The organism is Serratia sp. Je.1.23.a (assembly GCF_051129805.1).
Lineage (GTDB): Bacteria > Pseudomonadota > Gammaproteobacteria > Enterobacterales > Enterobacteriaceae > Serratia > Serratia liquefaciens.
In genome coordinates this window covers 802,053-917,395 of sequence record NZ_JBCPSR010000002.1, presented here as the reverse complement: position 1 = coordinate 917,395, position 115,343 = coordinate 802,053, and the positions used below count along the sequence as shown (strand labels likewise).

102 protein-coding genes, 1 pseudogene and 1 riboswitch (2 of these 104 cut by a window edge) are annotated in these 115,343 nt (G+C 55.0%); of the genes and pseudogenes, 43 read left to right on the top strand and 60 right to left on the bottom strand.

Annotated elements, in window-relative coordinates:
• Window positions 1-164: the final stretch of an MFS transporter gene (locus AAZT04_RS12060; protein ID WP_434680199.1), read on the top strand. Its footprint begins 1,045 nt before the window's first position; 164 of the gene's 1,209 nt are visible here — the last part of the coding sequence; its start codon lies off the left edge, out of view; it ends in the stop codon at window positions 162-164.
• Window positions 165-204: 40 nt separating this feature from the next.
• Here the strand turns inward: AAZT04_RS12060 and AAZT04_RS12055 are convergent, their stop codons facing one another.
• The 13 genes from AAZT04_RS12055 to hycA all read right to left on the bottom strand — a co-directional run bounded on the left by AAZT04_RS12055 (window position 205) and on the right by hycA (window position 14,555).
• Window positions 205-1,236, bottom strand: coding sequence for a HoxN/HupN/NixA family nickel/cobalt transporter (locus AAZT04_RS12055; protein ID WP_337047523.1), 1,032 nt, complete (start codon window positions 1,234-1,236; stop codon window positions 205-207).
• Window positions 1,230-3,542, bottom strand: coding sequence for a carbamoyltransferase HypF (gene hypF / locus AAZT04_RS12050; RefSeq protein ID WP_337047524.1), 2,313 nt, complete (start codon window positions 3,540-3,542; stop codon window positions 1,230-1,232). Before hypF ends, AAZT04_RS12055 begins: the two co-directional genes overlap by 7 nt.
• A 203-nt stretch (window positions 3,543-3,745) precedes the next feature.
• Window positions 3,746-5,902, bottom strand: coding sequence for a formate dehydrogenase subunit alpha (fdhF, locus tag AAZT04_RS12045; protein ID WP_337047525.1), 2,157 nt, complete (start codon window positions 5,900-5,902; stop codon window positions 3,746-3,748).
• Window positions 5,903-5,913: 11 nt separating this feature from the next.
• On the bottom strand, window positions 5,914-6,456 hold the full coding sequence (gene hydN / locus AAZT04_RS12040) for an electron transport protein HydN (RefSeq protein WP_046373547.1): 543 nt from the start codon (window positions 6,454-6,456) through the stop codon (window positions 5,914-5,916).
• A gap of 161 nt (window positions 6,457-6,617) precedes the next feature.
• A complete protein-coding gene (gene hycI, locus AAZT04_RS12035; protein ID WP_048758917.1) occupies window positions 6,618-7,088 on the bottom strand; it encodes a hydrogenase maturation peptidase HycI in 471 nt (156 codons plus the stop codon).
• A complete protein-coding gene (locus AAZT04_RS12030) occupies window positions 7,081-7,497 on the bottom strand; it encodes a formate hydrogenlyase maturation HycH family protein (RefSeq protein WP_020826903.1) in 417 nt (138 codons plus the stop codon). Before AAZT04_RS12030 ends, hycI begins: the two co-directional genes overlap by 8 nt.
• Complete coding sequence (locus tag AAZT04_RS12025) at window positions 7,494-8,291, bottom strand: NADH-quinone oxidoreductase subunit B family protein (RefSeq protein WP_149573269.1); 798 nt, start codon at window positions 8,289-8,291, stop codon at window positions 7,494-7,496. Before AAZT04_RS12025 ends, AAZT04_RS12030 begins: the two co-directional genes overlap by 4 nt.
• Complete coding sequence (locus AAZT04_RS12020) at window positions 8,288-8,833, bottom strand: formate hydrogenlyase complex iron-sulfur subunit (protein WP_142815203.1); 546 nt, start codon at window positions 8,831-8,833, stop codon at window positions 8,288-8,290. Before AAZT04_RS12020 ends, AAZT04_RS12025 begins: the two co-directional genes overlap by 4 nt.
• A 12-nt stretch (window positions 8,834-8,845) precedes the next feature.
• Window positions 8,846-10,549, bottom strand: a complete 1,704-nt coding sequence (locus tag AAZT04_RS12015; RefSeq protein WP_046373544.1) for an NADH-quinone oxidoreductase subunit C — start codon at window positions 10,547-10,549, stop codon at window positions 8,846-8,848.
• A 22-nt stretch (window positions 10,550-10,571) separates the two neighbouring features.
• Window positions 10,572-11,507, bottom strand: coding sequence for a respiratory chain complex I subunit 1 family protein (locus tag AAZT04_RS12010; RefSeq protein ID WP_434680193.1), 936 nt, complete (start codon window positions 11,505-11,507; stop codon window positions 10,572-10,574).
• Window positions 11,508-11,517: 10 nt separating this feature from the next.
• On the bottom strand, window positions 11,518-13,386 hold the full coding sequence (locus tag AAZT04_RS12005) for a proton-conducting transporter transmembrane domain-containing protein (protein ID WP_434680191.1): 1,869 nt from the start codon (window positions 13,384-13,386) through the stop codon (window positions 11,518-11,520).
• Complete coding sequence (locus AAZT04_RS12000; protein WP_434680189.1) at window positions 13,386-14,000, bottom strand: 4Fe-4S dicluster domain-containing protein; 615 nt, start codon at window positions 13,998-14,000, stop codon at window positions 13,386-13,388. The genes AAZT04_RS12005 and AAZT04_RS12000 overlap by 1 nt, the downstream gene beginning before the upstream one ends.
• An 87-nt stretch (window positions 14,001-14,087) precedes the next feature.
• Entirely contained in the window at window positions 14,088-14,555 is a 468-nt protein-coding gene (hycA, locus tag AAZT04_RS11995; protein WP_020826910.1) for a formate hydrogenlyase regulator HycA, read from the bottom strand.
• A gap of 261 nt (window positions 14,556-14,816) precedes the next feature.
• Between hycA and hypA the strand changes: the two genes are divergently transcribed.
• The 7 genes from hypA to hchA all read left to right on the top strand — a co-directional run bounded on the left by hypA (window position 14,817) and on the right by hchA (window position 21,520).
• Window positions 14,817-15,161, top strand: coding sequence for a hydrogenase maturation nickel metallochaperone HypA (gene hypA, locus AAZT04_RS11990; protein WP_020826911.1), 345 nt, complete (start codon window positions 14,817-14,819; stop codon window positions 15,159-15,161).
• A 17-nt stretch (window positions 15,162-15,178) separates the two neighbouring features.
• Window positions 15,179-15,973 (top strand): hydrogenase nickel incorporation protein HypB, encoded by a 795-nt coding sequence (hypB, locus tag AAZT04_RS11985; protein WP_122079345.1) that lies wholly within the window; start codon window positions 15,179-15,181, stop codon window positions 15,971-15,973.
• Window positions 15,964-16,260 carry a HypC/HybG/HupF family hydrogenase formation chaperone gene (gene hypC, locus AAZT04_RS11980; protein ID WP_020826913.1) on the top strand — a complete coding sequence of 99 codons (297 nt, stop codon included), beginning with the start codon at window positions 15,964-15,966 and terminating at the stop codon, window positions 16,258-16,260. The genes hypB and hypC overlap by 10 nt, the downstream gene beginning before the upstream one ends.
• The gene (hypD, locus tag AAZT04_RS11975) at window positions 16,244-17,371 is read left to right on the top strand and encodes a hydrogenase formation protein HypD (protein ID WP_371077978.1); all 1,128 of its coding nucleotides are present in this window, start codon (window positions 16,244-16,246) and stop codon (window positions 17,369-17,371) included. Before hypC ends, hypD begins: the two co-directional genes overlap by 17 nt.
• Window positions 17,368-18,381 (top strand): hydrogenase expression/formation protein HypE, encoded by a 1,014-nt coding sequence (hypE, locus tag AAZT04_RS11970; protein WP_434680184.1) that lies wholly within the window; start codon window positions 17,368-17,370, stop codon window positions 18,379-18,381. The genes hypD and hypE overlap by 4 nt, the downstream gene beginning before the upstream one ends.
• An 88-nt stretch (window positions 18,382-18,469) precedes the next feature.
• A complete protein-coding gene (gene flhA, locus AAZT04_RS11965) occupies window positions 18,470-20,536 on the top strand; it encodes a formate hydrogenlyase transcriptional activator FlhA (protein ID WP_115058808.1) in 2,067 nt (688 codons plus the stop codon).
• 108 nt (window positions 20,537-20,644) lie between these two features.
• Window positions 20,645-21,520: a glyoxalase III HchA gene (gene hchA / locus AAZT04_RS11960; protein ID WP_434680181.1), complete on the top strand. Its 876-nt coding sequence runs from the start codon at window positions 20,645-20,647 to the stop codon at window positions 21,518-21,520.
• Window positions 21,521-21,685: 165 nt separating this feature from the next.
• Here the strand turns inward: hchA and AAZT04_RS11955 are convergent, their stop codons facing one another.
• Window positions 21,686-21,907, bottom strand: coding sequence for a hypothetical protein (locus tag AAZT04_RS11955; RefSeq protein ID WP_041414564.1), 222 nt, complete (start codon window positions 21,905-21,907; stop codon window positions 21,686-21,688).
• A gap of 18 nt (window positions 21,908-21,925) precedes the next feature.
• Window positions 21,926-22,897, bottom strand: coding sequence for a hypothetical protein (locus AAZT04_RS11950; RefSeq protein WP_115058806.1), 972 nt, complete (start codon window positions 22,895-22,897; stop codon window positions 21,926-21,928).
• Window positions 22,898-23,132: 235 nt separating this feature from the next.
• On the opposite strand from AAZT04_RS11950, the gene AAZT04_RS11945 reads away from it, so the two are divergent.
• From AAZT04_RS11945 to AAZT04_RS11930, 4 genes are all read left to right on the top strand, one after another.
• On the top strand, window positions 23,133-24,629 hold the full coding sequence (locus AAZT04_RS11945) for a PAS domain S-box protein (RefSeq protein WP_434680179.1): 1,497 nt from the start codon (window positions 23,133-23,135) through the stop codon (window positions 24,627-24,629).
• Between the two features lie 130 nt (window positions 24,630-24,759).
• Window positions 24,760-25,011: a CsbD family protein gene (locus tag AAZT04_RS11940; protein ID WP_020826921.1), complete on the top strand. Its 252-nt coding sequence runs from the start codon at window positions 24,760-24,762 to the stop codon at window positions 25,009-25,011.
• Between the two features lie 349 nt (window positions 25,012-25,360).
• The gene (locus tag AAZT04_RS11935; RefSeq protein WP_020826922.1) at window positions 25,361-25,678 is read left to right on the top strand and encodes a hypothetical protein; all 318 of its coding nucleotides are present in this window, start codon (window positions 25,361-25,363) and stop codon (window positions 25,676-25,678) included.
• A gap of 121 nt (window positions 25,679-25,799) precedes the next feature.
• Window positions 25,800-26,189 carry a DUF4440 domain-containing protein gene (locus AAZT04_RS11930; protein WP_371077981.1) on the top strand — a complete coding sequence of 130 codons (390 nt, stop codon included), beginning with the start codon at window positions 25,800-25,802 and terminating at the stop codon, window positions 26,187-26,189.
• Between the two features lie 10 nt (window positions 26,190-26,199).
• Here the strand turns inward: AAZT04_RS11930 and AAZT04_RS11925 are convergent, their stop codons facing one another.
• Entirely contained in the window at window positions 26,200-26,604 is a 405-nt protein-coding gene (locus AAZT04_RS11925) for a MerR family transcriptional regulator (protein ID WP_020826924.1), read from the bottom strand.
• 189 nt (window positions 26,605-26,793) lie between these two features.
• On the opposite strand from AAZT04_RS11925, the gene AAZT04_RS11920 reads away from it, so the two are divergent.
• The 3 genes from AAZT04_RS11920 (at window position 26,794) to AAZT04_RS11910 (ending at window position 29,679) form a co-directional block, all read left to right on the top strand.
• The gene (locus AAZT04_RS11920; protein ID WP_020826925.1) at window positions 26,794-27,624 is read left to right on the top strand and encodes an alpha/beta fold hydrolase; all 831 of its coding nucleotides are present in this window, start codon (window positions 26,794-26,796) and stop codon (window positions 27,622-27,624) included.
• Between the two features lie 122 nt (window positions 27,625-27,746).
• Window positions 27,747-28,688 (top strand): SDR family oxidoreductase, encoded by a 942-nt coding sequence (locus AAZT04_RS11915; RefSeq protein WP_261439546.1) that lies wholly within the window; start codon window positions 27,747-27,749, stop codon window positions 28,686-28,688.
• 478 nt (window positions 28,689-29,166) lie between these two features.
• Window positions 29,167-29,679, top strand: a complete 513-nt coding sequence (locus AAZT04_RS11910; RefSeq protein ID WP_116690454.1) for a hypothetical protein — start codon at window positions 29,167-29,169, stop codon at window positions 29,677-29,679.
• Between the two features lie 528 nt (window positions 29,680-30,207).
• On the opposite strand, the gene AAZT04_RS11905 is transcribed toward AAZT04_RS11910, so the two are convergent.
• Complete coding sequence (locus AAZT04_RS11905; RefSeq protein ID WP_048758889.1) at window positions 30,208-30,606, bottom strand: MerR family transcriptional regulator; 399 nt, start codon at window positions 30,604-30,606, stop codon at window positions 30,208-30,210.
• A gap of 71 nt (window positions 30,607-30,677) precedes the next feature.
• Here AAZT04_RS11905 and AAZT04_RS11900 point away from each other — a divergent pair, with 71 nt between their 5' ends.
• The gene (locus AAZT04_RS11900) at window positions 30,678-30,827 is read left to right on the top strand and encodes a hypothetical protein (protein ID WP_434680173.1); all 150 of its coding nucleotides are present in this window, start codon (window positions 30,678-30,680) and stop codon (window positions 30,825-30,827) included.
• 164 nt (window positions 30,828-30,991) lie between these two features.
• Here AAZT04_RS11900 and dsdX read toward each other — a convergent pair whose 3' ends face one another.
• The gene (dsdX, locus tag AAZT04_RS11895) at window positions 30,992-32,329 is read right to left on the bottom strand and encodes a D-serine transporter DsdX (RefSeq protein WP_187962913.1); all 1,338 of its coding nucleotides are present in this window, start codon (window positions 32,327-32,329) and stop codon (window positions 30,992-30,994) included.
• Between the two features lie 205 nt (window positions 32,330-32,534).
• Here dsdX and dsdC point away from each other — a divergent pair, with 205 nt between their 5' ends.
• The 4 genes from dsdC (at window position 32,535) to AAZT04_RS11875 (ending at window position 38,555) form a co-directional block, all read left to right on the top strand.
• Complete coding sequence (dsdC, locus tag AAZT04_RS11890) at window positions 32,535-33,476, top strand: DNA-binding transcriptional regulator DsdC (protein ID WP_129940620.1); 942 nt, start codon at window positions 32,535-32,537, stop codon at window positions 33,474-33,476.
• 379 nt (window positions 33,477-33,855) lie between these two features.
• Entirely contained in the window at window positions 33,856-35,457 is a 1,602-nt protein-coding gene (locus AAZT04_RS11885; RefSeq protein ID WP_020826933.1) for a carboxylesterase/lipase family protein, read from the top strand.
• A gap of 342 nt (window positions 35,458-35,799) precedes the next feature.
• Window positions 35,800-36,252 carry a DUF2946 domain-containing protein gene (locus AAZT04_RS11880; protein ID WP_075203542.1) on the top strand — a complete coding sequence of 151 codons (453 nt, stop codon included), beginning with the start codon at window positions 35,800-35,802 and terminating at the stop codon, window positions 36,250-36,252.
• A gap of 242 nt (window positions 36,253-36,494) precedes the next feature.
• Entirely contained in the window at window positions 36,495-38,555 is a 2,061-nt protein-coding gene (locus AAZT04_RS11875; protein ID WP_434680170.1) for a TonB-dependent copper receptor, read from the top strand.
• A 130-nt stretch (window positions 38,556-38,685) separates the two neighbouring features.
• Here the strand turns inward: AAZT04_RS11875 and AAZT04_RS11870 are convergent, their stop codons facing one another.
• Window positions 38,686-39,582: a LysR family transcriptional regulator gene (locus AAZT04_RS11870; protein ID WP_129982832.1), complete on the bottom strand. Its 897-nt coding sequence runs from the start codon at window positions 39,580-39,582 to the stop codon at window positions 38,686-38,688.
• A gap of 85 nt (window positions 39,583-39,667) precedes the next feature.
• Here AAZT04_RS11870 and AAZT04_RS11865 point away from each other — a divergent pair, with 85 nt between their 5' ends.
• Both AAZT04_RS11865 and AAZT04_RS11860 read left to right on the top strand, forming a co-directional pair.
• Window positions 39,668-40,441 (top strand): NAD(P)H-dependent oxidoreductase, encoded by a 774-nt coding sequence (locus AAZT04_RS11865; protein ID WP_349525614.1) that lies wholly within the window; start codon window positions 39,668-39,670, stop codon window positions 40,439-40,441.
• Window positions 40,441-40,815: pseudogene (locus tag AAZT04_RS11860) on the top strand (aldehyde dehydrogenase family protein); the annotation flags it as partial. The gene AAZT04_RS11865 and the pseudogene AAZT04_RS11860, both read left to right, overlap by 1 nt.
• Here the strand turns inward: AAZT04_RS11860 and AAZT04_RS11855 are convergent.
• The 3 genes from AAZT04_RS11855 to AAZT04_RS11845 form a co-directional block, all read right to left on the bottom strand.
• Window positions 40,787-41,752 carry a bifunctional helix-turn-helix transcriptional regulator/GNAT family N-acetyltransferase gene (locus tag AAZT04_RS11855; protein ID WP_174574257.1) on the bottom strand — a complete coding sequence of 322 codons (966 nt, stop codon included), beginning with the start codon at window positions 41,750-41,752 and terminating at the stop codon, window positions 40,787-40,789. The pseudogene AAZT04_RS11860 and the gene AAZT04_RS11855 sit on opposite strands and share 29 nt — an antisense overlap.
• Window positions 41,753-41,864: 112 nt before the next feature.
• Window positions 41,865-42,494: a helix-turn-helix transcriptional regulator gene (locus AAZT04_RS11850; protein ID WP_020826941.1), complete on the bottom strand. Its 630-nt coding sequence runs from the start codon at window positions 42,492-42,494 to the stop codon at window positions 41,865-41,867.
• 132 nt (window positions 42,495-42,626) lie between these two features.
• Window positions 42,627-44,084, bottom strand: coding sequence for an amino acid permease (locus AAZT04_RS11845; RefSeq protein ID WP_115058797.1), 1,458 nt, complete (start codon window positions 44,082-44,084; stop codon window positions 42,627-42,629).
• Between the two features lie 615 nt (window positions 44,085-44,699).
• Here AAZT04_RS11845 and AAZT04_RS11840 point away from each other — a divergent pair.
• Window positions 44,700-45,974, top strand: a complete 1,275-nt coding sequence (locus AAZT04_RS11840) for a Glu/Leu/Phe/Val family dehydrogenase (RefSeq protein ID WP_020826943.1) — start codon at window positions 44,700-44,702, stop codon at window positions 45,972-45,974.
• A 56-nt stretch (window positions 45,975-46,030) separates the two neighbouring features.
• Here AAZT04_RS11840 and AAZT04_RS11835 read toward each other — a convergent pair whose 3' ends face one another.
• Window positions 46,031-47,569 carry a long-chain-fatty-acid--CoA ligase gene (locus AAZT04_RS11835; protein WP_334647359.1) on the bottom strand — a complete coding sequence of 513 codons (1,539 nt, stop codon included), beginning with the start codon at window positions 47,567-47,569 and terminating at the stop codon, window positions 46,031-46,033.
• A gap of 196 nt (window positions 47,570-47,765) precedes the next feature.
• Here AAZT04_RS11835 and AAZT04_RS11830 point away from each other — a divergent pair, with 196 nt between their 5' ends.
• Window positions 47,766-48,335: a DJ-1/PfpI family protein gene (locus AAZT04_RS11830; protein ID WP_262033376.1), complete on the top strand. Its 570-nt coding sequence runs from the start codon at window positions 47,766-47,768 to the stop codon at window positions 48,333-48,335.
• 90 nt (window positions 48,336-48,425) lie between these two features.
• Here the strand turns inward: AAZT04_RS11830 and AAZT04_RS11825 are convergent, their stop codons facing one another.
• From AAZT04_RS11825 to AAZT04_RS11805, 5 genes are all read right to left on the bottom strand, one after another.
• Complete coding sequence (locus AAZT04_RS11825) at window positions 48,426-48,803, bottom strand: DUF1493 family protein (RefSeq protein WP_434680164.1); 378 nt, start codon at window positions 48,801-48,803, stop codon at window positions 48,426-48,428.
• Between the two features lie 181 nt (window positions 48,804-48,984).
• Window positions 48,985-50,439, bottom strand: a complete 1,455-nt coding sequence (locus AAZT04_RS11820; RefSeq protein ID WP_434680162.1) for an efflux transporter outer membrane subunit — start codon at window positions 50,437-50,439, stop codon at window positions 48,985-48,987.
• Between the two features lies 1 nt (window position 50,440).
• On the bottom strand, window positions 50,441-53,593 hold the full coding sequence (locus AAZT04_RS11815) for an efflux RND transporter permease subunit (protein WP_434680160.1): 3,153 nt from the start codon (window positions 53,591-53,593) through the stop codon (window positions 50,441-50,443).
• Window positions 53,594-53,595: 2 nt separating this feature from the next.
• Window positions 53,596-54,738: an efflux RND transporter periplasmic adaptor subunit gene (locus tag AAZT04_RS11810; protein ID WP_176983558.1), complete on the bottom strand. Its 1,143-nt coding sequence runs from the start codon at window positions 54,736-54,738 to the stop codon at window positions 53,596-53,598.
• A gap of 151 nt (window positions 54,739-54,889) precedes the next feature.
• Window positions 54,890-56,404, bottom strand: coding sequence for an MDR family MFS transporter (locus tag AAZT04_RS11805; protein ID WP_197820942.1), 1,515 nt, complete (start codon window positions 56,402-56,404; stop codon window positions 54,890-54,892).
• Between the two features lie 82 nt (window positions 56,405-56,486).
• Here AAZT04_RS11805 and AAZT04_RS11800 point away from each other — a divergent pair, with 82 nt between their 5' ends.
• Both AAZT04_RS11800 and fraE read left to right on the top strand, forming a co-directional pair.
• Window positions 56,487-57,152 (top strand): TetR/AcrR family transcriptional regulator, encoded by a 666-nt coding sequence (locus AAZT04_RS11800; protein WP_230090241.1) that lies wholly within the window; start codon window positions 56,487-56,489, stop codon window positions 57,150-57,152.
• Between the two features lie 152 nt (window positions 57,153-57,304).
• The gene (gene fraE / locus AAZT04_RS11795; protein WP_197820944.1) at window positions 57,305-58,354 is read left to right on the top strand and encodes a fructose-asparagine asparaginase; all 1,050 of its coding nucleotides are present in this window, start codon (window positions 57,305-57,307) and stop codon (window positions 58,352-58,354) included.
• A gap of 47 nt (window positions 58,355-58,401) precedes the next feature.
• Here fraE and AAZT04_RS11790 read toward each other — a convergent pair whose 3' ends face one another.
• Window positions 58,402-59,532, bottom strand: a complete 1,131-nt coding sequence (locus AAZT04_RS11790) for an agmatine deiminase family protein (RefSeq protein WP_129940630.1) — start codon at window positions 59,530-59,532, stop codon at window positions 58,402-58,404.
• A gap of 148 nt (window positions 59,533-59,680) precedes the next feature.
• On the opposite strand from AAZT04_RS11790, the gene AAZT04_RS11785 reads away from it, so the two are divergent.
• Both AAZT04_RS11785 and ggt read left to right on the top strand, forming a co-directional pair.
• Window positions 59,681-60,544, top strand: a complete 864-nt coding sequence (locus AAZT04_RS11785) for a LysR family transcriptional regulator (protein WP_197820946.1) — start codon at window positions 59,681-59,683, stop codon at window positions 60,542-60,544.
• A gap of 152 nt (window positions 60,545-60,696) precedes the next feature.
• Window positions 60,697-62,370, top strand: coding sequence for a gamma-glutamyltransferase (gene ggt / locus AAZT04_RS11780; protein ID WP_115058786.1), 1,674 nt, complete (start codon window positions 60,697-60,699; stop codon window positions 62,368-62,370).
• A 50-nt stretch (window positions 62,371-62,420) separates the two neighbouring features.
• On the opposite strand, the gene AAZT04_RS11775 is transcribed toward ggt, so the two are convergent.
• Both AAZT04_RS11775 and AAZT04_RS11770 read right to left on the bottom strand, forming a co-directional pair.
• On the bottom strand, window positions 62,421-64,364 hold the full coding sequence (locus AAZT04_RS11775) for a DUF3857 domain-containing protein (protein WP_197820948.1): 1,944 nt from the start codon (window positions 64,362-64,364) through the stop codon (window positions 62,421-62,423).
• A gap of 132 nt (window positions 64,365-64,496) precedes the next feature.
• A complete protein-coding gene (locus tag AAZT04_RS11770) occupies window positions 64,497-65,066 on the bottom strand; it encodes a helix-turn-helix domain-containing protein (protein ID WP_020826957.1) in 570 nt (189 codons plus the stop codon).
• A 124-nt stretch (window positions 65,067-65,190) separates the two neighbouring features.
• Between AAZT04_RS11770 and AAZT04_RS11765 the strand changes: the two genes are divergently transcribed.
• Window positions 65,191-66,102 (top strand): DMT family transporter, encoded by a 912-nt coding sequence (locus AAZT04_RS11765; RefSeq protein ID WP_020826958.1) that lies wholly within the window; start codon window positions 65,191-65,193, stop codon window positions 66,100-66,102.
• A gap of 260 nt (window positions 66,103-66,362) precedes the next feature.
• Here AAZT04_RS11765 and AAZT04_RS11760 read toward each other — a convergent pair whose 3' ends face one another.
• Genes AAZT04_RS11760 through AAZT04_RS11750 form a run of 3 tightly spaced genes read right to left on the bottom strand, consistent with a single transcriptional unit; the run spans window position 66,363 to window position 70,410 of the window.
• Entirely contained in the window at window positions 66,363-67,661 is a 1,299-nt protein-coding gene (locus AAZT04_RS11760) for a c-type cytochrome (RefSeq protein ID WP_434680153.1), read from the bottom strand.
• Window positions 67,658-69,940 (bottom strand): molybdopterin cofactor-binding domain-containing protein, encoded by a 2,283-nt coding sequence (locus AAZT04_RS11755; protein WP_434680151.1) that lies wholly within the window; start codon window positions 69,938-69,940, stop codon window positions 67,658-67,660. The genes AAZT04_RS11760 and AAZT04_RS11755 overlap by 4 nt, the downstream gene beginning before the upstream one ends.
• The gene (locus AAZT04_RS11750) at window positions 69,937-70,410 is read right to left on the bottom strand and encodes a (2Fe-2S)-binding protein (RefSeq protein WP_046373499.1); all 474 of its coding nucleotides are present in this window, start codon (window positions 70,408-70,410) and stop codon (window positions 69,937-69,939) included. Before AAZT04_RS11750 ends, AAZT04_RS11755 begins: the two co-directional genes overlap by 4 nt.
• A gap of 726 nt (window positions 70,411-71,136) precedes the next feature.
• On the opposite strand from AAZT04_RS11750, the gene AAZT04_RS11745 reads away from it, so the two are divergent.
• From AAZT04_RS11745 to AAZT04_RS11730, 4 genes are all read left to right on the top strand, one after another.
• Window positions 71,137-72,087 (top strand): 2-hydroxyacid dehydrogenase, encoded by a 951-nt coding sequence (locus AAZT04_RS11745; protein ID WP_434680149.1) that lies wholly within the window; start codon window positions 71,137-71,139, stop codon window positions 72,085-72,087.
• Between the two features lie 91 nt (window positions 72,088-72,178).
• Window positions 72,179-73,486, top strand: coding sequence for an MFS transporter (locus AAZT04_RS11740; RefSeq protein ID WP_434680147.1), 1,308 nt, complete (start codon window positions 72,179-72,181; stop codon window positions 73,484-73,486).
• Between the two features lie 89 nt (window positions 73,487-73,575).
• Entirely contained in the window at window positions 73,576-74,310 is a 735-nt protein-coding gene (locus AAZT04_RS11735) for a MurR/RpiR family transcriptional regulator (protein WP_020826964.1), read from the top strand.
• 136 nt (window positions 74,311-74,446) lie between these two features.
• On the top strand, window positions 74,447-75,883 hold the full coding sequence (locus tag AAZT04_RS11730) for a 6-phospho-beta-glucosidase (RefSeq protein WP_434680144.1): 1,437 nt from the start codon (window positions 74,447-74,449) through the stop codon (window positions 75,881-75,883).
• Window positions 75,884-76,009: 126 nt separating this feature from the next.
• Here AAZT04_RS11730 and AAZT04_RS11725 read toward each other — a convergent pair whose 3' ends face one another.
• The 6 genes from AAZT04_RS11725 to AAZT04_RS11700 all read right to left on the bottom strand — a co-directional run bounded on the left by AAZT04_RS11725 (window position 76,010) and on the right by AAZT04_RS11700 (window position 82,482).
• Window positions 76,010-76,936: a substrate-binding domain-containing protein gene (locus AAZT04_RS11725; RefSeq protein WP_020826966.1), complete on the bottom strand. Its 927-nt coding sequence runs from the start codon at window positions 76,934-76,936 to the stop codon at window positions 76,010-76,012.
• A gap of 160 nt (window positions 76,937-77,096) precedes the next feature.
• Window positions 77,097-78,218 (bottom strand): Gfo/Idh/MocA family protein, encoded by a 1,122-nt coding sequence (locus tag AAZT04_RS11720; protein WP_434680142.1) that lies wholly within the window; start codon window positions 78,216-78,218, stop codon window positions 77,097-77,099.
• 5 nt (window positions 78,219-78,223) lie between these two features.
• Window positions 78,224-79,219 carry an inositol 2-dehydrogenase gene (gene iolG / locus AAZT04_RS11715; protein ID WP_434680140.1) on the bottom strand — a complete coding sequence of 332 codons (996 nt, stop codon included), beginning with the start codon at window positions 79,217-79,219 and terminating at the stop codon, window positions 78,224-78,226.
• 22 nt (window positions 79,220-79,241) lie between these two features.
• A complete protein-coding gene (locus AAZT04_RS11710) occupies window positions 79,242-80,222 on the bottom strand; it encodes a hydroxyacid dehydrogenase (protein ID WP_434680138.1) in 981 nt (326 codons plus the stop codon).
• Window position 80,223: 1 nt separating this feature from the next.
• Window positions 80,224-81,039, bottom strand: a complete 816-nt coding sequence (locus tag AAZT04_RS11705; protein WP_046373492.1) for an HpcH/HpaI aldolase family protein — start codon at window positions 81,037-81,039, stop codon at window positions 80,224-80,226.
• A 9-nt stretch (window positions 81,040-81,048) separates the two neighbouring features.
• On the bottom strand, window positions 81,049-82,482 hold the full coding sequence (locus AAZT04_RS11700) for an NAD-dependent succinate-semialdehyde dehydrogenase (protein WP_129982818.1): 1,434 nt from the start codon (window positions 82,480-82,482) through the stop codon (window positions 81,049-81,051).
• 355 nt (window positions 82,483-82,837) lie between these two features.
• Between AAZT04_RS11700 and AAZT04_RS11695 the strand changes: the two genes are divergently transcribed.
• The 4 genes from AAZT04_RS11695 to AAZT04_RS11680 all read left to right on the top strand — a co-directional run bounded on the left by AAZT04_RS11695 (window position 82,838) and on the right by AAZT04_RS11680 (window position 87,514).
• Entirely contained in the window at window positions 82,838-83,779 is a 942-nt protein-coding gene (locus AAZT04_RS11695) for a MurR/RpiR family transcriptional regulator (RefSeq protein WP_142815170.1), read from the top strand.
• Between the two features lie 152 nt (window positions 83,780-83,931).
• Entirely contained in the window at window positions 83,932-85,776 is a 1,845-nt protein-coding gene (gene iolD, locus AAZT04_RS11690; protein ID WP_129982817.1) for a 3D-(3,5/4)-trihydroxycyclohexane-1,2-dione acylhydrolase (decyclizing), read from the top strand.
• A gap of 14 nt (window positions 85,777-85,790) precedes the next feature.
• Window positions 85,791-86,705, top strand: coding sequence for a myo-inosose-2 dehydratase (gene iolE / locus AAZT04_RS11685; RefSeq protein WP_129982816.1), 915 nt, complete (start codon window positions 85,791-85,793; stop codon window positions 86,703-86,705).
• Complete coding sequence (locus tag AAZT04_RS11680) at window positions 86,702-87,514, top strand: SDR family oxidoreductase (protein ID WP_041414571.1); 813 nt, start codon at window positions 86,702-86,704, stop codon at window positions 87,512-87,514. Before iolE ends, AAZT04_RS11680 begins: the two co-directional genes overlap by 4 nt.
• A gap of 152 nt (window positions 87,515-87,666) precedes the next feature.
• On the opposite strand, the gene AAZT04_RS11675 is transcribed toward AAZT04_RS11680, so the two are convergent.
• Together AAZT04_RS11675 and AAZT04_RS11670 are read right to left on the bottom strand one after the other, a co-directional pair.
• Window positions 87,667-88,545: an ATP-grasp fold amidoligase family protein gene (locus tag AAZT04_RS11675; RefSeq protein ID WP_020826976.1), complete on the bottom strand. Its 879-nt coding sequence runs from the start codon at window positions 88,543-88,545 to the stop codon at window positions 87,667-87,669.
• Between the two features lie 29 nt (window positions 88,546-88,574).
• A complete protein-coding gene (locus AAZT04_RS11670; RefSeq protein WP_046373488.1) occupies window positions 88,575-89,900 on the bottom strand; it encodes a lysine N(6)-hydroxylase/L-ornithine N(5)-oxygenase family protein in 1,326 nt (441 codons plus the stop codon).
• Between the two features lie 1,310 nt (window positions 89,901-91,210).
• Here AAZT04_RS11670 and AAZT04_RS11665 point away from each other — a divergent pair.
• Window positions 91,211-91,852: a TetR family transcriptional regulator gene (locus tag AAZT04_RS11665; protein WP_020826978.1), complete on the top strand. Its 642-nt coding sequence runs from the start codon at window positions 91,211-91,213 to the stop codon at window positions 91,850-91,852.
• 197 nt (window positions 91,853-92,049) lie between these two features.
• On the opposite strand, the gene AAZT04_RS11660 is transcribed toward AAZT04_RS11665, so the two are convergent.
• From AAZT04_RS11660 to AAZT04_RS11615, 10 genes are all read right to left on the bottom strand, one after another.
• Complete coding sequence (locus AAZT04_RS11660) at window positions 92,050-93,387, bottom strand: D-serine ammonia-lyase (protein ID WP_434680134.1); 1,338 nt, start codon at window positions 93,385-93,387, stop codon at window positions 92,050-92,052.
• Between the two features lie 210 nt (window positions 93,388-93,597).
• Entirely contained in the window at window positions 93,598-94,068 is a 471-nt protein-coding gene (locus AAZT04_RS11655) for a VOC family protein (protein WP_048758826.1), read from the bottom strand.
• Window positions 94,069-94,082: 14 nt separating this feature from the next.
• On the bottom strand, window positions 94,083-94,436 hold the full coding sequence (locus AAZT04_RS11650) for a DUF1428 domain-containing protein (RefSeq protein WP_046373486.1): 354 nt from the start codon (window positions 94,434-94,436) through the stop codon (window positions 94,083-94,085).
• Between the two features lie 112 nt (window positions 94,437-94,548).
• The gene (locus tag AAZT04_RS11645) at window positions 94,549-95,991 is read right to left on the bottom strand and encodes a sensor domain-containing diguanylate cyclase (RefSeq protein ID WP_048758821.1); all 1,443 of its coding nucleotides are present in this window, start codon (window positions 95,989-95,991) and stop codon (window positions 94,549-94,551) included.
• Window positions 95,992-96,301: 310 nt separating this feature from the next.
• The gene (locus AAZT04_RS11640; protein ID WP_434680131.1) at window positions 96,302-97,996 is read right to left on the bottom strand and encodes a glycoside hydrolase family 13 protein; all 1,695 of its coding nucleotides are present in this window, start codon (window positions 97,994-97,996) and stop codon (window positions 96,302-96,304) included.
• Window positions 97,997-98,016: 20 nt separating this feature from the next.
• Window positions 98,017-99,132, bottom strand: coding sequence for an ABC transporter ATP-binding protein (locus AAZT04_RS11635; protein ID WP_129982813.1), 1,116 nt, complete (start codon window positions 99,130-99,132; stop codon window positions 98,017-98,019).
• 65 nt (window positions 99,133-99,197) lie between these two features.
• Complete coding sequence (locus AAZT04_RS11630; protein ID WP_434680128.1) at window positions 99,198-100,559, bottom strand: alpha-glucosidase; 1,362 nt, start codon at window positions 100,557-100,559, stop codon at window positions 99,198-99,200.
• Between the two features lie 32 nt (window positions 100,560-100,591).
• Window positions 100,592-101,437: a carbohydrate ABC transporter permease gene (locus AAZT04_RS11625; RefSeq protein WP_261135380.1), complete on the bottom strand. Its 846-nt coding sequence runs from the start codon at window positions 101,435-101,437 to the stop codon at window positions 100,592-100,594.
• On the bottom strand, window positions 101,434-102,429 hold the full coding sequence (locus tag AAZT04_RS11620; protein ID WP_128865230.1) for a carbohydrate ABC transporter permease: 996 nt from the start codon (window positions 102,427-102,429) through the stop codon (window positions 101,434-101,436). The genes AAZT04_RS11625 and AAZT04_RS11620 overlap by 4 nt, the downstream gene beginning before the upstream one ends.
• A 33-nt stretch (window positions 102,430-102,462) precedes the next feature.
• On the bottom strand, window positions 102,463-103,728 hold the full coding sequence (locus AAZT04_RS11615; protein ID WP_262258953.1) for an ABC transporter substrate-binding protein: 1,266 nt from the start codon (window positions 103,726-103,728) through the stop codon (window positions 102,463-102,465).
• A 123-nt stretch (window positions 103,729-103,851) separates the two neighbouring features.
• On the opposite strand from AAZT04_RS11615, the gene AAZT04_RS11610 reads away from it, so the two are divergent.
• Window positions 103,852-104,787: a LysR family transcriptional regulator gene (locus tag AAZT04_RS11610; protein ID WP_046373478.1), complete on the top strand. Its 936-nt coding sequence runs from the start codon at window positions 103,852-103,854 to the stop codon at window positions 104,785-104,787.
• On the opposite strand, the gene AAZT04_RS11605 is transcribed toward AAZT04_RS11610, so the two are convergent.
• Window positions 104,788-105,057, bottom strand: coding sequence for a PTS transporter subunit EIIB (locus AAZT04_RS11605; protein ID WP_434680125.1), 270 nt, complete (start codon window positions 105,055-105,057; stop codon window positions 104,788-104,790).
• A gap of 174 nt (window positions 105,058-105,231) precedes the next feature.
• On the opposite strand from AAZT04_RS11605, the gene AAZT04_RS11600 reads away from it, so the two are divergent.
• The gene (locus AAZT04_RS11600) at window positions 105,232-105,405 is read left to right on the top strand and encodes a hypothetical protein (protein ID WP_020826993.1); all 174 of its coding nucleotides are present in this window, start codon (window positions 105,232-105,234) and stop codon (window positions 105,403-105,405) included.
• Between the two features lie 21 nt (window positions 105,406-105,426).
• Here AAZT04_RS11600 and AAZT04_RS11595 read toward each other — a convergent pair whose 3' ends face one another.
• Complete coding sequence (locus tag AAZT04_RS11595; protein WP_434680122.1) at window positions 105,427-106,092, bottom strand: ArsR/SmtB family transcription factor; 666 nt, start codon at window positions 106,090-106,092, stop codon at window positions 105,427-105,429.
• Window positions 106,093-106,192: 100 nt separating this feature from the next.
• Here AAZT04_RS11595 and AAZT04_RS11590 point away from each other — a divergent pair, with 100 nt between their 5' ends.
• A complete protein-coding gene (locus tag AAZT04_RS11590; protein WP_434680120.1) occupies window positions 106,193-106,690 on the top strand; it encodes a DUF2938 domain-containing protein in 498 nt (165 codons plus the stop codon).
• A gap of 6 nt (window positions 106,691-106,696) precedes the next feature.
• Here the strand turns inward: AAZT04_RS11590 and AAZT04_RS11585 are convergent, their stop codons facing one another.
• Window positions 106,697-109,123: a DUF3772 domain-containing protein gene (locus AAZT04_RS11585; protein ID WP_020826996.1), complete on the bottom strand. Its 2,427-nt coding sequence runs from the start codon at window positions 109,121-109,123 to the stop codon at window positions 106,697-106,699.
• Window positions 109,124-109,608: 485 nt separating this feature from the next.
• Between AAZT04_RS11585 and AAZT04_RS11580 the strand changes: the two genes are divergently transcribed.
• Window positions 109,609-111,336 (top strand): ABC-F family ATP-binding cassette domain-containing protein, encoded by a 1,728-nt coding sequence (locus AAZT04_RS11580; protein ID WP_392456062.1) that lies wholly within the window; start codon window positions 109,609-109,611, stop codon window positions 111,334-111,336.
• Between the two features lie 45 nt (window positions 111,337-111,381).
• Complete coding sequence (locus AAZT04_RS11575; protein WP_116690421.1) at window positions 111,382-111,834, top strand: GNAT family N-acetyltransferase; 453 nt, start codon at window positions 111,382-111,384, stop codon at window positions 111,832-111,834.
• 13 nt (window positions 111,835-111,847) lie between these two features.
• On the opposite strand, the gene AAZT04_RS11570 is transcribed toward AAZT04_RS11575, so the two are convergent.
• The 5 genes from AAZT04_RS11570 to AAZT04_RS11550 form a co-directional block, all read right to left on the bottom strand.
• Window positions 111,848-113,230: a cation diffusion facilitator family transporter gene (locus AAZT04_RS11570; RefSeq protein WP_041415406.1), complete on the bottom strand. Its 1,383-nt coding sequence runs from the start codon at window positions 113,228-113,230 to the stop codon at window positions 111,848-111,850.
• Between the two features lie 26 nt (window positions 113,231-113,256).
• A complete protein-coding gene (locus tag AAZT04_RS11565; protein WP_020827000.1) occupies window positions 113,257-113,436 on the bottom strand; it encodes a hypothetical protein in 180 nt (59 codons plus the stop codon).
• A 110-nt stretch (window positions 113,437-113,546) separates the two neighbouring features.
• A complete protein-coding gene (mgtS, locus tag AAZT04_RS11560; protein WP_020827001.1) occupies window positions 113,547-113,639 on the bottom strand; it encodes a protein MgtS in 93 nt (30 codons plus the stop codon).
• A gap of 142 nt (window positions 113,640-113,781) precedes the next feature.
• The gene (locus AAZT04_RS11555; RefSeq protein WP_434680256.1) at window positions 113,782-114,804 is read right to left on the bottom strand and encodes a magnesium transporter; all 1,023 of its coding nucleotides are present in this window, start codon (window positions 114,802-114,804) and stop codon (window positions 113,782-113,784) included.
• Window positions 114,805-114,876: 72 nt separating this feature from the next.
• Window positions 114,877-115,050, bottom strand: a riboswitch (M-box (ykoK) riboswitch).
• A 159-nt stretch (window positions 115,051-115,209) separates the two neighbouring features.
• Window positions 115,210-115,343, bottom strand: partial view of an ABC transporter substrate-binding protein gene (locus AAZT04_RS11550; RefSeq protein WP_434680116.1) — the end only. It continues 1,531 nt past the right edge of the window; only the last 134 of its 1,665 coding nucleotides appear in the window; the start codon falls outside the window, past its right edge; the stop codon is at window positions 115,210-115,212.

Genomic DNA, 115,343 nt, shown 5'->3' with positions numbered 1-115,343 from the left:
CGCTGGGTGCCGCGCTGGCGGGGCTGGTCATCGACGCTTATGGCGCACGCGCCGGCTTCGGCATCGCCATTGCTGCAGGCGTTGTGATGACGATTATCGTGCTTCTCGGTGGACGCACGCTCCACGCTGCCTCGATGCCCCAGGGGGGAGCAACCTGCTCTTAATGCGGCGGCAGCCAGGGATGACCGGGCTGCCGTAAGCGGGCTAGACGCTTAACGAGTCATAATTTTTGCGGCGGTAATTGAGCGCGGACAGGATCCACAGCACCACAAACAGCACGATAGCGGCGTAACCGACGCTGCCCATGTTGTCATTGAGCACCTCGACACCTCGCCACAGCCCGCCCTGTAGCCCCAGCTTATCGGCCAGCAGCCCCAGGCCTTCCAGCCCGCCGATCACCACAGCGATAACCACGCTGGTGGCGGTGATGGTCATGTTGTAATACAGCTTGCGGATCGGTTTATTGAACGCCCAACCGTAAGCGCCAACCATCACAAAATTATCCAGTGAGTCAATCAACGCCATGCCGCTGGCAAACAGCAGCGGGAACACCATGATTGACCAGACCGACATGCCGGATGTAGCACCGGTAGCGGAGATCCCGAGCAGGCCCACTTCGGTAGCTGTATCAAAGCCCAAGCCAAATAAAAAGCCGACTAAATACATATGCCAGCTTTTATTCACCAGATTAAAAGCAAAGCGATACAGCCGCGTCATTACGCCACCGCTGCCGCTCACCAGCAGGGCTACGTCCTGTTCGACTAGGGTTTCACCGCGCTTCACCCGACGGAAAATGCGGTAAACGTCGCGGAAGATCAGCCAGTTCAACAACGCCATCACCAGTAAGAACAGCGAGGAGATCAGCGTGCCCAAAGTGGCGCCATACTGATGCAACCAGCCGATGCGATCGCCAAATGCCAATGAGGTGGCGGCAATCGCGATGCAGGCCAGTACCACAATGCTGGAATGCCCCAGAGAGAAGAAGGCCCCGACGGAAACCGGACGTTGGCCTTGTTGCATCAATTTGCGGGTTACGTTATCGATGGCGGCGATGTGGTCGGCATCCACCGCATGGCGCAGTCCGTAACCGTAAGCCAGCAGCGCGGCGGCAATCAGTGTCGGGTGATGATGAAAGGCAGCAAAGGCCGCACCCCATGCCAGCAGGTTTAGCGCCACTAACGTCAACAACAGCCAAAAGGCGCGGGTATGGGTATGGAAAAACTCGCGGTTTAACATGTTACATCCTGTTGGGTTTTGAACGGGAGACGAGTCAAGGGGATACGCTGCGCGCAGGCGACCAATGCCTGACCGAATGCCAACCCTCCATCGCCCGCCGGCAGCCGTTGTGGCAGCAGCACGTGCAGCGGGGCCAGATGATGCTGCAGCCGTTGGCGTAACAGGCGGTTGTGCAGTACGCCACCGCTTAACGCCACGTGCCGGAGGTTATGCTCTGCGGCAAAATGTTTGGCCAGGCCAGCAAATCCCTGCGCCAGGGCATCATGAAACGCCCAGGCCCGTTGAGCGGCCGGCGCTTGCCAGGCCAGCCACTGCCGCCACAACACGCCCAAATCGAGCTGCTCTGCGCAACGTGGCAACGTCACCGGGTGAGAGCAAGGGCCACTTTGGTGGGCCAGCGACTCAAAAATACTGGCGGCTTCGCCTTCCCAACTTTGCCGTTCGGGCGCACATCCCAACGCGGCGGCGGCCGCGTCAAACAGACGGCCACAGGAGGAGGCCAGCGGCGCATTGATGCCGGCGTTAATGGCTTGGAGCAGGGGGCGCCAGGCGCGCGTCAATAGCCGTTCGGCCTGTGGGCTGCTTTGCCAGTCAGGCACGAAGCGTGCAAAATGCGCCAACTGATTGCGCCAGGGTTGTTGCGCGGCCAGATCGCCGCCGGGCAGTGCCACCGCAGGCAATCCCCCCAGATGACGACAGCGGCGGTAATCGACCCACAGGCATTCGCCGCCCCACAGCGCGCCGTCCTGCCCGTACCCCAGCCCATCCAGCGCCAGGCCGATAACCGCTCCGCCTTCCAGTGGCCAATGGTGTTCGGCCAGGCACGCGGCCAAATGCGCATGATGGTGCAACACCGGGGTCACCGGCAGCTTCTGCTGGGCGGCCCATTGGTGACTGACGTAACCCGGATGAGCGTCGCTGGCTAAGCGCTGTGGCTGGCAATGGTACAACGCCATAAAATGCGCCATGGCCTGCTGCCACTGTTGCTGAATATCTTCCTGTTGCAGGTCGCCAAAATGTGAACTGAGTACGGCTTTATTTCCCTGCAGCAGGCAAAAGGTATTTTTGCGATCCCCGCCCACGGCCAATAGCGGAGGCTGTGAAGGGAAGCCCGGAGGCAATGGCAGGGCATCCGGAACAAATCCGCGCGCCCGACGTAGCATTTCATGGCCTTCAGGCAGCAGACGCACCAGCGAATCATCGGCGCGTTGCAAGATTTCGCGATCGTGCAGCAACCACAGGTCGGCAATGCCGGCCAAATCAGCCAAAGCCTGGCTATTGGTTAATGCCGGAGCTCGGCCGGTGGCATTGCCGGAGGTCATCACCAGGGGCCGTTGTATCTCCTGCATCAGTAAATGGTGAAGGGGATTGGCGGGTAACATCAGGCCCACTTCGTTCAACTGCGGGGCGATAGCCTCAGACAGCGGCGAGTGGGACGAGTGGGGCACCAGCACGATAGGCGCTGCAGCGGACGCCAGCAAAGCCTGTGCGCGCGCCAGATCAATGCCACGGGTGCAGCGCGTCAGCCAGTCGATATTCGGCAGCATCACCGCCAGAGGTTTGCCGGGGCGCCGTTTGCGAAGCCGCAGACGTTCTACGGCCTCAGTCTGGGTAGCATCGCAAGCCAGGTGAAAACCGCCCAGCCCTTTGATGGCCACAATCTGCCCGGCAGCCAATGCGGCTACCGCCTGCTGCAGGGCTTCTTCCCCCTGATGCTGCGGTTGTCCCTCAACGGTGAAACTGAACAACCGAGGGCCGCAGTCGCTACAGGCGACCGGTTGGGCATGAAAGCGCCGGTCGTGCGCCGAACGGTACTCTTGGGCGCAGGGCGAACAGAGCGGAAACGGTGCCATGCTGGTTGCCGGGCGATCGTAAGGCATGGCACGAATAATGGTGAAGCGTGGGCCGCAGTACGTGCAATTGATAAAAGGGTAGCGGTAACGCCGATCCTGCGGATCGTTCATTTCCTGCAGGCATTTTGGGCAGGTCGCGGCATCGGGAACAATCTGGGTCGTCATAGCACCGCGTTGGCTGGCGCGGATGCGAAAATCATCGGGCTTTTTCAGCCAGGTAAAGGGCCGTTGGTGAATGTTGTCGATCTGCGCCAACGGTGGGGCCTGCTGGCACAACAGATGCAGCAACAGCTCAAGGTCGACGGGGTTCACCAGCCGAATCTCCACCCCGGCGCTGTCGTTCCAGACTTCGCCACGTAGATTGAGCTGGTTGGCCAGTTGCCAGACAAAAGGCCGAAAGCCGACGCCCTGTACTTTGCCGCTGATACGCAGCAGCAGCCCCGGATAGGACATGGTTTATTACCCTCTTTGGGTTTTTATAAATTATTAGGAGGCACAACCCTGCGTAGCCTCCTGTCAATTTATTCCCTGGTATTCCCTAAATAATTGGAGTTGCATCAAGGCGGCAAGAGCGGGGATCCCCAGTCACTTACTTAAGTAAGTGACTGGGGTGAGCGCTTGCAGCCAACACAGATGCAGCTTCAAGTATGACGGGATTACATCACGTCTTCTGCGGCGCGGCGCAGGCGAGCTTTCATATCGCTGTAGCTTTGCTGTGCATAGTTCTCCGCCCAGTGCTGGTCGGTAATCGCTGCCAGTTTTACCGCACAGTATTTGGTTTCCGGCGTTTTGGAGATCGGATCCAGGTTTTCCTGCGTCAGTTCGTTACAGGCGCCAATCCACCACTGGTAGGTCATATACACCGCACCCAGGTTAATACGCTCGTTATAGTTGGCTCGACTGATCACTTTGCCGCGACGAGAGGCAACCCACACCAGTTGCTGGTCGGCAATGCCCAACGCGGCGGCATCCTGAGGGTTGATCTGCACGAAGCCGGGCTCATCCGCCAGCGTTTGCAAGGCGGCACAGTTGCCGGTCATCGAACGGCAGGAGTAATGCCCAACCTCACGCACGGTACAGAGCACCAGTGGGTAATCTGCATCCGGGATCTCGGCCGGCGCACGCCAGGTGGTGGCGAACAGTTGCCCTTTACCGGACGGCGTTGTGAACTGGTTACCCTGATACAGGTATGGCGTCCCCTGGCTTTCCAGCGAAGTGCAAGGCCATTGCACGTGACCGAGCTCGCCCATTTTTTCGTAAGTGGCGCCGTAAAACAGCGGGCAGAGTTCGCGCATTTCGTCCCAGATCTGCTGGTTATCCTCATAGTGCATCGGATAGCCCATTTCGCTGGCCAACAGGCTGATGATTTCCCAGTCGCGCTTGACGTTGTACTGCGGCTCAATGGCTTTTTCGAAACGCTGGAACCCGCGATCGGCGCAGGAGAAGACGCCGCCATGTTCGCCCCAGGAGGTGGCAGGCAAGATCACATCCGCCTGTTCGGCGGTTTTGGTCATAAAGATGTCTTGCACCACCACAAATTCCAGCGCTTCGAACGCGCTGCGCACCAGGCTCAGATCGGCCTCGGTCTGCAAGGGATCTTCCCCCATGATGTAGTAGGCTTTCACTTTGCCTTCATGCACCAGGTGCGGGATTTCGGTGATGCGATAACCGACGTTGGGATCCATTTTTGTGGCTTCGATTCCCCAGGCTGCGGCGAATTTGGCGCGCACGGCCGCATCGGTAACCGCTTGATAGCCAGGGAATTCATTGGGCAGCACGCCCATATCGCAGGCACCCTGTACGTTGTTCTGCCCGCGTACCGGGCCGACACCCACGTTGGCGCGGCCCAAATTGCCGGTGAGCAGCGCCAAACTGGCGAGGCCTTTGACCACGTCAACCGCCTGGCCGAATTGGGTCACGCCCATGCCCCACATGATGGTGGCCGAAGGGGCGCTGGCATAGGTGCGCATGGCCTGGCGGATTTGCTGTGCGGTCACGCCGGTCAGGTGTTCCACCGCTTCTGGCGCATAATCCGCCAGTTGCTGCCGGTAGGCCTCGAATCCCTCGGTGTATTTGGCCACGTAATCGCGGTCATAAAGATTCTCTTCAATCAGCACGTAGGCGAACGCATTCACCAGCGCCATGTTGCAGCCGTTCTTGATCTGCAGATGCTGGTCGGCAATACGTGCAGTTTCTATCCGGCGCGGGTCGCACACAACGATCTGCGCGCCTTTCTCTTTAGCCTTAAGCACCCGGCGCGCCACGATGGGGTGCGAGTCGGCACAGTTGTAACCGATGATCAGCAGACACTTGGAGTTTTCGATATCGCCAATCGAGTTACTCATGGCACCGTTACCGAGCGTGGCCTGCAAACCCGCGACCGAAGGCCCGTGGCAGACGCGGGCACAGCAGTCGACGTTATTGGTGCCGATCACCGCGCGGGCGAACTTCTGCATCACATAGTTGGTTTCATTGCCAGTCCCGCGAGAGGAACCGGTGTGCATGATGGCGCTGGCACCGTGCTGGTCTTTAATCTGCTGCAGCCGCTGTGCGGTATAGCTGATCGCTTCATCCCAACTGACGGCCTCAAACTTGCCGCCTTTCTGCCGCCGAATCAGCGGCTGGCTCAGACGCGGGGTCAACAGTTTGGTGTCGTTCAGGAAGTCCCAGCCGTAATAGCCTTTCAGACACAGTTCACCCTGATTGGTCACGCCGTCAGCCGCCTCGGCGCGAATGATTTTGCCGTTATCGACCACCAGTTTCATTTTGCAGCCTGCACCGCAGTAAGGGCAGACGGTTGTGATTTTTTTCATCGGTTCAGTTCCTAAAACAGTGACGACATTGTGTCGAGCGCGGCGCGGCGGCGCTTCTCGGCGTTCATTTCCTGCAGCATGTTGCGATCGACGCAGTGCAACGCATTGGTTGGGCAGGTTTCCATGCAGGCCGGGCCGCTGTCGCGACCGATGCACAGGTCACATTTATGGGCTTCGGCTTTCTCGGTGGTGGCGCTCATCATGGCGCCATTCTGGCGGACCACCGGACGGGTGATCACTTCCATGGCGCCATAGGGACAGGCCACGACGCAGGTTTTGCAGCCGATGCAGCGTTCCTGCATCACCAGGACCATGCCGTTGGTGCGACTGATGGCACCGTTCGGACAGACGTTGGAGCAGGGGGCGTCCTCGCACTGGCGGCAAAGCACGGCGGTGCTGACGTTGACGCCTTTAATCACATGCAGGCGCGGGGCAAAGCTGGTGGCGTTCAACGCCGAAATATCCTGGCTTTCGCTGTGCGCCATCACGCAGGCAATTTCACAGGTACGGCAGCCGATGCATTTTTTGGGATCGGCGATGATAAACCGGTTCATCAATAACTCCTGGGTTACCCTTCATCCGGGTATGGCAAAAGAGAGGTCGTGGCTCTGGTTAGGCATAAAACATGCCAATATTGAAAATGTTTAAAAAGCAGAGGGTTATCTTTTTATGGCCCCGGGGTCGACAGCAGGTCGACAGAAATGACGATGCCGCGTCAGACATTCGTCACCTCCAGCTGCGGATAACCGCCATTGTCATCCCAGTGAAGCAAGCGTTGATGGAGCACCGTCACCGCCTGTTTCACCGCCGCGCTGATCGGGTAATAAAACGCCACCACTTCGGGCTGAATGCCGATAAAGGTAATTTCCGCTATGTCTTCGCGCAGTTGGTCGATCAGAAAGTTAAGCGGCAGGTTATGCGTCGTCATGATGAACATGGCGGCAATGTCTTTTTCGTCGATCACCCGTGTTTCACCCGGCGCGAGCCCCATGTCGGTGGCGTCGACGATCACCAGGCGATCAGGGCGTAGCTCGCGGATATGCCCGATGTCATTTTCCGGTGCCGCGCCGCCGTCAATCACCTGCCAACCCGCGGGGGGATGACCGGCACAGAGTTCAGCCAGCAGCGGCCCGGCACCGTCATCTCCCATCATGCAGTTGCCCACACACAATAAAACGTCAGTCATCATGCCTCCGGACCATCAGGTAAATGGCGGGTTCGTTTTCAATCGATTGAAGCAGGGCGATCAGCTGTTGGCTCCAGCTTTGCTGTTCAGTGTTCATACGCGGCGCCGCGTGGCTCAACGCCGTGGCCAACAGGTGGGTATGGCTGTTGTCGATACAGATTTCGCCAAACCGATCGACCCCTTCCAGTTTGCGCCGTGCGGTGCTGCCCGCAGGCAACTGCGCTATCCAGGCGCGAAACCCCGCCAGCGGGCAGCTGAGTTTGGCTTCCAGGCAGTCGATCACGCCCAGATGATGGCCGATCGCCAGGCTGTAATAGATCACCTCCTGGGCCTTCGGCGGGGCCTTTTTCTCCTGCACAAACTTGCGGCTAAGGGAGTAAAACACCACCTGTCCTTGGGAATCGGTCATAGCCGCAGCTCCCCACGCAGCACCCGTTGATAAATGCCCTGCAGGTTGCCGACAATTTCATTCAGGCGCAGGTCATCTTGCTGGTGGAGATAAGCGGCGATGCGCTGTTCGACCGGTTCGGGTGTCTCTGCTGCCAGCAGTTGCATGAACTGGTCGGCGATTTGGCGACCGTAGCGGTAACCGGCCATACGCCGGGCTTCGCGATCCAGCAGCACTCGCAGCGGCTGGGGCAGTTGCGGGTGCAACAGGCGCGTAGCTTCACCGTGGGTTTCATCATGCTGGTGGCCTTTGATTTTCTGATCCAGCAGGCCTAGCGCCATGGCGAAACCGTAAATGGTCGCCGCCGGCGTCGGCGGGCAGCCGGGAATATAGACATCGACCGGAACGATGCGATCGGTGCCGCCCCACACGCAATAAAGATCGTGGAAGATACCGCCGCTGTTGCCACAGGCACCGTAGGAGATGCTGATTTTAGGATCGGGTGAGGCCTGCCAGGCGCGGATCGCCGGAATGCGCATGGCGCGGGTCACGGCACCGGTGAACAACAAAATATCGGCATGTCTGGGGGAAGGAACCACTTTGATGCCGAAACGTTCCGCGTCGAACAGCGGTGAAATGGCAGCGAAAATCTCAATTTCGCAACCATTACAGCCGCCGCAGTCCACCCGATAGACATAGGCCGAGCGGCGAATATCCTGCAGCAGGGTGGTTTTCAGCTTGGCGATGCTGTCGTCGAGGGTGATTGGCACCGGCAGGCCATTTTCATCACGTGGTCCAATCAATGGCGAATTCATGAGATGACCTCCCGGGTCAAATGGCGGCCGATATCAATGCGATCGGCCTGGGTCAGATTCTGCTGCTGTTTGCAGGCCGGGCAGGTTTCAAACTGCGCACGGCGGGTTGCCGCCTCCGAGCTGCTCAACCCGAGCAACGCCATCGCATAATCAATTTCCTTTTGCGCCGCATAGGGTTTGCCGCACTGTCGGCAATGACAAATGGCGAAGTCGGCTTGTTCGTACAGATCCTCTTTACGCCACACTGCCAGTTCGAACTGCTGCGAAAGCCGAATGGCAGCGGTTGGGCACACTTCCTCGCAGCGGGCGCAAAAGATGCAGCGGCCAAGAAACAGCTGCCAGCGCAAGGTGCCGCTGTTGAGATCGGGGGTCATGCTCAACGCGTTGGACGGACAGGCGTTGGCACAGGCACCGCAGGCTATGCACTGCTGTGGGTTGTATTCGGGCTTGCCGCGAAAGTTCGGATCAATGGCCAGCGGCTGGGCCGGATAGGCGACAGTGGCCGGGCCGGTCTTCAGCACTTTTTTAATCAGTTTCAGCATGATGGGCTCCGGTTAGAACGGCTTGTTTTTCCGCTCGATGCCGTAACGTTCGATCTCTTTGTACGGCACGATGATGGACTGGCGCTTGCGTACGTCGACGATGGTCATGCGATCGGTGCAGGAGTAGCAGGGATCGAGACTGCCGATAATCAGCGGGGCGTCGGATACCGTATTGCCGCGCAGCATGTAACGCAGGGTGGGCCAATTGGCATAGGTGGCGGCACGGCAGCGCCAACGGAACAGTTTCTGGTTGTCGCCGGTCATGCTCCAGTGGATATCATCGCCGCGCGGCGCTTCGGCAAAGCCCAGGGCAAAGCGGTGCGGTATATAGGTGAAGCCGTCCACCGCCAGCGGTCCGCCCGGCAAGCTTTGCAAACCGAACTCGATGATGCCGAGCGAGTTGAACACTTCGTGAATACGCACCTTGAGGCGGGAATAGACGTCGCAGCCGCTTTCCACGCATAACTCCACCGGCAGTTTGGCGTAGCCGGCAAACGGATGGTCGATGCGGGTATCGCGACGGTGGCCGCTGCCGCGGATCATCGGCCCCACGTTGCTGTAATCGCGGGCCACCTGGGGATCGAGACGCCCAACCCCGACGCTGCGTTGTTCTGTGTTGGGCGTACTGAGCAAGATATCGACCAAATCCACCAGTTCGCTGCGCATTTGCGCGGCCAGCTTCAGGGTTTGCAGCATGTCCTCTTTCAAAATATCGCGGCGGATACCGCCAATCAGGTTCAAACCATAGGTTTTGCGCGCGCCGGTCAGTATTTCTGCCATCTTCATCGACTGCTCGCGTACGCGGAAGAACTGCATAAAACCGGAATCGAAGCCGACGAAATGGCAGGCCAGACCAAGATTCAACAGGTGGCTGTGCAGGCGCTCCACCTCCAGCAGGATCGAGCGGATCATCTGGGCGCGTTCCGGCACCTGAATGCCCATCGCATTTTCGACCGAGCTGGTGTAGGCCACGCTGTGGGTAAAGCCGCAAATGCCGCACACCCGGTCCGACAGAAAGGTGACTTCGTTATAGCCCATACGGGTTTCGGCCAGTTTTTCCATCCCGCGGTGCACGTAGAACAAGCGGTAGTCGGCGTCGATGATGTCTTCTCCATCGACAAACAGGCGAAAGTGCCCGGGTTCGTCCGAGGTGATGTGCAACGGGCCAATCGGCACCACATTGGCTTTGGCTCCGGCCAGGCTCTCGAACGGATAGGTTTCCACATCGGTGGTGGGCGCGGGGCGTTGACGATAGTCCATCGCGTCTTTGCGTAGCGGGTAAAGATCGTCCGGCCAGTCGTCAGGCAGCACCAGCCGCCGCTCATCCGGCAATCCCACCGGGCGCAGACCGTACATGTCTCGCACTTCGCGTTCGCCCCAAACCGCGGCGGGCACGCGCGGCGTGACGGAAGGGAACTCCAGCGTTTGGGCATCCACTTCGGCGCGCACCGTGATCCAGCATTTGGTGCCTTGCTCCATCGACAGAACGTAATACAGCGCGTAATGGCCGCACAGCGTGCGCTCGTCGTTGCCAAACAGCACCGACAACCAACCGCCTTGCTGGTAATACAGCCATTCCACCACGTCCGGCAGCGAATTGAGCTTAACGGTGACCGTCAACTGATCGGCGGTTTGCCATTCGGCTGCCAGCATGGCCGCAGGGAATTGTTGCTGCAACGCCGCCAGATAGTGCTGGCCTTGATGTTCGTTAGTCATTATTGATTGCCTTTGTCATTATTCAGCCGACGACCAGCCAGGAAACCAGCGCCAGAAAAGCCAGTCCAAAACCGGCCCAGGTGGTACGGGCCGTTTTCAGGAAGCGCAAACGCGCCACGCTATTTTCTATAACCGCGATCAGCGTCAGCGCGCACAGCAGCTTGAGCAGTGCCAGGACCAGCGCCGCCGACAGGTGAAGGACGGTAAATTGTGCCGCTTGCCCCCAGGGCAGAAACACGCCGAGGAACAGCTGCAGCACCACCAATTGTTTGAGGCTGATGCCCCATTTCAAAATGCCGAGCTCGGCACCGGAATATTCCGTCAGTGGACCTTCCTGCAGCTCTTGCTCGGCTTCCGCCAGGTCAAAAGGCAGTTTGCCCATCTCGATATAGGTGGCGAACGCACAGGCCAGGGCGGCCAACAGCAGCGGCAACCAAGCGGGGTGTGGCAACGTCAGCAGGCTCTGCACCATGGCGCTCAACTGAGTCGAACCGGCCACCAGGGCGGTCACCCACAGCCCCAACAGCAGGATGGGTTCGACCAGAATGCCCAATACCGCTTCGCGGCTGGCGCCGATGGCAGTAAAGGGACTGCCGGTGTCCAGACCGGCAATGGCGAAAACAAAGCGCACCACGGCGAACAGATAGATCAGGGTGATCACATCACCGATGGCAGGCAGCGGCGAGGCGACAGTCAGCATGGGCAACGCACAGGCGATGGCCAGCAGGGTGCCGGTCAGCAAGTACGGCATAGCATGAAAGGCCAGACCGGAAGCCGTCGGTGCTACGTTCTGACGCTTCAACAATTTGGCGATATCGCGATATTCCTGCAGTACTCCGGGGCCGCGACGGTTATGCATCCGCGCGCGCAGCACGCGGCTGACACCAGCAAACAGTGGGGCGACGGCCAGTAACAGCAAGGCCTGCGCCAGACCGAGTAACACATTGGGATAGGTCATTGTCATCTCCTCAGGCAAAAGCCACCACCAACAGCACCGCAAGCTCCACTGCGGCCAGGCCGCGGCAGAAGGCAACGAAGGCGTTACAATGTAACGGGTTGATCAAAGATTCCGGCAGCCAGCGGCGCAGTTGATAGAGCGGCGCGAACATCACCCGAAGCGGTTGGGCAAAACCGGTGGCGGTGATCACCATCGCCTCCTCATGACCATATCCGCAGGTCCAGGCGCTACCCTGTACCCGGCGAGGTTGACGACGGGTCTGATAACGTGCAGCAATCAATAGCGGCAGCAGCGGCATTGCCAGCAACAAAATGGCGATCAACGGGGTAGAAACCAAAGTGTCGGAAACGGAGAGGGATTGTTCGGACGTCATGCCGATCAGCCGGGCAAACAGCGGGATGATCCAGGGCGCACCCAGGCCGCAAACCAGACACAGCAACGCGGGCAGCGCATGGCTCAGCGTCAGGCAGAGGTTAGCCTGCACAGCCTGGGCCGCCGCAGCGCAGCGTGGGGCTCCCAAACAGGCGACGCCAAACACCTTGCTGACGCACATCACTGCCAGCGCACCGGTCAGGGCCAGCGCCACCGCCAGCAACGGCCCGAACAAATGGCCAATAAAGCCAGGGGCCGCACTGAAATGGAACAGTCCCTGATAGATCAGCCATTCACTGGCGAAACCGTTCAATGGCGGCAGTGCGGCCATGGCCACCAGGCCGATCAGCAGAGAAATGGCGGTCCAGGGCATCAGCCGTGCCAGCCCGCCCATTTTCTCCATGTCCTTCAGCCCGGTTTGTTGTTCAATGGTGCCCGCCGCCAACAGCAATGCGCTTTTGAACAGGCTGTGGTTCAACAAATGGAACAGGCCGCCGATCAGGGCGAACGCCGTCAGTAATGGCTGTTGCAGCGCCATACCAACCATGGCACCGCCAATGCCCAGCAGGATGATGCCGATATTCTCCAGCGTGTGGTAAGCCAGCAAGCGCCGCAGATCGTGCTCCATCAGCGCATACAACCCGCCAAAAAATGCGGTGCCGGCGGCCAGCAGCAGGACCAGCAATCCCCACCACAGCGGGGGCGTACCCAGCAGATCCAGTCCTATCTTCAGGATCCCCAGCAGGCCGACCTTCATCAGTGCGCCGGAAAACAACGTGGCGGCAGAGGCCGGCGCGCTGCTGTGGGACTGAGGCACCCAGGCATGCAGCGGCATCACCCCGGCAAAAATGCCAAACCCGGCCAACGCCAGCAGGAAGACGCCGTTACGCAGTGCATCCGGTAATGGCGTAGCGCGGATCACGCTGAATTGCAGGCTGTGGCTGTGGGTATAAATCAGTGCGAAAGCGATAACCAACAGCAGGGTGCCCAGGCGCATCAGCAAAAACTGGCTGTGCCCGGCCCGCAGACTTTTCGCGTTCGGGGCGAGGACAATCAAGAAATAGCCGCACAGCGCCGCCAGTTCTAACAGCAACAGCAAGGCCAGTGCATTATCGGCGATCGCGGCGGCGCTGAGCGCTGCCAGCATCAGATTGATCAGCCCGCCCAACCGACCACCTGCACTGGCGTTCAGGTTCGCGACGCTTCCGATGTGATACAGCGCGGCACAGATCCCACACAAAGCCATCACCAGCAATAACAACGCATTAATGCCGCTGATTTCCACCGCATAACGCAACCAGGGCAAACGGGTGCTGTGCAGCGGTGCGAACAGCAGTTGTCCGGCGGCCAACAAGGTGGCGATGGCACACAGCAAGGTGCCGCCACCCAGCAAGGCATTGACACGCGGCCAGGGGGCCAGCAGCCAGCTCAGCAACGCGAACAGGAGATACCCGACGAATGCCAGAGTCAGCAACGACAATGGGTCGGGCGCAATGGGGTAAAACATCAATTCGGCTCCTTGCGGGATTCTGGGGCGGTAGCGAACGGCAGCTCGGCGCTGAGCGCCTGCATGGCGTTGCGCCTTTTCTGTTCGCTGGCGTTACGCACGTCGTGGTCGCTGACCAAGCGAATGGCCTGGGTAGGACAGGTACGGATACAGGCCGGGCCTAAGGGGGTGAAAGCGCAAAGGTCGCACTTGACCGCCACGGCGCGGACACCGGGCACGCAATCCAGGAAGGCGCCAATCGGCCGCGGCGCTTTGGCGGCAGGCAGGGCCAGCGATGTGTTGCAGTCTGAGGGGATCGCTAACGGGGTGCTGCCGCCGAAGCCTATGGCGCCGAACGGGCAAGCAATACCGCAGAGTTTGCAACTGACGCACAGGCTCTCGTTCAGGACGATGGCATCATCCTGATAGCGAATGGCGTTTACCGGACAGACCTGCGCGCAGGGCGCATCCTCACATTGATGGCACATCACCGGTGCCGAATCGCGGGCGTTACGAATCACCTGCAAGCGGGGTAATGCCTGCAAACCCCGTTGCCGATGTTCTGCAGAACAACTGGCCATGCAGGTATTGCAGCCAATACACAATTTGGGGTCCGCAATAATAAAGCGGTTCATGCACACTCCTTGCTTCGTCATTTATGACGAAATCGTCAGTAAAAAATGACGTTTCGACAGTTTTCTGTCAGTGAGTAACGCCGACAGTCAGACGGACAGGGTTATTTTTTTCAGTGCGTCATGAATGGCGTGGCCGTCATGCAGCGAATCAAACAGGCATTGGTAAATAACGGCGATCTTATCCAGATAATGTTCAAATACCGCCGGCATATCGCGATTGTTTATTACACCGTCAATATTGCCGTCTTCATCCAGCGAGGCATGGGCGAAGGGGGCGAAATTCTCGGCTTCATGCGGCGATGCCAAATTAATGCGATAGCAGATATCACGGCTGTAAAACCCCTCACTTAATTGAATGCTCACCGTGAAGTGGTTGAACAGTACAAAACGCAGATCGTCGTCCTGACCGTAAGTAAACTGATGATTAATCTTCTTTTTAGTGGTGGTAACCGCTTTGATTAAGGTGCTGTGGTAGGTTTGCCACTGCGCCATCAGGCGGTTGCTTTTGTTGGCGATATAATCGGCCTGGCTGGTTACTTCACTGATAGTACTCATTGTCGTCACTCAAAATTGATGGTCATTGTCGAATCGCTTCGGGTGAACGGCTTAAAGCATAAAGCGTGCCAGTCTCTGGTGATTTTCATTATTTCCTTTTAATTCAATCATCAGGGTTGGAATTAATCTTTAAATTGGATTGGGGGCTGCCAGCTAATTACTGTCGACGTCATGACACTCGACAAATATGCCGAATGGGTTTTGGCACCATATTTGCAACGCAGGGTGACGAAACGTTTTATCACCCTGAGTGGAGGCCGGATGCACGAAATAACCTTGTGCCAACATGCGATGGAAATAATGCAGCAACAGGCTCGTCAACATCGTGCGAAACGTATTACCGCGGTGTGGTTCGAAATTGGCGCATTTTCCTGCGTGGAGGCGGAATCGCTGCGGTTCTGTTTTGACATGGTATGTCGCGACACCCTGGCCGAAGGCTGTGAGCTGCATCTGACTGAACAACGCGCCTTGTCCTGGTGTTATGACTGCCAGGATGACGTCGAGCTGTTGATCCCGCAGGTTTTGGTCTGCCCGCACTGCGCCGGAAGAAACCTGCGGGTGCAGGCCGATGATGGGTTGCAAATAAAACGTCTGGAAATTGAATAACTGAAAGGAGAAAGAACATGTGCAGCACTTGCGGTTGTGCCCATGGGGAAATGACGATTGAAGGGCAAGCAAAGGTACCGTTTCGCCCGCAGCGGCCTCTGCAGGGGGACCTGCATTATGGACTGGGATTGGCGGGCACCCATGCGCCGGGCATCAGCCAGCGGCGAATGCTGGAAATAGAAACCCGGGTGTTGGATAAAAACGATCGTCTGGCCGAACGTAATCGCCAGTATTTTGCCGAGCAACAGATCCTGGCGTTGAATCTGGTTTCCAGCCCCGGTTCTGGCAAAACCACCTTGCTGACCGAAACCCTGCTGCGGCTGCGCGGGATGCGTGAGTGCGCGGTGGTGGAAGGAGACCAGCAAACCACCAACGATGCCGAACGTATCCGCGCCACCGGCGTGCCGGCGATCCAGGTCAATACCGGCAAAGGCTGTCACCTGGATGCGCAAATGGTTCACGAAGCCGCCCAGCGTCTGGAGCTCAAGCCCAGCAGCCTGCTGTTTATCGAAAATGTCGGCAACCTGGTTTGCCCAGCCAGCTTCGATCTGGGGGAGCGGCACAAGGTGGCGGTGCTGTCGGTCACTGAAGGGGAAGACAAGCCCCTCAAGTACCCGCATATGTTCGCCGCCGCACGTCTGATGCTGCTGAACAAGGTCGATCTGCTGCCGTACTTGAAGTTTGATCTGGCCGCCTGTATCGCCAATGCCCGTCAGGTTAATCCCGACATCGAGATAATTACCCTTTCTGCGACTCAGGGGGAAGGGATGGATCAGTGGTTGGCCTGGCTGGAGCGGCAGCTATGTGCATAGGGATCCCCGGGCAGATCGTGGCGTTGGATCAACACCAGCCTCAGCACGCCTGGGCCGACGTCTGCGGCGTGCAGCGAGAAGTGAATATCGCATTGGTTTGCCGGGAGGGTGAACCCAAAGAAGCGATGCTGGGGTGTTGGGTATTGATTCACGTGGGCTTTGCGATGAGCCGCCTCGATCAACAAGAGGCCGAGGATATGCTGGCAGCACTGCAGGCGATGGGGGAAGTGGAACAGGACGTGGCGCTGTTTTTGGCGGGGGAGGATAACCATGGATTACGTAGATGAATTTCGCGATCCGCAGCGGGTAAAGAAACTGCTGCAACATATCTGGCACCGCGCCGCACAGTTGCCGTTTACCGCCGAACGACCGCTGCAAATCATGGAGGTGTGTGGTGGCCATACCCATGCGATATTCCGCTTTGGTCTGGACAAGCTGCTGCCGGCGCAAATCGAATTCATTCATGGCCCCGGCTGCCCGGTTTGCGTTTTACCTATGGGGCGCATCGATGCCTGCTGCGAAATCGCCGAGCACCCCGAAGTGATTTTTTGCACCTTCGGCGATGCGCTGCGGGTGCCAGGACAGCAGGGGTCTTTACTGCAGGCGCGCGAGCGCGGGGCCGACGTGCGCGTGGTCTACTCACCGCTGGATGCCCTGATGCTGGCGCGGCAAAATCCGCAACGGCAGGTGGTGTTCTTCGCGCTGGGTTTTGAAACCACCATGCCGGTCACGGCGATCACCCTGCAACAGGCGCGGCAGGAAGGCCTGGACAACTTCAGCGTATTTTGTCAGCACATCAGCCTGATCCCCACCTTGCGCAGCCTGCTGCAACAGCCGGATGTACGCATTGACGGTTTTCTGGCACCCGGCCACGTCAGCATGGTGATAGGCACCGAGCCCTATCATTTTATCAGCAGGCAATACCACAAACCCCTGGTGGTGACCGGCTTTGAGCCACTGGATATCTTGCAAGGGGTGCTGATGCTGGTCGAGCAGTTTCTTGGCCGACAAAGCCAAACCGAAAATCAATACCGGCGGGTGGTACCGGAACAGGGCAACCGGCTGGCACAGCAGGCGATGAGCGAAGTTTTTGTCCTGGGAGGCGGCAGCGAATGGCGCGGGCTGGGCACCATTGCCGACTCAGGCATTGCCCTCACGCCAGGCTACCAGGCTTTTGATGCCGAACGTCGTTTTCGTCCGCAGCGGCGGCAAGTGGCTGACGATCCGCGATCCCGCTGCGGAGACGTGCTCACCGGGCGATGCAAACCGCGCGACTGTCCGCTGTTTGGTCGCGGTTGTACGCCACAAAACGCATTTGGTGCGCTGATGGTCTCGTCCGAAGGGGCCTGCGCCGCCTGGTACCAATATCGCCGTGAAACAGAGGAGACGCCGGCATGAATAACGTGATTACTATGGCTCATGGCAGCGGTGGTGCTGCCATGCAGCAATTGCTGGACGATCTTTTCCTGCCGGCCTTTGCCAACCCGCAGTTGGATCAGCGTGAAGATCAGGCCCGGTTGGATTTGGCCGAGTTAACGCAGCAGGGCGATCGGCTGGCGTTTACCACCGACAGTTACGTGATTGACCCGATTTTCTTTCCGGGCGGAGACATAGGCAAGCTGGCCATCTGCGGTACGGTCAACGATCTGGCGGTGAGCGGCGCGTTGCCGCGCTATCTTTCCTGCGGCTTTATTCTCGAAGAAGGCTTGCCGCTGCCCGAGTTACAACGCGTGGTCGCCTCGATGGCCGCCACCGCGCAGCAGGCCGGTATTCGCATTGCCACCGGGGATACCAAGGTAGTGCAGCGTGGCGCAGCCGACAAAGTGTTTATCAATACCGCCGGTATCGGGGTGATCCCGTCCGGTCTGAACTGGGCGGCGCAAAATATCCGCGTCGGCGATGCCGTGATTGTCAGCGGCACCCTCGGGGATCACGGGGCAACTATTCTCAACCTGCGCGAAAAGTTGGGTATGTCTCTGGGCGTGATCAGCGACTGCGCGGTGTTAACGCCGTTAATTGAGCCATTGCGTGCCATTCACGGTGTGCGGGCGATGCGTGATGCGACCCGTGGCGGGGTGAATGCCATTTTGCATGAGTTCTCCCGTGCGGCCGGCGTGGGCATCGAGGTGCAAGAAAGCCTGTTGCCGATCGCCCCGGCAGTGCGTGGCATTTGTGAATTGCTGGGGCTGGACGCCATTAATTTTGCCAACGAGGGAAAACTGGTGGTCGTGGCCGCACCGCAAGCCGCACAGGACGTGCTCTGTGCCTTGCGCGCTCACCCATTGGGCGCGGACGCGGCGCTGATTGGCACAGTGACGGAGGGGCGACAGGTAAGGCTGCAGGGCGCTTATGGCATCAGCCGCCTGTTGGATTTGCCGCATGCCGAGCCTTTGCCGCGGATTTGTTGATCCCGTCGGGGGAGAACGTCGCGGCCCAGCGTTACACTTTGCGATGTGACTCACAAATCTTCATCGCGACTCAGGCAAGTGATAAACAATGTCGAATGCACAATTAGAAAAACAAGAACTACTGGAAATTACCCGCACGCTGCTGAGCCAGCGCAGTTTCACCGATCTGTTGCTGCAACTGCGTCAGATACTGCAACGCCTGCAATTGGCGGATCAGGTCACGCTGGTGCTGTTTGACCCTGACAGCGAACGAGTCAGCTTTTATGGCCTGGATGCGCATCGACAGCCGGTGAGCTATCAGGATGAGACCCTGCTGGCAAATGGCCCGGTAAGTCGGCTGCGACAAAGCCCGCTGCCACAGCGCTGGCAGAGCGATGATCTGCACGCGCGCTATCCGCAAATCGGGGCTCTGGCGCTGTATTTACCCTTTAATCAGTATTGCCTGATGCCGCTGCATGCAGGCGGTACCCTGATAGGCGGTTGTGAAGTGTTACGTTGTCACTCGGCGCCGTTCGCCGACGCCAGCCTGGTGCAGTTGCAGACACTGATGGAGTTGGTGGCATTGGCGGCAGAGCAGCTCCAGCTGCGGGAGGAGGCGGAACTCCGTCAACGGCAATTGCGCCATGAAAGAGATGATTACCGTATTTTGGTCGACGTGACCAACGCGGTGCTGTCGAAACTCGATTTGGATGATTTGATCGGTGAGATCTCAAAGGAAATTCACCGATTCTTCAAAATCGACGCGATCAGCATTGTGCTTTGCGTCGATAAAACCGAACAAGTCACCATTTATTCCACCCACTATTTGCAAGAGGACGTGGTTGAGCGTCAGCAGTACAGCGTAGCGCTGGCGGGCACCTTGTCGGAACAGGTGATGCAAAGCGGTGAAATGCTGCTGTTGAATCTGAAGCATTCCGACCGGCTGGCGGCCTATGAGCGCCAGCTGTTCGATCTCTGGCATGAGCAAATTCAAACGCTGTGCGTACTGCCGTTAGTTTTCGGCAACAAAACCCTGGGCGTACTCAAGCTGGCGCAATGTCAGCCGGACAACTTCAACGCTGCCAACCTGCGGGTGTTGCAGCAGATCGCCGAGCGTATTGCGATTGCGGTGGATAACGCGCTGGCCTATCAGGAAATTAACCGGCTAAAAGAGAGCCTGGTGCATGAGAACCTGTATCTGACCGAGCAGATTAATGGTAATAACCCGGACTTCGGCGAGATTGTCGGCCGCAGCGTGGTAATGTCCGCCGTGCTCAAACAGGTGGAAATGGTAGCGAAAAGCGACTGTTCGGTGCTGATCCTCGGCGAAACCGGTACCGGTAAAGAGCTGATAGCCCGTGCCATCCACAACCTCAGCGAACGACGCGATCAGCGCATGGTGAAAATGAACTGCGCAGTCATGCCGGCCGGGTTGCTGGAAAGCGATCTGTTTGGTCATGAAAAAGGGGCATTTACCGGGGCGACCAATCAACGAATGGGGCGTTTTGAACTGGCGGACAAGGGAACGCTGTTTCTGGATGAGGTAGGCGAAATTCCCGTAGAGCTGCAACCGAAATTGCTGCGGGTACTGCAGGAGAGGGAGTTCGAGCGCGTTGGCGGTAACAAGGTGATTTCGGTGGACGTGCGCCTGATTGCCGCGACCAACCGGGATCTGCAACAGATGGTGGCCGACCGCGAGTTTCGCAGCGATCTCTTCTATCGGCTTAACGTCTTCCCGATCGTTATTCCGCCATTGCGTGAGAGGCCGGAAGACATCCCGCAGTTAGTGAAGTTTCTGACCTACAAAATTGCGCGCCGTATGAAACGTACCATCGACAGTATCCCGGCGGAAACCTTGCGCCTGCTGAGCCAAATGCCCTGGCCGGGAAACGTGCGCGAGCTTGAGAACGTCATCGAACGTGCGGTACTGCTGACGCGTGGTACGGTGCTGAACTTGCAACTGCCTGAGTTGCAATACCCGGTCCCTTCGATGGCGCTCCCGGTTCCCAAAGCGGAGCCCAGTCAGCCAGGGGAAGATGAGCGTCAGCAGATTATCAGGGTGCTGAAGGAAACCAACGGCGTGGTTGCCGGCCCACGCGGGGCCGCTCAGCGCCTGGGACTGAAACGCACCACGTTGCTTTCACGCATGAAGAAATGGGGGATTTTGGTTAAGTGAAGCGCCGCGTGGGTTAGGGGCAGCTAATGAGGAATATCCCTCATTGCGGCTTTAGGCTGAGTTACCTAAGCTAAAGCTGCAATGCAAATCGCACATAAGGAGATCATCATGACTAACTTACCATCCGAAGATCGTAATCCTGCCCCTGATGCCGCTGAAGAAAATGCGTTCTTTCCGTCACCTTACTCTTTGAGTAAATACACGTCGGCAAAGACGGATTTTGACGGCGCCCACTATCCTGCGCCTTATAAAGGCGGCAAGTGGAAGGTGTTGATGATTGCGTCTCAGGAACGCTATCTGATGATGCAAAACGGAAAGTTTTTCTCTACCGGGAACCACCCGGTGGAGATGTTATTGCCCATGCACCACATGGATCTTGCCGGATTCGAAATCGACGTTGCAACGCCATCCGGCGACCCGGTAAAGCTTGAGATGTGGGCATTCCCTGGTGAGGATGCGGCGGTTAAGGCCACCTATGAGAAATATCGCCGTCAGCTCAAGCAACCGAAAAAACTGACTGAGGTAGTGAAGGATTTGGATGCGGGTAATTATATCGGTGTCTTTATCCCGGGCGGTCATGGGGTACTTAACGACATTCCCTTCAGCGAAGACGTGAAAAAAACGCTGTTCTGGGCCCATGATAACGACCGTTACGTGATTTCACTGTGCCACGGGCCTGCCGGATTGTTGGCGGCGGGTTTGGGTGAGGACAAGGAAAACTTCTTGTATCGCGGTTACGAGATCTGTGTGTTCCCGGACTCGCTAGATACCGGCGCCAATATCGATATCGGTTATATTCCGGGGCCAATGCCCTGGCTGGTCGGTGAACGCCTTGGCGAACTGGGCGTCACGATCCTCAACAGCGACATCACCGGGAAAGTCCACAAAGACCGTCGTTTGTTGACCGGCGACAGCCCGTTGGCCTCCAACAATCTGGGTAAGTTGGCCGCAGAGACATTGCTTGCCGACGTTGCGGCTCGATGAACGGTGTCAGTGACGCGACATAGGTTTAAGAACGGCGTTCTGTTTTGCCCTGGCATCTGCAAGGGTGACATAAATCTGACGACGAAAAAACGATATTATTCAGAGGGGGAGTGATTAAGGCTCAACCCACGCCAACAGGCGCGGGTTGAGCAGATTCAACAAGATTTATGACGTTGCGTCACCGATATCCATCGGCTTTTGTTTACGAAGCAGGTGCAGCAGCAATGATACGCGGCGCTCTGTCCGTTCCGGCGTGTCCGGTGGCAAGTTATAGCGCAGAGTGTAACGCTCGTTTTTTTCATTGAAGAAATCGATGACCAGTACGGGGACCGAAGCACCCACCACTTTTCGATAGTTCAATGAGATACCTGACAACCTTCTATTCATTGAAACATCCATTATTCATCACCCTACAGCCAGGGGACGACGGGTTGACATGGCGATGCGGCCGATGCCAAAACTGAGCGCCGCGCCCAACAGCAGGATCAGCAATGAACCCCATGCCGCGCGTGATACCTGTTTGGCCGCCACTTCCGCCGCTTCGCGGGCTTTTTGCTCGGCCTGCGCCTTCAGCTGGTCGACCTTTTGTACCGCCTGCTGATAAGCCTGGGCATAGTTGTCTACGATCTGGGTCGCTTCTGCACGGCTCTTGCCTGTACGGGCTGCGACGATATTCACCAGCGCATCCTTATCAGCCGCATTCAGGGTAGGTTCACCGGATTGCTTGACGCGTTCAAACCATTGCTTGAGCTCTGCAGCCGCCTGTGTTGGGTCAGTGGCTGCATCAGTAGCGGTTTGCTTACCATCCGCAGCGACGCTATCGCTCTTTTGTTCCAACTTGGACGGGTCCAGCTCAGCCTTGCCGCTTTGCTTGAGGGTGGTGGTTAACTGGTTTTCCAAATTACCCCAGTCCAGGCTGATGCCATTTTTGTCTAACTGCTGTTTGACGTTTTCGCCAATGCCCGGCGCTGCGGCGGCAATACCGTTGCCGGCCAAAGAGAGCCCCTTGCCGACGGCGCTACCGGCCAGACCGACCACGCCGCTCGCCACAGAAATCACCAGCCACGTCGTCAGTAATGTGGTCACTGCCCAGCTCAGCAGACCGTGCAAACCGCCACGGTTTGGCGAAGTTCTGCCGGCGACAAATGCACCAGCCGCCAGCGAGACCAGGGTAGTGACAAACAACCAGATCCCGGTGCCCGTGCCAAAGCCACTCAGAGGGTTGCCCTCATGCAACGGATCCACGGCCGAAGCGCCGATGGCCGTGCCCAGCACGCTCAGTATCAGATAGGTCACCAACGCCATGGCACTCCCGGCCAATACCGAACCCCATGAAACGTGAAACGCAAAGCGATTGGATTCATAGACAGTGGTCATTGTTATTCCTTATATTGACTAAACAAGTGGTTGTACGCACAGCACAGGGCCGCGCCGACAGAATCAGTCTGCCGCTTGGCACCACTGACCGTCCCGGTTCATTTGCACCGACAAAGCTAGTGCATTCACACCCCGCGAATGCACCTGTTACGCACTATGCTGTTGGGAACAGCGCCACTATTAGGCACTTCGATCGCCGTCAGGCGGCCAAGCCACTTCGTCTTTTGGAGAAAACATGAGTCAATCCATCCTTGCCAACGAAACTAACCGTAGCCAGCTACAGCAGATCATCTCAGGGTTGTCGGAAGGGGTGATCCTGGCCGAGGTCGACCAGACCATTCTGTGGGCTAACGAGGCAGCGCTGAGCATGCATGGGTTGAGCAAGTTGAGTGAGCTGGGTGCCAATGGCGGTGAATATGCGGAGCGCTTTGCCTTGCGTTATCGCAACAATCACCCTTTGACGCCGGAACAGTATCCGATTAACCGGGCTGCCAACGGCGAGACCTTCAGCGACGTACTGGTCGAAGTTCGGCCCGCCAGCGAATCGGAGTACCTGTGGGTTCACCGTTTACGCAGCCTGGTGATCACCGACAGCAAAGGGCAAGCCGAATTGCTGGTTTTGATCCTGAGTGATGCCACCGAGTGGGCCAGTGCCGAGCAGCGTTTTGAAAAGACGTTCAACGCCAACCCGGCACCGGCAGTGATCTGCAGCCTGAGCGACCTGCGCTACATAAAGGTCAACCAGGGGTTCCTCGATATGACGGGCTATACACGCGATCAGGTGATGGGCACTTCGGTGTATGCGCTGGACGTGCTGGAACAGGCGGAACGCAAGGAACAAGCGGTGCAATTGCTGAGCGAAGGGGCGACCATTCCACAGATGCAGGCCGAGCTGAAGCTGCCGGCCGGCGGAACCAAGCTGGTGATCGTCGCCGGCCAGCCGCTGGACATCAATGAAGAAGATTGCATGCTGTTTACCTTTACCGACCTCGAACCCCGTCGCAAGGCGGAGTCGGCGCTGCGCGAGAGTGAAGAGCGGTTTGCGAAGTCCTTTCGTTTAAGTCCGGTGCCCACGCTGGTGTGCACGGCGGACAAGCAGCGGGTGCTGGACATCAATGAGGCCTTTATAAAAACCACCGGATACGCCGCCGAGGAGTTAATCGGCAAGACGGTCGAAGAGATCAATGTGATCGATGGGCAAGGGGAATGCCGGCGGTTATTTACCACGTTGGAAAAAAGCGATAACGTCGAGAATCAAGACCTTAAAATACGCAAAAAGAGCAATGAAACCATCGACTGCGTGGCTTCAGCGGATGCCGTGAGCATTCAGGATGCCCGCTGTTATCTTCTGGTACTGATGGATATTACCGAACGCAAACGCTCTGAACTTGATCTGGTGGCTGCCATCGAGGAAGTCATGCAAGACGCTTCCTGGTTTAGCCAGACATTGCTCGAAAAACTGGCCAATGTGAAAAGTATCAATAAGCCTAACCTGGCGGGGTTTTCCTTCACCGATCTTACCGCCCGCGAGCGCGACGTATTGGGGTTGATTTGCGAGGGGCTGCCGGACAAAAAGATCGCCGCGCGCCTTAATCTTGCCCCGAATACGGTGCGTAATCATGTGGCGACGGTCTATTCCAAACTCGACGTCCATAGCCGCGCCGAAGCCATCGTCTGGGCCAGAGAGCGGGGGCTGTTTGCCGGTGAACGGTCGTCTAAAAATGGAAAGTAGGGTGCAAATGCACTGGCCAATCCCCTGCAAATTGACCTTATGAGCGGTTCATCAACGGCTTACTATCGTGAGACAAGGCAGGCATTTGCACTATGCAAACGTCGAAACAAACCTCACTCAGGAGTGCAGAATGAACAGCGATAAAATCAACGGCGTGATGGATAAAGTGGTAGGCAAGGCGCAGGAAGTGGCCGGTGATGTTACCGGCGATGAGCGTTTGCAGGCTGAGGGATCTACCCGCTACGTTGCCGGCGCACTACAAGAAAAATATGGCGATGCTGTTAGCTGCGTCAGCGATCTGGTCAAGAAGAAACCTCTCACTACGGTAGCGATTTTTGCTGGCGTGAGCCTGTTGGCAGGCCTGCTGCTACGTCGCCGCTGAGGCTGTGGATTGACTGACTAACGCAAATAAACCCCAGCCTGACTCGCCCGCATCCTGCGGGCGAATGCTTTCCCCGCACCGCTGCACATTGTATTTTGTGACAAAAAAGCCTCTTTTACTCCCCTTCGTTTTTTGCGTCTGAGCCATAGGTTCTATATATTTATTAACAGGCTCTGAATAAAGATGCGAATACCAGCCCGCATTGTGCATCAGTGGCCAGTATAATCAGTTTGCAAAGATGTTGACGGAACATGTGCTTTCGGGAGCAGAGTAAAGGTCAGTGAGGAACCTATTGCCTCTTGATGTTGCAACCGAGCAGACAACGACTCACAGGTTACGAGGAACTATCATGCATAAAAGAACACTGGCGTCATTGCACTACGATAAAATGCCTTACGATGGGGTGTATTACCATATTCTGAAACGCGAGGCACATGGGCACACGGCGCTGTTGAAACTTGATGCTGGCAGTCACCAGTCAGCCCGCCTGCATCCGGGCTGGGTCAAACTGATGGTCCTGTCCGGTGAGCTTAAGATCGGCGACCAAACCCTGCAGTCCCATGAAATGTTTATGATCCCGGCCAATACCGCCTATACCGTGGATGCTCTCACAGAGGTTTACTGTCTCGCGATTTCCGAACTGGATGGCGTGGAGTTGGCGCGCTAATTCTTGTTCTGCCAGCCTGCCGAACACTGAGCGCAGGCGATAATCCCACTCTATTTTTCAGACCTGTCTATCACGGGCCAACCTTGTTGGCCTGTCAGGCAGTGCCAATAAGGAGGGCGCTTTGAGCCATTCCACAGCGTTGTTAACCCAAATCCAGTCTCTGGAAACGATGTTGCATCAGCCACTGCTGCGAAACGATTCGGTTACGGTGGAAAAACTACTGCATGATGATTTTGAAGAGATCGGCCGTTCGGGACAGCGCTACAACAAGGGGCATACCATTGTGGCATTGCAGGAAGAAACTGGCCAGGCGCCTATTTATGCCGAAAATTTCAAGCTGTCCACTATTGCCGAAGGAGTGGTGTTACTAACCTACAGAAGTTTTCAGCGCGGCGCCGACGGCAACGTGACCCGCAGTACTTTGCGCTCTTCGATCTGGCTGCGATCGTCGAGCGAGAACGATGACCATTGGCAGATGCGGTTCCATCAGGGAACGCCAACGGCAGAGTGAATCCATGTAGTTACGGATCCTCCATCAGGCCTATCAACCGTTGCATATTGTCCCCACAGGAAATACCCTCCGGCCGATTTTTGAGGTTGGCGATCATAGCTAATACTGCTTTTTTGCTCTCCTTAAGTTGTTGTTGTAATTGTTCAATCTCGGCTACGCGGGTATTGAGGGAATGGATCAGCCCTTCGTGATCCCAGCCCGCTTGATTGTGCGGCAGGAACTGACGTATTTGTTCAAGCGAAAAGCCTGCCTGCTGGGCGTTATCGATGATCTTCAGTACACCTGCAACTTCGGGTGAGTAGTTTCGGTAGCCATTGCCTTGACGTGGAGGAGGGCTGATTAAGCCTTCTGCCTCGTAGAAACGAATCCGGGAGGGAGAGAGCCCCGTTGCCTTTGCCAAATCCCCAATCTTCATACCGTTCGAAAAACCCCTATTGACCTTAAAGCTAACTTTAAACCTATACTCTCTAAACGGTCAACGCAGGACCGAAGGCAAATCCGCGTTCGGGTGCAAGGTTCCTTGGCATTTTCCAGAACCGGCCTTTCCTGCGCGTGGCCGAGAAAAGCATCACCCTTTGACTAATTGCTGAATGGGAGAATTGATATGGGTTACGTAACCACTAGCGATGGCGTTGACATTTTCTACAAGGACTGGGGACCAAAAGATGGAAAAGTCATCTTTTTCCATCATGGCTGGCCGCTGTCTAGCGATGATTGGGATGCCCAGATGCTGTTCTTCGTCAACCAAGGATTCCGCGTTGTTGCGCACGATCGGCGTGGCCATGGTCGTTCCAGTCAAGTATCGGAAGGGCATGATATGGATCACTATGCGGACGACGTTGCTGCGGTAGTGAAACATTTGAGCGTGCAAGGTGCCATGCATGTGGGTCACTCAACGGGCGGGGGCGAGGTGGTGCGTTACATCACGCGTCATGGTGAGGATAAGGTATCGAAAGCCGTACTGATCAGTGCTGTGCCGCCGTTGATGGTGAAAACCGACAGTAATCCGCAAGGGACACCTAAATCGGTATTTGATGATTTCCAGGCGCAACTGGCCGCCAATCGGGCGCAGTTCTATTACGATGTTCCCGCGGGACCTTTCTACGGCTACAACCGGCCCGGCGCCAAGCCGTTGGATGCGGTCATCTGGAACTGGTGGCGGCAAGGCATGATGGGCGGCGCCAAGGCTCATTATGACGGCGTCGTCGCGTTCTCACAGACTGATTTCACCGACGATCTCAAGCGTATTTCCATCCCGGTTTTGGTGATCCACGGCGATGACGATCAAGTGGTTCCATACCAAGATTCAGGCGTGCTCTCGGCCAAGTTGGTCAAAAACGGCAAGCTTATTACCTACAAAGGTGCGCCGCACGGCATACCTACGACCCATGCTGATCGGGTCAACAGCGATCTACTGGCCTTTGTAAATAGCTGATGCGGGAAACACGGTTCTCGTGAAAAAAACAGGCTCCTTCTGGAGGGGCCTGTCGCCCGCCCCCTTTGGCAGCGCCTTCTGAGTGCGTAAATAGCGCCATACTGCAAAGATGAGAAATTGAAATGCAAACGATTCTGGGGGCCAATGGCCAGATCGCCCAAGAGCTTGCGCGAGAGCTGAAGCGTTCATACACCGATGATCTGCGGTTGGTCAGTCGTAATCCGCGGAAGGTCAATCAAAGCGATGTGCTTATCGCGGCAGACTTGCTGGATGCACAACAGACTCTTGAAGCTGCAAAAGGCAGCGACACGCTTTACTTCGTTGCAGGATTACCACCGGATTCAGCACTGTGGGAGAAACAGTTTCCAACGATGTTAAAAAATGCGTTGGACGCGAGCCGCTCGGTAGGAGCTCATTTTGTTTACTTTGATAACACCTATATGTATCCGCAGAACAGCGATGTGCAAACGGAAGAAACCCCATTCGCGCCTAAGGGGCGAAAAGGGCAAGTGCGAGCATTGATGGCGAATATGGTGCTAAAGGAAATGGAGCAAAAGAATATTCCCGTCACTCTTGGACGTGCCCCCGAGTTCTATGGGCCGGGGAAAACGCAGAGCTTCACCAATGCGTTAATCATCGACAAACTCAAGGCGGATGAAAAACCGTGTGTCCCTGTACGTGACGATACACTACGTACCCTTATCTGGACACCTGACGCCAGCCGTGCGCTGGCTGTTCTTGGCAATGCACCCGATACTTCCGGTCAGACGTGGCACTTGCCGTGCTGCGATGATCGACTGACTTACGCTCAATTCGTTTCTTTGGCCTGTGAGGTATTCGGGAAAAATATCTCTTACTCCGTCATCAACAAATGGGTCCTAAGTGTTACGGGCCTGTTTTCAAAAGGAGCCCGTGAGATTCGGGAGCTGTTACCGCGATATCAGCAGGACAATTTGTTCGACTCGACAAAATTCAAACGCCGCTTCCCAAACTTTAACGTAACGACGTATCGCGAGGGGCTGGAGGAGATCAGGCGTGAGTGGCAGGACAAAAAGGTTGGTTGAGCAGAAGCAGTTTCAGTGACAACGTCACAATTATCGCATTATGTTAAATAGAATTTTAGGTGCCTGAGTTCAAATGACAGTGATAACTTAATGTAAAACATGATGTTATTTGATTTTTGTTAGAATGATGATTTACCGGATACTGAACTGAGTCAAAAATTGCTCCTGAATTTTTAGCGACGCCTTAGAAACATGGACAGCGCAGCGACAAATTATCCTGGTAAACAGATCACCGGTGAGCGGATATCCGCGGGTTTTACTCATGGCATAATCGCTCATCATCAACGAGGAAGAGGATCTGTTTTACGTCAGGGCTACTGATTTGTGCTTTAATCCTGCCCAACTCAGGGTGAATATGCAGATATATTGGTCGATTTAATGCCAGTTAAACAGTGCATTTTGGTGAAATCTGCAAGGGAAATGCTGCCAGGCTTTCTCAGATTTCACGTAGCGCGATCAAAATAAAACAGGGAAAAGGATGATGTTTAAGAAAGGCAGGCCGAAAATGCTTTTTCGCAGGGAGAACACTACTGCAAGGGGAGCAATCCGCCATGGTGGTGAGTACCGCTGGCAGCGCCATAAGAAACACGCGATTGATGAGAACTTGCCGATGCGGGAAGGCATGCACGGCAGAATGCAACAAGGTATTGATTACACGCCGTTGTTCAAATTTTTGCTGCGTAACGTTGGGCAACCGTGGATTGATGTGCATCGTGAAGCAATAAGTCGACTGGATAAGGAAGAGCCGATTTTTTATTTGGTTGCATTACAGCGTAAAAATTGGAGCAGCTACGTACGTTATGGCGAATCGAGTTACTACAGCGGGCTTTGCATCGATGAGCAAGGATTGCTGCAGAAGGTTAATCCTGAATTCACTGCAGAAGACGTCCCGGTTCGATGCCGTTGTTGTACGTATACCTTTAATGGTGAACGAGTACCTGTAACTGAAAAGAACTGGCTAAAACCTTACGAAAAGGAAAACTGGGAATGATGATGAAAGAACAGGTTCTACAGAAAGAAAACCCTTGGGGGCGGGTAGTCAGGTTAAGGCTCAGCTATCTCAATATGCAATTTAACATAATATACATTATGCGTACCAATGTAACTCTACGTAAAATCTGAGCTTTTGGGCTTTACCATGGCTTTACCATGCCTTTTATTCATATCCCGTTTTCCCGATGCTTTACGCTTAATGCCATGCTGATTCAAACACTCAATGTTTCATCCGGAATCTCTTCGCCATGAAAACCAAATTCACACTGAGTTCTTCTCACCAGTTTTGCACTGTGCACTAAAAAGCATTCTCCCTTGTGCCGATGTTTTCCAGAATAGATAACCTTCTTCACGCGCAGGATTATGGCAGTTCTCATCTTGGTGATCGTACATCGCAAATTGTGGCCTGGTGTTTTGGGATGAAATGACATCCATGGCCGGTGCACTAATATGAAACAGGATCAGCGTTTGAACTCATACTGCGTATACAGCAATTCTGGGATAGAAACATCAACTCGCACCTCACTCATCGTGACATTGTCACCTTAACCAAACTGCTTTTATCTGGGCATATGCCCTGTAACCCCGATTCATTCAGCTTGCGCTTGGTGTCCAGCAGCGTTTTCCGCTGATTACTCAGCGTCGCCATCATGCGATCAATCTCCTCAAGCCGCGCATCAAGCTTCTGCATAAGGCTGTCCTGGTACGCCATTCCTTCCAGCGACAGCACGCCGCGGATCGTATCCAGTGCAAAACCCAGATTTTGTCCGATCTGGATAAGATGCAAACGCTCCAGCGAGGTCTCGCTATAAACACGATACCCGTTGGCGCTGCGCGATGCCTTAGGCAGTAATCCCTGTTGCTCATAGTAACGTATGGCCGATGCGGCGAGACCCGAACGCTCTGCCAATTCCCCTATTTTCATTTCGCTTGACCTTAAAGTTAACTTTAATCTTAGTATACACGGGTTCTCTTGTTGAGGCAGGTTTGGCACGAATGGCTTTGGTCACTCGCCGCTTACGCGCACTGGGTGAAGGGCGTACTCGCGCCAGCCGTTATTCCCCCCTGTTTACATTAATCATCAACCAGTTACGTACCAAGCGCATCACCCGTCGTTATCGTCAATGGCGCCAGCAGCGGGCCTAAGCCATCTCGTTACGTGCGCCCTGTCAGCAAAAATAAACTGCATAAAATTCGATCGCTTCGCCCTGCTTATCGGGTGAAGCGTAGAGTTACCCTCTCTGTGAGGCGGCAATGGCAATCGTAAGCCATGGAAAGTACTCGCTCACGATTGCCGCAAAAGGACTGCCTTAGATAATGTATGAAAGTAAAAAGGTCATCCCTAAAGCCAGCACCGAAGCGATAAAGGTTGCCGTGGTGTAGTACTTGAACGTTTCATTGAGCGTTGCGCCGCAATACTGTTTCACCAGCCAAAACAATGAATCGGTCACTATGGTGCAACCGATAGCGCCAGAGCCTATGGCAATGGTCACGATCTCCGGGCTGACGTCAGGATAGAGCGCTAACATTGGTGCGACAATGGCCGTTGCTCCCATCATGGCAACGGTGGCGGAGCCCACTGCCGCATGAAGAATAAGCGCGACTAACCATGCCAACAAGATCGGATGCATATGCAGATTGGAAAGCATTAACGCCAGGGTGTCCGCTAAGCCGCTGGTCTTCAATATGCTGTTGAAGGCCCCGCCCGCGCCGATGATCAACAAGATATTGGCTATAGAAGCAAAACCCGTTTCCGTGTGACGCAACAGCGTACTCATCCCCATATGACGGCGGATGCCCAGAACGTAATAGGCCACAAACACGGCAATGAACATGGCGATAATCGGGTTGCCGATAAACTCCATCAGGCCAAACAGACGCCCTTCTTTAGCCAGGTTCAGCTCCGCTACCGTCTTCACCAACATCAGCACAATCGGCAATAGCACCGTAAACAACGTTGCCCGCAGCGAAGGCAGCTCATGTTCTTCTCGTACGGTCAGATTGGAAAATTCTGGCGGTACCGGCTTAAACGGCAAGCGTTTCCCCAGTATTTTCAAGAACAACGGCCCGCCGACCAGAGACGCCGTTAAACCGACGAGAAGTCCGTAAACAATCACCGTTCCTACGTCTGCACCCAGTTTATTGGTCACAAACAGCGCCGCAGGATGTGGAGGAACGACGCAATGCACTGCCATCAATGCAGTACAAAGCGGTATGGCCAGTTTAAGCAGCGAGGTGCCGGTTTTTCTGGCGATGGAAAAAGCCAATGGAATCAATAACACCACGCCCACTTCGACAAACAGTGTGATGCCGCAAACCAAGCCTACCAATACCATAATGACATCGACGGAAAGCCAACGGCAGCGCTGCAGCGCGATACCAATGCGTTCTGCCGCACCGGAAACCTCCATCATCTTGCCAAGAATGGTGCCCAGCCCAATCACCGCGGCCAGGAATCCTAGCGTGCTGCCAATGCCATTTTCTATGGCATTGACCATATCAATCGGGCCCATCCCCATCATGCCACCGACAAAAAAGCTCGCTAACAACAACGCTAAAAAAGGATGAAACTTGAACTTTACGATGGTCAAAATGATGAGTGCAATACTGGCGATCAGCGTGCCGGCAACCCAAATGTGTGAATCCATGGCCCATATCCCCTGTCATTGAATTGTCTTTATTGGACAGGAAAACGACGATCGGTGACAAACGATAAAAATCTCACCTCACATGAGTAAAACAGAATCAAACGAGTGACTTGCGCCAAGAAATGGTGCAATTTAGCGACATGCATCAACTTTACTCACCAAACTGATGCGTAGAATGCAGGTTTTTATACTTTCAGGGGGAAATATGTCGGGGAACCATCTGTTAACGGGTCAGCACCGATCGCTTAATGGCTGGCAGCTATCACGGCTGTTTACATTTGAAGTGGCGGCTCGACACGAGTCTTTCGCCATGGCGGCGGATGAACTGTCGGTGAGCCCCAGTGCGGTAAGCCATACCATTAATCAACTGGAAGCGAATCTCGGCTTAAAGTTGTTTATTCGTTCTCATCGGAAAGTTGAACTCACCGTTGAAGGTGAACGGGTTTTTTGGGCGTTAAAAACATCATTGGGTACCCTGAACCAGGAAATATTGGATATCAAGAACCAGGCGCTGTCAGGCTCCCTGACGGTTTACTCCCGGCCGTCGATCGCCCAGTGTTGGATCGTGCCGGCCCTGGCCGATTTTTCTCGCCGTTATCCCGCCATCAACCTGACTATTCTGACTGGTAATGAAAACGTCAATTTCCAGCGGGCAGGCATTGATCTGGCCGTTTATTTTGATGCGACTCCCTCATCACAGCTTCATTACCAATACCTGATGGATGAGGCAATTATTCCCGTATGCAGCCCGGAATATGCAGCCCAATTTGAGCTGGTCAATTTTCCCGGCAACCTCTCACACTGCACCCTGCTCCACGATCGTCAGGCCTGGAGCTATGATTCTGGTACGGATGAATGGCATAGCTGGGCTCAACATTTCGGTGTCAATCTGGATACATCGCCGGGAATAGGATTCGATCGCTCCGATCTGGCCGTCACTGCGGCAGTGAACCACGTTGGCGTTGCCATGGGCCGTAAGCGACTTATCCGCAAGCAACTCAGTACCGGCGAGCTGGTTGCGCCATTGCCCAAAATGGAGCTGAAATGCGATCAGCACTATTATGTATCAACGCTTTCCGACCGCCAGTGGCCAAAAATTGATGCCTTCATCGTTTGGTTAAAAGAGTTGGTAGACAAATCTGAATAGGTTTCACCACGCCAAAAAAATCAGTATCCCGATTGCCGATAATTGCCGTTATCGCATCGGGACTGCCTGGTAACAAGCGGCGTTATAATTATATCATCATCAAGTTAATACTATAATATTGCCAAACCAAATACCGTTTACTATTTGGATCAGCGTACCTCTCAGAAAACTCGAACTCATTAATATAAATAGCACGTTTTCCAAAGTTGATAACTGTTATTTGTGCTGCCAGATTCCGCATCACCAATGACGGTCATAATAAAGCACTATAATCCAACAAGTAATAACTTAGGTCACTATAATTAATGTCATTATGGTTATATATGACAACACCCTATCTTTACATCCATTTAATTTAACACCATAAATAAGGGAAATAATGGAACTACATACACGTAACAAAAGGCGAATTCTAACCCTGGCCGCTTTAGCAGGATTGAGTATAACCGCAATGTCTGCTAATGCTTTTGCGCAGGAGCTTTCACCTGTAGTTCAAATGAGCAAGGGGACTATCGAAGGCGTCAAAAATGACGGGTACCTTCAATTCAAAGGTATTCCTTATGCGAAGGCTCCTGTAGGCAGTTTGCGTTGGATGCCGCCGGTTGAAGAAGAAAAATGGTCGGGCACGTTAAAAGCGAACCATTTTGCCAATACATGTGCCACCAAGCTCACTTTGGGTGGGTTTGGGCCAGTAAGCGCTGCTGAAGATTGCCTCTATCTTAATGTTTATACCCCAGCGGTTTTGCCAGAAAACAACAGTAAACTGCCGGTCATGGTGTGGATACCCGGTGGTGGATTAGGTTCTGGTTCGGGTAATGAATACGATGCCAGTAAACTTGTCAGTAAGAATGTTATTGTCGTCACCATGAATTACCGCTTGGGTATGTTTGGGTACTTTTCACATCCGGCATTGAACCACGAGGGGCATAAGGCAATTAATTACGGCACCTTAGATCAGCAAGCTGCCCTAAAGTGGGTAAATAAGAACATCCAATCATTTGGTGGCGATAATCATAATGTCACGTTATTTGGTGAGTCTGCCGGCGGACATAGCGTATTGGCACAAATGGCTTCGCCCGGTGCCAAGGGGTTATTTAACCGCGCTATTGTTTCCAGTGGTTCATTTTCCCTAAAGCAGCCAACAGTGGCTGAAGCAACTAAAATCGGTGAACTGGTTGCCAAGAATGTCGGCTGTTCGGAAGGTACGGAAGAAAAAATGGCAGAATGTTTACGGGCAGTACCCACCGAAACCATTCTGGATAAAGGCGTTAACTATATGACCACCGCACAGGTTGTGACCGATGGTGAGGTGATGCCTGAATCATTGGAGGCCGCTTTTAGCTCCGGCCGCTACAACGTTGTTCCGATTATTAATGGATTTAACACCAACGAGGGCACCTTCTTTGCTGCCATGATGGAGCTGGATTCAGGTAAACCAATAGACAACATCGGTTTTTACGAGGGTCTGAAAGCTTTCTTTGGCGAGAGTGACGCAAACACGCTAATAAAGCGAGCTGCAATCCCTGCCAAGCAGGTCAATCTTGGCCAAGACTACGCAGATTTCTTTGGCCGAGCCAAATTTATCTGTCGCACGCCGATGATGAATAACCTTTTGGCTAAAAACACGCCGGTCTACAGCTATGAGTTTGCGGATAAAACGGCTCCTCAGTTTGCCAAACCTGTGTCGTTCCCGTACGCAGCCGCGCATACCAGTGATTTACAGTATATCTTCCGTGATTTCCATGGCACTACCGGCGAGTTGCATAAACTCAATCCTGCACAAGAGAAACTTTCAATCTTGATGGTGGATTACTGGACCAACTTTGCCAAAACCGGCAATCCAAATGCTAAAGGCCTGCCGGTATGGGGTGTCTACCACCCACAAACCGAATCGACCCTTTATCTACACACCCAAAACACCAAAATGATCGAGGGAATTTCAAAAACCTTCAATTGTGATGAGTTCGCAGGGGTACTCTGAGTCATCTTTAAGGGCCAGTGATAGAAGCATAAAGACCGCACCATGAATCCTCGGTGCGGTCTTTTTTTAAGGCGATTTTCACTGTTCACATTCCCCTATTCCTCACCACTGAGCAACAATAGTTTGAGTGTCTATTTCCGTAGCAGGATATATCATCACGCTTAGTGTCTGTATTATTTTTCGACAGGACTGCGATATATCCAAACAGTTAAAATGGTTGATAACGTGAACCAAACGGCAATTTCTTTTATCAATAACCCAACCATGCAGAAAATGTTTTAACATTTGCAGCATAAAACAGTACAATTCCGTCCGTTAATTTTGCACTGTTTTAGGATATATGTGTCGTTAATTCGGACTGCCACATCGCGAAGCCATCTCCCGGCCTGTCTGGGGATTTTTGCGATCCTGATGTTGTTCATCGCCCCGGTGATCTCTCGATCGCTGGAGCATGCGCGCGTGGGGCAATCTGAAACGGTCGCAATGACAGACTGCGGCATGGATATGTCTGCACATGGCCATCATCCGCCGCCGGAGCCTGGCGCACAAAGCATGACGATGACCATGCAGACGGGCAGCCATAATATGGCGATGATGATGGATGACAGCGCCTGCGGTTACTGTGTATTGCTGATCCATGCTCCCTTGTTAGACTTGGCCAGTTCACCGCTATTCTGGTCTGGTTCGCTGTTGTCGCGCGCCCCTCCGCTGCATTATATCTTCCCGCTATTCGCCCATGTGATCCACTCCGAGTCCCAACCTCGCGCTCCACCAGCATCACTTCCGTTGATTTAAAAATAAATAGACTGCAGCCAAATTATTCCTGTTGAGACTATTCAACCGGGCGGGTTATTTACGCCTGTCGGAATACCCCACTGCACTCAATAAACATCGCAACCGTGTTGGCATTATTCTCACGCCAAAACCGGGCCAAAGCTTATTAACGGCGGCATGATGCTCCGGGTTTCACTGCGCCTAAATAACCGGCTGTTGCGATGTAAAAGTATTTTTAGCGTCAAAATTGACATTAAGGAACGATGATGTTCGGAAAAACCAACAATTATAAGAAGCGCCCTCTCTCCCTGCATATTACTGCGGCTATGCCGCTGTTTGTCCTGGCGGGCTTCAATGCTCATGCTGCACAACAGCCCCAGCATGAAGTGGCGGTAAAGGCCAATGATGGTGACGTGATCACCGTCACCGCACCGCTCTATTCGCCGATGACGATAGTGACCTCACCGAAAACCCCTCGCCAGCCAGTGCCTGCCAGCGACGGTTCGGATTATCTGAAAACTATCCCGGGTTTCTCACAGATCCGTAATGGCGGCACCAATGGCGACCCGGTGTTTCGCGGCATGTTTGGATCCAGGCTGAAAATTTTGACCGACGGTGGCGAAATGTTGGGTGCCTGTCCTTCACGAATGGACGCGCCGACTTCCTATATTTCACCAGAAAGTTATGACCTGTTGACGATTACCAAGGGGCCGCAAACGGTGCTTTGGGGCGCAGGATCCTCTGCCGGTACGGTGCGCTTTGAACGAGAACGCCCGCAGTTTGATAAACCAGGCATCAAAGGCAACGCCAGCATGCTGGCCGGTTCCAACGGCCGTTGGGATGAAAACATTGATGCCAGCCTGGGCGGTGAACAAGGTTATCTGCGCCTGATGGGCAATAAATCACGCTCTCATGATTACCAGGACGGCAATGGCGATCGCGTGCCCTCTCGCTGGGACAAATGGAATGGCGATCTGGCACTGGGCTGGACTCCGGACACCGATACCCTGCTGGAAGTGACCATGGGTCGGGGTAATGGTGAAGCGCGCTATGCCGGGCGTAGTATGGATGGTTCGCAGTTCAAGCGCGAAAGCCTGGGCATGCGGGTAGAAAAATCCAATATTGGCGAGGTGTTCGACAAGCTGGAAGCCCAGGTGTATTACAACTACGCCAACCATATTATGGATAACACCACCCTGCGTTCACCCGGCCAAGGCGGCATGGCGATGGGACACATGGGCATGGGGATGCCTATGCACGCAGGCATGACCATGCAGTTGGATCGTCGCACCGTCGGCGGTCGAGTGATGGGAACCTGGCTGTGGCAAGATTTTAAGTTGGAAAGTGGTATGGATACGCAAACCAACACGCATCGCAACAAACGGGGTAACGCCTGGCAAGAGGATGCGCAGTTCCATAACTACGGTGCCTTTGGTGAACTGACCTGGAGCGCGACCGAACAGAGTAAGATCATCAGCGGTGCTCGCCTCGATCGCACCCTGGTGGATAACTACAAAACCGGCAACGACACTGAGCGTTCCGATACGCTGCCGAGCGGTTTTAGCCGAATTGAGCACACATTGGCCGGCATGCCGTTGATGCTGTACGCAGGGATCGGCTATACCGAGCGTTTCCCCGACTATTGGGAGCTGTTCTCCCCGACATTTGGGCCTGGCGGCAACAAGAGTGCGTTTGACAGCGTGAAGAGTGAAAAAACCACGCAGATCGATATCGGTGCTCAATATACCGATAAGCGGTTTAACAGCTGGATATCGGCTTATGTTGGCCATGTGAATGACTTTATCTTGTTCAAATACGATCCGCATCACGCCCGTATCAGCCAGGCCGATAACGTTAACGCCACCATCATGGGCGGTGAAATGGGTATGGGTTACCAGTTGACCGAACACTGGAAGACCGATGCCAGCCTGGCTTATGCCTGGGGGAAAAACACCAGCGACAACCAGCCGTTGCCGCAAATCCCACCGTTGGAGGCTCGCTTTGGTTTAACCTACGAACGAGGCGACTGGAGCAGCACCGGCCTGTGGCGTGTGGTCAGCAGCCAGCACCGCGTAGCCATCAATCAGGGCAACGTGGTCGGCAAAGACTTTGCCGACAGCCCGGGTTTTGGCGTGCTGTCCGCCAATGTAGCTTACAAGGTGAACTCACACGTCAAGCTCAGCACCGGCCTGGATAACATTCTCAATAAAACCTACAGCGAACACCTGAATCTGGCAGGGAACAGTACCTTCGGCTATTCGTCGAATACGTCGGTCAATGAACCGGGCCGCACCCTGTGGGCCAAGGTGAATGTCACCTTCTAACCAGGTGCTATGGGGCGGTGTATGCATGCCACCGCCCCATGTTTGTTATTGCTCCGCGCGCTAATTTTGTTATTCACGGGCAATTTGCTGAAATACAGCCGCCCACATGCCTGAAACCGTGCAGATATCTTTATGCAACCGACGAGACAATATGCTCTCGCAGCCATTGATGCGCCGGATCGCGATGGGCACGCTCATGCCATAGCATGGTCATCTCGAAGCCCGGTAGCTCGACGGGCGGCTCCACCACCTGCAACGCGCTATTATTGCGTACCAGACGTGACGGCAGCATGGCCACCAGCTCAGAGGTTGCCAGCACCGACATCACAAACAGAAAATGCGGTACGGAAAGCACCACTCGCCGGGTCAAACCGGCTTCTGCCAACACTTTGTCGGTGATGCCGAAAAAGCCCCCGCCGTCCGGCGAAACCATCACATGTTCCAGCTCACAAAACTCAGCCAGTGAAGGTGGTTTTTGCAAGCCTGGGTGTCCGGCTCGTCCCACCAGCACGTAGCGTTCGCTAAACAAAATTCGTTGTCGCAAATGGGCTGGAGCCCCTTCACGTGTATGAAAGGCCAAATCTATCTCACCCTGCTCCGCCTGCCTGGCGATGCGTGAAGGCACTGTCTCGATCACCGCCAGTCTGCTGTTCGGTGCCGCAGACCGCAGGCCCATCAACGCCGGCTGAACAATGGTCGACTCACCATAGTCAAAAGCCGCTACGCGCCAGATATTTTCAGCCACTTTGGGATCAAAGGGCGCTGAAGGTGACACCGCCTGTTCCAGTGCATCAAGTGCCTGCCGCAGCGGTTCACGTAACTCGTCGCCGCGTGCGGTGGGCCGCATTCCTCGTGGCCCCGGCAACAGCAGCGGATCGTTAAAGATGTCTCTGAGTTTGGCGAGATGCACACTGACCGCCGGTTGTGAGAAGTTTAAACGTTGTGCCGCCCGGGTAACGTTGTGCTCTGAAAGCAAGGCGTCCAGCGTGACCAGCAGGTTAAGATCCAGACGTCTGATATTATTCATGCTAATACCTGTAATATTGGAAATTCATTTCTAATATACCTTGCAGCAGCCTAACCTGCCTCCATCAATCAATGGAGGTTCCACAATGAATGTTTTAATCGTCTACGCCCACCCTGAACCGCAGTCATTAAATGGTTCACTCAGGGATTTTTCAGTACAGCGGCTCGAAGCTGCCGGCCATGCGGTGCAAGTTTCCGATCTGTATGCCATGCAATGGAAAGCGACGCTCGACGCCAATGACAGTACGGCCCAACCCGGTGTTCGTTTCAATCCGTCGCTCGATTCCCAGCAGGCTTTTGCTCAGGGTTTACAGAGCAAAGACATTGAACTGGAACAGGAAAAGCTGCTGTGGGCCGATACGGTGATCTTGCAGTTCCCGCTGTGGTGGTTTTCGATGCCGGCGATCCTTAAAGGCTGGGTTGAACGCGTCTATGCCTACGGATTTGCCTATGGCGTCGGCGAGCACTCTGACGTCCGTTGGGGGGATCGTTATGGTGAAGGCACCCTCGCCGGTAAACGCGCGATGTTGATTGTCACTACCGGCGGATGGGAATCGCACTATGCGCAACGCGGCATCAATGGCCCGATCGATGACATTCTGTTCCCTATCCAACATGGCATCCTGCATTATCCCGGTTTCGAGGTGTTGCCTCCCTTTGTTCTTTATCGCACTGGGCGGGTCGATGAAGCGCGCTTTGCCGAGGCTTGTAACGCACTGGGGCAACGCCTCAATGAATTGGAGCAAACCTCGCCTATTCCCTTCCGTAGGCAGAATGCGGGCGAGTACGAGATCCCGGCATTGACGCTGAAACCCGATATTGCTCCCGGGCGTAAGGGCTTTAGCGCGCATATTGAATAATTAATGGAACCTTCTTCCAACCCACGGTATTGGCCGACGCCAATGAACAGATGCGGTTGGCGCATGAAGAAACTTTCGGGCCGCTGGCAGCCTGCTTCCGTTTCCATACCGAAGAGGAAGTGATTCGCCGGGCTAACGACACGCCTTTCGGATTGGCCGCCTACCTCTACACTCGCGATCTGGCGCGTGCATTCCGTGTCACGCGCCAGTTGGAAAGCGGTATGGTGGGCATCAATGAGGGCATTATCTCGACTGAAGTGGTGCCCTTTGGCGGCGTCAAAGAGTCTGGCCTGGGCCGTGAGGGCGCGGATGTGGGGCTCGAGGAATATCTCGAGACCCAGTATGTCAATTTGGGGCAACTGGGCGGCGAATAAATAGCTGTTCGGTCATCAATTGCCCCCACTGTGTGCCCGGCTGCTCTTCTGCAAGCACGAAACCGACGCTTTCATAAAGATGCCGGGCCGCATCCAGCCCTTTGAAGGTCCACAGGTGGGTTTCGTCAAAGGCATGCTCATCGCAAAAACTGACCGCCCGGTTTAGCAACTGGCGGCCAATACCGCTGCCACGCAGGCTGTCATCGATAATAAATGCGCGCAAGTGAGCACGGTTGTCCCCCAAGCTTTCGCCATCAATCGAAACAGAGCCGACAATGCGATCGCCCTTCAGCGCGGACCAGGTCTGGTTTAATGGATTCGACAAACGCCCGGCCAGATCGGCCAATGCCGCGCCCACCGTAGCTTCGAAGAAGGCGCCGAAACCCACGGTGCGGGAATAGTATTGCATGTGCATTTCCAGCGTTCTGGCGGTGAACCCCGGCAGATAGCCGCTGACAATCTCGATGGGCGCTGCAGGAACCGGCGTTTCTCCCAGGCGATGTGCTCGCAATGCTGTGGCATAGCTCTGCAGTCCATTGGCAATGCTGACGCTGGCGTCTGCCGGTAACTGCTCCAGCGCGGTAAGCACTTGACGATCGGCAAAACGATTGATGGCCGCCAGGGTTTCTCGTCCTTGCGCCGTCAGCCGCAGGATCTTCTCTCTGGCATCTCGCGGGCTGGCCTGCGTTTCCAGCTCCCCGGCTTTGATCAGCTTGTTCAACATGCGGCTGACGCTGGATTTCTCCAGGTTAAGTACGTTGCAAAGCTCGGCGGCGGTATCAACCTGGCGATCGCCTATTTCAATCAACGCATGCACCGCCGATGGCGGCAGTTCGGTTCCTGCCAGGGTATTGCCCATAAAGCCGAGCTCACGCACCAAATGGCGCGACGCATCCCTGATCGGGTGTAAATACGGACTTGGTTGGGTGATTGACATGATCGGCACTCTGATATGGTTGTATAGTGCAACCATATCAGAGTTATTCAGCAGTGCAAAGGGGCATATGTCTTACAGGACAGCGGCCCGCCAACAGGCACGCTCAGGTTTTTTAGGCGCTCTCGCCCTTTTTTAACTCTTTCAGGTACTTGTAAACCGTGGCGCGGCCGAGGGATAACACGTTGGCGATATAGTCGGCGGCGCTTTTGGCTTTAAACGCCCCTTCGTTATACAAGTCAATCACCAACTGTTTTTTCTGTTCACGGCTCAATGAACCCAATGAAGCGTTTTGCTGGCGGATCCACTCGTGCAGGAAGGTATTGATCTTCTCCTGCCAGTCGTCTTTGAATAACTGCTGTGGCTGAGGCTGCAAACGGGTGACCGACAGGAACATATCCAGCGCATTTCTGGCGTCTTCAAATGTCGCGGTGCTCAAATTAATGCACAGCAGGTAGCGGGGAACGCCCTGTTCGTCTTTCGCGGCAATGCTCACCGAACGCATTTTCTTGCCGTCCCAGTTGAGCTTCTCGTACGGCCCGGTCACCTGACCTTCGCTGTCGATGTCAAAATCCTCCAAACCGGCATCGTCACCCGGTTTGCGTTTCGACAGATTATTGGCGAGGTACGCCACCTTATTGGTAGAGAGATCGTGTATCACCACTTCCACATTGGGAAAAAACAGCGCTGCAATGCCGTCGGCAACCGACTGCAGTAATTCTAATTGGGACGTGGTTTTCAGCACTCTGCTGTTACTCCATAGCGATAAGGCATGATGATATTGGCCAGTTTTCATCATTGGGTCAGCCGCTTAGCATACCTCAGTTGCCCCGCAATGCCGAGCGGGAGAACGGCTTACCGCCCTCCCGAGACTGGCTTATTCCGCCTCGCGACGGCTTTGGTAAAACACATAGCCTTCCTGAGCCACGCTGTCTTTGATTCTAAAGCGCCAAACGATCGCCAGGGTGATAAACCACAGCGGCATGCTGCACAACGCTATCAGGGTATCGCGATCAAAGATCATCAGCACCAGCGTGAAGGCAAAGAATGCCAATGTCAGCCAGGTCATTATCACCCCGCCCGGCATTTTGAACAGCGAACGTGCATGCAGGTCGGGCCGCTGTTTGCGGTAAACCAGATAGGCCGCCAGGATCATGCCCCAGCTGTAAACCACCAGTATCGCCGCCACGGTAGACACGATAGTAAATAGCGTCATGACGTTCGGCATCAGGATCAGCAACATCGTCCCCACTACCATGCAAAAGCACGAGAACATCAGGCTGCGGATCGGAATGGCGGTAGTGCGCGAAAGTATCTTGAACTGCCCATGGGCATGCTTCTCCATCGACAAGCCATACAGCATGCGGGTACTGGAATAGACGCCACTGTTGGCTGAGGACATCGCCGAAGTCAGCGCCACAAAGTTGATGACCGCGGCGGCAGCAGGTAATCCCGCCTGATCGAACAGCATCACAAACGGGCTGCTGTCCGGTGAAATATGGCTCCATGAGGTTACGGCGATGATCGCCAGCATGGAAAACACATAAAAGATGATGATCCGCACCGGGATAACGTTAATCGCCTTCGGCAGTACCTTGTGTGGATCCTTGGTTTCAGCCGACATGGTGCCCAACAGCTCAATACCGGTGCAGGAAAAGATGGCGATCTGAAAGCCGGCAAAGAAACCAAGAATGCCGTGCGGCATGAAAATAGCAGGATCGGTGATGTTGTTCACCGAGGCTTTAACCCCGTCTGGCGAAGTCCAGCCAATAAACACCATCCAGGCCCCGGTGACGATCAACGCGATAATGGCGATCACCTTGATGATGGCAAACCAAAACTCCGCTTCGCCAAACATCTTCACCGACAGCATATTGAACAGGCACAGCAGCCCTAAGGTCAGTAAAGCCGGTAGCCAGGGCGAAACCTCGGGGTACCAGTACTGTATGTAGCCACCGCAGACCACCACGTCGGCAATGCACGTCACCACCCAGCTCAGCCAATAGGACCACCCCAGAAAGAAGCTGGCTTTCGGCCCCAGGTATTCGGAAACGAAATCGGCAAACGAGCGGTAGTCGAGCTTGGTCAGCAACAGCTCCCCCATCGCTCGCATCACCATAAACATAAAGAAGCCGACAATCACATAGGTCAACACAATAGAGGTGCCGGAAAGCGCGATGGTTTTGCCCGATCCCATAAATAAGCCAGTCCCAATGGCGCCGCCGATGGAAATCAGTTGAATATGGCGCTCGCTGAGTCCGCGTTGCAATGTTTGGGCGCAGTCAGGCCCCTCGGTTGAAGAAGCCTTCAACCGATGTTGCTTACTTTTTGTCATGGTGTTACCTGTCCGTCATTAAGGCGATTTAGCAGCGGACAGCCGCTGCTGCAGGAGTGAAACGCATTGCGCGTTGTACCGGCAAAAAAATTCAGGCAAAACGATACCGCCCCTTTGTTAAAGGGAAGTTAAAAAATGTACGCATCAGAAAACGGCTGTTCGAGCTGCGCGCTAGCCCACATTTAGCATGCGAAGCATGAGCGTGGAGGGTGATTCATTTATTATCAGTCGGTTATGATTATTTTTGTTCAAGAATAAAACGCTGACAACGTCGATTTAACATGAATTTAACTCTGGCGTCAGGAAACGGCATTGTCAACACGACACTTAAATAAAATGAAACTTTTTGATCACATTCAAGCTTCTGAAAAATAGATAAAAACGGGTTTTATGCATTTTTTATGCATAAACCATGAGTAGCTCCCGCAACCACCGTACAAAAGTAATTAACTATTCATTTTTACGCCGCCAAACCGGCTTGAAAGCGGCCTGTGGCCCGATGAGTGGGGGCTAACAAGCCGCGTTTTTAATGGTAAATTTAGCGTCGCAAAAGTGTTATGCACTTAGTAATCCACGGTTAAACAAAATAAATACCTATATATAAAAAGGTTGGTTATGGAAAAGCTATCCTACGCTTCAGAAAGCAGCACAACGGCCTGGGCCACCTATCTGCAACAAATCGACCGCGTTGCACCTTATCTCGGTGAGCTGTCGCGTTGGGTTGATACCCTGCGTCACCCTAAGCGTGCGCTGATCGTTGATATTCCTCTGCAGATGGACGACGGTTCAATCCGCCACTTCGAAGGTTTCCGCGTTCAGCACAACCTGTCGCGCGGCCCGGGTAAAGGCGGCATCCGTTACCACCCAGATGTTGATCTCGATGAGGTTATGGCGCTGTCAGCCTGGATGACCATCAAATGTGCGGCAGTCAACCTGCCTTACGGTGGCGCCAAGGGGGGGATCCGCGTCGATCCTTTCAAACTGTCTGAAGGCGAGCTGGAAAGATTGACCCGCCGCTACACCAGCGAAATCGGCTTTATCATCGGGCCACAGAAAGATATTCCCGCACCGGACGTCGGCACTAACTCCAAAGTGATGGCCTGGATGATGGATACCTATTCCATGAACCACGGCACTACCATCACCGGCGTCGTCACCGGCAAGCCTATCCACCTGGGCGGCTCTCTGGGCCGTGAAAAAGCGACCGGCCGTGGCGTGTTCGTGACCGGTTGTGAAGTGGCCAAACGTTTGGGCGTACAGCTCGAAGGTGCCAAAGTGGCGGTACAGGGCTTTGGTAACGTGGGCAGCGAAGCGGCTCGTCTGTTCGTCGGCATCGGCGCACGCGTAGTCGTGATCCAGGACCACTCAGCTACCCTGTCCAACCCAGACGGCATCGACCTGAACGCATTGACCGAATGGCAAGCCAAGAACAAGCAGATCGCTGGCTTCCCTGGCGCTAAAGAAATCGAAAGCGAAGCTTTCTGGTCCGTCGACATGGACATCCTGATCCCAGCAGCCCTGGAAGGTCAGATCACCCGTCAACGTGCAGAAATCCTCAGCGCCAAGCTGGTACTGGAAGGGGCTAACGGCCCAACCTACCCAGATGCGGACGACGTTCTGCGTTCACGCAACATCACCGTAGTGCCTGACGTTATCTGTAACGCCGGCGGCGTGACCGTCAGTTACTTCGAGTGGGTGCAGGACATGGCCAGCTACTTCTGGAGCGAAAGCGAAATCAACGAGCGTATGGACAAGATCATGACCGACGCTATGGTTCACGTTTGGAACAAGTCCGAAGAGAAGAAATGCAGCCTGCGCACCGCGGCCTATATCGTCGCCTGTGAGCGTATCCTGACCGCACGTAAAGAGCGTGGCATTTACCCAGGTTAATGCGTTATCCATCCCGGCTTGCACTGCAGGCCGGGATCATTTCAAAATATCCCCTTCTAACGCAGCAACCTTTTCAACACCTTTCCGGTGCTGGTCATCGGTAACCGCTCGACAAACTCCACGATACGCGGATATTTAAACGCCGCCAGTCTCTCTTTGGTCCAGGTAATCAAGGCTTCTTCCGTTACCGCCTCGTCCAGATCTTTCAACACAACTACCGCTTTAATTTCCTCTCCCAGCGACGGATGCGGCACCCCGATCACCGCCACAAACGAAACCGCCGGGTGGCGAATCATCAGTTCCTCCACTTCACGCGGATAAACGTTAAAGCCGCCCCGGATAATCACGTCTTTCGACCTGTCGACGATAAAATAAAACCCATCGGCGTCGCGCCGTGCCAGATCGCCGGTTCTAAACCAGCCGTTTTCCAGAACCTCGGCCGTGGCCTCCGGGCGATTAAGATAACCTTTCATCACGTTGTGACCGCGCACCGCTAACTCACCGACCTGATCGATCTCCGTTATCGTTTTGCCGGTGACATCAACCAGCCGGACTTCAACGCCCCAGATCGGTTGGCCGATAGACCCCACTTTGTTGACGCGTCCTGGGTGATTGAAGGTAGCGACCGGGCTGGTTTCCGACAGCCCGTACCCCTCCAGAATGTTAACGCCGAAACGACGGGCAAAATCTTCAATGATTTGCACCGGCAAACTGGCCCCGCCGGAGACCGCCATGCGTAAATTTTTGCGCAACAGCGCCAGATCTACACTGTTGTCCAACGCGTTCAGCAGTGCCCAATACATGGTAGGTACGCCGGCGAAAAAAGTGATGGCGTGCTTTTGCATCAGCGAGATAGCCAGCTTTGCATCAAAACGGGGCACCAGCACCAGCGTTGCTCCCAAGGCGAAGCCGGCATTCATCTGGACGGTTGAGCCGAAAGTATGGAACAGCGGCAGCGTTACCAAATGGCGATCGGGGCGTTCAACCGAGCTATTGAATAACTGTACCGAACCCAGCGCATTCAACACCAGGTTGGAATGGGTCAACTCCGCACCTTTGGCACGGCCGGTGGTTCCGCTGGTGTAGAGGATCACTGCGGTGTCGGACTCCAGGGTGCTGGCGCTGTCAAAATCGGTAGGTTGCTGGCGAATGGCCTGGCTGAAGCGGTCACCGCTCAGCGGCAGCCTGTCACCGATAATAATAAAGTCGCGGCACGGTTGCGTGGCATCGAACGCGATTTTTGCCTCTTCCCCCAAGGTTAATCCATGGCCCCCTTCAAAACAAAAGAAGGCCACCGCCTGCGAATCCTGCAGGTAGTATTCAAACTCCCCCGCCTTCAGCAAGGTATTTAACGGCACCACCACCGCACCCGCTTTGAGAATGCCGAAGTAAATCGCCGGAAACTCCCAACGGTTTGGGCAGGCCAACGCCACCCGCTCCCCCGGTTTCACGCCCCGAACCCTCAGCAGATGGGCAACCTGATTGGCGAGCTGATCGAGTTCGCCATAGCTAAGCTGGAATTCGTCCTGAACCAGCGCCAGACGATCGGGGAAAGTACGCGCACTCTCTTCAAGCAATGTGGCCAAATTAAGCATATGGGGGTCTCATGAACAGAAACCGGGAAGCCCGGTGAGTCGATAATTGAGATACTGCGCCACCTCACTGAGGTTGATCTCCCTGAACCGCCTCCGGCGGTAAAATTAGTATAGATGCACCTGCGCCAGAAGCAGGTTCGCGTTCCACACACCGGTAGGCTATATGTTAGGGATTATTCATCCCGGAGATCCCCGTATGAGCAAGAAAAAGATCCTGATGCTGGTTGGTGATTACGCTGAAGATTATGAAACCATGGTGCCCTTTCAGGCATTGCAGATGATTGGTCATCAGGTGGATGCCGTCTGCCCGGACAAGGCCAAGGGTGATTACATCATGACGGCAATCCATGATTTCGACGGCGCGCAGACCTACAGTGAAAAACCTGGCCACCGTTTCACCCTGAATGCCGACTTTGCCGCGGCAAAAGAAGAAGACTACGACGCGCTGTTGATCCCCGGCGGCAGAGCGCCCGAGTATCTGCGCCTGAACCCGCAGGTGATCAAGCTGGTGCAGGCTTTTGACGCCGCACGCAAACCCATCGCCGCGGTGTGTCACGGCCCGCAGCTGTTGGCCGCCGCCGGAGTGTTGAAAGGCAGAACCTGCAGCGCCTATCCGACCTGCGCCCCGGAAGTGCAACTGGCCGGTGGCCACTTTGCGGATATCGGTATCGATCAGGCCCATGTTGACGGCAATCTGGTGACCGCCCCTGCCTGGCCGGCGCATCCGCAATGGCTGGCGAAATTTGCCGAGCTACTGGCACAATAACTCCGTTAAAAGGCCCGCAATTTCTTTGCGGGCCTGAAACGGCATTCGGCGCGATGAGTTAACTCATCCAATATTGGGAATATCGCGATATCATTTTAATTGTTCAATCAGAAAGTGGATGTCGTAAAGCCAGCGTTTGGCCCGTGCGGATCGCACCAGCATATAAACATACAATGGCCGGATCCTTTCCATTTCAAGATCCCAGTGATTCGCGCGACGATTTGATGAGGAGAACAATAACGCCGACTTTGACTCCTGACGAAAATACAGCTCATGATTGTAATTGCTGCTGTCGATGAGAAAGGCGTCGAAATAGCCACGCATCAGCGTTTCCGACATTGGCAAGGAGAGGTGCAGCTCTTTGTTTATTTCCGTATTGAGAGTAACGGCAACTCCCTTTTTAAGCATGCTGGGTGAATTATAGCGATCAATCACTGAAATGACCTGTTGCTGAATATCACTTTCCATTTCAACCTCAATATATTTGGCCGCGGGGATGATGCGATATTATTCAGACCCTGCTGATTGTGGCGAGTTCTCCATCGTCTGGTCATTTTCCCTTTCTTTACACTTCCACCACAGAATAAATATAAAAAACGCAGCGCGCTATCATCACACTGCGTTATTTAATTATTGCCTGGGCTAAATCTTATTGGGTTAAAGATCTATTGTTGGCAACCACGCCATCGCCCTGCTTTTCTGCCGCGATGCCCCCACCCAGCACTTTATACAGAGTAATCAGGTTCTGATATTCGGTTTGGCGAGCAGCAATCAGCGACTGCTGGGCGGTATATAGCGTTCGCTGCGCGTCCAACATCACCAGATAGGTATCCACGCCATGGCGGTAACGCAGCTCCGCCAGGCGATAATATTCCTGCGAGGCCGCCACATAGCCGATTTGCGCCGCTAACTGTTCCTGAATTGTGCCCTTGCGTGCCAACGCATCGGCCGTTTCCTGGAATGCCGTCTGCACCGCTTTTTCATAGGTGGCGACGTAGAGGTCTTTCTGCGCCTTGGTGTAATTCAACTGCGCCGTATTATAGCCACCGGTAAAGATCGGCAGGCTGATGCTCGGTGCGAACGACCAAACGCCCGCCCCCTGACTAAACAGGGATGACAGTTCTCCACTGCCCACCCCGCCGCTGGCGGTCAGACTGATAGACGGGAAGAACGCCGCTCTGGCGGAACCGATATTGGCATTGGCAGCCTTCAGGTTATGCTCGGCCTCCAGCACGTCCGGACGGTTCAGCAGCACCTGCGACGACACATTGCCCGGTATATCTTTCATGATGCCAGACAACGCTTCGATCCCATCAGGCAACAGGCTCTCCGGCACGCTTTGCCCGACCACCAGATCCAGCGCATTTTTCGCCTGCGCCGCGCTGGTGGTGTAGCTGGCCACGTCCGAACGCGCCTGCTGATAGACCGTCTCCGCCGACGCCACGTCAACCATCGACAAAATACCGTTTTGCTGATTCTTGCGCGTTATCGCCAACGACTGTTTGGCACTTTCCATGGTGCCTTTGGCAGCGGCCAGATTGCTGCGTGCGGCCGCCACATTTACCCAGTCGGTCACGGTGTCGGCAATCAGCGCCAAACGGGTACTTTTCGCCGCTTCTGACTCCGCCAAATAGCTCTCGAATTTAGCGCGAGTCAGGCTGCGATTTTTGCCAAACAGATCCAGCTCGAAAGAACTGGTGCTTGCCGTCGCTTCATAACTTTGGCTGATCGCCGTGGCATTGCCATTACCGGTCAATGCCCGGCCACGACTGCCGTCCACTCCGGCATTGATGGTAGGAAACAGATCGGCACGTTGCTCACCGTAGAGCGCCCGGGCAGATTCGATGTTGGCAATGGCCTCGCGTAAATCGCGACTGCTGCTCAGCCCCATCTTCACCACCTGCCGTAACCGGCTATCGACCACATAGTCACGCCATGGGATGTCCGGATAGCTTAATGACAATTTACCCGAGGGCGCAGTATAAGCGGCCCCTTGCGGCAGCGTTGAGGGCACCGGCGCCTGCGGGCGTTGATAATCCGGATCCAGCGAGATACACCCCGCCAGCACCAGCGGAAAGGTCAAAGTGATTAAACGTTGCAGCACGTTATTCTCCTGCCTGCGGCGCAGTGTTTTCTGTTGGTTTGGCGGAGGTTGTTTGGCGGGAAAACATCCGGCGTACCAATACGTAGAACAAAGGAACGAAGAAGATTGCCAGTAATGTCGCCGTAATGGTGCCGCCGATGATCCCGGTACCTATGGCGATCCGGCTGTTGGCCCCGGCGCCGCTGGAAACCGCCAAGGGCAATACGCCGGCGCTGAATGCCAGAGAGGTCATCAGAATAGGACGCAGGCGCATACGGGAAGCCTCAACGGCGGCGGCGATCAAGGCTTCGCCGCGCTGGTAATTTTCTTCAGCGAATTCAACGATCAGAATGGCGTTCTTGGCCGACAGGCCGATGATGGTTAATAGCGCCACCTGGAAATAAATGTCGTTTTCCAGCCCGCGCAGCGTGATGGCCAGCAGGGATCCCACCACGCCCATCGGCACCACCATCATCACGGCAAACGGAATTGACCAGCTCTCATACAGCGCCGCCAGGCACAGGAACACCACCACCAACGAAATGGCATACAACGATGCCGCCTGCCCGCTGGTCAGACGTTCCTGATAAGACAACCCGCTCCAGGAGAAGCTGCTGGCGGAAGAGAACTGTGATGCCAGTTTTTCCATCTCGTCCATTGCCGTGCCTGAACTGGTACCGGGCGCGCCCTCGCCGGTGATTTCAAACGAGGACAGTCCGTTATAACGCGACAGGTTTTCCGGCCCGTAAATCCAATGTGAAGAGGCAAAGGCAGAGAACGGCGTCATGCTGGTCGTGCTGCTGGAGGTGCCGCGAACAAACCACTTATCGAGATCCTCCGGCTTTGACCGATACTCGACGTCACCCTGCATATAGACCTTTTTCACCCGGTTACGGTCGATAAAGTCGTTGATGTAGGTGCTGCCGAACGCGCTGGTGAGCGTGCTGCTGACGTCGCCGGCGCTCAGGCCCAGCGCCTGCAGTTTGTCGTTGTCGATGTCTACCTGCAGCTGTGGCGTATCCGGCAGGGTGTTGGCGCGCACCGCGCTCAGACTCGGGTTTTTCCCGGCGGCGGCGATGATCTGGTCACGCATCACTTGCAACTCCGCACGGGTGGTAGCCCCTTTAGCCTGCAGTTCGAAGGTGAAACCGTCGGACTGGCCGAAACCGTCGATCGCCGGTGGGCTCATCGAGAACACCTGGGCATCGCGGATAGTGGCAAAGTGCGCCATTGCGCGTTTGGCAATGGCATCGGCGGTGTTGGCACTGCCTGGCCGCTGGCTCCAGTCCTTGAGACTGACGAAGGCCATACCGGCGTTTTGCCCGCTGCCGCTGAAACCAAAACCGTTGATGGTGAAAATGGTGCTGACGTTGGCCTTCTCGTCGGTGAGGAAGTAATCTTTTACCGCGTCGCTGACCGCTGATGTCCTGGCATCGGTCGCGCCAGCAGGCAAGGTGTATTGCACCATTACCACGCCCTGATCTTCATTGGGCAAGAAGCCGGTCGGCAGCCGCATATACATCACGGCGGCGGCGATCAATAACAGACCATACAGCAGCAGATAGCGCATTGGGCTGTGTATCACCCGGGCGACCTTATCGGCGTATTTCTCCTGCAGACGGTTATAGCCACGGTTAAATTTACCCAGCAGGCCCTTATCGGTCAGATCGTCATGAGCTGGTTTGAGCAAAGTGGCACACAATGCCGGTGCCAGCGTCAGCGCCAGAATCACCGACAGCACCATCGACGCCACGATGGTAACGGAGAACTGACGGTAGATAACCCCGGTGGAGCCGCCAAAGAACGCCATCGGCAGGAACACCGCCGACAGCACCATGGCGATACCAACCAGAGCCCCGGTGATCTCCTTCATCGATTTTTCCGTCGCCTCACGCGGCGGCAGCTTCTCTTCCCGCATCACGCGCTCGACGTTTTCCACCACCACAATGGCGTCATCCACCAATAGGCCGATCGCCAGCACCATGCCAAACAGCGTCAGGGTATTGATCGAATAGCCGAAGGCGGCGAGCACGCCAAAGGTGCCCAACAGCACCACCGGCACGGTAATGGTCGGGATCAGCGTAGTACGCAGGTTTTGCAGGAACACAAACATCACGATCACCACCAACACCACCGCCTCTATCAGCGTTTTCACCACCTCTTCGATCGAGATATTAATAAAATCGGTGCTGTCTTTCGGGTAGGCCACCTTGTAACCGTTCGGCATTGAAGTCTGATATTCCGCCACTTTGGCTTTGACCAGCTTGGCGGTGTTGAGCGCATTGGCACCGGCGGCCAGCTTGACCGCAATCCCGGAGGCTGGATGGCCATTCAACCGGGCGCTGGAAGAGTAATCCTCGTTGCCCAACTCTACCCGCGCAACGTCGCCCAGGCGCACCAGTGCGCCGCTGCTGTCACTCTTGAGAATGATGTTGCGGAACTGCTCCGGCGTTTGCAAGCGCGACTGCGCTTTTACCGTGGCGGTTAGCTGCTGATCGGCACCGGACGGTAAATCGCCGACCTTACCGGCGGAAACCTGGGTATTTTGCGCTTCTATTGCCGTTGATACGTCGGAAGGCATCAGTGAAAAGGACGCCAGCTTGGTCGGGTCAAGCCAGATGCGCATGGCGTATTCCGATCCGAATACCTGCACATCGCCAACCCCTTCGATGCGCGACAGCGGATCCTGAATGTTGCTCACCAGATAGTCGGAAATGTCCGCCATGCTGGCCTTGTCGGTTTCATCATACAGACCGACGATCAGCAAGAAACTGCTCTGAGATTTTTTGACCGTAACCCCTTGCGCGGTGACCTCGGTAGGCAAGCGGCTTTCCGCCTGCTGCACCTTGTTTTGCACCTGCACCTGCGCGATATCCGGATCGGTGCCCTGGTCGAAAGTCACATTAATACTCACAGAACCGTCGGAGCTGCTGGTGGCTGAAAAGTAAAGCAGCCCGTCCAGCCCGGTAAGCTGCTGTTCGATGACCTGAGTAACGCTGTTTTCCAGCGTCTCGGCATCGGCACCCGGATAGGTGGCGGAGATGGAAATCTGCGGTGGGGAGACGTCCGGATATTGCGAAATGGGCAGCGAGTTGATCGACATCAGCCCACACAGCATGATGATGATCGCAATCACCCAGGCGAAAACCGGTCGCCGAATAAAGAACTGCGCCATGGTTACTGCTCCCCGCCGTTAGCCGTCGGTTGTTTCACATCAACCGCTTTGACCTCAACGCCTGCAGCCACCTTATTGGTGCCTTCAACGATCAGACGGTCACCGGCATTCAGGCCCTTGCTGACCAGCCAGTTGCTGCCGATAACCTGTTCGGTAATGACCGTGCGTTGCTCCACTTTGTTTTGCGCGTTAACAACCAGCGCAGTGGCTTCGCCCTTGGCGTTACGGGTGATCCCCTGCTGAGGCGCCAAAATCCCCTTGGGATCGACGCCGTTGTCTACCGTGGCGTGAACATACATGCCGGGCAGCAATTCGTGCTCGGGATTAGGGAACACCGCACGCAAGGTGACGGAGCCGGTCGACTCGTCTACCGCCACTTCCGTCAGCTCCAGTTTACCGGGGTGGGTATATGGCGTGCCGTCCTCGAGTTTGATGGCTACCGGCGTGACATCGTCACGTTGCAGCGATGCCTGCTGTTTACGCAGTTTGAGCAATTGACTGCTGGACTGAGTGAGATCGACATAAATCGGATCGAGCGCGCGAATGGTCGCCAGGGCGTCGGTCTGACTGGCGGTCACCAAAGCGCCCGGTGTCACAGAGGAAATGCCGATACGGCCGGAGATAGGCGCGCGCACCTGAGTGTACGCGAGATTGATTTTGGCCGACTCCAAAGAGGCCTGATACTGTGCGACGGCGGCAACCGCCTCCAGATAGGTCGCCATGGCATCATCCGCATCCTGTTTGGAAACGCCATTCTCTTTTACCAGTGCGGCGTAACGCTGCGCCTTCAGGCGGCTGGACTTCACGGTGGCCTCAGCGCTTTTCAACTGAGCGACAGCCTGATCGTAGCTGGCCTGATAGGTTGCGGGGTCGATCTGATACAACACCTGCCCGGCCTTGACCTCGGCACCTTCGGTAAACAGGCGCTTTTTGATAATGCCGTCCACCTGAGGACGAACGTCCGAGGTCATGGTGGCGTTCACGCGGCCGGTCAAATCGCTGCTCAGCGTTACCGGTTGAGCCTGCAGCGTCGCGACACCCACTTCTTGTACGCCACCGGCGCCGGCGGGTGCTCCACCGCTCTGGCCATCACAAGCGGCCAGCAATAACGACAGGCTGACAAGTAAAACCTTTTTCCTTTGCATCGACTATCTATCCTATTGAGAACGTTTATTCTCAATATATAGAAAGCGCCGTTTTTAGTCTGACAGGGTTGCGTAAGGATTGCGTAAAATTGCATCGCAGAGCATGAGGAGAACCGGTGCGCGCCTGCTTTACGCACCGGTTTTGGCGGTTTTACTTATGGCGAAGCGGCACGTCTTTCAGCAACCAGGTCAATGCAAAGGCCAGCGCCATGACCCCGGCGGCAATCTGATACACCGAGTGAATGGCCCCACCAAAGGCTTGCAAATAGTCGTTCTGCAACGTCAACGGCAGATGGTGCACCGCCGCCGCGCCCAAGGAACGCGGTAACGCCGTCCCTTCAGGCAGCAAGCTGGCCAACCGACTGTGCAGCACATTGGTAAAAATCGCGCCAAACACGGCTACCCCGATGGATCCGCCGATAGAGCGAAACAGCGTAGCGCTCGAAGTGGCAACGCCCATGTGTTTTGGCTCGACGCTGTTTTGCGCCGCCAGGATCATCACCTGCATCACCATACCCAATCCCAACCCCAGCAGGCTGATGTAGAGATACAGCAGATGTACCGGCGTCGAGTTTTTCAACGTCCCCAGCAGAATCATGCCTACCAGGGCGCAGCAGGTGCCTATAATCGGGAAAATACGGTATTTGCCGCGCTTACTGATTAACCGACCGCTAACGATGGAGCTGATCATGATCCCGCCCATCAGCGGCAGCAGCTGCATCCCGGCCTGGGTCGGCGTGGAATTCTTCACCACCTGCAAATACAGCGGCAGGAAAGTCACCGAACCAAACAGCGACATACCGACGATAAAGCCGACCAAGGCGCACAGCAAAAAGGTCCTGTTGCGGAATAAGTCGAGCGGAATGATAGGCTCGCTCGCCAGGCGTTCTTCGTAGATAAACCCGCCCAATGACACCAAACCAAAGGCCAAAATGCACCACAGCTGCCCGTCAGACCAGGCCATGACCGTACCGCCCTGACTGGTAAACAAAATAATGCAGGTCAGCGCGGCAGCCAGATAGCTGGCCCCCAGGAAATCGATTTCATGCTTGACCCGATTGACCCTGGATTGGAACACCCCCCCAATCACCAACAGCGCGAAAATCCCCAGCGGCAGGTTGATATAGAAAATCCAGCGCCATGAGAAATGCTGCACCAGCACCCCACCAATCAACGGGCCCACCACCGTCGCCAGGCCGAATACGCCGCCAAACAGGCCCTGATAGCGTCCGCGTTCGGCCGGCGGGATCACATCGCCCACCACCGCCATGGTGACGACCAGCAAACCGCCACCGCCCAGCCCCTGCAGGGCACGCATCAGGATAAGCTGGGTCATGTTTTGCGCCAATCCGCACAGCACCGAGCCGAGCAGGAAGACCACAATAGCAATCTGCAGCACGATTTTACGCCCGAACAGATCGCCGAACTTGCCATACAGCGGCACCACTATCGTCGATGCCAGCAAATAGGCGGTGACTACCCACGACAGATTTTCCAGGCCACCGAACTCGCCAACAATGGTCGGTAATGCAGTAGAGACAATGGTTTGATCGAGTGCCGCCAGCAACATGACCAGCAGCAATGCGGAGAACAACAGCCGGATCGAGGGCGCCTGCCCAGACGCCCTGCCGCTGTCTTCACTGCCTGCCAGATGACTGATCCCCATTTAGATGAGCTCACTTGTAATTAATTAATCGAGTAATTAATATATGAGTGATTCTTTTCTCCGGTCAATGGATCTCACCGCGATGACAGCACAAAACGTTCAAGCCCCGCGCCGCCCTGGTCGGCCGAGCGGCGGCACCAAGGGCACAGAAAAACGCGAGCACCTGCTGGACACGGCGCTTAATTTGTTTGCCCGCCAAGGCATTGCCGATACTTCGCTCAATGCCATTGCACGTGAAGCCGGCGTCACCCCCGCCATGCTCCACTACTATTTTCACAACCGCGAACAGCTGCTGGACGTGCTGATCGAAGAACGTTTCCTGCCGGTACGGCTGGCCGCCGGCAGCGTTTTCGACGCCAATGCGGACGATCCTATTGCCGCCTTCACCCAACTGGCCCAAAGGTTTATCGATATCTCCACCGCGCATCCCTGGTTCGCCCCGCTGTGGTTGCGAGAAGTGATGAGTGATAACGGCGTACTGAAGCAACGGATGGATGAGCGTTTTGGTGATGCGCAGCGCAAAGCGGCCCTGAAGTCGATTATGCGCTGGCAGGCAGAAGGCAAGCTGAGTGCCGATCTGGAACCCTCTTTGCTGTTTATCACCCTGTTTGGCATGACGCTGCTGCCACTGGCCACCGCGCCGAAATGGCACCGTGACAACAACAACAGCCACGGCCCGCAGAGCGCTGAAGTCATCGCGCGGCACGCCATTGCATTATTAAGCTACGGGCTGGGACCGCAGCGCTAAAACGAGATCCATTTTGGTGCGACTCGCTCCTCCAACGAGCGTCATTTCGCATCGGTATGGCTCCTTGTCCTCTGCTACCGCTAACTGTCTAACTGGCACCCTTTTTGCTTTGGCTACTCCTGCTAATTTGGCTTGTTAATCAGGGGTAGCTTATGTTTCAAACATTTAGAGTGGCATTGATCTGCTTCACCTTCAGCTTTGCCGGCGTGGCAAGCGCCGCCGGGGACTTACCGCACATCGTGATTTTAGCCACCGGCGGCACCATCGCCGGCTCTGCGGCCAGTAATACACAAACCACCGGTTATAAGGCTGGGGCACTGGGAGTGGAAACTCTGATTGCAGCGGTGCCGGAAATGCAGAAAGTCGCCCGCGTAGACGGCGAACAGATTGCCAATATCGGCAGCGAAAACATGACCAGCGATATCCTGCTCAAGCTGTCCAAGCGGGTCAATGAGCTGCTTTCACGCAGTGATGTGGATGGCGTGGTGATCACGCACGGTACCGATACGTTGGACGAATCGCCGTACTTTCTTAATCTGACGATCAAGAGCAACAAACCGGTGGTATTTACCGCCGCGATGCGCCCTGCCACGGCCATCAGCGCCGACGGCCCAATGAACCTGCTGGATGCGGTCACCGTAGCCGCCGACAAGCAGTCCGTGGGGCGTGGCGTTATGGTCGTTCTGAACGATCGCATTGGCTCGGCCCGTTTCAGCACCAAAACCAACGCCACCACGCTGGACACCTTCAAAGCCCCGGAAGAAGGCTATCTGGGCGTAATTGTCGGTGGCAAGCCCTACTTTGAAACCCGAGTCGACAAGATCCACACCACTCGCTCGGTATTTGACGTGCGTGATGTCAAGGTGTTGCCAAAAGTCGACATTATTTATGGTTATCAGGACGACCCTGAATACATGTACGATGCGGCCATTCAGCATAAAGTGGATGGCATTGTTTACGCTGGCACCGGTGCCGGCTCGGTTTCAGTGCGCAGCTCTGCCGGGATCAAAAAAGCGGAGAAAGCCGGTGTGCTGGTGGTTCGCGCCAGCCGCACCGGCAGCGGTATTGTCCCCGAGGACAGCGGACAACCTGGCCTGGTGTCCGATTCGCTCAACCCGGCCAAGGCGCGTATTCTGCTGATGCTGTCGCTGACCAAAACCCATAATCCTCGCGTCATTCAGGACTACTTCCACACGTATTGATCCACGTTCTCTCGACAGGGCCAAGGCTGGCCCTGTTGTAACAAGACTTAAACGGCCGGCAGCTGACTGGTCACGCAGTGGATGCCCCCACCACCGGCGGCGATAGCGTCGATATTCAACTGCACCACTTCACGCTGCGGATAAAGCGCCGTCAATAATGCCAAAGCTGCCGCATCCGCCTCGGCATCGCCAAACTCCGGGGCGATAATCGCGCCGTTGATGACAAAGTAATTGATGTAACCGGCGGCAAAATCCGCATTGCCCTTGCTGAAGCGGCTACGGCGTGGATCCAGCGGTGGCGACACCGTATGCACCTGTATCTTGCGGCCATCGGCATCCGTGGCCTGTTTGAGGATCGCCAAATGATCCAGTGTGACCTGATGGTCGTAGGACTCAGGATCGCTGTCCAGATTGGCGATCACCACACCTGGGCTGACGAAACGGGCGTAAAAATCGACGTGAGCGTCGGTAATGTCTTTGCCTTTAATCCCCGGCAGCCAGATGATTTTTCGCAGGCCCAGCATCGCTTTGAGCTCTTGCTCTACCCGCTCACGGCTCCAGCCAGGGTTGCGGTTGCGATTGACCCAACTGCTCTCGGTCATGATGCCGGTGCCATGACCATCCACCTCGATACCACCGCCTTCTCCTGTCAAAGCGCTGCGGCGCAGTGGGTTAACGCCGAAATGTCTGGCCTGGAAAGCGGCCAACTGAGCATCTTTTCCATGCCGTTGCTTATTACCCCAGCCGTTAAAGTTGAAGTCCACCGCCGCCAATTCACCCGCATTGTTGGTAACGAAATTGGCAGCGATATCGCGCATCCAAATATCATCGAGCTCGGTAATGACAAAGGTCACATTGTGGCTGCCGCATTTTATCTCCGCTAACTCTCGTTCACGTTCGCGACAAAATACCGTCAGCGGCTGGTAAACCGCGATAGCACGGGCAATGCGCCCCAGAGCATCTTGCACGTCCGCCGTGAACGCCCCCCAAATCGCCCGCTGTGCGCCAAAAGCGATAAAGGCGCATTGCTGAGGCTCACCCTCATCGGGCATGCGCCAGTTTCCGCCAGCCGTTTTCTGAGCCGCGTGGCTGGACAATGATGCCAGCCCCATCGAGGCCGTCAGGCTAATGCCGGCAATCAGGGAAGCCTGTTTGATAAATTCACGACGTGTTGACATGGTTTGCTCCTGTATTGTCGCCAAAACAATAAGCTAAACTATTCAGCAAAAGACGGCGTGATGTCGATAACAGCTATGTTAATCCCTTTAATCCGGGTAAAACAAAGGATACATTTAGCGGACACCTGATTAGATAGGCTTATCAATAATGTTAAAGCACTGGCCCCCGATGAACGCCCTGCGCGGTTTTGAAGCCGCCGCCCGGCTGGGCAGTTTCCACCAGGCCGCCGATGAGCTGCACCTCACTCAGTCGGCGATCAGCCAACAAATTCGCAGCCTGGAAGCCTTCCTGGAGCAACCGCTGTTTTTCCGTAGCGGCCGCAGCGTCAGCCTGACCGATGCCGGTCAGGATCTCTACAGCACCGCCCAGGTGATGCTGCAACAGTTGGCCGTTGGCATCCGCCGTCTGGAGCAATACCGCAAACCCAACCAGTTGATCGTCAACACCACGCCGGCGTTCGCCCGTCACTGGCTGGTTCCGCGCCTTAAAAGCTTCCACCGGCAGCACCCGGATATCGACCTTTGGCTGTTCACCACCTTCGACCCGCCGGATATGGCGACCGAAACCGTCGATCTGGCGATCCGTGACGATCTCAGTGCGCAAATTGAATGTAGCCTCAAAATGCTGCATCAGGATCGGCTCTATCCGGCTTGCCATCCTGAGCTGCTGAAACAGGACAAGGCACAACGCACCACCCTGCACGGCGAACGCGAGATGGACTGGAGCCATTGGGCCGTTCAGGGCGGCGCCAACGTTGGGCAAAGCAGCCACGGCCTGAACTTCTCCGATCCGGGCCTGCTGTTGGATGCGGCCTGCGACGGCCTGGGCATCGCTCTGGTCAGCGAACTGCTGGCGCAACAGGCTCGGGCGCGTGGGGTGTTGCAGCCGATGACGGAGCAAAGCGTGCGTGGCCCTCAGTGGGCCTGGCTTATTCATCGCGATAGCGAGAACAACCCGCTCGCCCGGCATTTTTGTGAGTGGTTACTAACACAATTACCGGCGGTGATTTAACGTTCTACCTCACGCTTCCAAACGCCGGATAAAGCGCGGCGGATTGAGCGGTGCTACTTTCAATCAAGCGCCAGAAAAAGCTTAAACAATGGTGCTAAGTGGTTGTTGAGATTGAATTCACCTGTCATCGTTCAATTCGAAAAGGAAAGGCTATGCATACTGGTTTATTGAAAACATTGGCACTCAGCGTGGCGCTGGCCACCCTCAGTCCTTCGGTATTCGCCGCTAATCTGAACGCCGGTGCCGTGGCGGCGCCGGATCAATACGGTGCCAAAGTGGCCGCACAAATTTTGCAGGCCGGCGGTAATGCCGTCGATGCTGCGGTCGCCACCGCCTTTACGCTGGCAGTGACCTATCCGGAGGCCGGCAACATCGGCGGCGGCGGTTTTATGACCCTGTACGTCGACGGCAAGCCCTACTTCCTCGACTACCGGGAAGTCGCCCCCAAAGCGGCCACCAAAACCATGTACCTCAACGAAAAAGGCGAAGTGATCGAGAACCTCAGCCTGGTGGGCACCAAGGCCGCCGGCGTACCCGGCACGGTACTCGGGCTGTGGGAAGCGCATAAACGCTTCGGCAAGTTACCCTGGGCAGAACTGCTGACCCCGGCTATCGGCTATGCGCAACAAGGCTTTAAGGTGGCCGGCCAGCAATACCAATACCGTGAGGATGCCAATAAGCTGTTCGCCGACAAAACCAACTTCGGCGATTACTTTGGCAGCATGAAACCCGGTGCGGTGTTTAAACAGCCGGAGCTGGCCAAAACGCTGGAACGCATCGCCAACAAAGGCGCTGACGACTTCTATCAGGGGGAAACGGCCAAGCTGCTGATCGCCCAGATGCAACGCGATGGCGGCCTGATCACCCAGGAGGATCTGACTGACTACCGGGTGAAATGGCGCGAACCGATGAAAATCGCCTGGCGCGGCAATACCCTTTATACCGCCCCGCTGCCGAGCTCCGGCGGCATCGCGCTGGCGCAGTTGCTGGGCATAAAGGAAGATCGTGCTGCCGATTTCAAAGGCGTTGAGCTGAACTCCGCCCGCTATATTCACTTACTGTCGGAAATCGAAAAGCGCGTCTTTGCCGATCGCGCCGATTACCTCGGCGATCCTGACTTTGCCAAAGTGCCGGTTGCTCAATTGGTCGCCCCGGATTATTTGCAAAAGCGGGCTGCGGAGATCAACCCGACCGCCATTTCACCGACCGAGAAGGTGCGGCCTGGGTTGGAACCCCATCAAACCACGCATTTCTCGATTGTTGACGCGCAGGGTAACGCGGTCAGCAATACCTATACGCTAAACTGGGACTTCGGCAGCGGCGTGGTAGTGAAAGGGGCAGGCTTCCTGTTGAATGACGAAATGGACGACTTCAGCGCCAAACCGGGCGTGGCCAATGCCTTTGGCGTGGTCGGTAGCGACGCCAACGCCATTGAACCGGGTAAACGCATGCTTTCGTCCATGAGCCCGACCATTATCACCCGCGACGGCAACGTTAGTCTGGTGATTGGTACCCCTGGCGGTTCTCGCATTTTCACCTCGATTTTCCAGGTGATAAACAATCTCTATGACTACCAGTTACCGCTGCAACAAGCGGTGGCCGCGCAGCGCGTCCATCACCAACTGTTGCCGAAAGACACTATCTTCTACGACGCTTTTGCTCCACTGACCGGCAAAGTGGCTGAACAGTTGAAAGCGATGGGTTACACACTGGAAGATCAGGGCTGGTACATGGGGGACATACAGGCGATCCGCGTCAAGGGTGACACGCCGGAAACCGCCTCCGATCCGCGTGGCCGCGGTGTGGGGCTGGTAGTGAAAAAATAACGATAAAACACCGGGCGGATCCGTTAGAGGTACGCCCGGTGTTTTTGTTTCTATTTAGTGACTACAGCAGAATTAACCCCGGCGTTCGCCAGCTCGCCATACACTACCTGGCCACGGAAGCCGCGCCGAACCTGCTGGAACAATGCGCGGAAGGCAGGATAATCCTGTGCCTGACAGAGCGCGTCCTTACCGCGAACGGCATTCAGCTGTAGCCGATGATTGACCACCACCTGTTGCCCTTCGAGCTGCCATTCAACCTGGTATTTTCCGGCCGCATTGCTGAACTGCTGGTTCTTGGGGATGGCGATAATCGGCACGTTGGCGGGCAGGTGCAGGCGATAGGTCTCGTCGTACTGCTGCGCGGTGCAGAAGAACGGCGTTTCGTTAGTCGGGGCGGACGTCGTCGAGTAAAGCGTACGGAAAGACTTGCCGCCGGGCGGCGTCGGTACGGCCATACCGCCCACCACGCTGAAATCGACATAATCCTCGGCTTTGAATTTATAACTGTAGGCAAACGGCTTTTTGAGATCGAACGCATCGCCGTGCATTGCGATAACCCCACGGCCATCAATGCCTGAGGACGCCATGATGTTCTCTTCGACTCGCGCCCGGTTCTGCTGATTGATTTGCGAGAAATAACCTCTCAGGTCGATCTCATCCACCTCACCCAGCTTGCGTTCAGTTTGGCCACGCATATTGCCCGCTTTATCGAAGTAGAAGTCCACGCTGAGCGACGTATTGTTGCGCTGTTCGTCATTGTCCGGGGTACGCGCCAATTTGGCTTCGCGCGTCAGCAGGACCGGAGCCCCAAGGTCAGCCCCCGGCAGTTGGCCAAAGCGCGCCCAGGGGCTGGTAGAATCCAGATACAGATTGAACTCCGGCACGTAGGTAATCGCGTGGTTAAAGCGCCCCAGCAGCGGCACCTTCGGCAATATCGGCCCTTGATCCATGCCGATCAGCACCGGTGAACTGACGATGCCCTTGGCGGCCAGCAACGCCTCGAGCATCACCACATGATCCTTGCAATCGCCATAGTGGTTATCCAGGATGCTCTGCGCCGAATTCGGCTCCAGCCCGCCGTTGCCCAAATAGACCGCCACATAACGAATATTCTGTGCCACCCAGCGATAAATCGCCGCCGTCTGCTCACGACGGTCGCTGATGCCGTCGGTAATTTTATCCGCCAATGCCTGGATCGCTGGGGTCACCTTGGCCGCCTGATTGGCTTTCTGTTGATAGGCTTTGGCCAGCTGTGGCCATTCGCGGTAGGTACTGGCCATGATGGTTGGGCTGAATGTCCAGCTGTTCGCCGACCAGTTTTGCGCTTCTAGCGGTTCACTGCGCCGGTAATGCCAGCGCCAGTGGGCCTGACCGTCGCGGATCTGCGGCTTATCTGCGCCCTCTACTCCTCGGGTAAAGACATGCATCGGCACATTGGTCGGCGCCTGTAAATTGACCTCGGCGTCATCAAACTGGTCAAAGACGCTGAAGGTCTCCCACAGGCCGAAGTAGTCCGGGAAGTACGGGGTATTTTGCGTGCGCAACACCTGATACACCACGCGAGAACCGGGTGCCAGGTTGGAGAAGACGATCACCTTTACCTTGCGATCGGCATACAGTGGCGCAGAGGCGCTGGAGTAGCTTTCCTGGGTATAAATGCGATCGGGCGCGACATCATGGCGCTGTCCATCGGCCGTCAGCGTATAGGCCGAAACCACCTTCAGCGTTTCCATTTTTTCGCTGTAGCTCAGGCGGATTTGGCTGAACTTCTCGACTGCCGCCTTGGTTTTGAGCAGCACCTCATAGCTCTCGGTCTTGGTGTTGCTGGCATTGGCATGGACTTGATAATCCGCGCGGTAACGCACAAAGCTGAAATCATTGCTAACGGCGGCATCCTTGGTGGCGACCGACGGCGCTTCCACGGCCAACAGCGTTGCCGGGTGCGTCGCCGCCAGTCCAGCGGCCAACACGAGAGAAGGGATGACAATTTTCATCTTCGTTCCTTGAAGTTTTTTAAACGATAACAGTGACATTGATAAGGTGCTGACCACTGACGCAAGAGCGGCACACTAATACAACTGAGAATCGTTTTCAATAAAATACCGATTCGGCCGGGTGTACCCGACCTAACCCTGCTCTATCAACATGACAGCCGTAGTATCGTTCTCCAAAGCGTCAAAAATATGCTCGCGGTCGGCGGAATAACTGATGTAATCCCCTGCGTTCAATTCTACCGGTTGGTCCGTCGGCCCGACTAGCGCCCTGCCACTGCTGATAATCACATGCTCAATGGTGCCCGGCATATGCGGCCGCGAAATGCGGGCTTCGCCCGGTTGAACCTGTAGACGGTAAATATCGCGCTGTGCCCCTGGCGGGCAGGTCGCCAACAGAGTGGCGGCGTAGTTGGCCTGTTCGGAAACCGTGGTCACCCCTTCATGGGCGCGGATCACCTGTACGTGCTGGCGTGGCTGAGAAATCAACCGGCTGACCGGCACATCCAACGCCATCGCCAACGCCCACAAGGTTTCCAGGCTGGGGTTGCCGCTGCCGGTTTCCAACTGAGAAAGCGTCGATTTTGCAATCCCGGCTCGGCGAGCCAATTCGGTAACCGAGAGGCCCAATCTTTCGCGTTCACGGCGAATGGCGGCCGAAAGCAGGCCGATGGGCGTAGCGTTATTGCTGACAAAGTCGCTCATTGTTCACCATATCGTTCGTTTGTTCGGCTTGACGAACAGTCATCGAGTGTTCATCATAATGTTCAATTGTTCATTTTAATGATAACCGCCAACGGCGGCAAGCGCACTAGCAGGGAGAAGGCAAATGAAGATAAGAACCGGCGGCGTATTACAGATGACCCTCGCCATGGTCATTTCCGGAACCGTGGGCTGGCCGGTAATGCTGCTGGGGCAACCGCCCGCTACGGTGGTTTTCTGGCGCTGCGCGTTTGGCGCGCTAGCGATGCTGATCGCCTGCGCCCTGCTTGGCCTGCTTAAAAAAGACATGTTAACCCGACGTCAGGCTGCCATTGCGGTGCTGGGCGGTGTCGCCCTGGTGTTGAACTGGGTAATGTTGTTCGGCGCTTACAGCCATGCCTCTATTGCGGTGGCGACCGTCACCTACCACGTCCAGCCCTTTATGCTGGTTGGGCTCGGGGTGCTGTTTTTCGGCGAAAAAATGACGGCGACCAAGTTTGGCTGGCTGGTACTGGCCTTCGTCGGCATGTTGCTGATCATTAGCGGTAAACAAGATGGCGGCGATACCAGTGCCGATTACTTCACTGGCGTGTTGCTGGCGCTGGGCGCTGCCTTTATGTATGCGGTAGCGGCGGCGATCGTCAAGCGTTTGAAAGGGGTGCCGCCGCACCTGATCGTGCTGATTCAGCTCACTCTGGGCGTCGTACTGCTGGCACCGTTCGCCGGCTGGGCCCAACTGCCGTCGACGGCTAACGGCTGGTTGCTGCTGGCGACCCTGGGTCTGGTTCACACCGGGCTGATGTCTTCCCTGCTGTACAGTGCCATCCAGAAAATCCCCACTGCCCTGGTAGGCGCGTTGTCTTTCATCTATCCCGTGGTGGCGATTATCGTCGACTGGGCGGTATTCGGACACCGCCTTAGCCTGATGCAGTTGTCGGGCGCCGCCGCCATCTTGCTTGCGGCAGCGGGCATGAACTTTGGCTGGCGACTGGTGCGGGCGAGAAAACCCGTGCGCGTGGTCGGTGATCAACAACCCTGAGCGCGATTTTTAAAACCGTTCGTTGCCGAATGATAAGCGAAACGCCTATCCCAAAAATATCAAAAGCTCAGCGAATTAACGTATTCGCCCTGGCCGGCAAGAGCTGTTATTTATTTAACCAGACACGGGAGGAGTTAACGATGGCACGCTACGTGTGGAATGACCGACTGAAGCAGAGCATCCGTTTCAGTTACTGGAATGAGCTGTGCGTTATTGACGATAACGGGGCCTTGGTGGCCCCGCTTCTCAAGCTAATGGATCTATTTTTCCGCCGTTTGATCGCGTAAGTGACTGACCTGCGCTTGCAGCTCGGGCCACGGCGCTTTCCCCGCATAGTTTTGCCGCAGATAGTTAAGCAATTCGGCGATCTGTCTGTCGTTCAGGTTATGGCGAAATGCCGGCATATAGCCCAGGTTGCTATTGGCCGGCCGTTGAATGCCGTCCAGCACCACCCGAATGGCATTGTCCGGCTTATCGGCATACAGGTTGGTGTTCAGCGCCAGTGAAGGTCGAACGCCGATCAGCTGAGCCCCCTTTTCCTGAGCATGGCATGCCATACAGGCACCGGAGAATATACGTGCACCTTCCGTGGTTAACGGCTCGGTCCGCGACTCGGCCCATTCATTCAAACGTTTGGCTTCTGTCACCTTAGACTCGCTCGGATGATAAGTGTGCAGATAGGTGGCTATGGCCTGCAAGTCTTGCTCCGGCAACCGCGAAAGCCCTTCTTCGATCACCGGCGCCATCGGCCCGGCTGCCACGCCGTGATTTGCCGAATACCCGGTGCGCATAAAGCTGAGCAAATCATCTTGTGTCCACTCCAGCGGTGCCAAAGAGCTGCCGGTTAGCGACGGAGCAGTCCAGTCTTCCGCCACGCCGCCGCTCAGGTGCTCAGCGCCGCCTTTCTCGCCAAACATCAGGTTGCGCGGCGAGTGGCAGGCGCTGCAGTGGCCAAGGCCTTCCGTCAGATAGGCCCCGCGATTCCATTCGGCGCTTTGTGTCGGATCGGCCTTCATGGCGCCAGGCTTGAGGAACAGCCAGTTCCAGGTGACGATGCCCTGGCGAATGTTAAACGGGAAACCCAATTCGGTGGCCGGTGGCTGATATTTCACGGCCGGTTGCGACATCAGGTAGGCGTACAAGGCCTGCAGATCTTCATCGCTGGTGCGGGTAAACGCCGTATAGGGAAAGGCCGGGTAGAGATAGTGCCCTTCGCGATCAACCCCATGACGCATCGCTCGTTCAAAGGCGGCATACGACCATTTCCCAATGCCGGTGTCGTTATCCGGAGTGATATTGGTGCTGTAAATGGTACCGAACGGAATCTCCATCGCCAATCCGCCGGTATTGCGCTCGCCGCCGGGCCGGGTATGGCACACCGCGCAGTCGCCGAGATCGGCCAGCACTTTCCCTTGGGCGATCTGTTGCTGACTAAAAACGTGATGATCCTTTTCCTCAAGCGGCGCTATTTCTGATTGCCAGCTGGCTATCGCCCCAATGACCACGGCGGCAACAACCGTCAGACTGCCCCAGCCGGCGATTTTCTTTATGCTGCTCATAGTGACTTATCCCTTTCTGCGCTGCCGGAAGCCTGCTGTTTTAACGCCTTTACCACTCGCTCAGGGGTAAAAGGCACCTCTCGCAGACGCACGCCCAGCGCGTCGAACAACGCATTGGCGATTGCCGCTGCGCTCGGCACCGAGGCGGATTCTCCTGCCCCCATAGAGGGTTCATCCGGATAGTCCAGCAGTTGGATATCAACCTGCGGTAACTCGTCAAACCGCAGGATCGGGTAACCGCCCCAATCCAGCGACGTTACGGACGCAGAGTCAAAGGTGACGAACTCTTTCAGCACCCGGCTGGCGGACTGAATGATATTGCCGTGCACCTGGTGACGAACCCCGGCCGGGTTGATGATGCGGCCGCAGTCATGGGCAACGAAGATTTTATCCAGCTTGATCTGCCCGCTGTGGCGATTAACGCTGAGATCGCACACCCAGGCCGCCCAGGCGGCACCAAACCCAGGGAATTTACTGTGGAAATAACGCGCATAGGCAAAGCCGCGTCCCGTCACCCATTCAGGATCGCCGGACACCGGGCTGCGGTAGGCCGGGCCATCCTGCCAATTGGCCTGCTTTTTCAACGCTTGAATCAGCGCCACGGCACGCGGGTCTTTCAGATATTGCAAGCGGAATGCGATCGGATCCTGCCCGGCTCGCCACGCCAGTTCATCAATCCAGGATTCGTGGGCGAACACATTGGGTAACGCCGAGACCCCACGCATCCACGAAGCCCGCACAATCGGCGCCGCGTCCTGGCACACTACCCGCATATTGGGATATTCATATTGGGGAATGGCGGTTCTGTCGCCCATCTGCTGCACGTCTGCCCGATTGGGCACTTTACCGGCCAGTACCAGTGACAACGTCACAGCGTTGTTTGAAGGGTAGCTGGTTTTCAGTTCGTAAGCCGCCACCTGATTGTGCTTATCCAACCCGCCGCGGACTCGCATCAGTTGCCCGGTGCCCTTGGGTTCCCAACCCGCCTCTTGTTCACGCATCAACTGCACCCTGACCGGCTTGCCGGTGGCCTGCGATAACAGCGCAGCGTCAGCGGAGACGTCATCGGCACAGTTGCGACCGTAGCAGCCGGAGGCTTCCATGCGATTGATATGGACCTGCTCTGGCCGCCAATCGAGCAAATGAGCGATGTCCTTACGCAAATCGTGAGGATTTTGCGTGCCAGACCAGATTTCTGCGCGATCGCGACCGACGTCGGCCACCGCACAGGACGGGCCGATCGACGCGTGTTGATGGTAAGGCCAGACGTAATCAGCACTGACCTCGGTATGCAACGAGGCCAAAGCGGCATCGACCCCGGCATCATCACGCAGCACGCGATCCGTTTTGGGGTTTTCCACCAGGGCCTTATGCAATCCTGTAAGCGAAAGATCGGGTAAACCGGACCAGGGACGCCAGACGGTTTTCAGTTGCCGCATGGCGGCAATCGCCTGCTCTTCGCGTTCGGCGACGATACCGATGAAATCGTTAATCACCACCAGTTTTACAATGCCAGGCAAATGGGCAATGGAATCATGGTCAACCGACAGCAGGCCGCTGCCCAACGGGGCGCTGCTGTCGGCGCCGATATAAGGCGGGCGCACCACTCTGCCATGCAGCATGCCCGGCAGGCGGAGGTCATGCACATAGGTCAGTTGGCCGGTCACCTTGGCCGGGATATCCACCCGCGGCACCGCCTTGCCCACGTAACGGCTCTCCGCCACGCTCTTCAGCCTGATGGTTTTATCCAGGGCCACCTGTAAATTTTGCCCGCGGGCCAGTTCACCATAGCTCAGACTGACGTTGGGTTTATCCCTCGCAAATACCCGGCCATTTTCAGCCTGCAGGCGTTCCACCGGTAACGCAAAGGCCTTTGCGGCCAGCGCCAGCAGTAATTGCCGCACCTGTGCGGCTGCCTGGCGCAGCGGTATAGCGGTCACCTGAATCGTGGCGCTGGCGATGGTCGGCCCCTGATCCGGCGTGCGCTGGGTGTCACCCAAAATCACCGTAACGTGCTCGAAAGGTACGCTGATTTCATCGGCAACAATCTGTGCCAATGCGGTGCGAATACCGGTGCCAAGATCCACATGGCCGTTAAATGCGGTGACACGGCCATCGGCGGTCAGGCCGATAAAGCTGTCCACGCGATCGAGCGGCAGATCGCCCCCTACCACTGGCGTCGTTGCCAGGGTATTAAGCGACACAGGCAACAGGCTGCTGACCATTACCAGGCCACCGGCCTGCAACAGGCGGCGGCGCGTGATTTCCAGGCGGCTCATGCTTGCCCCCTTTCCGCCAACAGCTGACGGGCTTTGGCGGCAGCACGCAGGATCTCAATATGGGTGCCACAGCGGCACAGGTTATAAGCCAGCTCATTTTTTATTTCTTGTTCATCTGCCTGCGGGTTTCGCTCAAACAGAGCAACCAGCGTCATGATCATGCCGTTGGTGCAATAACCGCACTGCGCGGCCTGCTCATCGATAAAGCCTTGTTGAACCGGGTGCAGTTGCCCCGCCTCGCTCAGGCCTTCCAGCGTGGTAACGGATTTGTTGAGGGCACCGCTCAGCGGCAGCGAGCAGGAACGGGCGGCGACGCCATCGATCAGTACCGTGCAAGCACCGCACTCCCCGAGGCCACAGCCGTATTTGGGGCCATTCAGGCCCAGATCGTTGCGTAACACGTAGAGTAGCGGCGTTTCGGGTGAAATGGCGCCCAGCGCGACCATCCGGCCGTTTATTTTTATTTCCATGGTGAATACATATCCTTAACCAAACGGATTTCTCCGTAATATCACTGCGGTGAATAATTCACAGCATGCTAATTATAATCATTTAAAAGACTTTCTAATGTTAAGGGTATGTAGTGCCAATTGCTTTAACGAAAAGTGGGTATTTATCATCAATTTCGAGTGGCATTAGAGCAGGGCGTATTGATTGCACACCAGTCGTTGACGGAAGGATCTACCGCGTACGTTCTGCTGGCGACCAACGTGGAAACCCGTGCCACGCATGAAACTGAGAGGAAGTAAGTGGCTGATTATTTATCTATTAATTCGACTAACTAAGCCATATTCGGCATTTCACACCCGAAAATATTTTGCTTATCATCATGATCTGTCTCTGAGGTTTGCTTCAGGGCCTGTCTACCGGAATTTTTGTCCTTGTTTTGTTCGTCGTGAACGCTCGGCCGCACTCAGGTGCGGCTTTTCTTTTTGTTGCCTCCCCCCGCTTGTTACATACCCATGTTACCCATCCGTTAAATGACCAAGATCTACGCACTCAGCCTGATTTTCGCTCGCAATACGGCAGTTTTTGCTGCTCTTCCCCGGTGACAGTCATCCTTTTCCTTCCGTCGATCACATTACGGGTAACACAGTTTTTTAACACTCTTCAGCGTGATATCTGTCGCAAAACCGCCTGCCGAAAACCGCTTTTATAGCAATACGAAGTAACGCTAATTATTGACAGGTGAAACCATGACGACCTCTACATCCAATGAAGTGCTGTTGATTGCCCCAGTAATGGATAACCTGCTGGCCCGCCTTGAGGCAGCCTTTGTGGTACATCGGTTATATGAACAAGAGGATGCGGCCGCTTTTCTGGCCGAAAAAGGTGCGGCCTTCCGTGCGGTCGTCACTCGGGGGGATATTGGGGTCGAGACGCCAGTGCTTGAACAATTACCCAACCTCGGGCTGATTGCGGTATTCGGCGTAGGCACTGACGCGATTGATCTGAATTACACCCGTAAACACGGCATTGCCGTCACCATCACCTCCGGCGCCTTGACGGAAGACGTGGCGGATATGGCTCTGGGATTGTTGCTGGCTACCGCTCGTCAGCTGTGCCACAACGATCGTTTTGTGCGTGAAGGTCGCTGGCTGAAAGAAGCGCCGGGCCTGTCGGTGCAGGTCAGCGGCAAACGGCTGGGCATTTTCGGCATGGGCAATATCGGCCGCGCCATCGCCCAACGCGCCGCCGGTTTCAATATGCGTATCCAATACGCCAGCCGCACGCAGGACAGTTCGCTGCCCTATCGCTATTTCCCAGTTCTGCTGGCTTTAGCGCGGGAAAGCGACTTCTTTATCATTGCTATTTCTGGCGGTAAAGACAGCGCCGACCTGGTGGACAAGGCGGTATTCGACGCCCTGCCGTCGCACGCGCTGGTGATTAACATTGCTCGCGGCAGCATCGTTAATGAACCCGACCTGATTAGCGCCCTGCAAAGTGGCGCCATCGCCGGTGCCGGGCTGGACGTTTATGCCCACGAACCCGAGGTTCCTGCAGAACTGATCGCCATGGAAAACGTGGTGCTGCAACCGCATATCGCCAGCGCCACCCAGGAAACCCGGCAAAAGATGAGCGATATTGTGTTTGCCAACGTTGAAGCCTTTTTCAACCGGGCGCCGCTGCCCCACGCCATCGAGTAACTGACGCGTTTTCTTTTCGATTTTATTACCGCCGAATCACAGAACCTCTTCATTGAGAGGTTCTCCCTGCGCCCTATAAAGAGAGATCGCCATGGATAATAAAATACCCAACACCCGCTGGCTGCGGGTTATTGCCCCGATCCTGATCGCCTGCATCATTTCCTTTATGGACCGGGTTAATATCAGTTTTGCGCTGCCCGGCGGTATGGAAAGCGACCTGGGCATTACCAGCCAGATGGCCGGGCTGGCCAGTGGCATCTTTTTTATCGGTTATCTGTTTTTGCAGGTTCCCGGCGGACGCATCGCGGTCAACGGCAGCGGCAAGCGCTTTATTGCCTGGTCCCTGTGTGCCTGGGCGGTGGTGTCAGTTGCGACCGGCTTTGTCACTAACCACTATCAGCTGCTGGTATTACGCTTCGTATTGGGCATCTCTGAAGGCGGTATGTTACCGGTAGTGTTAACCATGATCAGCAACTGGTTCCCGGAAAAAGAACTGGGCCGCGCCAACGCCTTTGTCATGATGTTCGCCCCATTGGGTGGCATGCTCACCGCCCCGATCTCTGGCGCAATCATTAACGCATTCGACTGGCGTTGGTTGTTTATCATCGAAGGCCTGTTGTCGCTGGTGGTATTGGCCGTGTGGTGGCTGCTGATCAGCGATCGCCCGCAGGAAGCGCGCTGGCTGCCGGCCCGTGAGCGCGACTATCTGATAACCGAACTAACGCGCGAACGGCAAGAACGCAGCAAACTGCAACCGGTCAGCAAAGCACCACTGAGAGATGTCTTCCGTAACAAGGGCTTGATGAAGCTGGTGCTGCTGAACTTTTTCTATCAAACCGGCGACTACGGCTACACCCTGTGGCTGCCCACCATTTTAAAAAACCTGACCGGCGGTAACATGGCCTCGGTCGGCTTCCTGGCAATCTTGCCATTCGTCGCGACGCTGTTGGGGATCTACCTGATTTCAGTGCTCACCGATAAAACCGGCAAACGCCGCCTGTGGGTGGTGGTTTCATTGTTCTGCTTTGCTGCGGCGCTACTGGCTTCGGTGGTGCTGCGTCATAACGTGGTGGCGGCCTACATTGCCCTGGTGGTGTGCGGCTTCTTCCTCAAAGCCGCTACCAGCCCGTTCTGGTCCATGCCTGGGCGCATCGCCTCCGCAGAAGTCGCCGGGGGCGCTCGCGGCGTGATTAACGGCCTCGGCAACCTGGGCGGCTTCTGCGGGCCTTATCTGGTAGGGGTGATGATCTACCTCTATGGCCAGAACGTGGCGGTATGCGGTCTGGCAGTCTCACTGATCATCGCCGGAATCATCGCCTGGCGTTTGCCGAAGGAATGTGACCTGACCGGCAGTGAACCGACACACGACAAACTGCTGGACAACGCCAAACGGGCCTGAATAACAACGAAAACCACGAGCGGGCTACGGCAAAATTTGCTATGTTAGCCCGCTGATTAAGGTCTGTTGTTACTCGCTGGATTAGGTCTATGTTTACCCATAAAGCAATCGCCGAACTCAATGCGCTGGAATTGTTGGTTTATAACTACATCACCAAAAACAAAAACCCGGTGATGTATATGACCATCCGCGAACTTGCCGAGGCCGCCGGGGTATCCACCACTACCGTACTGCGCTTTTGCAAGAAAATGGGCTGCGACGGCTACTCCGAATTTCGCATCCGCTTCAAGCTGTATCTTGAGCAGACCGAAGCACCGCCGATGGATTTTGGCACCAGCGAAATCATCAGCTTCTTTAAAAGCATTAATAACGACGAATTTAATCAACTGTTAGATCAGGCGGTGCAGCATATTGCCGCTGCTGAGCGTATTATTTTCGTTGGCGTCAGCACCTCCGGAGCATTGGGGAAATACGGCGCGCGTTTCTTTTCCAACGTTGGAAAATTCAGCACCCATATCGACGACCCTTATTATCCCATCAATAGCGACATGTATAAAAGCGCGGTCGCAATAATACTTTCGGTGTCTGGAGAGACCGAAGAAATTTTGCGCCTCGCCAGCCAGTTCAGCCTGCACCACTGCAAAATCATCAGCATCACCAACAACGAAACCTCCTCGCTGGCACGCATGGCGGACTTTAACCTCTCTTACCACGTTCCCCCGCAGTTGATCGCCGGGCAACACAATATCACTACCCAAATCCCGGTCATTTACATTATCGAAACCATCGGCAAGCGGCTGGGGCATATTAATTACGCAAAATAAAACAGCCTGTTTTTTTAATGTGACACGTCACCTGAGTGGTGATTTGTTATATCGTGACATTCGATTCCAGCTTGCTACTATATTCTCATTCCGGCAGTTCAGTGCTTTCTGATAATAATCCGATGAGAAACCTACGATGAAACAACAACAGTTACCGAAAGATTTTCTGTGGGGCGGTGCCGTGGCGGCGCACCAGGTTGAAGGCGGTTGGGATCAGGGCGGCAAAGGCCCAAGCATCGCCGACGTTCTGTCGGGCGGTTCTCACGGTGTGGATCGCGTTATGACCGACGGCGTGCAGGAAGGCTATCGTTACCCTAATCACCAAGCGGTGGACTTTTACGGCCGTTACAAGCAGGACGTGGCGTTATTCGCCGAAATGGGCTTTAAATGCTTCCGCACCTCTATCGCCTGGACGCGTATCTTCCCGAATGGCGATGAACATGAGCCAAACGAAGCCGGTCTGCAGTTTTACGACGATTTGTTTGATGAACTGCTGAAATACAATATCCAGCCGGTGATCACCCTGTCCCACTTTGAAATGCCTTATCACCTGGTGAAGGAATATGGCGGCTGGAAGAACCGGAAGGTGGTCGATTTCTTCGTACGCTTCAGCGAAGTGGTGCTGCGCCGTTATCAGCACAAAGTGAAATACTGGATGACCTTTAATGAGATCAACAACCAGAGCAACTACCAGTATCCGCTGTTTGGCTACTGCTGCTCCGGCGTGGTGTATACCCAGGAAGAGAACCCGGAGCAGACGCTTTATCAGGTCTTGCACCATCAGTTTGTTGCCAGCGCCCTGGTAGTGAAACTCGGTCACCAGATTAACCCGGAATTCCAAATTGGCTGCATGCTGGCCTGCGTCCCCTTCTACCCGTACTCCTGCAAACCGGACGACGTCATGTACAGCGTCGAAGCCATGCACTCGCGCTACCTGTACACCGACGTACAAGTGCGAGGCTACTATCCGTCGTACCTGCTGCGTGACTGGGAGCGCAAAGGCTTCAAGATTGAGATGAAACCGCAGGACGAACAAACCCTGCGCGAAGGTTGCGCAGACTACATCGGTTTCAGCTACTACATGAGCAACGCCCTGCAGGCCGATGCGGTGAGCAGCGACAACGAGATGTTCAGTTTCCCCGGTAACGTCCCGAACCCGCATGTCAAAGCCTCGGACTGGGGCTGGCAAATTGACCCGGTCGGGCTGCGTTACTCGCTGAACGTGCTGTACGAGCGTTACCAGAAACCGCTGTTTATCGTTGAGAACGGCTTTGGCGCATTCGACAAGGTAGAGGCTGACGGCCAGATCAACGATGATTACCGCATCGACTATTTGCGCGCGCACATCGAACAGATGAAAAAAGCGGTCATCGAAGACGGCGTGGACCTGATTGGTTATACCCCGTGGGGCTGCATTGACTGCGTGTCCTTCACCACCGGTGAATACGGCAAGCGTTACGGCTTTATCTACGTCGACAAACACGATGATGGCACCGGCACCCTCGAGCGTTCGCGCAAAAAGAGTTTCGACTGGTACCGCACCGTGATCGCCAGCAACGGCGAACAGCTTTAATCAGGGTGAATTTCTTCAGGGCGGTTTTACCGCCCTTTTTCATGCCTACGATATAACCTCATGCGGTATCGGTAAAACATTACCGTCACCGCATGACAGCAGCGTAGCCTGCACTGCAGTTACCGGCTAGGGGGTCATAAACTTCTCATAGTTCTGCGGGGTAACCAGTTGGAAAGGAATAAAGTTCACATCTTTGATAGCTTCCCCCTTTGCCGCTTGCTCCGCCATATCGACCGCGCCGTAGGCCTGCGATTTGGCATCCTGGAACACTGTGACCGTCAGCATGCCCTTTTTTATCGCCTGCAGGCCATTTGGTCCGCCATCGGTTCCACCAATCAGAATATCTTTACCGACGCTCTTGCCATTACTTTTAATCGCCATAGCTGCGCCAATCGCCATTTCATCAGCATTAGAGGAAAGAATATCGATTTTGTCGCCTGACAATATCCAGTTATTCATCAGATTCATGCCATCTTCACGCATCCACTTGGCCGTGTCTTCCAGAATGACGTGCATGTTGGGATTCTTGGCAATAATCTCTTTCGCCCCTTGGGTTCTAAAACGAGTGGCATCGTTACTCAATAGCCCTTTCATAATGGCGACGTTGACGCTTTTACGATCCTTGACCAGTTCAGCCAGGTATTGCATCTGTAACCTGCCGGCTTCAATCTCGTCGCTGCCGATATAACTGATGCCATTGCCCATGGTGGAGTCCGAGGGCATACGGTTAAGATAAATCAGCGGTATTTTGGCCTTTCTGGCGGCCTCGGTGATATTTTTGGTGCCCTGGGTGTCGACCGGATTAACAATAATCACGTCCACTTTCCCATTGATGAAACTCTGCACCTGACTCAGTTGCTTATCTACCGCCCCCTGGGCATCTTCAAACTGTAATTTTAGATCCGGGTGTGTTTTTGCTCTTTCGATAATGTAGCCACGTAACCTCGAGAGAAAAACATCATCCATTTGGGCAATGCTGACGCCAACCTGCACAGCAAATACCGAAGGGCTGAGCGAGAGCAATGAAAGACAGAGTAAGATAATTTTCTTCATAATCGTTTTCCCATTAATGGTGAATAGCGTGTAATTTCAGTACGAAGGGTTAATTATTTACTGCTATGACATTGCGTTGGCCTGTACGGCATAGCTAACGCAGGTGACGCCGCCCGTACGTCAGAACAACCCAAAAGGGGCTGCCATACGAACGGACTCGTCAGAGTGCGATCCAGCTTCGCTCCGCGGATGAGCGTACCGCAGCGTCCACCAGACGCTGTATTTCAACTGCCTCTTTAAAATCTGGCCCTTGTGAGTCTCCCTGCTGAATTGACTGAATGAACTCAAGCATTTCAATGGTTTTTAGATCGTTGAACCCCAGTTGGTGCCCCGGAGCCGGACAAAAAAGCCCGTAAGGCGCGTGCTCCGGCCCGGCAACCAGCGTTTTAAAGCCGTTCAGGCCGCTAGTGTCGTCATAACGGAAATACTGGATTTCGTTAAAACGTTCCTGATTGAAGCTCAGGGCCCCCTGGGTACCGGTGACTTCAAACCCCAGCTGCATTTTATGGCCCGTGGCGACCCAGTTGGCCTCGATATGGCCACCGCAACCGCGGGCAAACCTCAAGGTCAGACGCGCAATGTCGTCAACCTCTACCGGTTTCAGCACCCTCGAACCCGCGCTTTCCGGCCGAGCTTTAATCACCGTATCGAGATCGGCGAACACTTCGCTTACCGGGCCGAGCAAAAATCTGGCCATACCCAGAATATGGCTGCCCAAATCCGCCACCGCGCCGGCCCCTCCGGCCGGATCTAACCGCCACGACCAGGGGATTGCAGGATCCGCCATGAAATCCTCCGCGTGGATCCCCCTAAAGCCGGTAATCTCTCCTAAATCGCCGTTGGCTATCATCTGGCGAGCCAACTTCAGCAACGGGTTTTTAATGTAATTGAACCCCACCTGGGTGAAGACACCGGCTTTCTCTGCCGCAAGGCGCATTCGCTCAGCGGTCTCGCTGTCCGGTGCCAAGGGCTTTTCACAGTGCACATGTTTCCCCGCCGCGATGGCGGCAAGGGCCTGTTCGGCGTGAAACCTGTTTGGTGAGGTTATCGAAATAACATCAATATCCGGATCATCGATCAGATCTTGCCAGCGTTGGGTCCAGCGCATAAAACCAAACTGCTGCGCGGCGCTTTCAGCCGCAGCGGCGTCAATATCCGCCACGCTGATTAATACCGGCTGAATATCACCGGAAAGCGTGGCAGCGGCACGCCAGGCTCTGGCGTGCGATTTCCCCATAAAGCCGGTGCCAATAAGTCCAATACCGATTTTTTGCATCGCCATTCTCCTCAATCCAGCGCCACAGCCGCATGAGTGTCTGCGGAAAGCTGAGCGGCATCCGCCAACCTCAAGGCCATGCAACCGTCATGCACCGTGATCGGCATAGGTGTGCCCTGCTTAATTGCCGAGATAAAAGCGTCTATTTCCAGCCGGTAGGCATCGCAATAGCGCTCCATGAAGAAGTTAAGCAATGGCCCACGTGCTTCGGTTTCTTGCCTGCTATAACGTCTAACCGGAGTCGCCCGCAGGTTGTCATTCAACAACATCCCCCCGGAACCGAACACCTCCATACGTTGGTCATAGCCATAGATTGCCTGGCGACTGCAGTTGATCTGACACTGTTTGCCTGAGGCGGTGCGCAATTGCACCATTACAGTGTCATAATCGCCCAACGCCTCCAGTTCGGGGGCGAACAGACGGCTGCCGGTTGCAAACACCTCCACCGGCTCTTCGCCCAGGATCCAGCGGGCAAGGTCAAAATCGTGGATCACCATGTCACGGAAAATTCCTCCCGAGTTTTTCAAATAGCCCATGGGCGCCAATCCAGGATCTCGACTGGTAATGATCACCTGATGAAGGTCGCCAATATCGCCACTGCGGATACGTTGGTTAATCTCACTAAACCCCAGATCAAACCGGCGATTGAAGCCCAGCATGACCTGACTGGCATGCTCGCCCAGTGCCCTTTGCGCCGCATACGCCTTGTTGATATCCAAATCCACCGGCTTTTCGCACAGCACCGCCTTGCCGGCTTTAGCCGCGGCAAGCATCAGATCAATATGGGTATGCGTGGGTGTGCCTATGATGACGGCATCAATATCAGGGTTTTGAATGGCTTCAAGTGGGTCAGCTAACGCAACGCCCCCCCAGGCCGCGGTCAACGCTTTGGCATTTTCAATAACAGGGTCTGCAACAGCGGTAAGAAAAGCATCGTTATGACGAGCCACATTCGCCGCATGTACCTGACCGATACGCCCGGCGCCGAGAATCGCAATTCTGATCATGACAGTCTCCATAAGAAGTCAGTTATTTATGGCCATGAAGCTTCAGGGCCTGCTGATTAACCACCAGTCCGCTCTCGAGCTGACCATTGAAAAAATCGAGGATATTGGAAGCGGCCGACACTGACATTCGCATCGCCGCCTCTGCAGTGAGCCCGGCAGAGTGTGGCGTGAGGATCAGCCGTTCAGTTTGCGCTAACAGTGTCGAACCGAGGTTTGCTGGCTCCTGTTTCAGCACGTCTAAACCGGCGCCGCCGAGATGTCCGCTATGCAAGGCTTCCGCGAGCGCCTCTTCATCGACAATTCCCCCTCGTGCGGTGTTGATCAACAGTGCGCCCGGTTTCATCATCGCCAACTGCTGTCGGCCAATCAGCGGTTTCTCGTCACTGAGTGGAAGGTGAACAGTGACCGCATCGGCGGTCTTCAGCCCTGTGCTGATGTCACCCATTCGTTCAACGCCGAGCTGGGTAAACACCTCGTCTGGAAGATAAGGATCGTAGGCAGTAACCCGCATGCGGAAACTTTTAGCCAACCGGGCCACCTCCCTGCCAATACGGCCGAAACCCAGGATGAAAAGCGTCCTTCCGGCCATTTCCATCGCGGAAAACCCGTTGCGTCTGTTCCATTCACCTTCACGAATACTGCGGTCGAAGTAACAGAGACGCTTAGCCAAAGCCAACAGCAAGGAGAAGGTATGTTCAGCCACCGACAGTGAATTGACATCGCCGATAATGGTCAGTGGGATCTGTCGTTCGGTCAAAGCCGCCACGTCCACCGAGTCATAGCCCACGCCATGGCGCGAGACGATCCTGAGTCTCCGAGCCGTCTGGATTTCTTTCGCGCTCAAGGGTTGGGTGCGAATCAACAATGCATCGGCCTCGGCAAGATAAGGCGCGTAACTTTCCACGCTCACTTCCGCCACCAGCTGTACCGTAAAGCCAGGTGCGTTGCATAAGATGGCCAAACCGGCATCGTGGATTTTTCCGGCCACCAGTACATGCGGCATTTCAGTACCCTCCCCGAACGGCGTGCTCTGCGTCTTTGACTTCGCCATTCAACTGACGAAACTGCGCCACGCTGGCTGAAGCCGCGGACCGCAGCAGTTGTACGTCGTTGGATACCGTCACCAGGTCAAAGCCCCATTCAGCGGCTTGCGCGGCATAGGCGGCAGTGCCGTTATGCAACCCTGCCTTCTTGCCTGCACGATGCGCCGTGGCCAGTATATGCTTTATGGCTTCGATGATTTCGGGCTCGTCTCGGTCAAACCCGGTACGGTATTTTCGTCCGGTCAAGCCAAGCGTCAGATCCGCCGGGCCGATGTAAACGCCGTCCAGACCTGGCGTAGCCACAATGGATTCGATATTTTCAACGGCCTCGGCCGTCTCGATCATAGCCAGACAGACCACCTGCTCATCGGCGAATTGACCATAGTCAGCGCCGGCAGAAATCACCGCACGGGTCGGGCCGAAACTCCGGCTGCCAGTGGGGGGATAACGCACGCAGGAAACCAGGGTACGGGCCTGTTCGGCAGTGTTTACCATCGGGCAAATAATGCCCCAGGCCCCGGCATCCAGCGCCTTCATGATCATGCCCGGTTCGAGCCAGGGCACCCTGACCAGCGGGGCTATACCGCTGGCGCGCATCGCCTGCAGCATATGGGTTGCCTGTTCGTAACCGACAAACCCATGCTGGAGGTCTATCGTGAGCGCATCGTATCCCTGCTCAGCCATAATCTCGGCGGTAAAGGCGCTGGCAACGCTCAGCCAGCCGTTCAACACCGTTTGCCCCTCATCCCAACGCTTTTTGACGTTATTGCGTTTCATTGCGGCTCCTTAAACCACGATCTGTGCAAGTTTGGTGTTCATGTAGTCGTGGATACCTTCTGAACCCCCTTCACGTCCCATACCGCTGGCCTTGATTCCCCCGAACGGCACTTCAGCCGCTGCCAGCGCATAGCTGTTGATCCCCACCATGCCGGACTCGAAGCGAGAAACGGCTTCGCGGATCCGAGCCGGATCTCGCGTAAAGGCATAGGCCGAGAGCGCAAAATTGGAATTGTTAACCCTGTCCCATAAGGCTTCGCTGTCGCTAAAAGAAGTGATTGCCACAATGGGGCCGAAATTCTCCTCAGCCATTGCGAGCGCATCGTCGGGTAAATCGGCAATCACCGTGGGCGCATAAAAATAGCCCCCGCCAAGTTCAAGACGATGCCCGCCAGTCACCACTCTTCCGCCTTTGGCGCGCGCGTCGGTAACAATGTCTTCGATCGCGTGAAGCCGTTTCATGTTGATAAGCGGCCCCATGGTGGTGCCTTCATCGAGCCCATAACCCACATTCAGCTGGCTGGCTCGCCGAGCAAAGCCTTCCACAAAGGCCTGATAGCAGTGTTCATGAACATAAAAACGATCGCCGGTTACACACACCTGACCACTGTTGGCAAATTTCGTGGCAACTGAGAGATCTAGCGCTTTATCGATATCGGCGTCGTTAAAAATGACTACTGGCGCATTGCCGCCCAACTCCATGCTGAGCCGCTTGATGGTTGATGCAGAATCGCGGATCATCTGCCGACCGATTTGCGTAGAGCCAGTCAGGGAAACCTTCCTGACCGTTGGCGATGACATTAAAGGCCCATAGGTGGTTGCGGTCGGCCCCACCACCAGGTTGGCGACGCCGGCCGGCAGCCCAGCCTGACGCAAACATTCGAAGATCAGCATCGCGGAACCCGGTACTTCACTCGAAGGACGTAATACCACCGTACAGCCTGCGGCAAGTGCGGGGGCCAGTTTGCGGGCCACCAATACCACCGGGAAATTCCAGGCGGTGAACGCCGCCACCACGCCGATCGGCTCATGCAGGACTTCGCAGCGGCCTGCGGGAACGCGACTTTCGACAATTCGCCCATAGATGCGCCGCGCCTCTTCCGCATGCCAAATAAACTGATCGACAGACAGCTCCCATTCACGTTTTGCCTGCGCCAAGGGTTTGCCACTTTCTTTCGAAACCATCACTGCAGCTTCTTGCGTTATCGCCACCATGGCACGCGCTACCGCCTGAAGCAGATCCGCGCGTTGCCAGGCCGGTGTGTTTTTCCAGCCGGGAAATGCTCGATCGGCACAGTCCAACGCAACCAGCGTATCCACCGCAGACGCCGCCTTAATCTGACCCAACTCGCAGCCCTTGCCCGGGTCGATCACCGTTATCCTTTCGGTGCCACGGCCGGTACACCACTCACCGTTGATAAACTGTCCAAAATTGTCATACATGATGGGTTGTCCCTCAGCATTTTGCTTCGGCAGAGTGCCGCTAAAGCATCAATATTTGCAATACTAGACACACAGCAATAAAAGTTGCAACAACACCACCTTGGGCAAAAAATCATAATTAAAATCGATTTAAACTCAAATATATCAAGACATTAAAAATTATTTTGGTTTGAAAATTTCAATGCACACCCGTAATTGAAATAAATATTTTAGAGATGAATCACAAATCTCACGAAGAAATTTTCCCAGCCCAAGGCAAATGAGATAGAAATAATTGCATGTGAGTTTTACTTGCAATTTTTATTGCTGTAGCGTGCTGGAAAATGACTGGCTAATGCCTGGAAAGGAAATTCTGATGGTGAAAAAAACAGACCCAACTCTGGCCGCGCTTAAACCGCTACCTCATGACAATTACGAGCAGGTCGTCAACGAAATCACCCGACGCTATCCGCAGTTGTCGGAGCGCTATCAGCAGGCGGCACGCTACATAACCCAGAACCCCAATACGGTTGCTCTGGAGTCGATTAACGCCGTGGCGGCCAAATGCGGATTACATCCATCGGTGTTGGTGCGTTTTGCCCAGGCTTTTGGTTATAGCGGTTTTAAACAGATGCAGAGCGTTTTCCAGACACGGTTGGCTACGGCAGCGCCCGGTTACAACGAGCGGATCACCGCACTGGAAAATGATCTGCGAAAAAATGATGAAAAAGGCAGCTTGGGTTTCCTGCAAAGTCTGGTCATTCGTGATATCGCAACGCTGCAGGAGTTATTGAATAACATCACCGAACAGGATCTCGATGAGACCGCCCATCTGCTGAAGGAAGCTGAAACTGTCTATATTGCCGGCCAGCTGCGCTCGGAACCTGTCGCGTCGTTGATGCGGTATCTTTTAACCATGCTCAATCGTCGCGTGATACTGCTGGATGCTGCCGGAGGACTGGCACCGCAAATGGCCAACAATATGCGGGAAAATGATGTGCTTATTGCCATAGCATTTCGCCATTACGCGAAAGAAGTGATCGCCATTGCGGATGATGCCGGTGCGCGTGGCATCCCTATTGTGGCCATTACTGACAGTCAGCTTTCACCACTGGCGAAAAGTGCAAAAGTGCTGTTTACCATACCGGAAGAAGAATACAGTTTTTCGCGATCTCTGGCGGCGCCGGTGTGTCTGGCGCAGAGCATTGCGATGGCATTGGCTGCGGCATTACAGCCGGAAAAAGCCCAGCCCTGCATTGAAACCATTACCGAGCGTGAAAAACGCAGTGAGGGGAACCGCAAGCGTCATCGCAGTTGAATCACGTTTAAAACAGACTTCTGCCCTGTCGGGATGGGAGTCTTGTCGTTTGAATTTGCAATTTTTATTGCCAATTAAAATAAACAGCAATTTAAAATGCAAAAAAAAATAATCATGCTGCTTTCAGGCGTTCAATCCGAATGGGGGAAGATATGGCCAAGATTCGTTGTACAGCGGCTCAGGCAGTCGTTCGTTATCTGAGCAACCAGTTTACGGAAATCGAGGGTGAACGCGTCCCGCTTTTTCCCGGCGTGTATGGGATTTTTGGCCATGGCAACGTCACCTGTCTGGGTGAAGCGCTGGAAGCAGTACAGGATATTTTGCCAACCTGGCGCGGCCAAAATGAACAATCGATGGGTTTTGCGGCTATTGGTTTTGCCAAGGCGATGGTTCGCAGGCAGATCATGGTGGTTACCGCGTCGATCGGGCCGGGTACCGCCAACCTGCTAACCGCTGCCGGCGTCGCGCACACCAGTCGTTTGCCCATGCTGATGATTTGCGGCGACAGCTTTGCGCGGCGGCATCCGGATCCGGTAATGCAACAGATCGAGCATTTCAACGATCCGACACAAACCATCAACGATGCTTTCAAAACGGTAAGCCGCTATTGGGACCGCATCACCTATCCAGAACAAATCATGTCCTCGCTACCGCAGGCTGTGGCCACCATGCTAGATCCGGGCGACTGCGGCCCGGCCTTTATCGGCATGTGTCAGGACGTGCAGGAAATGGCCTGGGATTACCCGGAAGCCTTTTTCGCCCCGCAGTTGCATCTGATGCCTCGTCCACGGCCCGATCGCCTTCAGCTTGCTCACGCAGCACAATGCCTGATGAACGCCAAACGCCCATTGATTATCTCTGGTGGAGGCGTGCGCTACTCACAGGCGGAAGCTGAACTGGAGGCTTTCGCGGTTCGCCATGGCATACCCGTCGTGGAAACCATTGCCGGTAAAGGCGCTTTTACGCATGACCACCCTATCCATATGGGGCCGATTGGTATTCTTGGCTCCACCTCAGCCAATGAGTTGGCTTCCCGAGCCGATGTCGTGGTCGCCATAGGAACCCGGTTGATGGATTTCGTCACCGGCTCATGGACGGTATTCGATCAACAGGCACAGTTCATTTCACTCAATGCTGCGCGCTTTGATGCGCATAAACACCGCGCTATTCCGCTGGTGTGCGATGCCCGTGAAGGGATTATCGAGCTAAACCATGCACTGGGCGAATGGGTGGCCGCGCCCGCCTGGTTGGCTAAGGGACGAGCGGCTTTTGCTGACTGGAACGCACTGATTGCAAAAACCCAAGAACCTGGAGTGACCGCCGATGTCCCCAGCTACGCCCAGGTGATCGGCGTGGTGAATGCAGTGGCGGCGCCGGAAGATTACATCATCAGTGCCGCCGGCGGGCTGCCTGGCGAGTTGGTGAAAGGCTGGCGTGTCAAAGATCCCGGCACCTTCGATTGCGAGTTCGGTTTTTCCTGTATGGGTTATGAGCTCTCTGCAGGCTGGGGAGCCGCCATGGCGGGCAAAAAACAGGATGTCTTCGTCATGATTGGGGACGGCACCTACATGATGATGAACTCAGATATCTATTCGAGCGTACTGTCCGGTCATAAATTTATTTTACTGGTGTGCGACAACGGCGGTTATGCGGTGATCAACCGTTTGCAGAACGCCAAAGGCGGTGCTTCCTTCAATAACCTGCTGAAGGATTGCCGCGTGAAAGAGCCTTTCCCGGTGGATTTCGTCGCCAATGCCGAGTCGATGGGGGCTTATGCCCGCAAGGTGACCTCGCTCGAACAGCTTGAAGACGCCCTTAAATGGGCCAAAGGCAACGATCGTACCACGGTAATTTCCATTGCCACCGACGCCCACCACTGGACGCCCGGAGATGCATGGTGGGATGTCGGCGTGCCGGAAGTGAGCGAGCGCGAGAGCGTTAACCAGGCGCATCGCGAACATCTCGAAGGACGCAAAAATCAGCGTATCGGCATTTAAAGAAGGGGCAGAACATGGTTCTTAAAGCAAAGCTTGGCATCGCGCCTATCGCTTGGTCGAATGACGATCTCCCTCAGCTAGGGGGCGAAACCTCGTTGGCAACCTGCCTGTTTGAAAGCCACCTTGCGGGGTTTCAGGGCGTTGAAACGGGCGGCAAATTCCCAAAAACCAGTGAGGAGCTCAAACCTACCCTGAAATACTTCCAGCTTGAACTGGTCTCGGGATGGTATTCGGGCACGCTGCTTGATAACAGCCTGAACGAAGAAATCAGCCGCTCGCTGCCACAAATGCAACTTTTCCGCGACTGCGGTGCCGCCTGCCTGGTTTACGGAGAAACTGCCGGTACCATCCAGAACCGGCAGAACGTCCCCCTGGCTGAACGACGTCGGTTGTCCGACGCAGAAATCAGCGAGTACGGCGACAAACTGTCTCGATTCGCCGCCTTCTGCAAGGATTTCGGCGTGCCACTCGCCTTCCATCATCATATGGGCACGGCAATTGAAGATGAACAGGATATTGACCGCTTAATGGCGGCAACCAGTAAAGACGTTGGCCTGTTATTTGATACCGGACATTTGGTGTTCGCCGGCGTGGACCCTGTCAGGGTGCTGGAAAAACATGGCGATCGCATCATCCATGTGCATACCAAAGATGTCCGTTTGGACGTGTTAAACGGTATCGACCGCCATAAAGACTCTTTTCTGGATGCCGTATTGAAGGGGATTTATACCGTACCGGGTGATGGATCCATCGATTTCACCGCCGTCATTAATAAGCTTGCCGCTATAGGTTATCAGGGGTGGTTTGTGGTTGAAGCCGAACAGGATCCGGCCAAAGCGCCGCCCCTTGAGTATGCCCGTCTCGGCTATAACACCCTGTGCAAAGCGCTCAGCGCGGCAGGCTATCGCTATACAGAAGGAGATATATGATGGATCAGTTAGTCGGAAAAGTGGCCGTCATCACCGGTGGCACGCAGGGGCTGGGGGCCGCAATCGCGCGCCATTTTAGCCAGCAAGGGGCCGCCGGGGTGATTATTTGCGGAAGAAACCAGGCAAAAGGCGCAGAAATCGCTGAGAGGTTAAATGCAGAAACTGACACCCCAGTGATTTTTGTACGCGCCGATTTATCTTCCGTGGAAGACTGTCGCCGGGTTATCGCTAAAACAGATGAATTATTTGGCCGCGTCGATGTTCTGGTCAACGCCGGGGGCATGACCGATCGCGGCACCATCATCGATACGGCCCCCGAGCTGTTCGACAAGATGTTTGCCACCAATGTTCGCGGGCCGTTTTATCTGATGCAAGAGTCGATAAAAATTATGCGTCGTGAAAATACGGCGGGCAGCATTGTTAACATCTGTTCCATGTCAGCGTTGGCCGGGCAGCCTTTTATCTCCGCCTACTGTTCGTCGAAAGGCGCATTGGCTACGTTGACACGCAACACCGCCTACGCCCTGTTACGCAACCGGATCCGCGTCAATGGTCTGAACATCGGGTGGATGGCATCCGAAGGGGAAGACCGCATAATGAAGCAATATCATGGTGCCGAGGATAACTGGCTGGAAAAAGCCGCCGCCGAGCAGCCTTTTGGTCGTTTGATTCAGCCAGAAGAAGTGGCACGTACCGTCGCTTTCCTGGCCAGCGATGAATCCGGCCTGATGACCGGTTCTATCGTTAACTTCGATCAGTCAGTCTGGGGGGGTTACGATCAGACGCCCTCTCCCTCCGCCCCGCTCTGATTCCTGCTTGCCGCGCACATAAAAAGACACCCTGCACTACTCGCAGGGTGTCGGGTCAAAACTGTATTAGCGACTTCCAAGGCGACAACATTTGCCCAAAAAATCACCAAGCCATTTATTTTCCTTAGGCTGCATTCTATTAATGCAGGGTATTACTTCAGATTAAGCATCTTCCCAAGCAAAATGTCTGTGGGTTCGAGAATATCCGTATCAATCCCTGCAGAGGGGGTGAAGGTCAACTCACCAAAGATGACTTTGCCATTGGAGATATAGAAATCGACACGAACAAACTCGAAGGGCGCCGACAATTTTCTCGCGTATTCAAAAAGATCGTCGTAACCCTCGGGTTTAACAAAAGCGTCGATCTCTTCTGGGCTAAGGGCCAGGCAGTCTTGGCTGTAGCACAGGAACTTGAAGTCTTTGTCAAAAAAGTAATATTTCGGCATGCCTTTATCCCTACCGACACAGAGTAACGTGCAGTAAGGTACGCCATTGAAACAGTATATTTTATAGTCTTCCGGACCATGACCACCTGCAGACTCTATATACCTTTCACCTATTATCTTTTTATTTATCTTTTTATAGTTTAATTCTGCATAGACTTTCCAGTAGTCCTCTCGCATCCAGTTATCTATGATTTTAGAGGCTCGCCCAATGTCCAACTTACTTTTGTCCTGGCAAATCAGGTTGTAACCAGAACCATGGTTACCCTTGATCACAAACTTTTCGGGTAACGTATCCCATGGGATCTCATGTACAGAGTCGCAGGCGAAGTACAGCTCGTTTAGAATTTCTTCACATCCCTGCGCCTTCAAATACTCTCGCACTGCGTATTTATCGGCACACTGCGTAACCAGCGCGTTGTTACTGTAATCGTTAAGTTTTAGATAATTTATTTTCTCGTTCCACGTTACCGGTGGATTGAGATTCAATTTTTTCCCGAATGCCTTTTTGTAGATAAATTTTGTCTTGAAGGTCGGCGTAAATGTCGCCAGTTGATTCATGATAAATTTATTAATATTTCTTCTCATACACCCTGTCTCATCATTTGACGACAAAATTAAAACGGTGACTGAATGGCACCAAAGGAAGCTGAAGCTATAGGTTGTTGCTGCTCACTGCGCCATTGGATCATTGCTGGGGGCGTGCTCAGATCAAATTGGTCATGGCCTAATGCGCGATTGAGGATCCGGGCCGAACGCCAGGCCATCAGACTGAGTTGAGGATCGGCAATACCGTGGTGGTGCATGCTGGCGTTAACGGCAAACAAGCAGTTCTCAACTTCACCTTCGCGCTCAAAGGTGAAATCAGAGGCAATACGGTATTGCCCATCGGCGGTAGTTGATAGACCATGAGCCAGAGATTCAAGAAACGCCGGGCGCACCTGTTGGTAACCGGTAGCAAAAATCACCACGTCTGCATCAACGATTTCGTGGCCTTGATCAAGGTGATGCTGCGTCTCTAACCGATAGAAATTATCTTTGGCTGTAAGGGCGGTCACTGAACGGCTGGGCAACAGTTTCACCCATCGTTTCTCGCGAAGTACATCGAAGCGGTGATACATGGCACGATAGATAGCTAACAGAGACTCGCTGGTGATGCCATCAGATGTCATCTTTTGCTCGTGCAACATGTGTTGCTTGGCTGAGTTGTTTAGCGTGCAGAATTTCTCGACATATTCTGGCGTAAAATACTCGTTGGCAAATGCCGCTTCATCAAGCGCGTTGTAGTTATTGCGGCGGGAAATCCAACTCAGCTGTTCTGGTTGGCCCCATTGCCCCTGAAAAATATTCAGGAACAGATCGGCCCCGCTTTGCCCCCCACCCACGATCGCCACACGTTTTCCGGCCAGGTCAGGCTGGCGTAACATCATTTCGCTGGCGTGGAAGCATTGATCATTTTGCTGAGTCACACAGTCTGGCAGCTTAATTTGTTTGCCGATGCCTACACAAAGGTGTTTGGCGTAAAATACGTCGTTTTGAGTGGTAACGACAAACTGTCGCTGACGGTCATCAAACTCCACCCGCTGAACCTCTTGGTTGAACACCAGTGAGTCCAACCCCGTTGCAGCCCAGTTGAGATAATCGGCAAACTCTTCACGAGAGGCGGTACGCTGTTCGCTGGTCAGAAAACGGTAGAACTTTTTCCGCTTCACCAGATAGTTGAGAAAACTGTAAGGATTGGTGGGTGAAACCGCCGTCACCAGATCCTTCAAAAAGTGGGTCTGCATACTGCTATCTGCCAGGATCATGCCCGGATGCCAAGAAAAGTGCGGTTTGCGCTCGAGGAATTTGCAATTAAACCCTTCGATCTCGCTACCAAGCGCAGCAATACTTAGGTTGGACGGACCGATGCCAATACCGATAAAGTCCAAACGCTGGTTCATTGAGTGTGCTCCTGAGTGAATAAATCTTTTTCCAGAAATATAATATTGGTCTGGTAAAATAACGTAACGAAATTTGATCCCGGCATTGACGTTAAAATAAATCGTGCAGCAGTGACATCTATGTAATAACGCCAGACTTATTGCCATTGAGCTCTAACATCTCACAATGAATAGCTCTAAGATCAAAAGATTAAAACAACCGCATCAACCGCCATTATTATTCTCATGAAAACCCGAACATATCTCTTTTGGACAGTCGTTCTTCAGTTAAAATAAAACCATATTCTGCAGAGTTATAAAATGACATTGCTTTGAGAGAGATTTTCAAGACAATAACATCCACTGAATTAACAGAGTAATCCATAACATGTCCCTATGTTAACTTGCCTATTAAACATGACATCTTCCTTAATTAGACATTACGTAACAAGAGTAGCTTCAAAGCGGATGACTGGCATGTGAAAAAAAATAATATTAAAACCAAAATCGACGTTGTTAATGTAAAATTAAAAGTGAAATCGTAAAAAATCATAAAATTTCATCTTGGTTTAACCAGGGTTGGAGATCGTGTTTATCAAGTGAAACCCGCCGCCAAGCGGCTCTGAGCCTGATAACTGTCCTTACCCCGTACCTTTTCCCTGCAAATCAACTCTAGTTCTAACCTTAGACAGTCTTTTGGCAATGGAGGCTTTTCTATCTACAGAAAATTCAGATATTTCACCGATTATAGCGAGCTTAACCATGACGACTCAGCCCCGTTTTCCGCTTACGTAGGCACTTTGGCATAAATGGGCACGCTCTTAACATTGAGTCGCGTTAAAACCAACGCTGTTTTCTTTCGGATCTTTTCTTTCTTGATCAATGCCAAGGAAAGTTAATATTGAAATCAGGACCTATTGGCAGAGGAAAAGGAAAAAAACATCTGAGCAAATATCATCCTGTTATGGGTAGTTAATGTTCTTAGGCTATCTTAGGATTTTTATGTAAAAGGCCCCTGCTTTCGAAACAATCCGCTCACCATTAACTGCAGAGACGAAAAAAAATCAACACGATTTCATGGCATTCTTTCTCAGCACGTTTATTCCCTTCACCCTATTTTTTGAACTACCGCTTAAGCATTCAAAAACCCTAGTGAATAATTATTGCTCACGCCCCAGTATCGGCCTTTGTGTCATTATTATTACTGAGCATGCTGCATCGGCGTTTAGGATGACAATGTTCACAAAGCGATAACCTGCCAGATTGTATTACCAGCTGACCCCGGTTAATCTTAACCGGTGTCCTCCAAATTATAAGTGACTGATGTTTTGATGAATGATGAGATACCCGCAACCAAACGCAAAAATGACCCCGTTGGCCTGAAGCAACGTATTTTCGCTGCGGCATTAAGTGAGTTTGCCGAAGCCGGTCTTAAGGGTGGACGCATGGAGAACATTGCCGAGCATGCCGCCACCACCAAACGCATGGTGGTTTATCATTTCAAGAATAAAGAATCGCTCTACATAGAGGTATTGGAACACGTCTATCAGCATATTCGCGCTCATGAGTCGGGCTTGGATTTGCATGCTTTGCCCCCAGTAGAGGCCATGACCCGACTGGTAGAAGAAAGCTTTAACTACCATGCGGAACACCCCGACTTCATACGTGTGATCTGTATGGAAAACATGATGCGCGGCCAATACATCCGTCAGTCGTCACGCATCAAGGCGCTGAATCAAAGCGCCCTGACCTTGCTGGAGGATATTTTACAACGCGGTAAACAAGGGCAGCAATTCACTCCGGACGCCTGCGCCACGGACGTGCATCGCTTGATCAGCAGTTTGTGCTTCCACTATGTTGCCAACAGGTACACCTTTAATACATTGTTTGAAAGTCAGGAACCGCCGGAAGATCAGGTGATCCGCAACCGTCGGTTGGCCGTCGTGGCAACGCTGCGCTATGTGGCGCTTTAACTAACAACCTGAGAAAGCTGTGATGACCAAAACCTGGCTGAGAAGCGTTTACCACGCCTGATGTTTTACTGTCCGCCCCCGTGGTGACCTTTGCCAGGGGGCCTAAAGTTATGGCCTCGCTGGCCATATTGAGCCATTTACCCGGATACGCGTGACGACGCCCTGCAGCGCATTACTCTGGTTTTGCTACTGCCCGTTTAAAGCGCTTGTGACGCTTGAGCCAAATATTTCGCCATCTCCGCTTCCGGCACCATGCCGCCACCGGTTGCCCACACCAGGTGGGTAGCATGATTCATCTGCTCCTCATTCAACCCCTGGCTCGCCAACCACTCCGCATCGGCCGCTACGCGCCATGGCCCCGGCATGCCGGCTAATGCCGAAGGCTCAAGCTGAATATGTTCATGTCGATCCAACAACCCCAGCAAAGCAAACATCTCAGCATCGCTCAGGGTATAGAACCCCGCAAGCAGACGTTCCATCGCACGGCCGACAAAACCGGAGGCGCGCCCCACCGCCAATCCATCCGCGGCAGTCTGGTTGTCGATACCCAGATCCTGGACCGAGATACCGTCGTGTAGCCCGGTATGCACACCAAGCAGCATGCATGGCGAATGTGTCGGCTCGGCAAAGATACAGCGTACGTGGTCCCCGAAGGCCAGTTTCAAGCCAAATGCCACTCCGCCAGGACCGCCGCCGACGCCACAGGGCAGATAAACAAACAAAGGATGCTGAGCATCGACCCGAATGCCGCTCTCGGCAAACTGGCGCTTCAGCCGCCCACCGGCCACGGCATAGCCCAGGAACAGCGTTTGCGAATTTTCGTCATCGATGAAGAAGCAGCGTGGATCGCTCGCCGCCTGCAAACGACCCTGTTCAACGGCGACCCCATAATCTTGTTCATATTCCACCACGTTGACGCCGTTATCGCGCAGTTTTTGCTTTTTCCATTCGCGGGCATCCGCCGACATGTGCACGCTGACGCTAAAGCCGAGGCGAGCGCTGATAATGCCGATTGACATGCCAAGGTTGCCAGTCGACCCTACGGCAATGCGATAGCCGCCGAAAAACTCGCGGAACTCCGGCGAAAACAGCTTGGCGTAGTCATCCGTCAACTGCAGCAGCCCGGCTTCCACAGCCAGCTTTTCCGCATGCGCCAGCACCTCGTAAATACCGCCGCGAGCCTTGATCGAACCGGAGATCGGCAGATGGCTGTCTTTTTTAAGCAGTAACCGCCCGCCCAGCGTCAGGCCATAGCGTTGATTCAATGCCGTTTGCATCGCAGGCAGAGCGACAACCTCAGACTCGATTACCCCTTTAGTGGCTTGAGTTTCGGGGAAGGCTACGCTCAGGTAAGGCGCAAAACGCGCCAGCCGCTGTTCTGCCTCAGCTACGTCTTCAGCGCCCAGCCCGACGTGGGGCAGCCCGACCTGCAAAGTCGTCGCTTGCGGGTTGAACCAGGTCACCGGCTTAAGGTCGATCAGCTCCTGCACCAGCGGGAATTGCGTCACTAATTGCTGAATCTGTGTCTTTTCCATTGTTTTTCTCTGCGCTGCAAAAAGGTTAGCCCTAGAGTGCAGCGATTCGCCTGAGCTGACAAATGATAAAAAATCAACCTTAGATGAGCAGTATTGATGCAATAAGGTGATTTACGTCAATTTATAAACTTTTGGTAGGTTTTGAATGACAAGCAATCATCTAAAGCGCCCCGCAGGCGTACCTTCTGCGGGGCATTTGCCAAGGCCATATTACTCACGAGCCGCCGCTTCCAGCCCGGCGATATCCAGCTTGACCATCCGTAGCATCGCTTCGGTGACCCTTTTCACCTTCAGACTATCGGGGTCAGCCATCAGCTCCGTCAGCCGTTTGGGCACAATCTGCCAGCTCAATCCCCAGCGGTCGCGCAGCCAACCGCACTGTTCAACGCTGCCACCGTCGCTCAGGGCTTCCCACAGCCGATCCACTTCCGCCTGATCCGCACACTCGACCATGATGGAAAAGCTGTGATTGAACGGATCCAGGGGCCCGGCTTCAATCGCCGCATAGCGCTGGTCGCCGAGAACAAAAGTCGCCAGTTTTACGCTGCCAGCCGGGCCGCTGGGGGTATCTGCGGGCAAGGTAGAATGCCAGGTCAGGGAGGAGCCGGGGATTAAATCTATGTAGCACCGCAGCGCGGCATCCATATCTTTTTCAAACCATAAGTGTTGGGTGATTTTCACGATATCCCCCTCCGCTACTGATCCAGGATCGGTTCGAAACCGCCGAAAATCATGCGTTTGCCGTCAAAGGGCATTTGGTCACCCAAGGCTTTCATGCGCGGATCGGCCATCATCTTCTGGTTGGCATCGTCACGCACCGCCTTGGAGGGGTACTCAATCCAGCTGAACACCACCACTTCATCGGCTTCGGCCTTCACCGCACCGCGAAAATCGGTAAGTTTGCCGTCGGGGACATCATTGCCCCAACACTCAACAACGCGTGTGGCACCGAATTCCTTAAACAGAGGAGCTGCCGCAGCAGCCAGTTTTAGATACGCCTCCTTATTGGCGGCCGGCACCGCCACTACAAAGCCATCAACATATTTCATAGGAGATTCCTCTTGTCGATTCGACAGTCGGGGTGGCGCCGGCGGAGTTGCCGGTGCCCTCTACCATTTTAGACCCCATTAGTGGGGTCAACCATTCAGGCTGCTGGTGGCTTCAGAGGTCGGTATAAGCGCGGGAGAGTAATTCTGGCGTGGCGACCCGATTGCGGCCGCTGTTTTTAGCTTTGTAGACTGCCAGATCGGCGATTTTCAGCAGGTTGTCCAGGTTTTGGCCTGACCCACCAATGCAGGTGACCATGCCGATACTGACGGTAATTTGCAACGAGGTTCCGGCGGGCATGGTGATGGATTCGATTTCCACACGACGGCGCAGCCGCTCGGCCAGTGACAGTGCGTCCTGCTGCTGGGCTATCGGCGCAACAATGGCAAACTCTTCCCCACCCATGCGACCAAACAGATCCTGATCGCGCAGATCAGCGGTAATGGCCCGCGTGAAGGACAGCAGCGCCGCGTCACCGCCGGCGTGGCCAAAACGATCGTTGATCGACTTAAAATAGTCGATATCCAGCATCATGATGCAGACGTGTTCCCCTTTCTGGCTGACCAGCTTGGTACCGCGCTGCATAAACGCGCTGCGGGTTAATACGTGGGTCAATGCATCGTGATTCGCCACATGTTCCAGCCTGCGCAACAATGCATTGCGGGCATAGTTCATGCTGGCAACGGCGATCGGGCCCAACGCCAACAAAGCCACGCCAAGCCGCATCGACACCGTATTCTGCAACAGCTTCATGTCGAGATTGGTCGCAATCAGCCCCATGTCGATGGCGAAATGGCACCACAATACATAGGCCAGCACCGCGATCATGGTGCTGAACAAGGAGAAGGTCATTGCCAGCCACAACAGGATCGGCATCGGGAAAATCACCGCACCGGGGCCGCCGATCAGGACGCTGCAAATGCACGCCACCAGCAGCAGGATTAACACCGCCATTTTTCTACAGATGCTGTACCACTGGCTGCGGCGGAACACCGCCTGGTTAAGGCTATGCAGGTAGCCTTTCCAGTCGGTGGGGAAAGTCAGGATAAACGGCATCAGGGTAATGTAATGGGTAAACTCCGAAGATAGCCACAGCGCCATGGCGGGCAGGAATTGGCGGTCGAAAAGCAGCACCGAAGCCCCGGCACCGACTAACCCCGTGGCGGTCGCGCTCGTCAGGCAGATGGCGAACAGAAAAATGCTGGACGAGGTGCGTTCCAGCGTTCTGACCTGCGGCGACAAACGCATAAACAGGAAAAACCCGACCGCGACACCGGTAATGTTAGCGCCATTGAGCAATGCGGCTTTCACGACCGTGCTGCCGGTGATCAGATCCGCCGCCATATAGCCCAGAATCGCCATCAGCCAACCCCAGGGGCTGGCTAGCGCCGGATAACGCACCAGCAGCGCCAGCAGCACCGCATTGGCCGGCCAAAACGAGGACAGCAGCCCGGTGGGCCGGCTCACAATGCCAAACAGGCACAGGCCGAACACCAGCAGGAATACGATTAATGCGTGCTGTAATTTTGTGGCACCAGGTAACTCAGTGGTGTGCATCTTGCTTCCAGAAGCTTGCAAAAAATACGAAAAATCCTGTCTGCATGACGGCGTCCAACCCACTGGCCAGCATGCCTGACGTTGCACGCAAAATGTGCTGTCAGACAGATATTATTGCCAGTTTTCACCGGACTGGCATCAGCTAATTGAAAATTTAAAAATATTATTATGTTTCAAGCTGTCACGCGGTGATCTGGAGAGGAGAGTGGATTCAAATGCGGAGGGCTGGCAACGCTACGACCAATGACGGGCGTTTCTGAGGGATATCTCCCCGGATGCCGCCAACCGGCTCCGGGAAGGTCAATCAGGATTAAATACCTTCCGTTGCTTCTGCCTGCTGATAGATCCTGGCTTCATAAGGACGCAGCGTTAACCACTCGCCATTGTCCTGATAATTGCCCAGTAGCCACTGCCACGGACCGCCTGGCATGGCCTGCGGGTTGACCTGCTGTGGTTCACCACTCAAATTACAAAGCACCAACCTCTGCTGTGTACCCAGGGTGCGGCTATAAGCGTAAATATGCGGATGTTCCGCCAGTTGTAACTGATAGCGACCTTCGATCCACACTGGATCCTGCTTGCGCAGACGGATTAGCGCCCGATAGAAATTCAGTACTGAATCGGCTTCTTCGCGCTGACGCGCCACGTTGATCTGTGGATAGTTGGCATTGACCGCAAACCAGGACGCGGCTGAGCTGAAACCGGCGTTGGCGCTGTCGTCCCACTGCATTGGCGTGCGCGAATTATCGCGTCCGCTGCGGCCGAGAAACGCCAGGATCTGCGCCTCGTCCATGCCCTGCTCGCGCAGCTTGGCAAAACGGTTTCTGGCGGCAATATCGTTAAAATCGGCCAGGCTATCGAAGCGGGTATTGGTCATCCCCAGCTCCTGCCCCTGGTAGATAAACGGTGTTCCCTGCATCAGGAAATACATCGCGGCGATGGCAGTGGCGCTTTCGCGCCAATACTGCTTATCGTCGCCCCATTTCGACACCACGCGTGGGATATCGTGGTTTTCAACATACAGAGCATTCCACCCCTTGCCCTCCAGCAGCGTCTGCCAGCGGGTAAAGATGTCTTTCAGGCCCAGCACGTCTGCTCCGGCTTGCGGCGACTGCTGGTGGTTGTTTTCCCACAGCTTGACGTGCTCGAACTGGAAAATCATGTTCAAGCGGCCGTGCTGCTCGCCTACCCAGTCTTCACCCTGCTCCGCCGAAGCCCCATTCATTTCGCCCACCGTCATGATGTCATAGCGATTAAACACCTGTTCGCACAGGTCATCGACATACTCCAGCAGGCCCTCATAGTTCAGATGCCGCTCGAAAGACGGCACGTAACGCAACCCAAGCGGATTGGGCATGTCGGTCAGCCCCGGCTGCTTTTTCATATGGCAGATGGCGTCGATGCGGAAACCGTCAATGCCCTTATCCAGCCACCAGCGCATCATGTCGTACAGCGCCGCACGCACCTGCGGGTTTTCCCAGTTCAGGTCCGGTTGACGCTCCGAAAACAGATGAAGGAAGTATTGCTCGCTGCCGGGGTCATATTTCCAGGCCGAGCCGTTGAAAATACTCTCCCAGTTGTTGGGTTCCGCGCCATTTTTACCGTCACGCCAGATATACCAATCGCGTTTGGCGCTGGCTTGCGATGATCGGGACTCAATAAACCACGGATGTTCGTCAGACGTGTGGTTAACCACCAGATCGAGTATCAGCCGCATTCCCCGGGCGTGTACTTCGGCCAGCAGGCGGTCAAAGTCGTCCATGGTGCCAAATTCGGTCATTATGGCCTGATAATCACTGATATCGTAGCCATTGTCGTCGTTCGGCGAGCGGTACATCGGACAGATCCAAATCACGTCGATACCCAGCCACTGCAAGTAATCCAATTTGGCAGTAATACCATTCAGGTCACCTATACCGTCACCGTTGGAGTCCATAAAGCTGCGCGGGTAGATTTGATACACCACCGCCTGCTTCCACCACTGTAGTGTCTGCCCACCGCTCATGGCTGTGCTTCCTTAATAAATTAATGCGCCTGCGCCGAGGTCAAAATGCGCTGAAACGCCCGACCTTGACGGTCAAACAGATAACAACACTCTACCGGCAGCCGCACGCCGACGGTATCGCCGGCCTGGATGCTGGAGCGCTCGGGATTGCGCAGCACCCAGGGTTCACCGGCGTTGCCGTTGTCCAGATAGAGGTAGGTTTCATTCCCCATGTGTTCGACAAACATCACCTCGCCCTGAAACTCGCACTCAGCGCGTTCGCCCCCCCGAATATGCTCCGGGCGGATACCGACGTTGACGCTCTGGCCTTCCGCCTCGGGAGGCGTGGCGATCGGCAGTATCAGCGCCTTGCCGTTGTCCAGCTCGACCACGCTTTGCTGCTCACCGGCACGCCGGAGTATCGCCGGGATCAGGTTCATCTTCGGTGAACCGATAAACTGCGCGACAAATTCATTGGCCGGTTGGTCATAGAGTTCCAGCGGCGTGCCGACCTGCTCGACATTGCCTTGGTTCAGCACCACGATGCGATCCGCCAAGGTCATGGCTTCAACCTGATCGTGGGTAACATAAATGATGGTCGACCCCAGCCGCTTATGCAGCGACGCCACTTCCATACGCATTTGCACCCGCAGTGACGCATCGAGGTTGGACAGCGGTTCGTCGAATAAAAACAGCTTAGGCTCGCGCACGATGGCCCGACCAATCGCCACCCGTTGCCGCTGCCCGCCCGAAAGATCCTTCGGGCGGCGTTCCAATAGCGGCTCGAGCTGCAAAATGCGTGCGCTCTCGCGCACCCGGCTGTCGATTTCAGCCGCGGAATGGCCCGCCAGCTCCAGCGCAAACGCCATGTTTTTATAGACGCTCATATGCGGATAGAGCGCGTAAGACTGGAACACCATGCCAATACCGCGTTCAGCCGGGGTATCGTCGTTAACGTAGTTGCCATCGATATACATGCCGCCGCTGCTGATCTCCTCCAGCCCGGCGATCATCCGCAACAGGGTTGATTTACCGCAGCCGGAAGGTCCGACGATCACCACAAATTCCCCACTGTTGATGTGCAGATCCAGCGATTTAATCACCTCTGCGTTAGCGCCATAGCGTTTTTGCAGTTTTTCAAGCGTAAGTTGCGCCATATTCCCCCCCGTTCTCACCCCAGTTGGCAGTCTGCGGGGCGCTAATATGCGCCCCGCTATCCGGCTTATTTCAGATAATCAAGCCACGGACTCTGGCGTGAGATCATCACGTCGACCAGCTCAGGGATCGCACGGCATTTGTCGTTGACCGAATCCACCAGCAGCGCCTGGATCACCAGATCGCGCGAGCCTTCAATCACCGCATCGGCGGTTAAATCGTGAATGGCGATCTGGTTGCTGAGCAGCCCGCCGATACCGGCCGGCATATCCACTTTAATGCCGTGCACGCCTTTGCGATCGATAATCGCCGGCACCTCCACCGCAATAAAGTCCGGCAGCTGTTTGATAAAGCCCAGGTTCGGTATATTGACCGCCGACTCCTCATAGCCGGAATCGGTCAGGATCCCTTCCATGATCGGTACCACACGCTCTTTCAGCTTCAATTCGATTTTCGGCTGCGCGTGCCCAAGGTAATTGCGATAGAAGGTGTAAAAATCGAGAATGCCGCGATGATCGCTGACCTCGCTGGCCCAGCGGATATACTCGCCAAAGTGGCTGTCGCCGGTGATTGGCAGGTGGTGGAATTTCTCCAGAATCTCCTTGAACAGGGTACGGTCAGCCCAGGGATAAGCGCTGTCTTTGCCGCCCAACGCATCACGCTCAGTGCTGCCTTCGGTCTGCACCAGTTTACCGTGGGTGCGGGTATACGCCAGGATATCGCTGTAGCCCGGCAGGCGGGAGAAATAGTCCGGTGCCTTGGCGCGCACGTCGCCATAGGCATCCTTGCCGCTGTCTTTGTAACTGGCCTCCAACAACACGCTGAAGTGGTTAAGCCCGGCGGCGCGCAGGTTTAGATTCTCGAACGACGTGCCGAGCATTTCCGGTAAATAGCGCTCAAGTGAGGCGATTTCATGACACATGCCGACAAAATTGAGCTGCGGAAAGCGACGATGCACGGTGGTGCAAATGCGGCTCATCGGGTTGGAATAGTTAAATATCCAGGCGTTTGGACAGATGTCGGCAACGTCGGCACAAATGTCGAGGATCGGCGGAATAATCCGCAGCGAGTGGAACAGCCCGCCAGGCCCACCGTTTTCTCCGTATACCTGCTGGATGCCGTATTGCTGCGGGATCTGCCAGTCGAGATCCCACAGTGCGAAACGGTCACCCACTTCGATGGAGATAATCACGAACTCCGCCCCTTTCAGCGCAGTTTTACGATCGGTAGTGGCGCTGACGGTAAACGGCAGATCTTCAGCAGCCAGAAAGTCCCGGGCGGTTTTCTCGGTCACTGCCAGTGCAGACGGATTGATGTCGTGCAGCACAATCTCGCTGCCGTACAACGTTTTGCTTTGGAAGATATCCCCCAGCGTGCCATAGCCGAATTGCGCACTGCCCGCACCCACTAAAACGATTTTTGTAGCCATTACTTTTCTCCTGCTTCAGGGTTAATCGAAAATCAGCCTTTTACTGCGCCGTTGGTTAATCCGCTGACGATGCGACGCTGGAATATCAGGACCAGTGCGATGATCGGCAGTGTGACAATGACCGAGGCCGCCATGATGGTGCCCCAGGGAAGTTCGAACTGAGAGGCGCCCTGCAGCATGCCGATGGCGACCGGCACGGTGCGCTTGCCGCTGGAAATGACAAACGTCAGGGCGAACATGAATTCATTCCAGGCGCCGATAAAGGCCAGCAGCCCGGTGGTCACCAGTGAGGGCCCCATAATTGGCGCGAAGATGCGGGTGATGATGGTCCAGGTGCCGGCACCGTCGACGATCGCCGCCTCTTCCAGCTCCGCCGGGATCGCCTTCATAAAGGTGGTCAGCACCCAGACGGTAAACGGCAGCGAGAAGGTGGTATAGGACAGCACCAGAGCGCCCAGGGAGTCGTACAGCCCCATAAAACGCACCAACTCAAACATGCCGGACAACACCGCCACCTGCGGGAACATCGAGACGCAAAGAATGGTGAACAGCAGATACTTACGGCCGCGAAAACGGATACGCGCCAGAGCAAAAGCGGCGGTGATCGACACCAGCAGGCAAATGCCTACCGTCAGCGTCGCCACGAGAATGGAGTTCAGCAGGCTGCGAGCAATGCCATTTTCCATCAATGCGGTCAGATAATTGCCCCAGTGCAGATTGCCCGGCAGATAAGCAACCTGGAACAGATCCTGCCCGGAACGCAACGAGGTGATCAGCGCGTAGTAGAACGGAAACAGGCAGATCACACTGGCCAAGGCGGCCGCGGCGAAGATCAGCGTTTTATGGCCGTATTTCTGCTGTTGGCGGCTCAGTTTCATGCTTGTTTCTCCTTGTCGTTCAGGCGGCCCAGCGTAAGGAAGCAAGCGGCGATCCCCGCCACCATCATAAAGACCAGTACCGATGCGGCCGAGCCGGAGCCCATTTCCTGATAGCTGACCATGCGATCCCGGGCGTAACCGGACACCGATACCGTGGCTTCGCTGTTGGAAGTCAGCACGTAAATCAGATCAAATACCCGTAGCGCATCCATCACCCGGAAAATCAGCGCGACGATCATTGCCGGCATAATCAACGGCAAGGTGATGCGGCGGAACCGCTGCCAGGCATTGGCACCGTCGACGCGGGCGGCCTCATACAGATCGCTGGGGATCAGTTGCAGCGCCGCCAGCAACATCAAGGCCATAAACGGCGTGGTCTTCCACACGTCGGCAATCACCACCGCCCACATTGACAGACCCGGCTCCGCTACCCAGGCCAAGGGCGTGGCGATAATGCCGGTTTTAAGCAGCAGGTCGTTCACCACGCCGTACTGATCGTGGAACATCCAGCCCCACATTTTGGCGGACACGATGGTCGGAATGGCCCAGGGCACCAAAATTGCGGTGCGCACCAGCCCCTGGCCGCGGAATTTTTGATTCATCAGCAGCGCCAGCAGCATGCCGAACACCAGTTCCAGCGATACCGACAGCAAACTGAAGCGCAGCGTGTTGCCTACCGCCAGCCACCAAAGCGGATCCGCCAACACCCCGTAGTGGTGGCCGCCCTCGGTCAGATCCAGATAGTTGGCGAAGCCGACAAACCGATAATCGTCCGGCGCGTCCAGCATGGCGTCGGTAAAGCTGTAAAACAGGGTGCGCAGCAGCGGCCAGCCGGCTACCACCGCCAGCAGCAACATCGCCGGCGCCACCAGTAACCAGGCGATGCGGCTGCGCCGCTGCTGGTGATTAAGCTTGCTGCGCCTGGCCGGCAGCACCTGGGCTGACTCATCAGGGGTAGCCGTCAGGGATAAAGCGTGCGTATCGCGTTTCATGCATCAGACTCCGGCGGTTAATGGGGAGATGATTCAGCGCCATCCTCTGGCTTTGATCCGTTCCAGTCGCTGCTGTAAATCCGCCACGGCGGTGACACCGTCACTGTCACCGCGCAATACGTTAAAGGTGGCGTTGTAGATGGCTCGGGAAACCTGCGCGTATTGCCGTTTGGTTTGAGTGGCCGGGCGCGGCATGGCCTGCGCGAATATGCCCTTGAAGTCTGCCAAATAAGGGGCCTGCACCAATACTTGCGGATCGTCGTACAGCGCGGTGCGCGAAGGAGCCTGACCCAATAACGCCAGCGCCCTTTTTTGCGATTCGGCATCGCTGACGATTTTCAGCAGCGCGATGGCCGCCTCGGGGTGTTTGGTATAGCCGTTGATTGCCCACTGCCAACCGCCCAACGCGCTGACCGAATGGCCGTCAGCCCCTTTCGGCAACGGCATCACCCCCACTTTGCCGCGGATCGCGCTGCTACTGTCCTGCGCTAGCACGTAGGCGTAGGGCCAATTGCGCATAAACAGCGCATCGCCGTTTTGGAATACCGCCCGCGACTCTTCTTCCATGTAGCCAAGCGTGCCTTTCGGCGTGATTTTGCCAATCCAACCGGCGGCCATATTCAGCGCTTGCGCCGCCTGCGGGTTGTTAATGGTGATATTGCCCTGAGCATCAATAAAACTGCCGCCGTTTTGCGACGCTACCCACTCCAGGGCGTTGCAGGTCAGCCCCTCATAAGATTTTCCCTGAAACACCAGCCCCCAAAAGTTTTTGTGGCCGGCGGCACGCTCAGCTTGCTGAATGTGGGTTGCGACGCGGGTCAGGTCGGCCCAGGTCTCCGGCGGTTGTTCACCGTATTTCTCCAGCAGATCCTTGCGGTAGTAGAGCGCACCGCTGTCCAGATAGGCCGGCACCGCTTTAACGCGGCCATTAACCACGTTGTTTTGCCAGGCGGCGGGGAAGAAATCCTGTTTGATGTCGCTCACGCTGTCGGTCAGATCCAGCAGGTGTTTGTTCAATACGCCGATCCATACGGTGTCGGCCTGAAACAGATCGATGGCGCTGGCGTCTTTGGCGGCAAACAGTTGCTGGAACAGCGACAGCTTTTCATCGGAGGCAGGAGGCAGGTCGATAAATTCCAGGGTATGGCCAGTCTGAGCCTCAAAGCGCTGTTTGATCTCGTTGCAGTATTGGCGCCCTTCTTTGCTTGGCGCGCATTGCATACGCAACGTGTCGGCCAAAACTTGCCCGGACACCAACGCCAGTGCGGCGGCAACCATACTCGGTATCAATCTTCTCATTGCATCCTCTCTGGTGGCGGCTGGGAATACCGGCATAGGAGCAAGCTATCGAAGGCAGGTCATTGGCGGAAATCGTTTTTCACCGCTACGATATAGAAACTTTCTATACCACCAGTGGAAAATATGATCGTGGACAAAATTCTGCGGCAGTTTATCGAAGTGGCGATGTTCAAAAATGTGAGTCATGCAGCAAACAAACTTTGCCTGAGCCAGCCGACGCTGACCCACAACATGAAGAAACTGGAAGAGAACCTCGGGGTACAGCTGCTGGAGCGAACCTCAACCGGGGTGAAAACCACCGAGTACGGCGATCTGCTGTTGGAGCAGGCGCAGATGATGCAGCGTATCTACGACAACACGCTGATCAAACTGGCATTTATCAAAGCACGTCAGGAGCAGAGCCTGCGTATGGGCACGGGTCATGCCTGGTGGTATATGTTTGTACGCGACAGCTTCAATGCCTACCGCAAGCTGCATCCGCTGGTGAATATCCATATCGATCTGGGCAACCACCTGCGCCTGATGGACCTGTTATTGGGCGGGGATATCGACTTGTTTATCGGCCATGAAATTCAGGGGCTGAACCCTAAAGCAGGCATCAGCTTTCTGCCGCTGTTTGGCACCACCGACAGTATGTTCGTGCGGCGCGGACACCCGCTGCTGGGACAAACGGTGGGCCCGGATGCGCTACTGGACTACCCCTGCGTTGAGCTGACCCCGGATGAAAGTCGTTATCATCATATGGTGGAAGATATGCAGCCGAAAAAGCTGGCGCGAAACCGCCTGCATCTGGCGGAGCGGGTAATTTGTTCGACCAATTCCATGATGTCGGCTGTAGACATGATCAACGATTCCGATGCGGTACTGCTGAGCTATCCCTCCTGTATGGCGGGTTATTTTGCGGATTACGGCATTGAACCCCTGCAGCTGATCCAGCCGGGACCACGTTGCACCGTCGGTATCTATCTGATGCGCGAAAAGGCGGATGCCCCGCATGTGGTGCAGATGCAAACACTAATGCAGCAGCACCTGGAACAGATCCGCCCGCTGTTGTCGTAGTTATTTCTCGCCGGTCAGCGCCACCAGAGCCTGGTACAGCGGTCGGGCATTGCCCGGCCCCACCACCAGCTGATATTCGGTAGTCAGACGTGGAGTGTCGACCTCCAACAGCGCTTTAACACCGTTCAGGCCATCGATGCCCGGTCGATCCAGCCGCCCGGCATCGCGCAGTTCCACCCTGATACGGCTGGCGCAGTAGCGTATTTTGGTCAGGTTTTCCGCTCCGCCAAAGGCGGCCAGCACCGACGCCGCAAGCTGATGTGTTTCCATTGTGCCTCCAGAAAAAGATTGCCTATGCAACAACAGCATAGAGCCGGCGGCAGGCCGAAGTGAAATTGGTTTCACCCGGTGCAATATAGACCCTATCTATAACGCATCATTCGGCGCCCCCAATCTGTTACAAGGCATATACTTAACGGAGTGTACAGATAGGAGGTAATTGAGATGAAAGCGATAATTCCCCTGTTTTTGATGCTGATGCTTTCCGGCTGCCTTGGCCGGGGCGGCCCACAGGATGTGCCGCCACCGCCGGTGCATAATGATCCACAAACCTGCAATAATTCCTCCGCCAGCGCCAACAGCGACTGCTCTCAGTCCGTGGTACCGGCGATGCACTAACGCAAGCCATGCGGGCCGCGATCAGATCTCTATACGCAGGCCCGCCGCTTTCCAGTCAGGAAATCCGTCTTCCAGCCTGCGGGCCTCGCGACCTTTGGCGCGCAGCGCAGCAACGGCGTTAACCGAAAGCACGCAGTAAGGGCCGCGGCAATAGGCGACCACTTCACGGCCTTCGGGTAACTCGGCCAATCGACGCTCAAGCTCTTCCAACGGAATGTTCAATGCGCCCGGCAAATGCCCCAGCGCATACTCTTCATGCGGGCGTACGTCGAGCAGAATTACGCCGTTTTCCTCTATCCGCGACAGCAGCTCTTCACGCGAAATGGCCTCTAACGCCTCAGGTTCCTGCAGGCTGTCCGTTACCAGCGCGCGGATTTCCGCTCGGTTATGTTCCGCAAACTGACGCAGTGCCGCCAACAGGTTGAGCACCGGGCCGTCGCCGAGGCGATATAGCACCTGTTTGCCATCACGACGGCTCTGCACAAACCCGCTGCGTTTCAAGTGTTGCAGGTGCTGCGAAGCATTGGCGATCGTCAGCCCGGCAAGTGCCGCCAGCCGTTCCACCGCTCGCTCACCCTGGGCAATATGCTCCAACAACATCAGCCGATGCGCGTTCCCCAGGCTGCGTGCCAATTCCGCCAACTCGGCAAACAGCTGCGGTTGAGGATCGTTATCCTTGGTTGACATTCCATCCGCCCTCTTCCATCATTCAATAAATCAATTGAATGATAGTGTATCAAAAACCCCATGAATAATCGACCATCCCCAACAATAAGGAGAATGGGCAGTGAATAACGAAATGGAGTTTATCGTGGCATCGTTGACTCTCGGCACCGGAGCCACGCTGGTTATGGATCTTTGGGCTGGGTTACTCAAGCGAGTGTTTGGCATCCCCTCGCTAAACTACGCGATGGTGGGCCGCTGGATCGGACATTTTCCACGTGGCCGCTTTAGGCATGAAAACATCGGACAGGCAACCCAGGTACGCTTCGAAAAGCCGATCGGCTGGGGGGCCCATTACGCCATAGGGATAGTTTTCGCCGCCTTGCTGCTGGTTCTGGGCGGGCAAAACTGGCTGCGTCACCCTACGCTGTTACCGGCGCTGGCGTTTGGCGTGGTCAGCGTCTGCGCCCCGTTTTTACTGATGCAGCCCGGTATGGGTGCCGGTATCGCAGCCAGCAAAACACCTAATCCGCCGGTGGCACGGTTGCGCAGCCTGATGGCCCACGCCGTGTTCGGCGTAGGCCTTTATCTCAGCGCTGTCCTTTGCGCCGGGCTGTGGTAATCCCAGCTACGAAGATTGTTCTTCTTCGTTGGCCAGATTTTTCGCCTGCTGTTTCATAAACACCACTTCCTGCGGGCTCGACATGTTGACACGGTGTGCCCGCAGCAATTTGAGAATATTGAACAACAGTTCGCTCTTGGTTGAACCGACCATGCGCGGGCTGGCGACATAACCGGTCACGCTGAGGATAATGCCGTCCGGGCCGAGCTGGCTGAAGCGCACATAGGGCGCCGGGGCATCCAGAATGGCTTCATATTCCTGATAAGCGCTCAGCAGGATGTTGCGAACCTGCTCCGGATCGATATCCGTCGGGAAGGTCAGCGCAATAGTTACCACCCCCTGCGCATTGCCCATGGTGGCATTACGCACGTTTTGCGAGATAAGTTGAGAGTTAGGTACGATCATCGTCGAGCGGTCGCTAAGCTGGATCTCGGTGGCGCGCACATTGATACGACGCACGTCCCCCTCAACGCCGCCGATACCGATCATATCGCCGACTTTCACCGGGCGTTCGGTCAACAGAATCAAACCGGAAATAAAGTTCTTCACGATTTCCTGCAAACCAAAACCGATACCCACCGACAAGGCACTGACGATCCAGGCCAGGTTGTTCCACTGAATGCCCAGCGCCGCCAGGGTAATCAGGATCAACAGCACGTAGCCCACGTTGCTGAACAACGTCACCAGCGATGCACGAATACCGATGTCTGCAATGGTTTTTGGCAGCAGTTCCTGGCTTAACCAGCGCTGGGTAACTCGCAGAATATAGATGCCAATGGCCAGGCAAATCACCGCATTGATCAGGTTGCCGGGCACAATGTTCAGTTGTTTCAGCCCTTCGCCGCTAAGAATGGCGATGATCTTTTCCAACAGCGAGTTGGGCGTCGTGGTGCCAAACGAGCCGTTAAACAACGAGACAATCATCAACAACAGCAGCGAGCACTTGGCGATGGCGGTGAAGATGATCGCCATCTGCTCCAGGTGGCGATCCTTAAAATTAAGCGACTTCTTCAGCATCTTGCCGCTGGCGGTTTGCGGCGAGAAGATTGCCGCGCACAGGTCAGTGGCGAACAGCACCAGGAAATAGAACGTCATTAACACCAGCGCGATCCAAATCACCTGATAGGTCAGGAAACGGGCAAAAGCGATATACCCTATCAGCAGCGAAAGCAAGATCACGCTTGAACACACCAGGGTGCTCATATGCAAAAGCCCACTGATGGTGGAGCGCTTCTCTACGTGTTCGCCCTGCTGCTCCAACTGACGGCGGATACGCTGAGAACGCAGTGGCATCGCCAGCAACACCATGCCAATCAAGCCGGCAACCAGGCCGTTACCAAAAATGGTGGTACTCAAACTGGCGCTGACGGCATTATTAATAAGTTCTACCGTACCAAATGCCAATGCCAGCCCGGCCAACAGCGGCGAGAAATAGCGCAGACCTGAGGCAACGGCATTATCCAGGGTGCCAAGGCGCCACGAAGGGCGATTAAGTGACAGCGTTGCGCGCCCCAGTCCGGCAATCAGCGCGCAGAAAATCCCTAACTGATAAAAACTCCCGGCGAAATCCTCCAGCATCACCGGTAAGGGTTGTACGCGTGTGAAGGTGAGGAACAGCAGGTTCAACGCAATGCTGGTAGTAACAACCGTGACGGTGACGGTCATGATTGCCATAAAACTGCGGCGCAAACGCCCGTCCGGAAGATAACGGATGCTCACCCACGCCAGGAAACGCTCGGAAAAATAGCGCCCCCACGACCAGATAACCACCGCCAATACCAACAGACCCAGGGTGCCGTAACGTGAATCTTCCTGCCAACTGGCGTCCCAGGTTTGTTTCATTGCGGCGTTGAACTGATCCAGGCGCTGCACGTCGTCATCGGCAGGCTTTATCACCGGCGTCCAAAATTTGGTGCCCAACACGCTACCGGTGTTCAACGCCAACTGACTTTTGAACGCGACGCGACGTAAGTCACTGATTTGTTGCCCCAGATCGAGCACGCCAGCTCTCATCGCCTGTGCGCGTTGAACCGCTTCGTCGAGCTGCTTCTTGCTGTTATTCAAGGCATTGCGCTGTTGTACCACTGCCGCGTTTTCCGCCAACGCACCTGCCGCCGGTTGCGGCCCCAACACGTCCAGTTGCGCCTGCAGCTTCTCTTGCGCCGGTTGCAAGTCGGCCGCCAGCTTTTCCAGCTTGGCGGCCAGATCGTCAGTGGTCAATTTTAGCTTACTGAGCTGGGTATCGTTACTGGCTTTGGAAACCTGCTGTTTGATGCTGTCCAACTGCTTCTGGTAGTTTTTCAGGGCGGTCGCAGGGTCCGGCTGGCTTTCGGCTACCGGGCTGTCATCCTGTGCGGCAACGCTGGTCAGCGGCGCCAACTGCAAGCCAAACAGCAGGAACAGGAAAAGAATAATTTGACGGGGCTTTAACATAAATTCGGGGCTCAGCCTTTACATGATAGACAAACGAAACAGGCGGGCCGGTAGTCACCGACCCGCCTGGCTAATCATAAACTGAGATTATGATAACTGCTTAATCTCCGCTTAAATATCAGTATTACTCCCATTCAGCACGATTCTCATGGTGACAACGTCACTAAAAACAATGAAGATTCACCGCTTACCGCACTGATAACGCTGCGAATTTACACTAGCGCAACCTGCCAAAGCCCCCTATACTCAGCTCATTCATTAACCTACGTTATAAAAGGAGGATTACTATGCCGATGTGTGAATTGTTTTTTTACTCACACTTCTATAGTAATTGCCGCTGCTCAAGCATTACCGGTATCGTGCTGCGATAACCCAGGCTTGAGCGAAGCTTACTAACATTTGAGTCCCTTCCCTCCGGCTTACCGGGTTGTCGTCAGCGATGTTTGACGATAGGCATACGCATGCCTGTAACTCTTGAGTAAGCAATGAGCACATTACTTTCTGCATTATCTGTCGGCTACGACAACAATTTCGGCCCTCTGCTGGTTGAGGTTTCCTTTAGCCTGAAAAAAGGCGATCGCATCGGTTTAATCGGCCACAACGGCTGCGGTAAAAGCACCCTGCTTAAAATCCTCAGTGGCGATCTGCCCGCCAGCGCCGGCAGCGTAACCCCTGCCCACCAGTGCTTGATGGCGCGGGTGGAACAGCACCTGCCCGAAGCTCTGCACGACTGCAGCCTGCTGGATGCGGTCATGGCGCGACTACCGGAAAACCAACGCGTCAGTGAAAGCTGGCAAGGCGAAGTGCTGCTAAGCAGCCTGGGCTTTGCGCCAACGTCATGGACACTGACTGCGGGCACACTGAGCGGCGGCCAGCATACTCGCTTGCTGTTGGCGCGCGCGTTGATTCGCCAACCCGACCTGCTGCTGCTGGATGAGCCGAGCAATCACCTGGACCTGCCGACCCTGCTGTGGCTGGAGCAGTTTCTGCAAAACTGGTCCGGCAGCTTCGTGCTGGTATCTCACGATCGGCATTTGCTGGATCAGGTCACCAACTGCACCTGGATCCTGCGCGATAAAACTCTGCAGTTTTTCCGCCTGCCCTGTACCGCCGCACGCAAGGCACTGGAGGAACAGGATGAAGCAGACGCACACCGCCGTCAGGCGGAGCAGAAAGAGATCGACCGGGTGGCGAAAAGCGCCCAGCGGCTGGCCGTGTGGGGTCGGGTTTACGATAACGAAGACCTGGCTCGCAAGGCCAAGCAAATGGAAAAACGCGTTGATCGGCTGAAAGAAGAGCAAACCACGTTAAGCGCAGGCAGCCAATGGCGGCTCAGGTTAAAGGGCGAGGCGCTGGATGCCGATCGCCTGCTGGCCCTGCCGCAACTGGACGTGCGCCCGGCGGCGGAGGCTCCGGTTCTGTTCAGGCTTGCATCGTTGCGGGTTAAAAGCGGGGATCGCATCGCCATCGTCGGGCGTAACGGCTGCGGCAAATCTTCGTTGCTACATCATCTGTGGCGCGAATACCAAGACCCAAACCAACGGGAAGCCGTGTTCCACCCGCGAGTCCGTATCGGCTATTACGATCAGAGCCTGCAGCAACTGCGTGACGAGGATACGCTGAGCGAGGCGTTGTCGCATTTCGCGCCGCTGACCGAGGAACAGCGGAAAATGGCGCTGATTGGTGCCGGGTTCCCTTACCTGCGTCATCAGCAACGCATCAGCACCCTGAGCGGCGGCGAGCGTTCGCGCCTGCTGTTTGTTGGGCTGACGCTGGCCAACTACTCTCTGTTATTGCTCGACGAGCCGACCAACCACCTGGATATGGAAGGCAAAGAAGAGCTGGCCGAGACCCTGCGTCAGTTTGAAGGCGCAGTGATGCTTGTCACCCACGACCGAATGCTGATCGAAAATAGCTGTAACCGCTTCTGGTTGATTGACCAGCAAAGGCTGGAAGAGTGGCAGGTTCTGGAGCCGGTCTACCACCGATTGGCACAAGCGACGGAGGTTGCGCCAATGACCACCTCGTCCCAGCAGCCTGCCAGTCGCGAATTGCAGCATGCAGACGAGGAGCGACTGTTGGCCGCGCTGTTTGAACTGGAAAGCAAACTGCAAGAAGATCTGGCGCGTAAACCCAAGCATCAAAAAGTGCAGCTGCAGCAGCAATGGCGAAGTGAAATCGCGACCATTACCGCACAGTTAAATCTGGACTAACCTGTACAGGCCGCCTGCGGGCGGCCTTTTTCGTAGGGAGGTGGTATGAATATTCATCTCAGGTTGGCAACCCGTGAGGAGCAACCCTTGCTGGCGGCGATGCTGCCCAACTATTTGCGGGAGCTGGCTGCGGATACTGACTATCCACACCTGGCTCGCTATTGGCATGAAAACGGCAGGTACCCGTATCTGATAGTAAACCAGGCACAACCGGTGGGATTTGCCTTGGTCAGAACGCTGCTGCCAGCTACTACTATGGAGATGGCGGAGTTTTATGTCGCCAAACCCTGGCGAAAATACGGCATAGGTAAAAGTGCCGTGCAGGCACTGTTTGCCCTGCATCCCGGTCGTTGGCAGCTGTCGGTGCTGGCAGACAATCCGGGCGGCCTCGCCTTTTGGCTGTCGGTGGTACCAGCGACGGCTTACCGGGCCTGGGTTGAAAAACCGGGGATCCGACCTCACTGGGCGCTGTCATTTTCCGTCGGCAGCGCCCAGTGATAAGCACCAGAAACTAGATGCCGGGTTTAGGCTTAATCGGCTCCACGTGCCCTACTGCCCGCGATATGCTGGGATAAAGTGCGCGTAACTGGCGTTCGATGCTGTCTACCGCAGCATGCGCGGACACAATAGAGGCCGCCGGGGAAACCCGGCAGTGAAAGTTGACGATAATGCCGTTCGCGGTTTTGCGTGCGCGAATGTTATGCACGTCCTGCACCATTTCACCGTTCTCTACCGCCACATGCAGGATCTGACGAATGTGCGCCAGCTCTTCCGGTGCAACATCTTCACTGGCTATCCAGTGGTGCGTCTGCGGTTCAAGATGAGTTTCAATTTCAGTCTCCTCGCCAATCGCCTCGCGCAGCAAGGTTTCAATCTCACTGGCGATATCGTGAGCCTGGGCCACGCTGGCGCTGGCAGGTACGGCCAGATCCAGACTGATCGACATGCGTTCCGGCAGCTGTTGCAGGGCCAAATTTTGCACCACCGCCCCGTGGTTGGCGGCGATCACCCGGATACGGGTCGCCATGTCTTCGTCGCTGCGGGTTTGCGGGTTGGCAATCACCGTGGCCTCGGCATTGGCATATTGCCGTTCCAGACGTTCGGCAATCGACTTTTTCAGCGCGTTGATACGCTCCAGCGGCAAGGTGCGACACACGGCGACGGTGACCTCAATGAACAACATGGCACCGGCGTTGCGGATGCGAATATTCTCGGTGGCCAGTATTGCGGGGAAACTCTGGAGCAAGGCATCGATTTCTTCCTTGGCACCGGCAGGCGCGGTATCCATCAGCGAATCGAATGAACGTTTCCCCAGTTTCACCGCCGCGACCACAATAAAACAGGCTACGATCAACGCCGCGATGGCGTCTGCACGATTGAAGCCGAGCATGACGAACACCATGCCCAACAGCACCACGGCGGAAGCCAACATATCTGAGAAGAAATGCAGCGCATCGGCCTCCAACGCCGCACTGTCCGTGGCCTTTGCCACGCGATTCAGCGCCCTGACGCGGAAAAAATCGACCACAATCGAGATCAACAGCACCGCAATGACCACAGGGGCAGCGACAATTTCATGCGCCTCCCCGAGCAGGCTTTTGCCGGCCTCGTAAACAATCCAGCCGGCAGCCCCCAACAGCAACAGTACTTCAAACAGCGCGGCCAGATTTTCGACCTTGCCATGACCAAAATGATGGTCGTCATCAGCGGGTTTGTCGCTGATGCGCACCGCCAGCCAGGTAATACTGGTGGCAATAAAATCGGTGAAAGAGTGGATCCCTTCAGAAATAAGACCAATACTGCCGGTAAAAATGCCGGCAATAAATTTCCCGGTCGCCAATAGCCCGCTGGCTATCATCGAATTTCTGGCAACGGATTGTTTTTCATTTTGCATATTACGGCTCACATTCAAAGGGGCATTCATTTCTTTATTTTAGTCGAGTATTGCCAGGCAAAAGCAACCAGCAGCATACTACCCGAGAATGTCAGCATTAAACTAGACAGAAATTCTGATTTTCCGGTTGAATAAAAATAAATCTCATTCACACCCACGGCAATCATCAAAATGGCATAGAGCAGACCAAGAATAGAAATAATCATTATCGTTATACTCCACAAAGCCGCATCAGGCGGTCAGAGTTTAATCGCATCCTCCCCGTCGTAATAAAACACTTCGGGGAGGATGCATCCAGGCGGATCTTTAGCGTTCATTAATCATCCCATTTAGAGCTCATATAGGCGGCGAACAGGCCCAGTGAGCTGATGATGCTCAGGAATCCTACAAAGAAGATCATGTTTCCCATTATTTCGTCCTCGATTAATTATTGTCGATAAAAGCCTCTTTAATTAAAAAGTGGATAATCTCATTATTCATGAATATTTACGCACCTCCTGTTTGCTGAGAATTAATTTCCGCTCCGGCAACCACACGGAGCGGAAGCCCCTTTATATCCCCAGCACGTGCTGGGCGATTTTGAAGTAGATAATCAGCCCGGTACCATCAATAAAGGTGGCGATAAACGGCGCCGACACTACCGCCGGATCAATGCCCACACGCTTGAGCAGCATCGGGATAATGGATGAAACAATGGCGCTCCAGACGGTAATCGCCACCAGCGACAGGCTGACCACCATAGTAACGTCCATACCCACGCCCATGATCCAGGCGCGCGCCCAGGCTGCGATGCCGATGGTAGCGGCTATCAGCAGCGAGGTAGACACCTCTTTGCGGATCACCGCGCCCAGGTTACGCAGGCTGACCTCTCCCAGCGCCATGGCACGTACCAACGTAGAAGTGATTTGAGTACCGCTGTTACCGCCGGTACCGATCAGCAACGGAATGAAGAATGCCAGTGCTATCGCCGCTTCCAGCTGTTCTTCAAAGGCCTTTAACACATTGCCGGTATAGGCTTCGGCGACAAACAGCATCAGTAACCACACCGAACGCTTGCGCCACAATGCCCAGGGGCTGGTTTCGAGATAAGGCTTGTCCAGCGGCAGGCTGGCGCCCTGGCGTTGCGCATCCTCGGTATTTTCGTCTTCAATCAGCCGGGCGATTTCTTTTTCGCCCAGCACGCCCACCAGCGTTTTATTCACCACCACCGGTACTACGTCCAGCCCGCCCTTACCCAATAAATGGGCGACGTCATTACGGTCGTCATCGGGAGAAACCTGGAAATAGCTGTGATTGATCATCACGCCAACGGGTTTATCATCGTCTTCGCACTGCAATAATTTTTTTACCGACAGCGTACCGCGCAGATGATAATCATCAGCAGTGACAAACAGCTGAGCGGGAATTTCATCCGTTTTTAACTGAGAAAGAAAATATTCCTTGGCTTTGTTGACCGTCATATTGCCGGGAACGGTAATAAAATCGGCGTTCATATAGCTCGCAATCGAAGACTCGTCTTGAGTTTCAGCATGGGCCAGCACCGGTGAGAGGTAATTTTGATGTGACTTCATTATGTTAGTCCCTATTTCTGTTTAAACTTCAACAGCGAATCGCATAGGGGCGTTAACCACAGAGGGAGTGCAGAAAGCCTATCTCCGCGTCCAGGTTTTAGCACTATACAACGTATCTGATATGTTAATCAGAAGTTACTTTGGGCTGAACCTTAATCCGATAAAGCCTGTCTTAACCTTGGGCATCTCTCGATGTCGTCAGATCAGTAACCTGTGTTTGTATAGGAGCCTCGCCAAACGAGATACTGCATATAAACTACGGGGGGCAGTATAGGCAGGGTTTTTAATCGATGGGCAAAAATCTGACTTGCCGTTGATGAAACATTTAGAAAAAACATTTAGAAAAAACATTTTCGGTAAAAATAATAAAATGTGGGACGGAACAATCCTAACCCACATTATTTACCGTCAATGCGCGAGGATATACACGTTTTTGTCGTACAACGGCCCCTGGCGAGTAAAGTCGATGCCTTTCACATAGGGTTTGACCAGCGTGGCGTTAGCCTCGTAGTACACCGGGGCCACCGGCGTATCCACCGCCA

Bases quoted from the DNA above. Each gene is read 5' to 3' on its own strand.
- AAZT04_RS11830 (WP_262033376.1), top strand. From the start codon at position 47,766: ATGAGCAAGAAAAAGATCCTGATGCTGGTTGGTGATTACGCTGAAGAT.
- dsdX (WP_187962913.1), bottom strand. From the start codon at position 32,329: ATGGATTCACACATTTGGGTTGCCGGCACGCTGATCGCCAGTATTGCA.
- AAZT04_RS12020 (WP_142815203.1), bottom strand. From the start codon at position 8,833: ATGCTGAAACTGATTAAAAAAGTGCTGAAGACCGGCCCGGCCACTGTC.
- hypF (WP_337047524.1), bottom strand. From the start codon at position 3,542: ATGTCCTATCCGGGGCTGCTGCTGCGTATCAGCGGCAAAGTACAGGGC.
- AAZT04_RS11640 (WP_434680131.1), bottom strand. From the start codon at position 97,996: ATGAGCGGTGGGCAGACACTACAGTGGTGGAAGCAGGCGGTGGTGTAT.
- mgtS (WP_020827001.1), bottom strand. From the start codon at position 113,639: ATGGGAAACATGATCTTCTTTGTAGGATTCCTGAGCATCATCAGCTCA.
- AAZT04_RS11570 (WP_041415406.1), bottom strand. From the start codon at position 113,230: ATGCAAAATGAAAAACAATCCGTTGCCAGAAATTCGATGATAGCCAGC.
- hypC (WP_020826913.1), top strand. From the start codon at position 15,964: ATGTGCATAGGGATCCCCGGGCAGATCGTGGCGTTGGATCAACACCAG.
- AAZT04_RS11775 (WP_197820948.1), bottom strand. From the start codon at position 64,364: ATGAAAATTGTCATCCCTTCTCTCGTGTTGGCCGCTGGACTGGCGGCG.
- AAZT04_RS11950 (WP_115058806.1), bottom strand. From the start codon at position 22,897: ATGACCACTGTCTATGAATCCAATCGCTTTGCGTTTCACGTTTCATGG.
- AAZT04_RS11790 (WP_129940630.1), bottom strand. From the start codon at position 59,532: ATGTCAACACGTCGTGAATTTATCAAACAGGCTTCCCTGATTGCCGGC.
- ggt (WP_115058786.1), top strand. From the start codon at position 60,697: ATGCATACTGGTTTATTGAAAACATTGGCACTCAGCGTGGCGCTGGCC.
- AAZT04_RS11615 (WP_262258953.1), bottom strand. From the start codon at position 103,728: ATGAGAAGATTGATACCGAGTATGGTTGCCGCCGCACTGGCGTTGGTG.
- dsdC (WP_129940620.1), top strand. From the start codon at position 32,535: ATGTCGGGGAACCATCTGTTAACGGGTCAGCACCGATCGCTTAATGGC.
- AAZT04_RS11935 (WP_020826922.1), top strand. From the start codon at position 25,361: ATGCATAAAAGAACACTGGCGTCATTGCACTACGATAAAATGCCTTAC.
- AAZT04_RS11740 (WP_434680147.1), top strand. From the start codon at position 72,179: ATGGATAATAAAATACCCAACACCCGCTGGCTGCGGGTTATTGCCCCG.
- hchA (WP_434680181.1), top strand. From the start codon at position 20,645: ATGACTAACTTACCATCCGAAGATCGTAATCCTGCCCCTGATGCCGCT.
- AAZT04_RS11760 (WP_434680153.1), bottom strand. From the start codon at position 67,661: ATGAGCAGCATAAAGAAAATCGCCGGCTGGGGCAGTCTGACGGTTGTT.
- AAZT04_RS11915 (WP_261439546.1), top strand. From the start codon at position 27,747: ATGCAAACGATTCTGGGGGCCAATGGCCAGATCGCCCAAGAGCTTGCG.
- AAZT04_RS11810 (WP_176983558.1), bottom strand. From the start codon at position 54,738: ATGCAAAGGAAAAAGGTTTTACTTGTCAGCCTGTCGTTATTGCTGGCC.
- AAZT04_RS11945 (WP_434680179.1), top strand. From the start codon at position 23,133: ATGAGTCAATCCATCCTTGCCAACGAAACTAACCGTAGCCAGCTACAG.
- AAZT04_RS11745 (WP_434680149.1), top strand. From the start codon at position 71,137: ATGACGACCTCTACATCCAATGAAGTGCTGTTGATTGCCCCAGTAATG.
- hydN (WP_046373547.1), bottom strand. From the start codon at position 6,456: ATGAACCGGTTTATCATCGCCGATCCCAAAAAATGCATCGGCTGCCGT.
- AAZT04_RS11835 (WP_334647359.1), bottom strand. From the start codon at position 47,569: ATGCTTAATTTGGCCACATTGCTTGAAGAGAGTGCGCGTACTTTCCCC.
- AAZT04_RS12025 (WP_149573269.1), bottom strand. From the start codon at position 8,291: ATGAATTCGCCATTGATTGGACCACGTGATGAAAATGGCCTGCCGGTG.
- AAZT04_RS11635 (WP_129982813.1), bottom strand. From the start codon at position 99,132: ATGGCGCAACTTACGCTTGAAAAACTGCAAAAACGCTATGGCGCTAAC.
- AAZT04_RS12055 (WP_337047523.1), bottom strand. From the start codon at position 1,236: ATGTTAAACCGCGAGTTTTTCCATACCCATACCCGCGCCTTTTGGCTG.
- AAZT04_RS11805 (WP_197820942.1), bottom strand. From the start codon at position 56,404: ATGGGGATCAGTCATCTGGCAGGCAGTGAAGACAGCGGCAGGGCGTCT.
- AAZT04_RS11605 (WP_434680125.1), bottom strand. From the start codon at position 105,057: ATGGAAACACATCAGCTTGCGGCGTCGGTGCTGGCCGCCTTTGGCGGA.
- AAZT04_RS11720 (WP_434680142.1), bottom strand. From the start codon at position 78,218: ATGGCGATGCAAAAAATCGGTATTGGACTTATTGGCACCGGCTTTATG.
- AAZT04_RS11875 (WP_434680170.1), top strand. From the start codon at position 36,495: ATGATGTTCGGAAAAACCAACAATTATAAGAAGCGCCCTCTCTCCCTG.
- AAZT04_RS11920 (WP_020826925.1), top strand. From the start codon at position 26,794: ATGGGTTACGTAACCACTAGCGATGGCGTTGACATTTTCTACAAGGAC.
- AAZT04_RS11705 (WP_046373492.1), bottom strand. From the start codon at position 81,039: ATGAAACGCAATAACGTCAAAAAGCGTTGGGATGAGGGGCAAACGGTG.
- AAZT04_RS11630 (WP_434680128.1), bottom strand. From the start codon at position 100,559: ATGGCTACAAAAATCGTTTTAGTGGGTGCGGGCAGTGCGCAATTCGGC.
- AAZT04_RS11670 (WP_046373488.1), bottom strand. From the start codon at position 89,900: ATGAACCAGCGTTTGGACTTTATCGGTATTGGCATCGGTCCGTCCAAC.
- AAZT04_RS11700 (WP_129982818.1), bottom strand. From the start codon at position 82,482: ATGTATGACAATTTTGGACAGTTTATCAACGGTGAGTGGTGTACCGGC.
- AAZT04_RS11800 (WP_230090241.1), top strand. From the start codon at position 56,487: ATGACAGCACAAAACGTTCAAGCCCCGCGCCGCCCTGGTCGGCCGAGC.
- AAZT04_RS11865 (WP_349525614.1), top strand. From the start codon at position 39,668: ATGAATGTTTTAATCGTCTACGCCCACCCTGAACCGCAGTCATTAAAT.
- AAZT04_RS11765 (WP_020826958.1), top strand. From the start codon at position 65,191: ATGAAGATAAGAACCGGCGGCGTATTACAGATGACCCTCGCCATGGTC.
- AAZT04_RS11580 (WP_392456062.1), top strand. From the start codon at position 109,609: ATGAGCACATTACTTTCTGCATTATCTGTCGGCTACGACAACAATTTC.
- AAZT04_RS11730 (WP_434680144.1), top strand. From the start codon at position 74,447: ATGAAACAACAACAGTTACCGAAAGATTTTCTGTGGGGCGGTGCCGTG.
- AAZT04_RS11660 (WP_434680134.1), bottom strand. From the start codon at position 93,387: ATGGAAAAGACACAGATTCAGCAATTAGTGACGCAATTCCCGCTGGTG.
- AAZT04_RS11710 (WP_434680138.1), bottom strand. From the start codon at position 80,222: ATGCCGCATGTACTGGTGGCCGGAAAAATCCACGATGCCGGTTTGGCC.
- AAZT04_RS11675 (WP_020826976.1), bottom strand. From the start codon at position 88,545: ATGAGAAGAAATATTAATAAATTTATCATGAATCAACTGGCGACATTT.
- AAZT04_RS11600 (WP_020826993.1), top strand. From the start codon at position 105,232: ATGAAAGCGATAATTCCCCTGTTTTTGATGCTGATGCTTTCCGGCTGC.
- AAZT04_RS11815 (WP_434680160.1), bottom strand. From the start codon at position 53,593: ATGGCGCAGTTCTTTATTCGGCGACCGGTTTTCGCCTGGGTGATTGCG.
- AAZT04_RS11770 (WP_020826957.1), bottom strand. From the start codon at position 65,066: ATGAGCGACTTTGTCAGCAATAACGCTACGCCCATCGGCCTGCTTTCG.
- AAZT04_RS11900 (WP_434680173.1), top strand. From the start codon at position 30,678: ATGGCTTTGGTCACTCGCCGCTTACGCGCACTGGGTGAAGGGCGTACT.
- flhA (WP_115058808.1), top strand. From the start codon at position 18,470: ATGTCGAATGCACAATTAGAAAAACAAGAACTACTGGAAATTACCCGC.
- fdhF (WP_337047525.1), bottom strand. From the start codon at position 5,902: ATGAAAAAAATCACAACCGTCTGCCCTTACTGCGGTGCAGGCTGCAAA.
- AAZT04_RS11610 (WP_046373478.1), top strand. From the start codon at position 103,852: ATGATCGTGGACAAAATTCTGCGGCAGTTTATCGAAGTGGCGATGTTC.
- AAZT04_RS12010 (WP_434680193.1), bottom strand. From the start codon at position 11,507: ATGACCTATCCCAATGTGTTACTCGGTCTGGCGCAGGCCTTGCTGTTA.
- AAZT04_RS11575 (WP_116690421.1), top strand. From the start codon at position 111,382: ATGAATATTCATCTCAGGTTGGCAACCCGTGAGGAGCAACCCTTGCTG.
- AAZT04_RS11565 (WP_020827000.1), bottom strand. From the start codon at position 113,436: ATGATTATTTCTATTCTTGGTCTGCTCTATGCCATTTTGATGATTGCC.
- AAZT04_RS12000 (WP_434680189.1), bottom strand. From the start codon at position 14,000: ATGAACCGCTTTATTATTGCGGACCCCAAATTGTGTATTGGCTGCAAT.
- iolG (WP_434680140.1), bottom strand. From the start codon at position 79,219: ATGATCAGAATTGCGATTCTCGGCGCCGGGCGTATCGGTCAGGTACAT.
- iolE (WP_129982816.1), top strand. From the start codon at position 85,791: ATGGTTCTTAAAGCAAAGCTTGGCATCGCGCCTATCGCTTGGTCGAAT.
- AAZT04_RS11940 (WP_020826921.1), top strand. From the start codon at position 24,760: ATGAACAGCGATAAAATCAACGGCGTGATGGATAAAGTGGTAGGCAAG.
- hycI (WP_048758917.1), bottom strand. From the start codon at position 7,088: ATGACTGACGTTTTATTGTGTGTGGGCAACTGCATGATGGGAGATGAC.
- fraE (WP_197820944.1), top strand. From the start codon at position 57,305: ATGTTTCAAACATTTAGAGTGGCATTGATCTGCTTCACCTTCAGCTTT.
- AAZT04_RS11755 (WP_434680151.1), bottom strand. From the start codon at position 69,940: ATGAGCCGCCTGGAAATCACGCGCCGCCGCCTGTTGCAGGCCGGTGGC.
- AAZT04_RS11620 (WP_128865230.1), bottom strand. From the start codon at position 102,429: ATGAAACGCGATACGCACGCTTTATCCCTGACGGCTACCCCTGATGAG.
- AAZT04_RS12005 (WP_434680191.1), bottom strand. From the start codon at position 13,386: ATGTTTTACCCCATTGCGCCCGACCCATTGTCGTTGCTGACTCTGGCA.
- AAZT04_RS11955 (WP_041414564.1), bottom strand. From the start codon at position 21,907: ATGAATAGAAGGTTGTCAGGTATCTCATTGAACTATCGAAAAGTGGTG.
- AAZT04_RS11825 (WP_434680164.1), bottom strand. From the start codon at position 48,803: ATGGAAAGTGATATTCAGCAACAGGTCATTTCAGTGATTGATCGCTAT.
- AAZT04_RS11870 (WP_129982832.1), bottom strand. From the start codon at position 39,582: ATGAATAATATCAGACGTCTGGATCTTAACCTGCTGGTCACGCTGGAC.
- AAZT04_RS11840 (WP_020826943.1), top strand. From the start codon at position 44,700: ATGGAAAAGCTATCCTACGCTTCAGAAAGCAGCACAACGGCCTGGGCC.
- hypA (WP_020826911.1), top strand. From the start codon at position 14,817: ATGCACGAAATAACCTTGTGCCAACATGCGATGGAAATAATGCAGCAA.
- AAZT04_RS11595 (WP_434680122.1), bottom strand. From the start codon at position 106,092: ATGTCAACCAAGGATAACGATCCTCAACCGCAGCTGTTTGCCGAGTTG.
- AAZT04_RS12015 (WP_046373544.1), bottom strand. From the start codon at position 10,549: ATGACTAACGAACATCAAGGCCAGCACTATCTGGCGGCGTTGCAGCAA.
- AAZT04_RS11680 (WP_041414571.1), top strand. From the start codon at position 86,702: ATGATGGATCAGTTAGTCGGAAAAGTGGCCGTCATCACCGGTGGCACG.
- AAZT04_RS12030 (WP_020826903.1), bottom strand. From the start codon at position 7,497: ATGACCGATTCCCAAGGACAGGTGGTGTTTTACTCCCTTAGCCGCAAG.
- AAZT04_RS11855 (WP_174574257.1), bottom strand. From the start codon at position 41,752: ATGTCAATCACCCAACCAAGTCCGTATTTACACCCGATCAGGGATGCG.
- hypB (WP_122079345.1), top strand. From the start codon at position 15,179: ATGTGCAGCACTTGCGGTTGTGCCCATGGGGAAATGACGATTGAAGGG.
- AAZT04_RS11585 (WP_020826996.1), bottom strand. From the start codon at position 109,123: ATGTTAAAGCCCCGTCAAATTATTCTTTTCCTGTTCCTGCTGTTTGGC.
- AAZT04_RS11725 (WP_020826966.1), bottom strand. From the start codon at position 76,936: ATGAAGAAAATTATCTTACTCTGTCTTTCATTGCTCTCGCTCAGCCCT.
- hypD (WP_371077978.1), top strand. From the start codon at position 16,244: ATGGATTACGTAGATGAATTTCGCGATCCGCAGCGGGTAAAGAAACTG.
- AAZT04_RS11910 (WP_116690454.1), top strand. From the start codon at position 29,167: ATGATGTTTAAGAAAGGCAGGCCGAAAATGCTTTTTCGCAGGGAGAAC.
- AAZT04_RS11845 (WP_115058797.1), bottom strand. From the start codon at position 44,084: ATGACAAAAAGTAAGCAACATCGGTTGAAGGCTTCTTCAACCGAGGGG.
- AAZT04_RS11925 (WP_020826924.1), bottom strand. From the start codon at position 26,604: ATGAAGATTGGGGATTTGGCAAAGGCAACGGGGCTCTCTCCCTCCCGG.
- hycA (WP_020826910.1), bottom strand. From the start codon at position 14,555: ATGAGTACTATCAGTGAAGTAACCAGCCAGGCCGATTATATCGCCAAC.
- AAZT04_RS11885 (WP_020826933.1), top strand. From the start codon at position 33,856: ATGGAACTACATACACGTAACAAAAGGCGAATTCTAACCCTGGCCGCT.
- iolD (WP_129982817.1), top strand. From the start codon at position 83,932: ATGGCCAAGATTCGTTGTACAGCGGCTCAGGCAGTCGTTCGTTATCTG.
- AAZT04_RS11650 (WP_046373486.1), bottom strand. From the start codon at position 94,436: ATGAAATATGTTGATGGCTTTGTAGTGGCGGTGCCGGCCGCCAATAAG.
- AAZT04_RS11750 (WP_046373499.1), bottom strand. From the start codon at position 70,410: ATGGAAATAAAAATAAACGGCCGGATGGTCGCGCTGGGCGCCATTTCA.
- AAZT04_RS11645 (WP_048758821.1), bottom strand. From the start codon at position 95,991: ATGCACACCACTGAGTTACCTGGTGCCACAAAATTACAGCACGCATTA.
- AAZT04_RS11695 (WP_142815170.1), top strand. From the start codon at position 82,838: ATGGTGAAAAAAACAGACCCAACTCTGGCCGCGCTTAAACCGCTACCT.
- AAZT04_RS11785 (WP_197820946.1), top strand. From the start codon at position 59,681: ATGTTAAAGCACTGGCCCCCGATGAACGCCCTGCGCGGTTTTGAAGCC.
- AAZT04_RS11665 (WP_020826978.1), top strand. From the start codon at position 91,211: ATGAATGATGAGATACCCGCAACCAAACGCAAAAATGACCCCGTTGGC.
- AAZT04_RS11735 (WP_020826964.1), top strand. From the start codon at position 73,576: ATGTTTACCCATAAAGCAATCGCCGAACTCAATGCGCTGGAATTGTTG.
- AAZT04_RS11625 (WP_261135380.1), bottom strand. From the start codon at position 101,437: ATGAAACTGAGCCGCCAACAGCAGAAATACGGCCATAAAACGCTGATC.
- hypE (WP_434680184.1), top strand. From the start codon at position 17,368: ATGAATAACGTGATTACTATGGCTCATGGCAGCGGTGGTGCTGCCATG.
- AAZT04_RS11905 (WP_048758889.1), bottom strand. From the start codon at position 30,606: ATGAAAATAGGGGAATTGGCAGAGCGTTCGGGTCTCGCCGCATCGGCC.